This is a genomic window from Mesorhizobium calcicola (assembly GCF_042682105.1).
Taxonomy (GTDB): domain Bacteria; phylum Pseudomonadota; class Alphaproteobacteria; order Rhizobiales; family Rhizobiaceae; genus Mesorhizobium; species Mesorhizobium calcicola.
Genome location: NZ_JBHUGY010000031.1, coordinates 1 through 111,751, shown reverse-complemented (window position 1 = coordinate 111,751; position 111,751 = coordinate 1). Strand labels below are relative to the sequence as shown.

Annotated in this window: 111 protein-coding genes (1 of these 111 cut by a window edge); 57 read left to right on the top strand and 54 right to left on the bottom strand. The window is 64.0% G+C overall.

Annotated elements, in window-relative coordinates:
- The 3 genes from ACFSQT_RS20450 to ACFSQT_RS20440 form a co-directional block, all read left to right on the top strand.
- Positions 1-274 carry the end of an iron-sulfur cluster assembly protein gene (locus ACFSQT_RS20450; RefSeq protein ID WP_379021483.1) on the top strand. 524 nt of this gene lie to the left of the window's left edge, so only the last 274 of its 798 coding nucleotides appear in the window; the start codon falls outside the window, past its left edge; its stop codon occupies positions 272-274.
- Between the two features lie 77 nt (positions 275-351).
- The gene (groEL, locus tag ACFSQT_RS20445) at positions 352-1,983 is read left to right on the top strand and encodes a molecular chaperone GroEL (protein WP_379021481.1); all 1,632 of its coding nucleotides are present in this window, start codon (positions 352-354) and stop codon (positions 1,981-1,983) included.
- Positions 1,984-2,014: 31 nt separating this feature from the next.
- Entirely contained in the window at positions 2,015-3,058 is a 1,044-nt protein-coding gene (locus ACFSQT_RS20440; protein ID WP_379021479.1) for an NAD(P)-dependent alcohol dehydrogenase, read from the top strand.
- A gap of 157 nt (positions 3,059-3,215) precedes the next feature.
- Here the strand turns inward: ACFSQT_RS20440 and ACFSQT_RS20435 are convergent, their stop codons facing one another.
- The 3 genes from ACFSQT_RS20435 to ACFSQT_RS20425 form a co-directional block, all read right to left on the bottom strand.
- Entirely contained in the window at positions 3,216-5,294 is a 2,079-nt protein-coding gene (locus ACFSQT_RS20435) for a sigma-54-dependent Fis family transcriptional regulator (protein ID WP_379021477.1), read from the bottom strand.
- A gap of 88 nt (positions 5,295-5,382) precedes the next feature.
- On the bottom strand, positions 5,383-5,856 hold the full coding sequence (locus ACFSQT_RS20430) for a hypothetical protein (RefSeq protein ID WP_379021475.1): 474 nt from the start codon (positions 5,854-5,856) through the stop codon (positions 5,383-5,385).
- Between the two features lie 337 nt (positions 5,857-6,193).
- Positions 6,194-6,787 carry a hypothetical protein gene (locus ACFSQT_RS20425; RefSeq protein WP_379021473.1) on the bottom strand — a complete coding sequence of 198 codons (594 nt, stop codon included), beginning with the start codon at positions 6,785-6,787 and terminating at the stop codon, positions 6,194-6,196.
- Between ACFSQT_RS20425 and ACFSQT_RS20420 the strand changes: the two genes are divergently transcribed.
- The 14 genes from ACFSQT_RS20420 to derI all read left to right on the top strand — a co-directional run bounded on the left by ACFSQT_RS20420 (position 6,777) and on the right by derI (position 22,685).
- Positions 6,777-7,004, top strand: a complete 228-nt coding sequence (locus tag ACFSQT_RS20420) for a hypothetical protein (protein ID WP_379021471.1) — start codon at positions 6,777-6,779, stop codon at positions 7,002-7,004. The two genes, ACFSQT_RS20425 and ACFSQT_RS20420, sit on opposite strands and share 11 nt — an antisense overlap.
- A gap of 435 nt (positions 7,005-7,439) precedes the next feature.
- Complete coding sequence (locus ACFSQT_RS20415; protein ID WP_379021469.1) at positions 7,440-8,975, top strand: FGGY-family carbohydrate kinase; 1,536 nt, start codon at positions 7,440-7,442, stop codon at positions 8,973-8,975.
- Positions 8,972-9,748, top strand: a complete 777-nt coding sequence (locus ACFSQT_RS20410; RefSeq protein WP_379021467.1) for a DeoR/GlpR family DNA-binding transcription regulator — start codon at positions 8,972-8,974, stop codon at positions 9,746-9,748. Before ACFSQT_RS20415 ends, ACFSQT_RS20410 begins: the two co-directional genes overlap by 4 nt.
- Entirely contained in the window at positions 9,745-11,457 is a 1,713-nt protein-coding gene (locus tag ACFSQT_RS20405) for a glycerol-3-phosphate dehydrogenase/oxidase (protein WP_379021465.1), read from the top strand. The genes ACFSQT_RS20410 and ACFSQT_RS20405 overlap by 4 nt, the downstream gene beginning before the upstream one ends.
- A gap of 426 nt (positions 11,458-11,883) precedes the next feature.
- Positions 11,884-12,906, top strand: a complete 1,023-nt coding sequence (locus ACFSQT_RS20400) for a sugar-binding transcriptional regulator (protein ID WP_379021463.1) — start codon at positions 11,884-11,886, stop codon at positions 12,904-12,906.
- A gap of 33 nt (positions 12,907-12,939) precedes the next feature.
- Positions 12,940-13,596: a DUF2291 family protein gene (locus ACFSQT_RS20395; protein ID WP_379021461.1), complete on the top strand. Its 657-nt coding sequence runs from the start codon at positions 12,940-12,942 to the stop codon at positions 13,594-13,596.
- Positions 13,593-15,134 carry a sugar ABC transporter ATP-binding protein gene (locus ACFSQT_RS20390; protein ID WP_379021459.1) on the top strand — a complete coding sequence of 514 codons (1,542 nt, stop codon included), beginning with the start codon at positions 13,593-13,595 and terminating at the stop codon, positions 15,132-15,134. The genes ACFSQT_RS20395 and ACFSQT_RS20390 overlap by 4 nt, the downstream gene beginning before the upstream one ends.
- A 26-nt stretch (positions 15,135-15,160) precedes the next feature.
- A complete protein-coding gene (locus tag ACFSQT_RS20385; protein ID WP_379021457.1) occupies positions 15,161-16,294 on the top strand; it encodes an ABC transporter permease in 1,134 nt (377 codons plus the stop codon).
- Positions 16,295-16,332: 38 nt separating this feature from the next.
- Positions 16,333-17,274 (top strand): D-ribose ABC transporter substrate-binding protein, encoded by a 942-nt coding sequence (locus tag ACFSQT_RS20380; RefSeq protein ID WP_379021455.1) that lies wholly within the window; start codon positions 16,333-16,335, stop codon positions 17,272-17,274.
- A gap of 107 nt (positions 17,275-17,381) precedes the next feature.
- Positions 17,382-18,956, top strand: a complete 1,575-nt coding sequence (locus ACFSQT_RS20375; protein ID WP_379021453.1) for an FGGY-family carbohydrate kinase — start codon at positions 17,382-17,384, stop codon at positions 18,954-18,956.
- Positions 18,957-18,960: 4 nt separating this feature from the next.
- Positions 18,961-20,469, top strand: coding sequence for a glycerol-3-phosphate dehydrogenase (locus ACFSQT_RS20370; protein ID WP_379021451.1), 1,509 nt, complete (start codon positions 18,961-18,963; stop codon positions 20,467-20,469).
- Positions 20,469-21,410: a sugar phosphate isomerase/epimerase family protein gene (locus ACFSQT_RS20365; RefSeq protein WP_379021449.1), complete on the top strand. Its 942-nt coding sequence runs from the start codon at positions 20,469-20,471 to the stop codon at positions 21,408-21,410. The genes ACFSQT_RS20370 and ACFSQT_RS20365 overlap by 1 nt, the downstream gene beginning before the upstream one ends.
- Positions 21,411-21,450: 40 nt before the next feature.
- Entirely contained in the window at positions 21,451-22,218 is a 768-nt protein-coding gene (locus tag ACFSQT_RS20360) for a triose-phosphate isomerase (RefSeq protein WP_379021447.1), read from the top strand.
- A gap of 29 nt (positions 22,219-22,247) precedes the next feature.
- Positions 22,248-22,685: a D-erythrulose-4-phosphate isomerase gene (gene derI / locus ACFSQT_RS20355; RefSeq protein ID WP_379021445.1), complete on the top strand. Its 438-nt coding sequence runs from the start codon at positions 22,248-22,250 to the stop codon at positions 22,683-22,685.
- 35 nt (positions 22,686-22,720) lie between these two features.
- Here derI and dhaL read toward each other — a convergent pair whose 3' ends face one another.
- From dhaL to nanR, 4 genes are all read right to left on the bottom strand, one after another.
- Positions 22,721-23,362, bottom strand: coding sequence for a dihydroxyacetone kinase subunit DhaL (gene dhaL / locus ACFSQT_RS20350; RefSeq protein WP_379021443.1), 642 nt, complete (start codon positions 23,360-23,362; stop codon positions 22,721-22,723).
- A 26-nt stretch (positions 23,363-23,388) separates the two neighbouring features.
- On the bottom strand, positions 23,389-24,396 hold the full coding sequence (locus ACFSQT_RS20345; RefSeq protein ID WP_379021441.1) for a dihydroxyacetone kinase subunit DhaK: 1,008 nt from the start codon (positions 24,394-24,396) through the stop codon (positions 23,389-23,391).
- Positions 24,397-24,548: 152 nt separating this feature from the next.
- Positions 24,549-25,494 (bottom strand): IS630 family transposase gene (locus tag ACFSQT_RS20340; RefSeq protein WP_379016644.1). Its coding sequence is split into 2 segments (ribosomal slippage): positions 24,549-25,154 and positions 25,156-25,494, totalling 945 coding nucleotides; the frame shifts between segments, so codons are not numbered across the junction.
- Positions 25,495-25,577: 83 nt separating this feature from the next.
- On the bottom strand, positions 25,578-26,279 hold the full coding sequence (gene nanR, locus ACFSQT_RS20335) for a transcriptional regulator NanR (protein WP_379021929.1): 702 nt from the start codon (positions 26,277-26,279) through the stop codon (positions 25,578-25,580).
- A 209-nt stretch (positions 26,280-26,488) separates the two neighbouring features.
- Here nanR and ACFSQT_RS20330 point away from each other — a divergent pair, with 209 nt between their 5' ends.
- The 5 genes from ACFSQT_RS20330 to ACFSQT_RS20310 all read left to right on the top strand — a co-directional run bounded on the left by ACFSQT_RS20330 (position 26,489) and on the right by ACFSQT_RS20310 (position 33,041).
- A complete protein-coding gene (locus ACFSQT_RS20330) occupies positions 26,489-28,090 on the top strand; it encodes an ABC transporter substrate-binding protein (protein WP_379021439.1) in 1,602 nt (533 codons plus the stop codon).
- Between the two features lie 96 nt (positions 28,091-28,186).
- Entirely contained in the window at positions 28,187-29,143 is a 957-nt protein-coding gene (locus ACFSQT_RS20325) for an ABC transporter permease (protein WP_379021437.1), read from the top strand.
- Positions 29,136-30,044, top strand: coding sequence for an oligopeptide ABC transporter permease (opp4C, locus tag ACFSQT_RS20320; RefSeq protein WP_379021435.1), 909 nt, complete (start codon positions 29,136-29,138; stop codon positions 30,042-30,044). The genes ACFSQT_RS20325 and opp4C overlap by 8 nt, the downstream gene beginning before the upstream one ends.
- Positions 30,041-32,116, top strand: a complete 2,076-nt coding sequence (locus ACFSQT_RS20315; protein WP_379021433.1) for an ABC transporter ATP-binding protein — start codon at positions 30,041-30,043, stop codon at positions 32,114-32,116. The genes opp4C and ACFSQT_RS20315 overlap by 4 nt, the downstream gene beginning before the upstream one ends.
- Before the next feature lie 28 nt (positions 32,117-32,144).
- Positions 32,145-33,041 (top strand): dihydrodipicolinate synthase family protein, encoded by an 897-nt coding sequence (locus ACFSQT_RS20310; protein ID WP_379021431.1) that lies wholly within the window; start codon positions 32,145-32,147, stop codon positions 33,039-33,041.
- A gap of 53 nt (positions 33,042-33,094) precedes the next feature.
- On the opposite strand, the gene ACFSQT_RS20305 is transcribed toward ACFSQT_RS20310, so the two are convergent.
- Both ACFSQT_RS20305 and ACFSQT_RS20300 read right to left on the bottom strand, forming a co-directional pair.
- Positions 33,095-33,859 (bottom strand): GntR family transcriptional regulator, encoded by a 765-nt coding sequence (locus ACFSQT_RS20305; RefSeq protein ID WP_379021927.1) that lies wholly within the window; start codon positions 33,857-33,859, stop codon positions 33,095-33,097.
- A gap of 5 nt (positions 33,860-33,864) precedes the next feature.
- The gene (locus ACFSQT_RS20300; RefSeq protein WP_379021429.1) at positions 33,865-34,905 is read right to left on the bottom strand and encodes a Gfo/Idh/MocA family protein; all 1,041 of its coding nucleotides are present in this window, start codon (positions 34,903-34,905) and stop codon (positions 33,865-33,867) included.
- Between the two features lie 185 nt (positions 34,906-35,090).
- Here ACFSQT_RS20300 and ACFSQT_RS20295 point away from each other — a divergent pair, with 185 nt between their 5' ends.
- The 10 genes from ACFSQT_RS20295 to ACFSQT_RS20250 all read left to right on the top strand — a co-directional run bounded on the left by ACFSQT_RS20295 (position 35,091) and on the right by ACFSQT_RS20250 (position 45,423).
- On the top strand, positions 35,091-36,350 hold the full coding sequence (locus ACFSQT_RS20295) for an ABC transporter substrate-binding protein (RefSeq protein ID WP_379021427.1): 1,260 nt from the start codon (positions 35,091-35,093) through the stop codon (positions 36,348-36,350).
- 223 nt (positions 36,351-36,573) lie between these two features.
- Complete coding sequence (locus ACFSQT_RS20290) at positions 36,574-37,461, top strand: carbohydrate ABC transporter permease (RefSeq protein WP_379021425.1); 888 nt, start codon at positions 36,574-36,576, stop codon at positions 37,459-37,461.
- Between the two features lie 8 nt (positions 37,462-37,469).
- Positions 37,470-38,345, top strand: coding sequence for a carbohydrate ABC transporter permease (locus ACFSQT_RS20285; protein WP_379021423.1), 876 nt, complete (start codon positions 37,470-37,472; stop codon positions 38,343-38,345).
- Positions 38,346-38,408: 63 nt separating this feature from the next.
- On the top strand, positions 38,409-39,452 hold the full coding sequence (locus tag ACFSQT_RS20280; protein WP_379021421.1) for an SIS domain-containing protein: 1,044 nt from the start codon (positions 38,409-38,411) through the stop codon (positions 39,450-39,452).
- Positions 39,452-40,381 carry an ROK family protein gene (locus tag ACFSQT_RS20275; protein ID WP_379021419.1) on the top strand — a complete coding sequence of 310 codons (930 nt, stop codon included), beginning with the start codon at positions 39,452-39,454 and terminating at the stop codon, positions 40,379-40,381. The genes ACFSQT_RS20280 and ACFSQT_RS20275 overlap by 1 nt, the downstream gene beginning before the upstream one ends.
- Before the next feature lie 4 nt (positions 40,382-40,385).
- Entirely contained in the window at positions 40,386-41,477 is a 1,092-nt protein-coding gene (locus tag ACFSQT_RS20270; RefSeq protein ID WP_379021417.1) for an ABC transporter ATP-binding protein, read from the top strand.
- A 195-nt stretch (positions 41,478-41,672) separates the two neighbouring features.
- Positions 41,673-42,671, top strand: coding sequence for an ABC transporter ATP-binding protein (locus tag ACFSQT_RS20265; protein WP_379021415.1), 999 nt, complete (start codon positions 41,673-41,675; stop codon positions 42,669-42,671).
- A 7-nt stretch (positions 42,672-42,678) separates the two neighbouring features.
- Positions 42,679-43,548 (top strand): ABC transporter permease, encoded by an 870-nt coding sequence (locus ACFSQT_RS20260; RefSeq protein WP_379021413.1) that lies wholly within the window; start codon positions 42,679-42,681, stop codon positions 43,546-43,548.
- Positions 43,545-44,339, top strand: a complete 795-nt coding sequence (locus tag ACFSQT_RS20255) for an ABC transporter permease (protein WP_379021411.1) — start codon at positions 43,545-43,547, stop codon at positions 44,337-44,339. Before ACFSQT_RS20260 ends, ACFSQT_RS20255 begins: the two co-directional genes overlap by 4 nt.
- Positions 44,340-44,376: 37 nt before the next feature.
- Positions 44,377-45,423 carry an extracellular solute-binding protein gene (locus ACFSQT_RS20250; protein ID WP_379021409.1) on the top strand — a complete coding sequence of 349 codons (1,047 nt, stop codon included), beginning with the start codon at positions 44,377-44,379 and terminating at the stop codon, positions 45,421-45,423.
- A gap of 75 nt (positions 45,424-45,498) precedes the next feature.
- Here ACFSQT_RS20250 and ACFSQT_RS20245 read toward each other — a convergent pair whose 3' ends face one another.
- Positions 45,499-46,200: a GntR family transcriptional regulator gene (locus tag ACFSQT_RS20245; RefSeq protein ID WP_379021407.1), complete on the bottom strand. Its 702-nt coding sequence runs from the start codon at positions 46,198-46,200 to the stop codon at positions 45,499-45,501.
- 144 nt (positions 46,201-46,344) lie between these two features.
- Between ACFSQT_RS20245 and ACFSQT_RS20240 the strand changes: the two genes are divergently transcribed.
- Genes ACFSQT_RS20240 through ACFSQT_RS20230 form a run of 3 tightly spaced genes read left to right on the top strand, consistent with a single transcriptional unit; the run spans position 46,345 to position 49,056 of the window.
- Positions 46,345-47,229, top strand: a complete 885-nt coding sequence (locus ACFSQT_RS20240; RefSeq protein WP_379021405.1) for a fumarylacetoacetate hydrolase family protein — start codon at positions 46,345-46,347, stop codon at positions 47,227-47,229.
- A gap of 25 nt (positions 47,230-47,254) precedes the next feature.
- Positions 47,255-48,529: a metal-dependent hydrolase family protein gene (locus tag ACFSQT_RS20235; protein WP_379021403.1), complete on the top strand. Its 1,275-nt coding sequence runs from the start codon at positions 47,255-47,257 to the stop codon at positions 48,527-48,529.
- Positions 48,530-48,540: 11 nt separating this feature from the next.
- Entirely contained in the window at positions 48,541-49,056 is a 516-nt protein-coding gene (locus ACFSQT_RS20230) for a DUF5943 domain-containing protein (protein ID WP_379021401.1), read from the top strand.
- A 297-nt stretch (positions 49,057-49,353) separates the two neighbouring features.
- Here ACFSQT_RS20230 and ACFSQT_RS20225 read toward each other — a convergent pair whose 3' ends face one another.
- From ACFSQT_RS20225 to ACFSQT_RS20190, 8 genes are all read right to left on the bottom strand, one after another.
- The gene (locus ACFSQT_RS20225; protein WP_379021399.1) at positions 49,354-49,809 is read right to left on the bottom strand and encodes a MaoC/PaaZ C-terminal domain-containing protein; all 456 of its coding nucleotides are present in this window, start codon (positions 49,807-49,809) and stop codon (positions 49,354-49,356) included.
- The gene (locus ACFSQT_RS20220; protein WP_379021397.1) at positions 49,806-50,882 is read right to left on the bottom strand and encodes a Gfo/Idh/MocA family protein; all 1,077 of its coding nucleotides are present in this window, start codon (positions 50,880-50,882) and stop codon (positions 49,806-49,808) included. Before ACFSQT_RS20220 ends, ACFSQT_RS20225 begins: the two co-directional genes overlap by 4 nt.
- On the bottom strand, positions 50,875-51,204 hold the full coding sequence (locus ACFSQT_RS20215; RefSeq protein WP_379021395.1) for an L-rhamnose mutarotase: 330 nt from the start codon (positions 51,202-51,204) through the stop codon (positions 50,875-50,877). Before ACFSQT_RS20215 ends, ACFSQT_RS20220 begins: the two co-directional genes overlap by 8 nt.
- 9 nt (positions 51,205-51,213) lie before the next feature.
- On the bottom strand, positions 51,214-52,326 hold the full coding sequence (locus ACFSQT_RS20210) for a mandelate racemase/muconate lactonizing enzyme family protein (RefSeq protein ID WP_379021393.1): 1,113 nt from the start codon (positions 52,324-52,326) through the stop codon (positions 51,214-51,216).
- 5 nt (positions 52,327-52,331) lie between these two features.
- On the bottom strand, positions 52,332-53,429 hold the full coding sequence (locus ACFSQT_RS20205) for an ABC transporter ATP-binding protein (protein ID WP_379021391.1): 1,098 nt from the start codon (positions 53,427-53,429) through the stop codon (positions 52,332-52,334).
- 4 nt (positions 53,430-53,433) lie between these two features.
- Positions 53,434-54,300: a carbohydrate ABC transporter permease gene (locus ACFSQT_RS20200; RefSeq protein WP_379021389.1), complete on the bottom strand. Its 867-nt coding sequence runs from the start codon at positions 54,298-54,300 to the stop codon at positions 53,434-53,436.
- Positions 54,301-54,302: 2 nt separating this feature from the next.
- Positions 54,303-55,199 carry a carbohydrate ABC transporter permease gene (locus ACFSQT_RS20195; protein ID WP_379021387.1) on the bottom strand — a complete coding sequence of 299 codons (897 nt, stop codon included), beginning with the start codon at positions 55,197-55,199 and terminating at the stop codon, positions 54,303-54,305.
- A 158-nt stretch (positions 55,200-55,357) separates the two neighbouring features.
- On the bottom strand, positions 55,358-56,677 hold the full coding sequence (locus tag ACFSQT_RS20190) for an ABC transporter substrate-binding protein (protein WP_379021385.1): 1,320 nt from the start codon (positions 56,675-56,677) through the stop codon (positions 55,358-55,360).
- A 168-nt stretch (positions 56,678-56,845) separates the two neighbouring features.
- On the opposite strand from ACFSQT_RS20190, the gene ACFSQT_RS20185 reads away from it, so the two are divergent.
- Both ACFSQT_RS20185 and ACFSQT_RS20180 read left to right on the top strand, forming a co-directional pair.
- Positions 56,846-57,631, top strand: coding sequence for an IclR family transcriptional regulator (locus tag ACFSQT_RS20185; RefSeq protein ID WP_379021383.1), 786 nt, complete (start codon positions 56,846-56,848; stop codon positions 57,629-57,631).
- Between the two features lie 65 nt (positions 57,632-57,696).
- Positions 57,697-58,536: an amidohydrolase family protein gene (locus ACFSQT_RS20180; protein ID WP_379021381.1), complete on the top strand. Its 840-nt coding sequence runs from the start codon at positions 57,697-57,699 to the stop codon at positions 58,534-58,536.
- Positions 58,537-58,546: 10 nt separating this feature from the next.
- Here the strand turns inward: ACFSQT_RS20180 and ACFSQT_RS20175 are convergent, their stop codons facing one another.
- Genes ACFSQT_RS20175 through ACFSQT_RS20165 form a run of 3 tightly spaced genes read right to left on the bottom strand, consistent with a single transcriptional unit; the run spans position 58,547 to position 61,424 of the window.
- A complete protein-coding gene (locus ACFSQT_RS20175; protein WP_379021925.1) occupies positions 58,547-59,677 on the bottom strand; it encodes an extracellular solute-binding protein in 1,131 nt (376 codons plus the stop codon).
- A gap of 32 nt (positions 59,678-59,709) precedes the next feature.
- A complete protein-coding gene (locus tag ACFSQT_RS20170; protein WP_379021379.1) occupies positions 59,710-60,870 on the bottom strand; it encodes a CaiB/BaiF CoA transferase family protein in 1,161 nt (386 codons plus the stop codon).
- Between the two features lie 2 nt (positions 60,871-60,872).
- Entirely contained in the window at positions 60,873-61,424 is a 552-nt protein-coding gene (locus ACFSQT_RS20165; RefSeq protein WP_379021377.1) for a MaoC family dehydratase, read from the bottom strand.
- Positions 61,425-61,535: 111 nt separating this feature from the next.
- Here ACFSQT_RS20165 and ACFSQT_RS20160 point away from each other — a divergent pair, with 111 nt between their 5' ends.
- Positions 61,536-61,958: a beta-propeller fold lactonase family protein gene (locus tag ACFSQT_RS20160; RefSeq protein ID WP_379021375.1), complete on the top strand. Its 423-nt coding sequence runs from the start codon at positions 61,536-61,538 to the stop codon at positions 61,956-61,958.
- On the opposite strand, the gene ACFSQT_RS20155 is transcribed toward ACFSQT_RS20160, so the two are convergent.
- From ACFSQT_RS20155 to ACFSQT_RS20145, 3 genes are all read right to left on the bottom strand, one after another.
- Complete coding sequence (locus tag ACFSQT_RS20155) at positions 61,874-62,860, bottom strand: Tim44 domain-containing protein (RefSeq protein ID WP_379021373.1); 987 nt, start codon at positions 62,858-62,860, stop codon at positions 61,874-61,876. The genes ACFSQT_RS20160 and ACFSQT_RS20155 overlap by 85 nt on opposite strands.
- Positions 62,861-62,934: 74 nt before the next feature.
- Entirely contained in the window at positions 62,935-63,234 is a 300-nt protein-coding gene (locus tag ACFSQT_RS20150; RefSeq protein ID WP_379021371.1) for a TFIIB-type zinc ribbon-containing protein, read from the bottom strand.
- A gap of 166 nt (positions 63,235-63,400) precedes the next feature.
- Positions 63,401-64,390: a zinc-dependent alcohol dehydrogenase family protein gene (locus ACFSQT_RS20145; protein ID WP_379021370.1), complete on the bottom strand. Its 990-nt coding sequence runs from the start codon at positions 64,388-64,390 to the stop codon at positions 63,401-63,403.
- A gap of 102 nt (positions 64,391-64,492) precedes the next feature.
- Between ACFSQT_RS20145 and ACFSQT_RS20140 the strand changes: the two genes are divergently transcribed.
- Positions 64,493-65,395 (top strand): LysR family transcriptional regulator, encoded by a 903-nt coding sequence (locus tag ACFSQT_RS20140; protein ID WP_379021369.1) that lies wholly within the window; start codon positions 64,493-64,495, stop codon positions 65,393-65,395.
- A 95-nt stretch (positions 65,396-65,490) separates the two neighbouring features.
- Complete coding sequence (locus tag ACFSQT_RS20135) at positions 65,491-67,137, top strand: acetolactate synthase large subunit (RefSeq protein WP_379021367.1); 1,647 nt, start codon at positions 65,491-65,493, stop codon at positions 67,135-67,137.
- A 44-nt stretch (positions 67,138-67,181) separates the two neighbouring features.
- On the opposite strand, the gene ACFSQT_RS20130 is transcribed toward ACFSQT_RS20135, so the two are convergent.
- The 8 genes from ACFSQT_RS20130 to ACFSQT_RS20095 form a co-directional block, all read right to left on the bottom strand.
- Complete coding sequence (locus ACFSQT_RS20130; protein ID WP_379021365.1) at positions 67,182-68,351, bottom strand: substrate-binding protein; 1,170 nt, start codon at positions 68,349-68,351, stop codon at positions 67,182-67,184.
- An 81-nt stretch (positions 68,352-68,432) separates the two neighbouring features.
- A complete protein-coding gene (locus tag ACFSQT_RS20125; RefSeq protein ID WP_379021363.1) occupies positions 68,433-69,134 on the bottom strand; it encodes an ABC transporter ATP-binding protein in 702 nt (233 codons plus the stop codon).
- Positions 69,135-69,136: 2 nt separating this feature from the next.
- The gene (locus ACFSQT_RS20120) at positions 69,137-69,841 is read right to left on the bottom strand and encodes an ATP-binding cassette domain-containing protein (RefSeq protein WP_379021361.1); all 705 of its coding nucleotides are present in this window, start codon (positions 69,839-69,841) and stop codon (positions 69,137-69,139) included.
- Positions 69,838-70,245: an ABC transporter permease subunit gene (locus ACFSQT_RS20115; protein ID WP_379021359.1), complete on the bottom strand. Its 408-nt coding sequence runs from the start codon at positions 70,243-70,245 to the stop codon at positions 69,838-69,840. Before ACFSQT_RS20115 ends, ACFSQT_RS20120 begins: the two co-directional genes overlap by 4 nt.
- Positions 70,239-70,877 (bottom strand): branched-chain amino acid ABC transporter permease, encoded by a 639-nt coding sequence (locus ACFSQT_RS20110; RefSeq protein WP_379021357.1) that lies wholly within the window; start codon positions 70,875-70,877, stop codon positions 70,239-70,241. Before ACFSQT_RS20110 ends, ACFSQT_RS20115 begins: the two co-directional genes overlap by 7 nt.
- A gap of 4 nt (positions 70,878-70,881) precedes the next feature.
- Entirely contained in the window at positions 70,882-72,003 is a 1,122-nt protein-coding gene (locus tag ACFSQT_RS20105) for a class II histone deacetylase (protein WP_379021355.1), read from the bottom strand.
- Positions 72,004-72,086: 83 nt separating this feature from the next.
- Positions 72,087-74,801 (bottom strand): winged helix-turn-helix domain-containing protein, encoded by a 2,715-nt coding sequence (locus ACFSQT_RS20100; RefSeq protein ID WP_379021353.1) that lies wholly within the window; start codon positions 74,799-74,801, stop codon positions 72,087-72,089.
- Positions 74,802-75,482, bottom strand: coding sequence for a GNAT family N-acetyltransferase (locus tag ACFSQT_RS20095; RefSeq protein WP_379021351.1), 681 nt, complete (start codon positions 75,480-75,482; stop codon positions 74,802-74,804).
- 166 nt (positions 75,483-75,648) lie between these two features.
- On the opposite strand from ACFSQT_RS20095, the gene ACFSQT_RS20090 reads away from it, so the two are divergent.
- The 4 genes from ACFSQT_RS20090 to ACFSQT_RS20075 are packed head-to-tail and all read left to right on the top strand — an operon-like array spanning position 75,649 to position 79,995.
- Positions 75,649-76,950, top strand: a complete 1,302-nt coding sequence (locus ACFSQT_RS20090; protein WP_379021349.1) for an ArgE/DapE family deacylase — start codon at positions 75,649-75,651, stop codon at positions 76,948-76,950.
- Positions 76,947-78,005 carry a phosphotransferase gene (locus tag ACFSQT_RS20085; RefSeq protein WP_379021347.1) on the top strand — a complete coding sequence of 353 codons (1,059 nt, stop codon included), beginning with the start codon at positions 76,947-76,949 and terminating at the stop codon, positions 78,003-78,005. The genes ACFSQT_RS20090 and ACFSQT_RS20085 overlap by 4 nt, the downstream gene beginning before the upstream one ends.
- Complete coding sequence (locus ACFSQT_RS20080; RefSeq protein ID WP_379021345.1) at positions 78,006-79,322, top strand: aspartate aminotransferase family protein; 1,317 nt, start codon at positions 78,006-78,008, stop codon at positions 79,320-79,322.
- A 16-nt stretch (positions 79,323-79,338) separates the two neighbouring features.
- Positions 79,339-79,995, top strand: coding sequence for a GntR family transcriptional regulator (locus ACFSQT_RS20075; RefSeq protein WP_379021343.1), 657 nt, complete (start codon positions 79,339-79,341; stop codon positions 79,993-79,995).
- A gap of 8 nt (positions 79,996-80,003) precedes the next feature.
- Here ACFSQT_RS20075 and ACFSQT_RS20070 read toward each other — a convergent pair whose 3' ends face one another.
- From ACFSQT_RS20070 to ACFSQT_RS20050, 5 genes are read right to left on the bottom strand one after another with little or no spacing between them, the layout of a single operon-like run.
- Positions 80,004-81,308 carry an NAD(P)/FAD-dependent oxidoreductase gene (locus ACFSQT_RS20070; RefSeq protein WP_379021341.1) on the bottom strand — a complete coding sequence of 435 codons (1,305 nt, stop codon included), beginning with the start codon at positions 81,306-81,308 and terminating at the stop codon, positions 80,004-80,006.
- A complete protein-coding gene (locus ACFSQT_RS20065) occupies positions 81,305-82,288 on the bottom strand; it encodes a branched-chain amino acid ABC transporter permease (protein WP_379021923.1) in 984 nt (327 codons plus the stop codon). The genes ACFSQT_RS20070 and ACFSQT_RS20065 overlap by 4 nt, the downstream gene beginning before the upstream one ends.
- Positions 82,285-83,193: a branched-chain amino acid ABC transporter permease gene (locus ACFSQT_RS20060; protein ID WP_379021339.1), complete on the bottom strand. Its 909-nt coding sequence runs from the start codon at positions 83,191-83,193 to the stop codon at positions 82,285-82,287. The genes ACFSQT_RS20065 and ACFSQT_RS20060 overlap by 4 nt, the downstream gene beginning before the upstream one ends.
- Entirely contained in the window at positions 83,190-83,957 is a 768-nt protein-coding gene (locus tag ACFSQT_RS20055; protein WP_379021337.1) for a branched-chain amino acid ABC transporter ATP-binding protein, read from the bottom strand. Before ACFSQT_RS20055 ends, ACFSQT_RS20060 begins: the two co-directional genes overlap by 4 nt.
- A complete protein-coding gene (locus tag ACFSQT_RS20050) occupies positions 83,954-84,754 on the bottom strand; it encodes an ABC transporter ATP-binding protein (RefSeq protein ID WP_379021335.1) in 801 nt (266 codons plus the stop codon). The genes ACFSQT_RS20055 and ACFSQT_RS20050 overlap by 4 nt, the downstream gene beginning before the upstream one ends.
- A 126-nt stretch (positions 84,755-84,880) precedes the next feature.
- On the opposite strand from ACFSQT_RS20050, the gene ACFSQT_RS20045 reads away from it, so the two are divergent.
- The 7 genes from ACFSQT_RS20045 to ACFSQT_RS20015 all read left to right on the top strand — a co-directional run bounded on the left by ACFSQT_RS20045 (position 84,881) and on the right by ACFSQT_RS20015 (position 90,853).
- The gene (locus ACFSQT_RS20045) at positions 84,881-85,615 is read left to right on the top strand and encodes a GntR family transcriptional regulator (protein WP_379021333.1); all 735 of its coding nucleotides are present in this window, start codon (positions 84,881-84,883) and stop codon (positions 85,613-85,615) included.
- Positions 85,612-86,094, top strand: a complete 483-nt coding sequence (locus ACFSQT_RS20040) for a DUF3830 family protein (protein WP_379021331.1) — start codon at positions 85,612-85,614, stop codon at positions 86,092-86,094. The genes ACFSQT_RS20045 and ACFSQT_RS20040 overlap by 4 nt, the downstream gene beginning before the upstream one ends.
- Entirely contained in the window at positions 86,095-86,448 is a 354-nt protein-coding gene (locus tag ACFSQT_RS20035; protein ID WP_379021329.1) for a TIGR04076 family protein, read from the top strand.
- Complete coding sequence (locus ACFSQT_RS20030) at positions 86,445-87,500, top strand: aldo/keto reductase (RefSeq protein WP_379021327.1); 1,056 nt, start codon at positions 86,445-86,447, stop codon at positions 87,498-87,500. The genes ACFSQT_RS20035 and ACFSQT_RS20030 overlap by 4 nt, the downstream gene beginning before the upstream one ends.
- Entirely contained in the window at positions 87,497-87,925 is a 429-nt protein-coding gene (locus ACFSQT_RS20025) for a DUF4440 domain-containing protein (RefSeq protein WP_379021325.1), read from the top strand. The genes ACFSQT_RS20030 and ACFSQT_RS20025 overlap by 4 nt, the downstream gene beginning before the upstream one ends.
- A 108-nt stretch (positions 87,926-88,033) precedes the next feature.
- Positions 88,034-89,293 (top strand): ABC transporter substrate-binding protein, encoded by a 1,260-nt coding sequence (locus tag ACFSQT_RS20020; RefSeq protein WP_379021323.1) that lies wholly within the window; start codon positions 88,034-88,036, stop codon positions 89,291-89,293.
- A 162-nt stretch (positions 89,294-89,455) separates the two neighbouring features.
- Complete coding sequence (locus ACFSQT_RS20015; RefSeq protein ID WP_379021321.1) at positions 89,456-90,853, top strand: FAD-binding oxidoreductase; 1,398 nt, start codon at positions 89,456-89,458, stop codon at positions 90,851-90,853.
- 61 nt (positions 90,854-90,914) lie between these two features.
- On the opposite strand, the gene ACFSQT_RS20010 is transcribed toward ACFSQT_RS20015, so the two are convergent.
- The 8 genes from ACFSQT_RS20010 to ACFSQT_RS19975 all read right to left on the bottom strand — a co-directional run bounded on the left by ACFSQT_RS20010 (position 90,915) and on the right by ACFSQT_RS19975 (position 99,176).
- Entirely contained in the window at positions 90,915-91,715 is an 801-nt protein-coding gene (locus tag ACFSQT_RS20010; protein WP_379021319.1) for an ABC transporter permease, read from the bottom strand.
- Positions 91,712-92,584: an ABC transporter permease gene (locus ACFSQT_RS20005; RefSeq protein ID WP_379021317.1), complete on the bottom strand. Its 873-nt coding sequence runs from the start codon at positions 92,582-92,584 to the stop codon at positions 91,712-91,714. The genes ACFSQT_RS20010 and ACFSQT_RS20005 overlap by 4 nt, the downstream gene beginning before the upstream one ends.
- Complete coding sequence (locus tag ACFSQT_RS20000) at positions 92,581-93,684, bottom strand: ABC transporter ATP-binding protein (protein WP_379021315.1); 1,104 nt, start codon at positions 93,682-93,684, stop codon at positions 92,581-92,583. Before ACFSQT_RS20000 ends, ACFSQT_RS20005 begins: the two co-directional genes overlap by 4 nt.
- 76 nt (positions 93,685-93,760) lie before the next feature.
- Positions 93,761-94,786 (bottom strand): ABC transporter substrate-binding protein, encoded by a 1,026-nt coding sequence (locus ACFSQT_RS19995; RefSeq protein WP_379021313.1) that lies wholly within the window; start codon positions 94,784-94,786, stop codon positions 93,761-93,763.
- Between the two features lie 52 nt (positions 94,787-94,838).
- Positions 94,839-95,837, bottom strand: coding sequence for an AraD1 family protein (gene araD1 / locus ACFSQT_RS19990; protein WP_379021311.1), 999 nt, complete (start codon positions 95,835-95,837; stop codon positions 94,839-94,841).
- A gap of 32 nt (positions 95,838-95,869) precedes the next feature.
- Positions 95,870-96,649 carry an SDR family NAD(P)-dependent oxidoreductase gene (locus ACFSQT_RS19985; RefSeq protein WP_379021309.1) on the bottom strand — a complete coding sequence of 260 codons (780 nt, stop codon included), beginning with the start codon at positions 96,647-96,649 and terminating at the stop codon, positions 95,870-95,872.
- Positions 96,650-96,660: 11 nt separating this feature from the next.
- The gene (locus ACFSQT_RS19980; RefSeq protein WP_379021307.1) at positions 96,661-98,388 is read right to left on the bottom strand and encodes an IlvD/Edd family dehydratase; all 1,728 of its coding nucleotides are present in this window, start codon (positions 98,386-98,388) and stop codon (positions 96,661-96,663) included.
- Entirely contained in the window at positions 98,385-99,176 is a 792-nt protein-coding gene (locus ACFSQT_RS19975) for a FadR/GntR family transcriptional regulator (protein ID WP_379021305.1), read from the bottom strand. Before ACFSQT_RS19975 ends, ACFSQT_RS19980 begins: the two co-directional genes overlap by 4 nt.
- Before the next feature lie 61 nt (positions 99,177-99,237).
- On the opposite strand from ACFSQT_RS19975, the gene ACFSQT_RS19970 reads away from it, so the two are divergent.
- Positions 99,238-100,161 carry an aldose 1-epimerase gene (locus tag ACFSQT_RS19970; protein ID WP_379021303.1) on the top strand — a complete coding sequence of 308 codons (924 nt, stop codon included), beginning with the start codon at positions 99,238-99,240 and terminating at the stop codon, positions 100,159-100,161.
- A gap of 31 nt (positions 100,162-100,192) precedes the next feature.
- On the opposite strand, the gene ACFSQT_RS19965 is transcribed toward ACFSQT_RS19970, so the two are convergent.
- The 9 genes from ACFSQT_RS19965 to pcaQ form a co-directional block, all read right to left on the bottom strand.
- The gene (locus tag ACFSQT_RS19965; RefSeq protein WP_379021301.1) at positions 100,193-101,638 is read right to left on the bottom strand and encodes an aldehyde dehydrogenase; all 1,446 of its coding nucleotides are present in this window, start codon (positions 101,636-101,638) and stop codon (positions 100,193-100,195) included.
- A 75-nt stretch (positions 101,639-101,713) separates the two neighbouring features.
- Positions 101,714-102,499: a coniferyl-alcohol dehydrogenase gene (locus ACFSQT_RS19960; protein ID WP_379021921.1), complete on the bottom strand. Its 786-nt coding sequence runs from the start codon at positions 102,497-102,499 to the stop codon at positions 101,714-101,716.
- A gap of 2 nt (positions 102,500-102,501) precedes the next feature.
- Positions 102,502-103,566 (bottom strand): branched-chain amino acid ABC transporter permease, encoded by a 1,065-nt coding sequence (locus tag ACFSQT_RS19955; protein ID WP_379021299.1) that lies wholly within the window; start codon positions 103,564-103,566, stop codon positions 102,502-102,504.
- Positions 103,563-104,459, bottom strand: a complete 897-nt coding sequence (locus ACFSQT_RS19950; RefSeq protein ID WP_379021297.1) for a branched-chain amino acid ABC transporter permease — start codon at positions 104,457-104,459, stop codon at positions 103,563-103,565. The genes ACFSQT_RS19955 and ACFSQT_RS19950 overlap by 4 nt, the downstream gene beginning before the upstream one ends.
- Entirely contained in the window at positions 104,456-105,184 is a 729-nt protein-coding gene (locus ACFSQT_RS19945) for an ABC transporter ATP-binding protein (RefSeq protein WP_379021295.1), read from the bottom strand. Before ACFSQT_RS19945 ends, ACFSQT_RS19950 begins: the two co-directional genes overlap by 4 nt.
- Positions 105,181-105,924 (bottom strand): ABC transporter ATP-binding protein, encoded by a 744-nt coding sequence (locus tag ACFSQT_RS19940; protein ID WP_379021919.1) that lies wholly within the window; start codon positions 105,922-105,924, stop codon positions 105,181-105,183. Before ACFSQT_RS19940 ends, ACFSQT_RS19945 begins: the two co-directional genes overlap by 4 nt.
- 21 nt (positions 105,925-105,945) lie before the next feature.
- A complete protein-coding gene (locus tag ACFSQT_RS19935; RefSeq protein WP_379021293.1) occupies positions 105,946-107,259 on the bottom strand; it encodes an ABC transporter substrate-binding protein in 1,314 nt (437 codons plus the stop codon).
- Positions 107,260-107,314: 55 nt separating this feature from the next.
- The gene (locus ACFSQT_RS19930; RefSeq protein WP_379021291.1) at positions 107,315-107,443 is read right to left on the bottom strand and encodes a hypothetical protein; all 129 of its coding nucleotides are present in this window, start codon (positions 107,441-107,443) and stop codon (positions 107,315-107,317) included.
- A 131-nt stretch (positions 107,444-107,574) separates the two neighbouring features.
- The gene (gene pcaQ, locus ACFSQT_RS19925; RefSeq protein WP_379021289.1) at positions 107,575-108,492 is read right to left on the bottom strand and encodes a pca operon transcription factor PcaQ; all 918 of its coding nucleotides are present in this window, start codon (positions 108,490-108,492) and stop codon (positions 107,575-107,577) included.
- A gap of 93 nt (positions 108,493-108,585) precedes the next feature.
- Between pcaQ and pcaD the strand changes: the two genes are divergently transcribed.
- From pcaD to ACFSQT_RS19900, 5 genes are all read left to right on the top strand, one after another.
- Positions 108,586-109,395 (top strand): 3-oxoadipate enol-lactonase, encoded by an 810-nt coding sequence (gene pcaD, locus ACFSQT_RS19920; RefSeq protein ID WP_379021287.1) that lies wholly within the window; start codon positions 108,586-108,588, stop codon positions 109,393-109,395.
- A complete protein-coding gene (gene pcaC, locus ACFSQT_RS19915; protein WP_192385201.1) occupies positions 109,388-109,795 on the top strand; it encodes a 4-carboxymuconolactone decarboxylase in 408 nt (135 codons plus the stop codon). The genes pcaD and pcaC overlap by 8 nt, the downstream gene beginning before the upstream one ends.
- Positions 109,785-110,540, top strand: a complete 756-nt coding sequence (gene pcaH / locus ACFSQT_RS19910) for a protocatechuate 3,4-dioxygenase subunit beta (protein ID WP_379021285.1) — start codon at positions 109,785-109,787, stop codon at positions 110,538-110,540. Before pcaC ends, pcaH begins: the two co-directional genes overlap by 11 nt.
- Positions 110,540-111,154, top strand: a complete 615-nt coding sequence (gene pcaG / locus ACFSQT_RS19905; protein WP_379021283.1) for a protocatechuate 3,4-dioxygenase subunit alpha — start codon at positions 110,540-110,542, stop codon at positions 111,152-111,154. Before pcaH ends, pcaG begins: the two co-directional genes overlap by 1 nt.
- 19 nt (positions 111,155-111,173) lie before the next feature.
- A partial coding sequence (locus ACFSQT_RS19900; RefSeq protein WP_379021281.1) for a lyase family protein occupies positions 111,174-111,751 on the top strand: 578 nt, incomplete at its 3' end.

Sequence of the window (111,751 nt, the reverse complement as noted above, 5' to 3'; positions counted from 1 at the left end):
GAGATACAGGGAAGCCCTGCTCGAGCGATTTCCCGACCACCGGGCGGACGAGCCTGTGTTCGTGACATGGGAAGGGCAGAAAATCGCGCCCAGCGCGCTCAGTGCCCATCTCGCCGAGCTGCGCGGCGTGCGCATCAACATGGAGTTCAACGGCGCGCTGTGCCGTGGGCTCAAGCAGACCAGGTACAAGGAACTGGATGTGGTCGACGGCGAACCGACGCTGGTCGATTTCATTCTGGATCGCGTACCGGCACGCGCCGCGCCGACTGCCTGAAGCAGAGCTGACAGCAACGGCCTCCCTCGCACGAGGCCCCCAACCAACAACCCGCCCGTAAGGCGGAAGGAGGAATCATGCCCAAGATAATGCTTCACAATTCGCAGGCCCGCCGTGCTCTTGCCCGCGGCGTCTTCCGGCTCGCCGCCGCCGTCGAGCCGACACTCGGCCCCAAAGGCATGAACGCCATGATCGACCGGCCAATCGGCACACCGATGGTGACCCGCGACGGTGTCAGCATCGCCTCCGAGATCGAGCTGCACGACCGTTTCGAAAACATGGGCGCGCAAGTCGTCCGCGAAGTGTCGATGCAGACCAACGAGATCGCCGGCGACGGTACCACGACGGCCATCGTGCTCGCCAACGCGCTCATCCAGGGTGGTGTCGAGGCGAATGAGCGCGGGGTGAAATCCGTCGATCTGTGCAAGGGCATCGACCTTGCCGTGGCGGCGGTGGTGGCGGCGCTCAAGGCTTCCGCCAGGCCCGCCAAGGGCAACGGCATCCTGGCGTCGGTCGCCAACATCGCGGCGACCAACGCCAAGCTTGGTGCGCTGGTGGCGGAAGCCCATCAGCGGGTGGGCGCCGAAGGTGTCATCACCACCGACTTCAGCGTCACCACCGAGACCACGCTCGATGTCGTCGAGGGCATGTCCTTCGAACGCGGCTATCTCTCGCATCACATGGTGACCGACCAGGAGAAGATGGAGGCCGTGCTCGAACGGCCCTACATCCTGATGACCGACCTCAAGATCAAGGAGCCCGGGCAACTCGATGCGGTTCGCCGCATCGCCGACGAGGCTGGCCGGCCGCTGCTGATCGTGTCCGAGGAAATGTCGCCGGAAGTGGTGGTGACGCTGCTCGGCAAGCAGGGACCGGGACGGTACCTCGTCGTCCATCCTCCGGAATATGGCCACTGGCGCAAGGCGATGATGGAGGATCTGGCCATCATCACCGGCGGCAAGGTGATCGCGCGCGATCTCGGCGGCCGGCTCGAGGATGTCACCGCCGAGGATCTCGGCACGGCCGACCGGGTGAAGACCAGTTCGTCCTACACCTCGATCATCCGCGGCGGCGGCGATCATGCGACAATCGCCTCGCGCCGCGCCCAGGTGCAGCGGCAGTATGAAGCCTCGCCGCCGAACATCGACCAGGACAAGCTGCGCGAACGCCTGGCCAAGCTCTCCGGCGGCACCGCGATCCTCTATGCCGGCGGTGTCACGCCGGTCGAGCAGAAGCGGACAATCCAGCTGATCGAGGATTCCTTGAATGCGGTGCGCGCCGCATCCGAAGAGGGCGTCGTCGCCGGCGGCGGCTCGGCTCTCGCCCAGATCGCGCCGCTGCTCGACAAGGTGGCGGCCGGCGTCGACGGCGATGTCGCCGAGGGCGTGCGCCTGGTGCGCTCGGTGCTGTCGCGGCCGCTATGGCGGATCGCGGCAAATGCCGGCGCTGATCCCGAGGCGGTGGTGGTCGAGGTCACCCGCATCAATGGCGGCTACGGCTACAACGCGTCGACGGGCGCGTACCAGAACATGTTCGAGGCAGGGATCATCGACCCGGTCCGCGTCACCTACACGGCGCTCGCCAACGCCGCCTCCGTGGCGACGCTGATCCTGACCACCGAAACGCTGATTGGCGATCTCGCCGAGGATGAGGATCCGACGGCCGGACCGGCGCGTGGCGGCGGCTCGGAAAAGCTCGGCCGCGCCTGAAGCACTCCAGATACGTTGAAAGGACACAGCCATGAAAGCTGCCAGACTCTACGAATACGATCCGAAGATGAACGTCCAGCTCAGGATCGAGGAGGTTAAGGCGCCGACGATCACTGCGCCCGATGAGGTGATCGTGCGGGTCGGTGCCGCCGGTCTCTGCCGCACCGACCTGCACATCATCGAAGGCGTGTGGAAGCCGACCATGGATCCAGAAGGCACGCTCCTGCCTTACATCATGGGCCACGAAAATGCCGGCTGGGTCGAGGAGGTTGGCAGCGGTGTCAGATCGGTCAAGCGCGGCGACGCGGTGATCTGCCATCCCTTCCGCTCGTGCGGCATCTGCCTCAACTGCCGCCATGGCGAGGACATGTATTGCGACAACGGCCAATTCCCCGGCCTTGGCATGAATGGGGGTTTCGCCGAGTACTTCATCACCAGCGAGCGTTCGCTGATCAAGCTGAATGCCAACATCACGCCGATAGAGGTGGCGCCGCTGGCCGATGCCGGCATCACCGCTTACCGCGCCGCCAAGCGCGCCGCCAAATTGCTGCGGCCGGGAAGTTACTGCGTGCTGCTCGGCATAGGCGGGCTCGGCCATATCGCGCTGCAATCGCTGCACGCGATCTCGGGCTGCCGGATCATCGCCGTCGACCGCGAACCGGCGGCACGGGTGCTGGCCAAGGATCTGGGTGCCGACTTCGTGCTCGATGGAGGCCCAAACGTCGTCGAGGAGGTCAGCCAGATCACCGGCGGCGGCGCGCATGTGGTGATCGACTTCGTCGGTGAACTCGGCGTCGAGAACATCTGCTGGAAGATGGTGCGCAAGGGCGGGCAACTGTTCGTCGTCGGCTATGGCGGCAACATCAACGTACCGACCGCGCATCTCGTCATCGAGGAGATCAACATCAGCGGCAGCCTGGTCGGCAATTTCACCGAGCTTGTCGAACTGATGGAGCTCAACGCCGACGGCAAGGTGAAGATGCACTACACCGAGTACAATCTCGCCAGCATCAACACCGCGCTCGACGATTTCAAGAACCGGCGGTTCACCGGCCGCGGCGTCATCGTGCCCTGAACGCAATCTCGGTCGACGAATTTCCCCAACCCCGCGGCGCGAATGCCGCGGGTTTTTTGTGCCGATGGACGGATCCAAATCAAGGTGTGCTGAGATACAGGTCAGGCCGAGTCGAAAACCAGCGTCTGCAGGCCCGCATCACCTGAATATCAACACCTTAGAGGAAGCCGCGCCGGATCCCGTATTGCCCGAGCTTGCGATAGAGCGTCGGCCGCGAAATGCCCAGCCTCAGCGCGACCTTGCTGAGATTGCCGCTCTCCGCGGCAAGCGCGTTCTTGATCGCCTGGCGTTCCGCATCCTCGAAGGAGCATACCGGCGCTTCGAGCATGGTCGTGGGATGGTCGCTATGCATGGCCATGCTGTTGCGATTGCCCGCGCTGATTTCCTCGGGAAGGTCTTGCAGTCCGATCGTGCCGCCGCGCGCCAATATATGCAGGCGCTCGACCAGGTTCTTCAGTTCGCGCACGTTTCCCGGCCAGCGATAGGCCAGCACCGCATCAAGCGCGTCGTTCGAAAACGCCAGCGGGTCATTGCCTGTCTGCGTCGCAATCCGCCGGTTGAAATGCTCAAGCAGCAGCAGCACGTCGTCGCCGCGATCGCGCAGGGCCGGGACATGAATCGAGACCGCGCCGATGCGGTAGTAGAGGTCGCTGCGGAAACGTCCGGCCGCGACTTCCTGCTTGAGGTCGCGATTGGTCGAGGCGACCAGTCGCACGTCCACCGGCCGACCCCTGGAGTCACCGATGCGGTGGACCAGGCGCTCTTCCAGGACACGCAACAGGAAGGGCTGGATTTCGAGCGGCAATTCGCCGATTTCGTCAAGGCTGAGCACGCCGCCATTGGCGAGTTCGAAGATGCCCGGCTTGCCGTCACGCGAAGCTCCGGTAAAGGCGCCGGCGACGTGGCCGAACAATTCGCTGCCGAACAACTCCTTGGTGATCGCGCCGCAGTTGACGGCGATGAACGGGTCGTTTTCGGTGCGCCGGCTGCCGGCATGGACAAGCCGTGCAAACAGCTCTTTTCCGACACCGGTTTCGCCTTCTATCAGCAACGAGGTGACACCGTTCGACCCGGCCACCCGGGTGGCGACATCGACGGCGGCCAGTAATTTTTCGCTTTCGCCGACGATCATCGCCGCGGCTGTCTGCAGGTGTTTGTTCACCTGCCTGCCTGTCACCGTCGTGCTGGAGACGGCGGGTACCGAAGGAAACACCAGCGCCGCGCCACGAAGATCGCCATCGAGCTTCAGCGGCGTGACATGGCAGGATCGCAGATGCGCCGGCAGCGCGTTGGCGAGATCGGTGTCGGAGCCGGAGGCCGGCAGGTTCATGAGCCAACGACCGCGGCCCGGTTCCATCGGGCCGTCCGTCATCTCCGTCGTGTCGCCATTGGGCACGTTGTTGCAGAAGATCGCGCGGCCACGATGATCGACGATCACCAAGCCGTCCTTCCGGCGGTAGCTCGGTGCCGAGGAAATGAAGGCTTCGAGCAGGCGCGTGCGCTGCTCCTGCTGCTGTTCGGCGAGCGCCTTTTCGATCTGCCTGGCGGTGGCGGCGACGAGCGCCGTGTTGTGCGGCCGGAAGATCGGCGAATAGCCTGACAGGTCGACAACGCCGATGATCTTGCCATCCAAGGGGTCGCGGATCGGCGCGCCGGCACAGGTCCAGGATTTGATGCCGGCACAGAAATGTTCGGCCGCGTGGACGAAAATCGGTTCGCCGGTCCACAGTGCAGTGCCGATGCCGTTGGTTCCGACGGCGTCCTCGTTCCATTTGCCGCCGATGCCCAGATGAATGTCCATGCCGTCATGCAAGGTCTTCTTGTCGCCGATGGCATCGATCAGCACGCCATCGCTGTCGGCGAGCACCAGCATCGCTCCCGTCCCTTCCAGCAACTGGCCAAGCGACGCAAACGATCGCCGCGCCGCCGAAAGCAGCTCGGCATTGGCGCGGGTCAGGTATTCGATCTCGTCACGATCGCTGCTCAGCGGTGCTTCTATGCCCTGGGCATTGATGCCGCCGGTGGCGCTGCGATACCAGGAATCGTGGATCAGGGAGCGGACGTGGACCGGATCGCGTGCGCTTGTCGGCTCGTCGGAAAGAAAACTCTCCCAGGCACGCATGGTGGCGCGCTCGTCATAGTCGATCTTGTCTAGAACCAACTGTCCGGTGGCCATCGACGCACGCGTCGGAAGAGTACCGGTCTTCATCGAATTGGGGCCGCTCGCGTGTCTCATTCAGTCATCACAGTACCTTTTGAGGTATGCCATTTCTGTATGCTGTCACGGATTGGACGCGCACCTAGCGACGCCCGAATGCCGGTCGTCAATCGATGCCGAGCTTCGCACCGATGTCGGTAGCAAGCTGCTCTTCGGTATAGGTCGCGGTCAGCCGGGATCCGTCCAGCTCGGCAAGCGCCCCGGCGATGACTTCGTCGACGGGCGAGAAAAAGCCGTTCTGCTTCGTTGCCAGGACGAAGATCTGTTCCCCATTCCGGTTGCGGACATCGCCGATATGATGAAGCTGGCGGCCGGTGTTCTGATCCTTGGAGATCACACGGCCGTTCACGGTGACGCGGATGGACGGGCTCGCCTCAGTCGCGGTTGCCGCGCTGCCGCCGACATGGATGATCAGGCCTTCCGCCTTGGGTTGCTGGCGTGGCTGCCTGGAGGCCGAGTAGCCGCCGCCGCTGATCTGGTCGGCAAGGCGGACGATGGTCGAGCGGTTCTGCTCGATCAGCTGTTTGACCTGAACATCCTCGCGCCGCGGGCCATCCCGCTTGGAGATGATCTCTACCATGAATCCTCCCAGATTCGCCCGACCGAGCCTAGAGTTGGGCCCAGTTCTTCTTTCGTAGCCGACCCTACACCGTCGCTGTGTGGTTCGCCACTCACATCAGGTAGCACGAAGATTTGTTCCGATGGTAGCAACTGGCTGCTACACTGGGTTCCGGCGGATGCTTCCGCGTGGAGACGCCAGACGATTTGCGGCTCAGCTGCAAACTCATTGCATGGATTTGACAGCCGGCGGCCATCTCGGACAGCGCGGCAAGCCTGTCGCAACGTTGCGTCGCTTTGTGACTGCCGTTCCGTCCAGCCGTATCTCTCGCCACGGGAGAAATGTCGGAGAGATGCTTCTAGCGTCCAATCGATCTGAAACGCATCAGTGCTCGCTTCACGCCGGCTCTGATTTTCGCATCATCCAGCGATGGAAGAAATCTCTTCGCCAATCGAAAATACCACTTCCGCCTGATTATGGAAAAACCGTGAGGGTTTTCCACGAGGTAGAATGGAGCGGTTCGTTTGATCGATTCACGCGATACGGAGTGCGATTTCGACTTTGAGTATTCACCCATCCGGGATTCGACAAGATTGTCAAACTGCCCCAAAAAAGCTGCCGACGAATACTCCTGGTTGCAGGCAATCTCTGCATAGCAACATGATATCATTTCGGCGCATTTCACGTCATCGCGAATGAAGTCGGCTACGGCCCCCAGGTTGGAATGATCTTTCTTCAAGGGCACATAGTGCCGCCACGGGGTAAGTATTCCAGAATAACTTCCCTCGTACATGACCAGCAAAGTACGCAGAGCCGCTGCCTCGAACACCCGTGGCGAGATAACCGATATTGTGACGACACCGTCTTGCTCGGCGAAGAAGCGTTTTCGCATTTCATGAAACCAGGCATCGTGATCACCTGGTTTGCGAATGTCGAGCAGCTTGATCAGCAAGATTTCTGCGGACCTCAGCATCGATGAGCGAAGCGGTGCGGGTTTCTATACCGTGCATGTCGTCCTGCCGCGCACCGAACTCACCAGGCTGAAAGGGCTGACCCTGGCACCTGGAATGCCGGTCGAAGTGTTCTTTTCGACCAGCAGCCGTACAATGCTATCCTACCTCGTAAAGCCCCTGGCTGATCAGATCCAGCGGGCCTTCAGGGAGGAGTGAAAGACGTGCGAATCGGCGGCTCGTAAAGCCGTACGGGCGACACATCCTGGAGACGCGGCCATCTGGTCTTGTTTGAATCCGGTCGGGGCAGCAACGTTCATGCGTTCAGACTGTCGGGCGAATTGAGCTCATCCACGGCGTTCGCCGATGGAATGAACGATTCGGATGGGATATTTTGGTTGCAGAAAAATTCAACCAAATCAGAGAGTTTGAAAATTTTTAGCTTTGACTAGGGCTTGATTTTAACGATGTGCGTAGCGTTGTCTCACATATTGACGTTAAATTAACATCGAGATATGGTTCGTTCGATCCGCAAGGTACCCGCCGCTTTGTATCGCCGTTGCCCGTTGATTGTCGCTATATCTGTCGCCCTTGCCCCAGCCTGCAGGATTGTCGTGCAGTGCGCATCGCCAGTTGCCGAAAGAGGCGGTGATCATGCCCAGTTTGCTCGGAATCGATAACGGTCTCACGGTCACCAAGGCGGTGATCTTCGACGCCGATGGCACGCAGTTGGCGGTGGCGCGTCGGCGGGTGCCGCAGTCGATGCCCCATGCGCGCTGGGTGGAGCGCGACATGGCAGGCCTCTGGCAAGCGACCGCCGATGCGATCAAGGAGGCGATCGCGCTCTGTGGCCGGACGGCTGACGATATCAAGGCAGTGGCGGCGACCGCGCATGGCGACGGTCTCTATCTGCTCGACAAGGATCGTCGGCCGCTAGGACCCGGGATCCTGTCGCTCGACAGCCGCGCCGGCGAGATCATCGAAAGATGGTCGGCGGATATGGTCTTCGACGAAGCGCTTGCGCGCACCGGCCAGGCGCCGCATGTCTCGGCGCCTTCGGCGCTGCTGGCATGGCTCAAGCAGAACGATCCGGATCGCTATGGTCGCATCGGCCACGTGCTGGCCTGCAAGGACTGGCTTCGCTTTTGCCTGACCGGCACGATCGGTACCGACCGGACGGAGGCCAGCACGTCGTTCACGGATTTCCGCACGCAGGCCTACGCGCCGGAAGCGATGCAGGTCTTCGGATTGGGCGACCTTTTCGACGCCCTGCCGCTGGCGGCGCATTCGGCCGACATCGTCGGTCACGTCGCTGCCGATGCCGCCGAAATGACCGGCCTTCGCCAGGGAACACCCGTCGCCTGCGGCCTGCATGACGTGACCGCCTCGGCGCTTGGCATGGGTGGCCATGAGGAGGGCGTGCTCAGCATCGTCGCCGGCACCTATTCCATCAACGAAGTCGTCTCTTCGCAGCCGCGCGTCGATCAGCGTTGGTTCTGTCGCAACGCCATCGACGCGGGCCGCTGGAACAACATGGCGATCTCGCCGGCCTCGACCGCAAACTACGACTGGTTTCTCGACACGTTCTGCCGTTCGGAACAGGACAGGACAAACGCGGATGGCGGCTCCATCCACGAACTGCTGGCAGCAGAGATCGACGCCGCGCTGAAGAAGCCCTCGACCATCCTGTTTCATCCCTATCTGTTCGGCTCTCCTCATGGCGACGTTGCCAGCGGCAGTTTTGTCGGCCTGCATGGCTGGCACAATCGCGGCGACATGCTGAAGGCGGTTCTGGAAGGCATTGTCTTCAATCACCGCACCCATGTCGAAGCCTTGCGCGAGGGCTTCGCCGTCCGCGAGATCCGCCTGACCGGCGGCGGTTCGCGCAATCCGGCCTTCGTCCAGATGTTTGCCGATGTGCTGAACGCCCCGGTCACCGTCACTTCGACCGACGAGGCCGCCGCCTTGGGTGCCGCCCTTTGCGCCGGCGCCGCGGTCGGCATCTTCGCGACGCCGCAACAGGGCGCCAGGCAGGTTGGCATGACGGCGCGCAAGTATCAGCCCGTGCCTGCCTCCAGTGCCGTGTTCAGCGAGCGGTTTTCCCTCTATTGCCGCATCGCCGAGCAGCTGAAGTCGCTATGGCCGGAGATCGAAAGGCTGGCACGGCCAGACACCAGGGGGACCGCATGATCAAGGCCGACGAACGACGCGAAGAGATCGCCGACTATGTGATCAAACTCGGCCAGGTGCGCATCGACGATCTGGTCGAGCATTTCGGCGTATCGCGCATGACCATTCACCGGCACATCGACCGGCTGGCGCAGCAGGGCGTGCTGCGCAAGCTGCACGGTGCGGTGACCGTTCAGCCTTCCGGTCTCTACGAAAGCGCCTTTCGCTACCGGGTGACGGTCAACAGAGCCGAGAAGGATACGCTGGCGCGGGCGGCACTGGACTATGTCGAAGCCGGACAGGTGGTCATGCTGGACGATTCATCGACGGCAAACGCCGTTGCCACGCTGCTGCTCGACGTCAAGCCGCTGACCGTCATCACCAACTCCGTGGCGACGGCTTCGCTGCTGACCAATGTCGACGACATCGACTTCATCTGCCTCGGCGGCAAGTACCACGGCACCTACAATGCCTATATCGGCATCGTTTGCGAGAACGCAGTGGCGCAGCTGCGCGCCAATGTCTTGATCTGTTCGGCTTCAGCCATCACTGGAACCACGGCCTTCATCCAGGATCCGAATGTCGTGCGGGTCAAGCAGGCGATGATGGCCGCATCGGTGAAACGCATCCTCTTGGTCGACCACGCGAAGTTCGACCGGATCGCACTGCATGTTTTCGACGATCTGACCAGTTTCGATGCCGTGCTGACGACCGAGGGCCTGGGCGATGCACAGGCGCAAAGCCTCGAACGGGCCGGCGTGAAGCTGCGCATCGTCAAGACGACGGCACAATGAGCCCAGCCGACGCAGCAGGCGCGGAAAATCCCGCCGGACGTTTGGCCGCCATGGCCGGGACCGGCGAGGTCGACGTCGTCATTCTTGGCGCCGGCATCAACGGAGCGGGGTTGTTTCGCGACCTGTGCGCGCAAGGCGTCAGCTGCCTGATCGTCGACAAGGCGGATTTCGGCTCGGGCACCAGCGCCGCGCCGTCGCGGCTCATCCATGGCGGCCTGAAATACCTCGAAACTGGCGAGTTCGGGCTGGTGGCGCAGTCGACGCTCGAACGCAACCTGCTTTTGCAAAACGCGCCGCACTATGTCAGCCCGCTGCCGACCGTCATCCCGATCTTTTCCTGGAGCAAGGGCATGCTGGCGGCGCTGCGGACGCTGTTCGGCTCGACCAGCGCACCGCGCAGCCGCGGCGCCATCCTGATCAAGATCGGCCTGATGATCTACGACTTCTACGGCTCGCGAAACCAGGTCATGCCGCGCCATCGCATGGTCGGGCGGCGGCAGGCGCTCAGTGAGATGCCGGCGCTCAACCCTTCGATCGTCGCCACCGGCACCTATTACGATGCCAAGATAAGCCACCCTGAAAGGCTGGTGCTCGAGTTGATCCTCGATGGGTTGCAATCCAATGCGGCCTCGGCCTCCACGAACTACACGGCGCTGGTGACTTCAGCCAATGGCGTGCTGACCTTTCAGCCGGAAAACGGCGTCGCATTCTCGGTGCGGCCGAAACTGGTGGTCAATGCCGCCGGTCCTTGGATCGACGATGTCAACGCCTTGCTTGGCGCGCCGTCGAAGATGATCGGCGGCACCAAGGGCTCGCACATCCTGCTGAAGCATGACGAACTGGTAAAAAGCCTGGCCGGGCGCATGCTCTATTTCGAAGCCGATGATGGCCGCATCTGCCTTGTCTACGACTATCTCGGCCTGGCGCTGGTCGGCTCGACCGACATCAAGGCCGACAACCCGGATGCGGTCCGCTGCGAACCGGATGAAGTCGAGTATCTGCTCGAGAGTGTGCGGACACTGTTGCCGGGCATGACGTTCGAACGCGCCCGGATCGTCTATGCCTATAGCGGCATCAGGCCGTTGCCGGCGTCGGATGCATCGCTGCCCGGGCTGATCAGCCGCGACCATTCGGCCCCGGTCGCCGAGTCGGACCGGGACAGGCCTTTCGCGGTCATTTCGCTGGTCGGCGGCAAGTGGACGACATTTCGCGGCTTCGCCGAGGAAGTCGCCAACGCGACACTCGACCGTCTGCGGCGCAGCCGCAAGGTAACGACACAATCCATGCCGATCGGCGGGGGCAAGGATTTCCCAGCCAATGCGGCGGCGCGTACGGACTGGCTGGCGCGGGCGCGGCAGGAAACAGGCATCGAGGAACGACGTCTCGACCAATTGCTGTCGCGCTACGGGACCAGGGCCTTGGAGATTGCCAGGCATGGGCTGGATGGCGAGGGCCATCTGCCGGATACCGACGGCTACAGCAGATCGGAGATCGACTACATCGTCCGCAACGAGTTCGTCGAACATCTGGCTGATGTCATCATGCGACGCAGCACCCTGGCGATAGGCGGTTCCCTGACGAGCCGCGACCTGCAGGAGATTGCCGTGATCACCGGGCGCGCGCTGGGCTGGAGCGCCAAGCGCATTGCACGGGAAGTCGAAGCCGCTGTCGTCGAGCTCGAAGGCAGGAACCTGATGCGGCTGGACTGATCGCGCCACCGACAGTGCCGATACCCTTTCTTGGGGCAATCCGATCGGTTTGCCCATGGCTGCGTCGCATACGCAGACGTACCACCTCACAGCCGGATTGGGATTTTTATCCCGTTAGATATATCAAATCAAAAACAGATACTTAGTGGAAAATTCGGCGGCGTTGACCGTTGCAATCCCATTATCGGTGGCATTAGATAACACTGATTGACGTTAATTTAACATCACTCTATGATCAACTAATATGCCGACCTCCTAATAGCCGATGTTGATTGCCGGTGCGCCGGCAGGGCGGCGTATCGGAGGGCGAAGGCCTGTGAATTCCCGTCGAGGCTTCGGGCCAATCCTCGGAGGGTTGACAGCAATGCAAAGGTATGAAAATTTTTGCACACAAAGATAATAATATCATCTCGGGGAGGAGATGGCTTGAAATCCGGCGGAACCGCTAACCGCGACCACGAGTCCAGCCTCGCCACGCGCGCGGCCTGGCTTCACTATGCCGGGGGTCTCACGCAGGCCCAGGTGGCCAAGCGGCTTGGCTTGACCAGCCTCAAGGCGCACCGGCTCATCACCAAGGCCAACCAGGAGGGTCTGGTCAGGGTCTTTATCGACGGCGACGTCGCCGAGTGTGTAGAGTTGGAGCAGCGCCTGACCGCTGCATACGGGCTCGACTATTGCGAAGTGGTTCCGGATCTGGATCAGGAAGACCTGCCGCTCAGGGGACTGGGTATTGCCGGCGCGCAGTTTCTGAAGCGCGAGATCGATCGTGGCGAAGACATGCTGATCGGCGTCGGCCATGGCCGCACCCTTGCGGCAAGCGTCGAATATCTGACGCGCACCGCCGCCGCCCATATCCGGTTCGTCTCGCTGCTTGGCGGCGTGACGCGCAAATTTGCCGCAAACCCGCACGACGTCATGCATCGCTTGGCCGAGCGGACCGGCGCGCAGGCTTATGTGATGCCGGTGCCTTTTGTCGCCAACACCGCCGAGGACCGAGAGGTGCTGCTTGGCCAGCGCGGCATCAGCGATGTCTTCGAACTCGCAAGCCGGTCCGACCTGATGTTCGTCGGCATTGGTACCGCCGAGCGGGAAGCCTCGCTGGTCGCTACCGGCATGATCGAACACTCCGAAATCGATGAGGTCAAACGCGATGGCGGCGTCGGCGAGCTGCTCGCCCACTTCTTTGACGACAACGGGCGCCCGGTGGAAACGGCACTGTCGGAAAGAATCCTGGCGCTCCCGCGGGACCAATTGAAAGGCCGCAGGATCGTCGCCGTCGCCGGCGGCAAGGTGAAAGTGCGGGCGATCAAAGCGGTGCTCGAAAGCCGTTACCTGAGCGGCCTGATCACCGATGAACGCACCGCGCGTGCCCTTGTCGAACAGAGCCAATCCAATGGAGCGTCAGGCGCGGCGAAGCGCCATGTGAACGGAGGATCGTCAAATGCGTGACAACGGCAAGTCGGCTTTGCTGGCGGTTGCCTCATGAGCGCCAGGGCCACCACCACATCGACGCGGCAGACCTCGCCCGGCCTGCGCCGGGCCATCGCTGGCGCAGCGGTCCTGGTTCTGCTCGGCGCCATGGCGCTCGACACCAAGGTCGTCAGGATCGGATCCGCGGGCGACGTTCGCAGCGCCGTCTTCTCCGCGGCCGACTATGGCAAGTCGGAATTTCCCAAGGTGCAGGCCGATGTCGAGGCCCGCGCCGCCGACGCGGTGACGGTGGCGACGGCGATCGCCAAGGACAGGGCAACGGCCGAGAAGGAATACGGCGTGCCCGCGGGCGTCGGACCAGTCATTTCGGTCAAGTTCAGCGGCGTCGTCGGCGAGGGAAAATCGGGCATCTACAAGGTCGCCGTCGAGGGCGTGCCGGACACGTTGCAGGTCCGCGTGCAGACGGGGCCGGCGATCAACGGCACCGAGCTGCGCGATGCCACCGGCAAGATCACATTCGGTCAGTTCACCAATCAGATCGAATACCAGGACGCCGGCTCGGCGCTGAACAACGAGATGAAGAAGGAAGTTCTGGCAAAGGTCGATACGAGCGCCCTGGCCGGCAAGGCCATATCGGTGGTCGGTGCGTTCAAGCTGGTCAATCCGAAGAGCTGGCTGGTCACTCCGGTGAGGCTGGAGCTGCAATGAAACCGGCTGCCGACACCGCGCCCGTGACTGGCGACGCCGTGCTTTCGGCGCGCAACATCGTCATGTCGTATGGCGGCGTTCATGCGCTCAAGGGCGTCAATTTCGACATCCATCGCGGCAAGGTCACCACGCTTTTTGGAGAGAATGGCGCCGGCAAGTCGACGCTGATGAAGATCCTGTCCGGCGTGGTCACGCCGACATCCGGCGACATCGTGCTCGACGGCAATCTCGTCAGTTTTTCCTCGTCCTCGGACGCGCGCGATCGCGGCATCTCGATCATCCACCAGGAACTCAGCCTGGCGCCGAATCTCAGCGTTCGCGACAACATCTTCATGGGCCGCGAACTGCGCACCAGGACCGGCCTCGACTTCGCCGAAGAATCGCGCCAGGCGCGCGCGCTGATGGCCGATCTCGAAGAGGACATCGACCCGATGACCCTGGTCGAGGATTTGCGCCTCGGCCAGCAGCAGATCGTCGAGATCGCGCGGGCGCTGTCGGTCGACTCGCGTATCCTCATCATGGACGAACCGACCTCGGCGCTCAGCGCAACCGAGGTGGAGGTACTGTTCAGGGTGATCCGCGACCTGACCAGCCGCGGCGTTTCCATCGTCTACATTTCGCATCATCTCGAAGAGGCGCTGCAGATCACCGACTACGCCGTTGTCCTGCGCGACGGCGCGATAACGGCAACGGCCGAAGCCAAGGACATCGATCTCGAGTGGATCGTCCGCAACATGGTGGGCGAGAACTTCGACCTCGGCTCGCCGCCGACCGGTCATCAGTTCGGCGAGGTTGCCCTGTCGATCGAGGATGTCAGCGTCATAGACGCCTCGGGCTCAGGGTATTCCGTCGTCGATCGCCTGTCGTTGGACGTCAGGGCGGGCGAGATCGTCTGCATCTACGGGCTGATGGGCGCCGGGCGTACGGAATTGCTCGAAGCTGTGGCCGGACGAGTGCCGATGGCGGGCGGCCGCGCGCTCCTGGAAGGCGAGGACGTCTCGAGACTGAGCATTGCCCAGCGCATCGCCAAAGGTCTTGTGCTCGTCCCCGAGGACCGCCAGCGCGACGGCTTGGTGCAGACGATGACCGTCGGCCGCAATCTTTCGCTTGCCAGCATCGAGGCGTTTGCAAAAGGGCTGTTTCTGTCGCGCTCCAGGGAGCGAGAGTTGGTCGAAGACTCGATCCGAAAGGTGACCGTCAAGACCTCGGGTGGCAACGCCATGATCGGATCGCTGTCCGGCGGCAATCAGCAGAAGGTCGTCATCGGCAAGATGCTGACGACCAACCCAAAAGTCATCCTTCTCGACGAGCCGAGCCGCGGCATCGATGTCGGCGCCAAGGCCGAGGTCTTCCGCCTGCTCAGCGAACGCGCTGCGCAGGGTCTGGCGGTCGTCTTCTCGACCTCGGAGGTCAACGAGTGCCTCAGCATCGCACACCGGATCGTCGTCATGCGCCGGGGCAGGATTTCAGCCGAGTTCGGCGCCAACGCCACCAAAGAGCAGATCATGGCCGCCTCAGGCGAAGCCGTGGTCGCCTGATCACCAGGAATTTCGGAGCCCCGATAATGACCGACGTCAGCCACGCCAGAAAACAGTCCAGTCCAATCGCGCACGGCGAAGGCTTCGATCTCGCCAAGCTGCTGCTCGAGGGCCGGGCTTTTTTTGCCCTGATCGTCATCATCGTCGTCTTTTCGATCCTGTCGCCCTACTACCTCTCGGTGGCGAATTTCCTGACCATGGCCTCGCATGTCGCCATCTTCGGGATTCTCGCGGTCGGCATGCTGCTCGTCATCCTCAATGGCGGCATCGACCTGTCGGTGGGGTCGACCCTGGGCTTGGCCGGCGTGGTCGCCGGATTCCTCATGCAAGGCGTGACGCTGACCTGGCTGGGCGTCGTTCTCTACCCGCCGGTCTGGGTGGTCGCGGTGATTGCATGCATGCTGGGCGCCGGTGTCGGGTTGATCAACGGCGTGCTCATCGCGCGCTTCAAGGTCCCGGCCTTCGTCGCCACGCTTGGCGTCATGTACATGGCGCGCGGTCTGGCGCTGCTGATGACCAGCGGTCTGACCTACAACAACCTCGGCGGCAAACCGGAGCTCGGAAACACCGGCTTCGACGCGCTCGGCTTCAACCGCCTGTTCGGCGTGCCGACCGGCGTGGTGGTTCTGGCGGTCATCGCGCTGATCGGCAGCATCGTCTTGAACCGCACCGCTTTCGGGCGCTGGCTTTATGCATCAGGCGGCAATGAGCGTGCGGCCGAACTGTCCGGCGTTCCGGTCAAGACGGTGCAGGTTTCCGTCTATGTGCTGTCAGGCATCTGTGCCGCCATCGCCGGCCTGATCCTGTCGTCGCAGCTGACGTCGGCGGGGCCGACCGCAGGCACCACCTACGAATTGACGGCCATCGCGGCCGTCGTCATCGGCGGCGCGGCGCTGACCGGTGGGCGCGGCAACATCCGCGGAACCCTGCTCGGCGCCTTCGTGATCGGCTTCCTCTCCGACGGTCTGGTGATCATCGGCATCTCGTCCTACTGGCAGACAGTGTTCACCGGCGCGGTCATCGTGCTCGCCGTGCTTCTCAATGCCGTTCAGTATCGCCGCCGTAGCAAGCTCCCAGCTTCGACGGGCGGCCAACCGACTTCTCAGCAACGGGGGAAGGCCGAGCCGGCCAATCCTGCCCAAGGGAAGTCTGCCAGGTAACTGGCAGCAACACCGCGTAAATCACTGGAGGAATGTACATGAAAATCATGCTGAAAAGTCTGCTTGCCGCCGCGATGGTGGTCGGGTTCACGGCCGCCGCGTCGGCCGCGGGCCTGATCTCGATCATCGTCAACGATCCGGCCAACCCCTACTGGCTGACCGAGGGCAACGTCGCCAAGGCCGAGGCCGAGAAGCTCGGCTATACGGCCAACGTCGCCGCCCACAAGGGCGACACCAACACGGAAAGCAACCTGATCGACACCGCCATCACCAACAAGTCGGTGGCGATCATCCTCGACCCGGCCAACGCCGACGGCTCTGTCGGCGCGGTGAAGAAGGCGATTGCCGCCAACATCCCGGTCTTCCTCGTCAATGCCGAGATCAACCAGGAAGGTCTCGCCAAGGGACAGCTCGTTTCCAACAATGCCCAGGGTGCCGCCCTGGGCGCCCAGCAGTGGGTGCAGGCAGTCGGTGAAAAAGGCAAATATGTCGAACTGCTCGGCGCCCCGTCGGACAACAACGCCGCCACGCGCTCGAACGGTTACGCGACCGTGCTCAGCCAGTATCCGGACCTCGAAAAGGCCGCCTCGCAAGTCGCCGACTGGGATCGTACCAAGGGCCACGACAAGATGCAGAGCATGCTGCAGGCCAACCCCGACATCATCGCCGTGATCAGCGGCAATGATGAAATGGCGCTCGGCGCGGTTGCGGCGCTGAAGGAAGCCGGCAAGCTTGCCGGCATCAAGGTCGGCGGCTTCGACGGCTCTCCGGACGCGGTCGCGGCGATCAAGTCCGGCGAATTGCAGTACACCGTGCTGCAGCCGGTGGCGATCTTCTCGGCCAAGGCCGTGCAGCAGGCGGACTCGTTCATCAAGTCGGGCGCCACCGGCGCGGCGACCGAGAAGCAGCTGTTCGACTGCCTTCTCATCACCAAGGACAATGTCGACAAGTACACCGCACCCTTCGTGCTGTCGGAATGAAACCTGCACAGGGGGTGTCCTTGCGGACACTCCCTGCCTCCTCTACGGCTCGAGACAACAAAGACTGTCCTTGTGTACCGCCTTCGTAACCAACCGGAATTTGCGGCATGAAAGATCTGCTGATCGGGATCGACGCGGGAACGTCGGTGATCAAATCGGTCGCTTTCGATCTGTCCGGGCGGCAGCTCGCCATGACGTCGGTGACCAACAGCTTCGTCACGCTGGAAGGCGGCGGCGCCGAGCAGGACCTCGATCAAACCTGGCGCGACATGGCACGGACGGTTCGCGATCTGGCGACCAAAGTCCCCGATCTCGCGCAACGAACCGCGGCGGTTGCTATCACCGGGCAGGGCGACGGCACCTGGCTGATCGATGGCGACGGCTTGCCCGTCTCGCGCGCGTGGCTGTGGCTCGACGCCCGCGCCGGGCATCTGGTCGACGAGATGCGCGCCGATCCACGGGATCGCACGCGGTTTGAGCTGACCGGCACGGGGCTCAATTCCTGCCAGCAGGGCGCCCAGCTTGCCTTTATGAAAAGGAACAATCCGGACATGCTGCAGCGGGCGGCGACCGCACTGCATTGCAAGGATTGGCTCTACTTCAAGATGACGGGCGAACGCGCCACCGATCCGTCCGAAGGAACCTTCACCTTCGGCGATTTTCGCTCGCGCAGCTATTCCGACGAAGTCTTCGACATTCTGGATCTGACGACGCATCGCCGCCTGTTGCCGCCCATGCTCGAAGGCACCACCGTCCATCATCCGCTGTCGCGATCGGCAGCGGCAGAGACTGGCCTGCTCGAAGGTACGCCGGTTGTCCTGGGCTACGTGGATATGGTCATGACGGCGCTCGGAGCCGGCCTCTATGATCCCTCAGGCAATGTCGGCTGTACGGTCATCGGCTCGACCGGCATACACACGCGCTTCGCCCGCACGTCAGGCGATGTCGTGCTTAACGGCGATGGGTCCGGCTATACGATCGCCATGCCTGTCCCGGGTGCCTTTGCACAATTGCAGTCCAACATGGCGGCGACGCTCAACATAGACTGGCTGCTTGGCCTGGCGCGCGACGTGCTCACCGCCGGTGGCGCCGAGCTCTCGCGCGATGATTTGCTCGGAGCGCTCGACGTTTGGGTGGAGGGATCGGAGCCGGGATCGCTGGTCTACCAGCCCTATATTTCGCTGGCCGGCGAACGCGGACCATTCGTCGATCCCAACGCACGCGCGGGCTTCATCGGCCTTTCGGTCAAGCACGGCTTTGGCGATCTGGCACGCGCCGTCCTTGAGGGATTGGCCTTCGCAGCCCGTGATTGCTACCAGGCGATGGGCGCCGTGCCGGGCGAAATCCGCCTGTCGGGCGGTGCCGCGCGCAGCCCGTCTCTGCGTCGCATCATCGCCGCGGCGACCCGCTCACAGGTACGGACAAGCAGCCGCAAGGAAGCAGGTGCTGCAGGTGCCGCGATGATGGCTGCGGTCGGCCTCGGCGTCTATGGCTCCATGGAAGACTGCGCCGCCGAGTGGGTGACGCCACTTCTCGGCGACTGCGATGCCTATGACGAGGCGCTTTCGCAAACCTACGATGCGCTCTTCCCTTCCTTCGTTGCGGCGCACCAGGCGCTTCGGCCGGTGTGGAAAGCCATGGCGCGGCGGCCGCTCACCCGCATCTCGGGTGCACAGGAGTAAGGTCTTGAGTGATACAGTTGATCTCTTCGTGATTGGCGGCGGCGTCAATGGTGCCGGCATCACGCGTGATGCGGCAGGCCGCGGGCTGTCCGTCATCTTGTGCGAAAAGGATGATCTCGCGCAAGGCACCAGCTCGCGCTCCGGCAAACTGGTGCATGGTGGCCTGCGCTATCTGGAATATTATGAATTCCGGCTGGTTCGCGAAGCGCTCATCGAGCGCGAGGTGCTGCTCGAGGCGGCGCCGCACATCATCTGGCCGATGCGCTTCGTTCTTCCGCACAGCCCCGAGGACAGGCCGGCATGGCTGGTCCGGCTCGGGCTGTTTCTCTACGACCACCTTGGCGGCCGCAAGCGGTTGCCGGGAACCAGGACGCTTGATCTCAGAACAGCGCCGGAAGGGGCGCCGATCAAGGACGAATTCAAGCGCGGTTTCGAATATTCCGACTGCTGGGTCGACGATGCGCGCTTGGTGCTGCTCAACGCACTGGACGCCAGCCAGCGTGGCGCCAGGGTGCTGACGCGCACGGCTTGTGTCGCGGCGCGCCGCGAAGACGGCCTGTGGGCGATCGACATGCAGGATGGCCGCACGGGCGCGGTGACGAAAGTCCGCGCGCGGGCGCTGGTCAACGCGGCAGGGCCGTGGGTCAACGACATTGTCAGCCGCGTCGCCGGGCAGAATTCCACCCGCAACGTTCGGCTTGTAAAGGGCAGCCATATCGTCGTGCCCAAATTCTGGGAGGGACGGCAGGCCTACCTCATCCAGAACAGCGACAAGCGGGTGATCTTCGTCAATCCCTACGAGAACGATCTGGCGCTGATCGGCACGACCGACATTCCCTACGACGGCAGGCCCGAGGAAGTGGCCGCCGAGGCAAGCGAAGTCGATTATCTGATCAAGGTGGTCAATCGCTATTTCAAGCGACAGCTGACACCGAAAGACGTGGTCTACAGTTTCTCCGGCGTGCGTCCGCTCTATGACGACAACGCCGACAATCCAAGTGCCGTGACGCGCGACTATATTTTCGAACTCGATGCCCCAGGCGGCAACGCACCGCTGCTCTCGGTGTTCGGCGGCAAGATCACCACCTTTCGCAAGCTGTCCGAACATGCGCTGGAAAAAATCCAGCCGTTCTTCCCGGCGATGAGGAAGGCATGGACGGCGACTGCCCCCTTGCCGGGGGGCGACCTGCCGAACGCAGACTTCGAACAGTTCCTGAGCGACTTGCATTCCGAGTTTCCATGGCTCGGCCGGTCGCTGGTGAAGCACTACGCTCGAAGCTATGGAACCCGTGCCAGACAATTGCTCGCCGGCGCACAAAGCGAGGCGGATCTCGGCCGCTGCTTCGGGCCCGATTTTTATGAGCGGGAGGCAAAGTTCCTGGTCGAGACCGAATGGGCCGGCACACCAGTCGATATCCTGGAACGTCGCACCAAACATGGCCTGCATATCGATGCGGCCGAGCGCAAGACATTCGAGGACTGGTTCGGTGACATCATGGCGGTGGCGGACTGATGGCCTTCACGCTCTCCCTCAACACCAATCCACTGGTCAACCGCTTCGCCGACCCAGACGACCTGATCGACGCGATTGCCTATGGCATCGGTATCCGCGACGTGCAGCTGACGCACGAATTCGTCAATCCGGGCTGGCCGGCGGCGACGATTGCCAAATTCCTGCGCCTGTTCAACAGGGCGCTTTCGCGGACCGGTGTCAGGATCACCTCCGGCATGACCGGACCTTATGGCCGGCTCAACCATTTCGGCCATCCGGACGCGGATGTCCGGCGCCACTATGTCGACTGGTTCAAGACGTTCGCCGACATTTCCGCCGAACTTGGTGCACCAAGCATGGGCACGCAGTTCGCCATATTCACCTACAAGGATTATGACGATCCGCACCGGCGGGCGGCACTTCTCGACATCGCGCTTGAATGCTGGCGCGAGGTGGCCGAGCACGCCAGGGCGGCGGGTCTGACATACCTGTTCTGGGAGCCGATGTCGGTGGGCCGCGAGTTTGGCCATACGATCGAAAGCTGCGTTGCCCTGCAGAGCGCCATCGATGCGGCGAAGCTGCCGATCCCGATGCAGATGATGGTGGATATCGACCATGGCGACGTCACCTCGCCCAACCCCGCCGACACCGATCCCTATGCCTGGGCCAAAGCGTTTCCACTGCAATCGCCGATCATTCACATCAAGCAGTCTTCGATGAACAAGGGCGGGCATTGGCCGTTCACGGCTGCCTACAACAAGGATGGCCGCATAATTCCGCAAAAGCTGCTGGATGCGGTTCATGAGGGTGGCGGAACCGACAACGAAATCTGCCTTGAGCTTTCGTTCAGGGAAAGGGAACCGGTCGATCGTCAGGTTATCGAGATGATCCGCGAGTCCGTGGATTTCTGGGCGCCTTACGTCGACAGTGGCCGCGACAGCCTCAAGCCGCCAGCTGCATGAATCGAGCGCCGTCCGAATCTCGGATCGAAGGAGAAAAAGAATGGCCCCATATTGGGTCGGCACGAGCTGGAAGATGAACAAGACGCTGGCGGAGGCACTGCTGTTTGCCGATGCACTGGCGGCGTTCGTGCCTGGTTTCGATCAGGCGATACAACCTTTCGTTATTCCGCCGTTCACCGCCGTGCGCGAGGTCAAGGCGGCGCTGGCCAAGACCCGTGTGAAAGTCGGCGCCCAGAACATGCATTGGGCGGATGCCGGCGCCTGGACGGGCGAGGTCTCGCCGGTGATGCTGAAGGATTGCGGGCTCGACCTGATCGAACTCGGCCATAGCGAGCGCCGTGAGCATTTCGGCGAAACGGATGCGACCGTCGGATTGAAGACGGCCGCCGCGGTCAGGCACGGTTTCGTGCCGCTGATCTGCGTTGGAGAGACGCTGGCCGAGCGTGAAGACGGCCGCGCCGATGACGTTTTGACCGCCCAGGTTCTGGGTGCGCTGCAAAGGCTCGAGGGCGATGAATTGTCGGCGGAAATCCTCTTTGCCTACGAGCCTGTCTGGGCGATCGGCGAGAACGGCATCCCGGCAAGCGCCGACTATGCCGACAAGCAGCAGGCGCTGATCAAGCAGGTCGCTGCAAGCCGGTTGCCGAGCGCGCCGCCGGTGCTCTACGGCGGCAGCGTCAATCCCGGTAACGCGGCCGAACTGATCGGCCAGCGACATATCGATGGCTTGTTCATCGGTCGTTCCGCCTGGCAGGCGGAAGGTTATATCGACATCCTGAAAAAGGCGTCGGCCGCCATCGCGCGCTGACCGTTACGGCACGAAAGGAGTTCACTATCATGAAGATCGCACTCGGAGCCGACAGCGCCGGCAAGCCGCTGCTCGATGTCATCGCCAAGCATCTCGCTACGAAGCCGGAACTGCAGGTCGTTGATCTGAGCCAGGCCGGATACTACGCCGATATCGCCGCCAAGGTCGGCCACGAAATTCTGGACGGCAATTACGACCGGGCCATCCTGTTTTGCGGTACCGGCATTGGCGTCAGCATATCCGCCAACAAAGTCCCGGGCATTCGCGCCGCATTGACCCACGATACATATTCCGCAGAGCGCGCCGCCAAGTCCAACAACGCCCAGATCATTACCATGGGCGCCCGTGTCATCGGTCCCGAACTGGCGAAATCGATCGCCGACGCGTGGCTGGGCTCGGAGTTCGATCCGAATGGTCCCTCCGCCGCGAACGTGCAGGCCATCGACAAGCTCGACGGCAAGCGATGACAAGCGCTGAAAGACGTGGGCGGGTCCGCTGCTGATTAGCCGGTCAAGGCGACCCGCATCGCCTCGATCACGGTTACGGCGGACGCAGCACCCGGATCCATATGGCCAAGCGAGCGTTCGCCGAGGCGGGAGGCCCGGCCCTTGGTGGCGATCATCGCCTTGGTCGCTTCCGCGCCTGCCTTTGCCGCCTGCGCGGCCGCCTCAAGACTGCCCGCCAGACCCTTGCCGGAGGCCAGCGCTTCGCCTGCCGCCTGCGCTGCCGGCGCCCATGCATCGATCATCGTCTTTTCGCCCGGCTCGGCCTTGCCGCGATCCTGAATGCCCTTTGCCATGGCCTGGAACAGGGCGACGGCGTCGGTGTCGTCAAGCGTCGTCTTGCCCTTGACGGCTGCCGCGCCGCGCATGAACGCAGTGGCATAGAGCGGACCCGAGGAGGCGCCGACGGCATTCAGGAACGATTTTGCCGCCGTGTTCAGCAAGGTGGTCGGATCGGCGGACCCGGTATCCAGCGCCGCTACCGCATCGCGTGACGCGGAAAAACCGAGCTCCATTGCGATCCCGTGGTCGGCATCGCCGATCACCCCATCGAGCGCGCATAGCCGATCCCTGTCGGCTGACATCGCGTCCGCGATCGCAGCGAACATGCCGGCAAGGCGGGCAGTGTCGATTGTCGTCATGTCTTTGTCCTCACCGCTCAGCAGGTCTACCCGGCGCGAAACATGGCGCAGTCGCAAGGGTGGTCCAGCATCGTCTGCAACTCGCCGTCCAGCCGATGCAAAGTGATCGAGGCTCCGGCCATTTCGAGCGAGGTGCAGTAATTGCCGACCCAGGTCGCGTGAATGGATACACCGATGTCGTCAAGCCTCTGCTTCACGCGCCGGTTCATGATGTAGAGCTCCATCAGCGGCGTCGAGCCGAGCGAATTGACGAGCACGGCGACCTTGTCGCCGCGCGCCGGCGCCATCTCGTCGAGGATCCTGTTCAGCATCTCGTCGGTGATCTGGTCGGCTGGTTTCAGCTTTCCGCGCGCGATGCCGGGCTCGCCATGGATGCCCATGCCGATCTCCATCTCGTCCGGCCCGATCTCGAAATTCGGCCGGCGGGTCTGTGGCAGCGAACAGGGCGACAGCGCGACGCCCATGGTGAAGGTGTGGTCGTTGGCCTTCCTGGCGATGCGCTCGCATTCGCTTAGGGACAGCATCTGGTCGCAGGCGGCACCGGCCGCCTTGAAGATGAAGAAATTGCCGGCGACGCCGCGCCTTTTGTGCCGCTGGTCGCGCGGTGCCGAAGCGACGTCGTCGGTGCTCAGCACCGTGCGCACCTCGATGTCGTCCATATCAGCCATCTCGGCCGCCATGTCGAAATTCATCACGTCGCCGGCATAGTTGCCGTACATGAACAGAACGCCGGTGCCGCCGCTGACCGCCTTGGCGCATTCGAGGATCGGGTCTGGCGGCGGCGAGGCGAAGACGTTGCCGATGGCCGCCGCATCGGCCAGCCCCTTGCCGACGAAACCGAGGAAGCTCGGCTCGTGACCCGAGCCGCCGCCGATGACGAGACCCACCTTGCCAGTTCGGGGTCCGTCGCGGGCGATGATCGAGCGTGGACTGCCGTCCACGCTTTTGAGATGGCGGGGATGCGCGGCCAGGATGCCTTCCAGCATTTCGTCGACGGCGCGGTTGCCGTCATTGATGATCTTCTTGGTCTGCACCGGCAGCCTCCCGATTTCGATATTTTCTGGAGATAGTACCGGGTGTTATCGGGATTTCCACCCGGCTGCGAGTATTTCACGCATTGAGGTGTTCTCACGCCGCCGTTGTCGACCAGCCATGCCTGGACGGACACGTCTAGAGCGGTTCGCATTTAGGTTGACTTATAGCCTGCGCTTTCGATGTAGTTGTTGCATTCATTTGGGGTGACGTCGTCGAGGGTGCGGGCGATAGCGTTGTGTACGGCCTGGATGCTTCGTTTGGCGGCACGTCGCATGCAGTGCTTGAGCTTGGCGAAGAGCTTCTCGATTGGATTGAGATCTGGACTGTAGGGCGGCAGGAAGAAGAGCCGCGCTCCGGCGGCCCTGACGATGTCGCGGACGGCTTGGCCCTTGTGAGACCCGAGATTGTCGAGAATGACAATGTCGCCCGGCTTCAGTGTCTTGATGAGTTCGGTTTCGACATAGACACGGAAGGCCTGCGCATTGATGGGTCCGTCAATGACCCAAGGCGCCTCTACCCGATCATGCCGCAGCGCGGCGATGAAGGTCATCGTCTTCCAATGACCATATGGCGCGTGAGCCATCAGCCGCTTGCCGCGCACACCCCAGCCACGCAACGGCGCCATGTTGGTCTTGACCCACGTTTCATCCAGGAAGACCAGGCGCGTTGGGTCAATGCGGGTCTGATAGCGCATCCATTGCGCCCGCCGACGCATCAGCTTCGGCTTGAGCTGCTCAGCCGGCAGAACGGTTTTTTTTGAAGCTCTTGCCCTCGCGATGCAAGAAGCGACCGACGCTGGCGGGGTGGATGATGAGACCCCGGTCAGCCAGTGCGGCCGTCAATTCATGAAGCGTTATGTTGGCATCCCGCTCGACCTCGCTCAGGACGAAAGCACGATGCTCCCCGTCAATCAGATAGGGTCGATGACCGCCCATCTTGCCGGGTGCCGCACTGCCCAGCCGACGCTTGCGCGCCGCCCACTTGATCACGCTCGAAACTGCCACCTTCAGCGCCGCAGCCACCTCTCGGCTCGTCTCGCCTTCTTCAAGGCGAGCCAGTGCCCGTTCCCGCAAATCCATCGAATAAGGCTTGGCCATCTGTCCCGACCTCCAACGGTCAGAACATCGAATCTGATTTGCTCAATCTTGGGAATCCTGATTCAGACAAAACGCAAACCGCTCTAGTCGGGTTTGGTCAGGCCTGAATTGAACTTGCGGCGGGCGTTTTCCAGATGCTCGCGCATCGCCTGGCCGGCTGCTTCCGGATCATGCCGCTCGATGGCTGCGAACACGCTTTTATGGCCGGCGAAACTCCTGCGGTTCTCGACCTCGGTGTTGGCCATGTGGATGCGCTGGTTGATCAGCCACTCCACCAGCGCTTCATGCGCGGCGAGGAAAATCGGGTTGCCGGGAATTGCGGTCAGCACGCGGTGAAACGCGACATCGGTGACGGCGAAGGCGCGGGCACGGGGAATGGCACGCTCGTTTTCCGCCAGCGCCGCGGCAAGGGCCTCGACCTGCTCGCGCGTCGCCACCTCGGCGGCATGGCGCGCGATCGAGACTTCTAAAAACAGCCGCAGCTGCTCGAAATGGCCGATGCCGTCGGGCTGGTCCATCAACAGATGTGCTGTCCCCGTCAGCTGCTCCAGCATGTTGCGTGGCGTCGGCCGTGTCACTTTCGGCCGCTCACCGCTGTTGATGCGCACCAGCCCCATCTTCTCCAGCGCAAACAGCGCTTCGCGCACCGAGGGGCGGCCGACATCGAACATCGACATCAGGTCGCGCTCGGACGGCAGCGAGGCGCCGACCGGATAGACCTCGTCGCGGATCATCTCCTCCAGGCGGAGGCGGACTTCGTCGGACAATTTTTTTCGAACCGGCATATTGTGCATGGTCTACCTTTTAAGCTATTAGACCAGTCGCCGCAAGCGAGGACAAGCGAGGACTTGCGGGAACCGACGGGTTGGAGGAGGCCGCCGCTGGTTGATGGCGCGGCGGTCGGCACGACAGGCGAGGGCTTGGCGCGGAAATCGGCCTGGAGCAGGGCATCGTCTCGATTTCGGCCGGCGGAAAGCAACGGGAGGAGAATTCCATGAGACGACTGTTGATGAGGGTTGTGCCGGCGCTGGCGCTGGTGTTTGCCGCGGGCCTCGCCAAGGCCGCGGATGGCGGCACGTTCCGCTCGGCCATGCGCACCGGCTGCATCGAGATGGGCACACTGCACACCACGTGCGGCCATAGGCTCGACGAGACCGTGCTGCAGGGACTGGTCCACATCAAATGGACGGGCGACGGCGTGCAGCCGATGCTGGCCGAAAGCTGGAAGACGCCCGACGGCGGCAAGACCTATGTCTTCAGCCTGCGCCATGGCGTCAAATGGCATGACGGCACGCCCTTCACCGCCAAGGACGTGGTGTTCAGCCTCAACCTCTATGCCAATCCGAAGGTCAACTCGCCGTGGTCGCAGAAGCTCTCGGCGGTGGCCGGATACAAGGCGTTCCAAGATGGCTCGGCCTCCTCGCTTGCCGGGGTCAAGGCGCTTGACGACATGACCGTCCAGGTCGAGCTCGACAGCGCCAAGCCGCTCTGGGTGCAGTTGCAGCTTATCGCCATCAGCATCTTCCCCGAACACCTCCTGGGCAAGGTCGCGCCAGGCGACATCAAGGGCAACGCCTTCTGGGTCAACCGCGTCGGCACCGGCCCGTTCATCTGGAAGAAATACGAGAGCGACCAGTATGTCGAGGTCGACCGCAATCCCGATTATTTCCTCGGCGCGCCCAAGCTCGACCGCATCATCTACCAGATCTACAAGGACGTACCGCCGATCATCGCGGCACTCGAGACGCAGGAGGTCGACGCCATGTCCTTTGAGGGCGGCGGCGTGCCCATCTCCGAGCTCGCCCGCCTGCAGAAACTCGACTACCTGACGGTGCTGCCGAAATTCTCCGCCGGCCTGCCGACCTACCTGCAGTTCAACCTGGAGAACAAGCGCTTCGCCGACGTGCGGGTGCGCCAGGCGATGCTCTACGCCATCGATCGCAAGGCCATCATCGAGACGGTCAAGCAGGGCGCCGGCGAACTGTCGAACACGCTGTTCCCGCAGGACTGGGCGCGCGCCAAGGACCTCGAGCCCTACGACTACAATCCCGACAAGGCCAAACAATTGCTATCCGAGGCGGGCTGGGACGGCAGCCAGCCGGTCGATTTCATCTACTACTATTCCGACCAGATGAACGTCGACACCGTCACCGCCATCCAGAGCTATCTGGCCGCTGTCGGCGTCGACATCCAGCCGCGCCTGCTCGATCCGGCGGCGATCAACCAGACCTATGCCGACGGCAGCTTCCAGATGGGCTTCTTCGCCAACGGCATGGGGCTCGATCCCTCGCTCGGCTCGCCGGTCGTCGTCTGCGGCGCAAAGCCTCTCAGCATGGGCTACTGCAATCCCAAGGTCGACGAACTCTTCAACAAGGGGCTGGAATCGGCCGACCGCGCCGTGCGCGCCGAGAGTTACCAGGAAGCCTCGCGCATCCTCAACAAGGAGTTGCCCAAGGCCTGGCTGTGGAACGAGGTGCGGCCGCTGGCTTTCAACAACCGCATCGTCGGCCTGGCGCACCACTTCAAGGAGCAGCCGCTCGTGATCTTCAACCACCCGGTCTACAACGAAGTCGAGAAGTGGGAAGTGGCCAAATAGCCCGCCGCGGAAAAATCCTCGCTTGCCGGTCATGGGGCTCTGTCGGAGCCCATGATCCGTCGCCTCAAGAGCCGCCTTCAGCAATAGGAGTGGCCGGTGCTCAGTTACCTCTTGCGCAAGCTGCTGCTCAGCATCCCGGTGCTGTTCGGCGTCACGGTCATCGTCTTCGCCATCGCGCATGCCATGCCTGGCGATGCTGTGCTGGCCATGATCACGGCGGAGGCGCCGTCGAGCGAGGCACTGATCGCGATGCGGCGCGGCGAGCTCGGCCTCGACCAGCCGCTCTACATCCAGTACCTCAACTGGATCGGCCAGATCCTGCACGGCAATCTCGGCCGCTCCTTCGTCAATGGCCGCAGCGTCGGCGAGATCATCGGCGAGCGCCTGCCGATGACACTGGAGCTGATGGGGGTAGCACTGCTCGTCGCCTTCATCATCGGCACCACGCTGGGGGTGATCTCGGCGCTCAGGCAATACCGGCTGACCGATTATTCGCTGACGCTTGCTGGCTTTGTCGGCGTGTCGATCCCGGATTTCTTCATGGGATTGCTGCTCGTCTACGTCTTTGCGCTTGAATTGCGCTGGCTACCGTCGTCGGGCATTTCGACGGCCGGCGACAGTTTCTCGCTCCTCGACAATCTCAGGCACCTGATCCTGCCCGCTGCCGCACTCGCTTTGTTCCGCGCCGCCATCTTCATGCGCTATGCCCGCGCCGGCATGCTCGAAGTGCTGAACCAGGACTATATGCGCACCGCCAAGGCCAAGGGCTTGCGCCCAAGCACGATCACGCTGCGTCACGGCCTGCGCAACGCGCTGATCCCGCTGGCCACCGTCTTGGGCCTTGCTCTGCCGACGCTGTTCGGCGGCTCGGTGGTGATCGAGACGATCTTCCAGTGGCCGGGCATCGGCCTGATGTTCATCGACGCGGTGGTGAACCGGGATAGCCCGGTCATCATGGGCTATGTGCTGATCACCGCCATCATCGTCATGCTGGCGAACCTTGCGACCGACCTTGCCTACAGCGTGCTCGACCCGCGGGTGAGCTATGAGTGACATCACCGCCGCCGATGTGACCATTGCCTCAGGTGCCTCGCGCGGCCTGTGGGGCGAGGCGGCGCGCCGTTTCCTCAACCACCGTCTGGCGACGCTTGGGCTGGTCATGCTCGCCATCATCGTGCTCGCCTGCGTGCTGGCGCCGCTGATCGCGCATTACGGCCCAAACGACATCGACCTCAGGGGGCGCAACCAGCCGCCCGGTGGCGCCCATTGGCTCGGTACCGACGGCACCGGCCGCGACATCTTTGCCCGCATCCTCTATGGCGGCCGCATCTCGCTGTCGGTCGGCTTCATCGCGGTGGCGATCTCGGCGGCCATCGGCATCTTCATCGGCTGCGTCGCCGGCTATTTCGGCGGCAAGGTCGATCTCCTGCTGATGGGCCTGATCGACATGGTGCTGACCTTTCCGCGCCTTGTCATCATCATCGCGTTCGTCGCCGTGGTCGGGCCTAGCATCTTCAACACCATGGTGGTGATCGGCCTGCTCAGCTGGCCGTCGATCGCGCGGCTGACGCGTGGCGAGATCCTGGCGCTGCGCAACCAGGAATTCGTCCTTGCCGCGCGCTCGCTCGGCACCTCGCCCTCGGTCATCATCCTCGAACACATCCTGCCCAATGTGCTGAGCCCCATCCTGGTGGCGATCACGCTCGATGTCGCCACCGTGATCCTGCTCGAGGCCTCGCTCTCCTTCCTCGGCCTCGGCGCGCAGGCGCCGGCGGCCAGCTGGGGCAACATGCTGCGCGATGCGCGCACGCTGTCGATCCTGGAGAGCCAGCCCTGGATGTGGATTCCGCCCGGCGCCATGATCGCGATGGCCGTGCTCAGCATCAATTTCGTCGGCGACGGCCTGCGCGACGCGCTCGATCCTCAGCACATCATGGGCGGGGGTGCGAAATGACCGGCCTCGATATGCTCGCCGCTCGCAAACCAACGACAGCGCCGGGGCAGGGACCCGTGCTCGACGTCCAAGCGCTGAGCGTCGAGTTCGGCCCAAAAGGCCGCTCCGTCTATGCCGTCAACGATGTCTCGTTCCAGCTAGCCGAAGGCGAGTCGCTGGCCATTGTCGGCGAGAGCGGCTCCGGCAAGTCGGTCACCGTGCAGACGCTGATGGGTCTGATCCGCAAGCCGCCCGGCCGCGTCACCGCCGGCCGCGCGCGCTATCGCGGCCGCGATCTGCTGGCCATGCCCGATAGCGAATTGCGCCAGATCCGCGGCCGCGACATCGCGATGATCTTCCAGGATCCGATGTCGTCGCTGAATCCGGTGCTGACCATCGGCCTGCAGCTGACCGAGGCGCTGCGCGAGCACCAGGGGTTGAACGAGGCCGAGGCCGAGCGCCAGGCGCTCGACATGCTCGACCTCGTCGGCATCGCCAACGCGCCGCAGCGCATGCGCGCCTTTCCGCACCAATTCTCCGGCGGGCAATTGCAGCGCATCGGCATCGCCATGGCGCTGGTCTGCAAGCCGTCGATCCTGATCGCCGACGAGCCGACGACGGCGCTCGACGTCACCATCCAGGCGCAGATCGTCGAGCTGGTCGCGCGCCTGCAAAAACAGCTCGGCATGGCGATCATCTGGATCAGCCACGACCTCAGCCTGGTCGCCGGCTTCGTCGACCGCGTCGCGGTGATGTATGCGGGCTCGATCGTCGAATGCGCGCCTGTCGAGCAGCTGTTCTCGGCGACGACGCACCCCTATACGATCGGCCTGTTGAACTCGATTCCGTCGCTGACGGCGGCAAACACCAGGCTGGTGCCGATCAAGGGCGCGCCGCCCAACGTCACCCTGCCGCCGACCTTCTGCGCTTTCGCGCCGCGCTGCGATTATGCCGAGGCGCGTTGCCGCGAGGCAAAGCCGCCGCTGGAGACGGTCGGCGCCGGCCACACCGCCGCGTGCTGGCGCTGGCGGCAGGTGGAGCATTTGCCGCGGCCCGCGGCGGCAATCCCAGCCATGACGCGGGCTGCCGCGCCAAGCCAAGAACCGTTGCTCGTCGTTTCCGATCTCAAGGTGCATTTCCCCATCCGGAGCGGTGTCCTCAGGCGACAGGTCGGCGCCGTTCATGCCGTCGACGGGGTGAGCTTCGAGGTGCTGCTCGGCGAGACGCTGGCGCTGGTCGGCGAAAGCGGTTGCGGCAAATCGACGACGGGCCGCGCCGTGCTTGGACTGGAGCGGCCGAGCGCCGGCAGCGTCGAGTTCGAAGGCAGGGACTATGCCGGTGCGACAGACGAGCAACTCAAGCAGCGCCGGCGCGACATGCAGATGGTGTTCCAGAACCCGTTCGGCTCGCTCAACCCGCGCATGACCGTCGGGCGCATCATCGGCGAGGGGCTGCGCGCCCAGAAGATCGGCACCCGCGCCTCGCGCGATGCCCGCGTCGGCGAACTGCTGGCCCTGGTCGGCTTGCGGGAAGCGCTGCGCAACCGCTACCCGTTCGAGCTCTCGGGCGGCCAGCGCCAGCGCGTCGGCATTGCCCGCGCGCTGGCCGCCGATCCGAAATTCATCATCGCCGACGAGCCGATCTCGGCGCTCGACGTCTCCATCCAGGCGCAGATCGTCAATCTGCTCGACGATCTCAAGGCGCGCCTCGGGCTGACCTATCTGTTCATCGGCCACGACCTGTCGATGATCCGCTATCTCAGCGACCGCGTCGCGGTGATGTATCTGGGCCGGATCGTCGAGATCGGTACCACCGCGGCGGTGTTCGGCAGCCCGCTGCATCCCTATACAAGCGCGCTACTGTCGGCGATCCCGGTGCCGGACCCGAAAGCCGGAGGGACGCGGCGGCGCATCGTGCTGGGCGGCGCGGTGCCCGATCCGTCGAAACCGCCGCCCGGCTGCCATTTTCATCCACGCTGCCCGATGGCGAGCGACATTTGCACCAAGGTTGAGCCGCGGGTGCGCGATTTCGGCTCGCCCGCCTCGGGCCAGCATCTCGTCGCCTGCCACCATGCTGGCCAAGCCACCCTATGAAATCTCCGGAAAGACTGAGGATCCCTAGATGACCAAGGAATTGGCGGGCATGTATGCCGCCTTGATGACCGGACTGAGCGATGCTGGCGAGTTCGATCCGCAGCGCCAGCGCAACATCAACGACTATGTCCTGCGCCAGGGCCTGGCTGGGCTCTATGTCGGCGGCAGCAGCGGCGAATCCGGCCTGCTGACGGTGGACGAACTGCTGGCTCAGCAAGAGGTGGTCTTCGCCGGCGCGGCAGGCACCGGCACCCGGCTGATCGCCCATGTCGGCATGCCGAACCTGCGCGATTCCATCCGCCTCGCGCGGCAGGCGCAAAAGCTCGGCTATCACGCGCTGTCGGCGCTGCCGCCGCATTCCTATCCGTTCTCCGACGAAGAAGTTTTTGGCTACTACCAGGCGCTGGCGTCGGCCACGCAATTGCCGCTGATCGTCTACGAGATCCCCCTGCGCACCGGCCGGCCGTTGCCGCTCGGCTTGCTGGTCCGGCTGCTCGACCTTGGCAATGTCGTCGGCATCAAGTTCACCTCCACTGATCTGTTCAAATACTCGATGCTGCGCAAGCGGCAGCCCGACAAACTGTTCTATTACGGCTTCGACGAGATCTACGCCGCCGCCGGCGTGCTCGGCACCGATGGCGGCATCGGCACCACCTACAATCTACTCGGCAGGCTGTATGTGGCTGTCGACCAGGCGATCCGCGTCGGCGACCTGGAACGGGCGAAAGCGCTGCAGATGGTATCGCAGGACTTCGTCGAGGTGCTGCTGGAAACCGGCGTGCTGCCGGGCATGAAAGCGGCGTTCCGCGTCATCGGCGTCGATTGCGGCCCGACCCGCGCCCCGATGGCGCTGGCCGTTGCCGACGCCGAGGACCGGATGCGTGCGGTTCTTGCTCGCCCGGCGGTGAAAGAGTGGCTGGCGTAAGCTGCGGCGGCGGGTGAAGGATCGGCCGGTCTTAGTCTCGGAAAAGTCTTGGGCTAACCGGGACCGCGGCCCGAGGACCTGCCTGTCCGCGAAAACGACGTGCGAAGGCGATAGCGGTCGCCGGCATATCGGATCGTTGAGGACAGCAGCGGCCGGCCTGCGGCATCGACGATGAGCTGGCGCATCACCAGGGTGGATTTGCCGACGTCGACATCGAGATGCCGCGCCAGGACAGGATCGGCGCCGCGTGCCTCGATCGTGGTTTCGGCGCGCGCAAGATCAACGCCGGCATCGATCAGCAGGCCGAACAGGGACGCGGTTCGAAAGTCGACCTGGCTGAGGTCGGGAACAAGAGCGAGGGCAAAGAACGAGGTGTCGACGGCGACCGGAACCTGGTCGAGGCGCCGGATCCTCTCCAGGTGGAACAGCGTCGCGCCGGGCGCGATCGACAGCTCCTCGGCCTCGTCCAGCGAAGCCGGCGCTTCCTCGGCGCGCAACACGTCGGAGGAGGGTGTCAGGCCGAGGCGCCTCGCGGTCTCGCTGAAGGATTCCAGCGTGTTGGGAAACTCCTTCGGCACCTTGGCCGAAACATACCAGCCGCGCCCATGCGAAGGCGTCAGCACACCGTCCTCGACAAGGCTTTGCAGGGCCCTGCGCAAGGTCACCCTGCTGATCGACATGCGCGTGAACAGATCGCGCTCGGCCGGCAGGCGCGCGCCCGACGCAAGCTTGCCGGTGGCGATCTCCTGCAGGATCGCATCGGCCGCTTGCCGCCAGAGCGGTTCGGGTCCGTCCGACTGCAGTGGCGAGCCCTCCATCTCAGTCACCCATCCGCCTTCACCTTTTCCCAGACGCCCGTTCGCATCGAACGGTAGCAGGCGTCAATTACCTGGTTGACGATGACGCCGTCCTCGAAGGTTTCCAGTGGCGTTGTCCCTGCCGCGAAGTGTTCCACAAAATGCCGCATCTGTTGTGAAAAACCGTAGGCCCGGGTCTCTTCGGGCACCGGATAGACCCACCCGGTCTCGGAATCCGCCTTCTCGACGAGATACCCCACCGGTTTCTCGATAAAGCCCCAGACCGGACCGACGGACGTGTCGGTGACGATGCGCCCGGCGGAGCCGACCAGTTCGTGGCGAAGCTGCATGCCGCCTTTCTCGATCCATGACGATTCGATCGTGGCGAGCTGGCCGCCGGTGAATTTCAGCAGCGCGATCGCCGTGTCTTCTCCGGTCGTCTTGTCGCCGTGCACCAGCGTTGCGCCCCACGCCATCACCTCGGTGATCAGATTGTCCTTGCCGAAGAAGTGGCGGGCGCTTTCGACGGTGTGGCAGCCCATGTCCAGCAAGGCGCCGCCGCCGGCGAGCTCGGCGTTCCAGAAATGCGGCGCATGCGGCCCCGAATGCCCTTCGCGGGCTCGCATGGTGAGGAGATCGCCGATGCCGCCCGCCTGTATCATCTGGTGCGCCTTGGCGATGTTGGGTGAGAACACGGCGCATTCGGCATAGCCGTGCCAGATGCCGGCACGCTGGACGATGTCGAGGATTTCCTGCGCTTCCTTGCCCGTGCGCGCCAGGGGCTTGGTGCAGATGACGGCCTTGCCGTGCCTGGCTGCGATCCTGACGGCTTCAAGATGGATCTCATTGGGTAGCGCGATGACCACAAGCTCGACCGCCGGATCGGCGCAAAGGGCGTCGATATCCTTGTGGGCGGTGACCTTGGGGCCCCACTTTTTCGCGAAGGCTTCCGCGCGCTCGAAGCTGCGCGAAGAGCAGGCCACCAGTTCGGCGTTGCGCACGTCGAGCAGCGAGTCCGCATAGGTCTCGGCGATGAAGCCCGAGCCCAGAATTCCAACTCCAATCATCAAGTCCTCCCAAATCCTGACCTTGTGCCCTGTCTGTTTGCCATGCCCGGTCGGGGCACGAGGCCGTTCAACAGGAAAGACAACATAATACCACTTGTCACAACATGTATCAGTAGGTATGGTCCCAGGCAACAGTGCAAAATCGTGAATCCACACGAGGCACCATCTTGAGGGAGAGCAGGAAAATGCGTTCCATACGTGTATCGATCCCGCTGGCGGCGACGCTCGGTGTGATGTTTTCAGGCGCCGCGTTCGCGGATCCCGTCACCATCACCTTGAACAGCTGGCGCACCGAGGACATCGCGGTCTGGCAGGACACCATCCTGCCCGCCTTCGAAGCCAGGCATCCCGACATCAAGGTCGAATTCGCCCCGATCAACACCAATGAGTACAACGCCGCCATCCAGTCGCAGATCGAAGGCGGGGCCGGCGGCGACCTGATCACCTGCCGTCCCTTCGACGTGAACCGCGAATGGATCAAGCGCGGCTATTTCGAGCCGCTGGAAGGGCTGCCGGGCCTCGAGAACTTCGACAAAACGTCCCGCGCGGCGTGGTTGGGCGCCGACGACAAGACCTACTGCTTGCCGGTCGCCGCCGTGCTCGCCGGCTTCTACTACAATGCCGACATCTTCAAGGAACTGGGCCTGAAGGTGCCGACGACCAGCGCCGAATTCATCGATGTCCTGCAGGCGATCAAGAAGGACGGCCGCTACACGCCGCTGGCCTACGGCTCGGCCGAATCCTGGCAGCTCGCCTATAACGGTCTCTACAGCATTGGCCCCGCCTATTGGAAAGGCGAGGAAGGTCGCCTCGGCCTGATCGACGGCAAGAAGAAGCTGACCGATCCCGAATTCGTTGATGCCATCGCCGCCTTCGAAGCCTGGAAGCCGTTCCTGCCTGCCGGACAGGAGAGCCTGAACTATGCCGACATGACGCAGCTGTTCACGCTGGGCAAGGCGGCCATCCTCCCGGACGGCTCATGGGACATCAACCAGGCGACCTCGACCGGCCTCAATGTCGGCGTGTTCGGTCCGCCGGTACCGAAGGCCGGCGACCAGCGCTACCTGCAGGAGATGCCGGACATGGGCATCGGCATCAATGCCAAGAGCACGCACAAGGAAGCGGCCAAGACCTTCCTCGACTGGGTTGCCGGTCCCGAATTCCAGGAACTCTACGTCAATGCCGCTCCCGGCTTCTTTGCCATGAGCAGCAAGCCGGTCACCTACAAGAACAAGCTGGCGCAGGATTTCGCCGACCTCAAGAAAGGCTCTGAGCTGACACCGCGGCTGGCGCTGGATCGCTTGAGCGCCGGCACGCCGCCGCTCGACGACGAGACCTGGCGCCTGTTGCAGGTGATGTTCACCAAGTCGGACGTCACCCCGCAGCAGGTCGCGACCGATCTTCAGACCGGGCTCGCGTCCTGGTACGGGCCGCAGAAGAAGTAACCTGGGAACGCCTCGCGCATGCCTTGCCAGCCGGCGAGGCATGCGCGAAGCCTCCGGGCACGCCGCGCATCCATGTCGGCGTGAACATGAGCAATTCCAGGAAAAGTGTGAAGCGGTTTTCCCGGGAAAATCGCGTAGCGCTTTCCCTAGGGAATTGCGTCGAAACAAAAAGATAGAGCGGTTACCGTTTCCCTGAAACGGCAACCGCTCGAGAGGTCTTGAGTTGATATCTCCCGCTGCCGCCCACAGAAACCTGCTGCTGTTCGTGCTGCCGGCTCTGGCCGTCTACCTGGTCTTTGCCGTGCTGCCGCTGGCGACCTCGATCGTGATGAGCTTCTTCCAGACCAGCGGCGCCTCGGGCGACACTTTTGTCGGCCTCGCCAATTACGTGCGCCTGTTCACGCATCCGACGATCAGCGCCCGCTTCTGGAACGCTTTGCTGAACAACATGCAGTATTTCGCCATCCATCTCATTGTCGAAGTGCCGATGGGTTTGCTGCTGGCGGCGTTGCTGACGTCGGGGAAACTGGCACGGTCGGAGGGCATCTACCGCACGCTGCTGTTCATACCGGCGACGCTGTCGGTGGTCATCGTCGGCTTCGTCTGGCGCCTGATCATCAACCCGCTCTGGGGGCTGGTCGGCTTTCCGCTGCTGGGTACGGAATCGACCGCACTCACCACGATTTCACTGATGTCCGTCTGGCAGTATTTCGGCATTCCGATGGTCTTCCTCTACAGCGCCCTGCTGGCGGTGCCCAACGAGCTTGTCGAAGCCGCCAACATCGATGGCGCCGGCGGCTGGACAACGTTCTGGAAGATCAAGTTCCCGCTGATCGCGCCGCAGTTCGGCCTCATCGCGATCCTGACCTACATCTGGACCTTCAACGGCTTCGACCTGGTGTTCGCGCTCAACGGATCGGCGCCCGGGCCGAACTACAGCACCGACATCCTCGGCACTTATTTCTACCGCACCTTCTTCGGATCGAGCGGGCAGCTTGCCGATCTCGACCTTGGCGCCGCGGTCGCAACGGTCATCTTCCTCACAGTATTGGTGGTGACCGCGGCCTACTTCTGGCTGGTCCAGCGCCGCCTGAAATCATACTCGGTCTAGGAGCTGATATGAGCGCCCCGGACCTTACCATTCCCGTTGCCCGCCGCCGCCAGGACCACGAGCCCTGGACATTCGAGCGCATCATCGTCCACGCGCTGCTGATCCTCTTCGTCGTGCTGGCCATAGGGCCGGTGCTGATCGTCATCGTCAATTCGCTGAAGACGACACCGGCGATCTTCGGCGGCCCATTCGATCTGCCGACGGCCAAGACGTTCAGCCTCGAAGGATACAAGCGGGTCTTCACCCGCGGCAATTTCATCGTCAACTACCGCAACAGCCTGATCGTCACGGTGACGACGATCGTGCTCACCGTGGTCCTGTCGACGCTCGCCGCCTTCGCCCTGGTCGAGTACCGCGTGCGGGTCGCTTCGCTGCTCGGCGGCCTGTTCGTGCTCGGCATCATGCTGCCGATCCGGCTCGGCACCATCCCGCTCATCCAGATGATGCTTGCCTGGAAGCTGATGGATACGCTGGCGGCCCTCATCCTCGTCTACACCGCCATGAGCATCCCGATCGCGGTGACACTGATGGTCACCTATTTCCGCACCGTCCCGACCGATCTCAAGGAGGCGGCCCGCATGGATGGGGCGAGTGAGCTGCGCACCTTCTGGATCGTGCTGCCTTTGGTCAGGCCGGGTCTCGCCGCGGTGGCCGCGCTGACCATGCTGCCGGTCTGGAACGACCTCTGGTTCCCGCTGATCCTGGCTCCAAGCCGGCAGAACCAGACGGTGACGCTCGGCGTGCAGCAATTCGTCGGCCAGTTCATGAACGACTATCCAGCACTTCTCGCAGCACTGACGCTTGGCGCGGTGCCGCTGGTCCTGCTGTTCACGCTGTTCTCGCGGCAATTCATCAGCGGCCTGAGCAAAGGCTACAGCAAATAAACAGACGTTCCGACGGACAGATTTTTCGCAAGGCCAACAATTTCGAACTGATGGAACGGTGACATGCAGATAGGCACTTACATCCGCCGGCAGCCCTCGACCCTGACCGGGCTGCCCGCCGCCATCGGCGCGGATCTGAATCGGTTCGCCAGCCTGCGCCAGAAGCCGGAGCGCATCGTGCTGCTTGGCACCGGCTCGTCGATGAATGCGTTGCTGGCCGGCGCCGAGGCGCTGGAGGAGGGGACGGGCGCCTGGGTGATCGCCAAGGAGCCGGAGGCTTTCCTGCGTCTGCCGCCGAAGGCATCCGACCAGCGCACGCTGGTTCTGGCCGCCTCGCAGTCCGGCATGAGTATCACCACGATCGAAGCGGTGCGTTTGTCCGTGGCGCGCGGGTTTCCCACCCTTGTCATTACCGGTGAGGAGGGCAGCCTGATTACGGAGGCGGGCGCCGAGGTGATCGTCATGCCGATCGGCCCGGAGACGGTCGGTCCTAAGACCATGGGCTACACCGCCACCGTCATCTCGGTGCTGGCGGTCGCCGCCAAGCTCGCCAACAAGACGGTCGATCTGTCGGAGCTTCTCGGACAACTGGAGCAGACAGCGGAAACCGGTCTAGCCGCAGCAAAGGATCTGATCGCCCGCTTCGGCGTCCCCGATTACATACTGGTCGCCGGGCAGGCTACGCATCTCGGCACCGCGCTCGAGGCATCGCTCAAGATCGCCGAGATCAGCGGCGTGCCGACCGCTGCCTTCGACACCGAAGAGGCCTTGCACGGGCATGTCTATGGCACGACCGACAGGAGCCTGGTGATCGCCATCGCGCAGACCGCGACCGAGGCGAAGGTCGCCGCTAATCTTGGCGAGGCGCTGACCGAACTTGGACCGCGAATGGTCGTCCTCAATCTCTCGGGCCATCCGACCCGCTTCGACCTCGATGTCAGCTGGCCGACAGAGCCACAACAGCAATGGCTCGCCGGTTGCTGGGCGCCGATGCCGCTGCAATGGTATGGCTGCGAACTGGCGATCGCGCGTGGCATCGATCCGGACAAGATGATCTATCCCAATCTCGGACGCAGGCTCAACGTGCGCATCCGCAAGGAGGCCTGATGGTAACCGCGATCGGAATCGACATTGGCGGCAGCCTGGTCAAGCTCGGCGCCGTCGACGGTTCGGGCAAGGTGCTGGCGCGCGGCACTGTCCCGGTGCACCGGGACATTGAATTCCCGGATTTCGTCCATCTGGTCACCAAGGCCACCGAAGAGCTGACACGCCAGTATCCGGACATCACGGCCATCGGCATTGGCGTGCCGGGCACGCCAAATCCTCAGACCGGCATGCTGAACGGTCGTTGCCCGGCGATCCCGGCGCTGTTGAAGGGTTCGTTGTCGAAGCTGTTCGGCATTCGCTTCGGCGTCCCGGCCATTGTCCGCAACGATGCGGTCTGTGCCACTCATGGCGAAATGCGGCACGGCGCCGGCCGTCCCTTTTCCCGCTTTGCGCTACTGACGCTGGGCACCGGCATCGGCGGCGCCATGGTCATCGATCGCAAGGTCATCGACGGCCCGGACGGGCTGCCGCCGCAGCTTGGCTGCATCTCGCTCGATCCGGCCCGCACCGACATCGCCGATCCTGTGCCGGGCATGGTCGAGAACCTGGCCAGCGCCCGCGCGCTCGTCAACCGCTATCGCCAGCTCCAGCCGGACACCGACGCCACCAACGCCGAGGCCGTTTGCGATCTTGCCAAAGAAGGCGACCCCATCGCGCTGCAGGTCGTCGACGAGGTGGCGCGCTGGCTCGGCCAGATGATCGGCATCATGTCGAACATGCTCAACATCGAGGCGGCGATCATCGGCGGCGGCCTGGCGCTGGCCGGTCCGTTCTTCACCGATCGCATCGCCCGCAATGTCAGGGATTTCGTTTTGCTCAAGCCCGGCCGGCCGCCGGTGATCGTGGCGGTGGAGCATGGCAATGACGCCGGCGTGATCGGTGCGGCGGCGCTCGCCCTCGACATGTTCGCGCCCACGGCAAAGGAATAGCGCCATGGCGGATGTCGAACTGAGGCAGGTTTCCAGGAGCTTCCAGAATCTGAAGGTCGTGCACGACATCGACATCGATATCGCCGAAGGCGAGTTCGTCGTCCTCGTCGGGCCGTCCGGCTGCGGCAAGTCGACGACGCTGCGTATGGTGGCGGGGCTGGACAGGCCGAGCGGCGGCGAGATCCACATCGGCGGCAGGCTGGTCAACAACGTGCAGGCCAGGGATCGCGACATCGCGATGGTCTTTCAGAGCTATGCGCTCTATCCGCAGATGACGGTCGCGCAGAACATGGCTTTCGGCCTGCGCATCCGCAAGGTGCCGGATGGCGAGGTGACGCAGCGCATCGCCCGTGTCGCCGACATCCTCGATCTCAGCGAACTGCTGCAGCGCAAACCGCACCAGCTGTCCGGCGGCCAGCGCCAGCGCGTCGCCATGGGCCGCGCTATGGTGCGCCAGCCGAAAGTGTTCCTGTTCGACGAACCGCTCTCCAATCTCGACGCCAAGCTCCGGGTGAAGATGCGCGCCGAGATCAAGAAGCTGCACCAGATGGTCGCCACCACGACCGTCTACGTCACCCATGACCAGGTCGAGGCAATGACGCTGGCCGACCGCGTCGTGGTGATGAACAAGGGGCGCATCGAGCAGATCGGGCCACCCAACGATCTCTACCATGAGCCGGCCAGCCGCTTCGTCGCCGGTTTCATCGGCAGCCCCGGCATGAACTTTTTCAAATGCCGCCTGGAGGCGCGCGGCGACCGGCTCGCGATCGTCCTCGGTGATGGCACCGCTCTCGCCGTCCCGGCTGCCCGTACGGAACGCTATGCCGGCCATGTCGGGCGCGAACTCGAATTCGGCTTGCGGCCCGAGCATATTACCGAGCGGCGCGAGCGGCCCGACGTCGTCGACATCAAGGCCCCGGTCGAGGTGGTCGAGCCGATGGGCATGGAAACGCTGCTGCATGTGCTGATCGCCGGCGCGGAGGCGACGGCGCGCATCGATCCGGCTTCGACACCGAAGCCCGGCGAGGTGGCGGCGCTCTCGCTCGGCATGGCCCATATGCACCTGCTCGATCCCGACAGCGGCAAGGTGCTCTGAACGCCACGGCGTGTCGCCACGACATGCAAAGGCGTTGGCGCGGAGGACCACTTTCGCATGTCAGAACGCAAAAACAATATATTATTTATTGACAAATATAATTTTGGAGCGAATTTTTAGGCGCGGCTCCGAACAGCCGCGAATGGCCTTCGACGCGCATGCCCATCTCACCGCAGTCCCAGGAATTTGCCGGTCATGATCGACATCCAAAGCGTGTCAAAATCCTTCCTGACCAGGGACGCCGACCCGGTTCACGCGCTGAACGATGTCTGCCTCGAAATCTACGACAATGAGTTCTTCACCCTGCTCGGCCCGTCGGGCTGCGGCAAGACGACCCTGTTGCGCCTGATTGCCGGCTTCGAGGCGCCGAACTCGGGCGCCATTCGCATTGCCGGCAGCGATGTCGCCGCTTTGCCGCCGCAGAAGCGGCCGGTCAACACGGTGTTCCAGAGCTACGCGCTGTTCCCGCATATGAGTGTCGCCGAGAACATCGCGTTCGGGCTCGAAATGCAGAACGCGCCGAAATCGCTGATCGACGAGCGGGTCCGGGAAACGCTGGAAATGGTGCGGCTGGAAGGCTTCGCCACGCGCCGCCCAGCGCAATTGTCGGGCGGCCAGCAGCAGCGCGTCGCGGTGGCGCGTGCGCTTGCTCCGAAGCCCAGCGTGCTTCTGCTCGACGAGCCGCTGTCGGCCCTAGACCTCAAATTGCGCAAGGGCATGCAGAGCGAATTGAAGCGGCTGCAGCGCGAGACCGGCATCACCTTCGTGCTGGTCACCCACGATCAGGAGGAGGCGCTCGCCATGTCCGACCGGATCGCGGTGATGCGCGGCGGCGACGTGCTGCAGGTCGGCACGCCGAGGGACATCTACGACAATCCGCAGGATCGCTTCGTTGCCGACTTTATCGGAGAGTCCAACCTGTTGCCGGGTGCAGCGCTTGGCCGCGACCCGGCGAAGACGATCGTCGTGCGTCCCGAACACATCGTTGTGTCGCCGGCATCGGACGGAGCCAGGGGCCATGCCAGGGGAGCGGTTTCAGCCATCACCTTCCTCGGCTCCGACACGCTCTATGAGGTTGTGCTGGAAGAGGGAGCAAGGCTGCATTCGCGCTCGCGCGGTGGTGCGGCACTCGCGACAGGCGATAGGGTCGTCGTCCACTGGGCCCGCGACGTCGAACGCGAACTGGCGAACTGAGGCGGCGATGGGTCCCAACCGCGCCTATCTGCTGATTGCGCCGGCCATGCTGGTCATCGGCATCTTCATGGTGCTGCCGCTGTTCCTGGCGGTCGCCTATTCCTTCATGACCGCCAACCCCTATGGCGGCGTCAGCGCGCCTGCGACTTTCGACGCCTATCTCCAGTTCCTGTACCAGCGCGACTTCGACGACAGCCTGGTCTTTTCGCCGAGCTACGCGCTCATTATCCTGCGTTCGATCTACCTCGCCATCGCCACGACCGGCATCTGCCTTGTGCTCGGCCTGCCGGTTGCCTGGTACATCGTCTGCCAGACGCCGGAGCGCCGGCGGATCCTGCTGTTCGCCGTCACGCTGCCGTTCTGGATCAACACGCTGATCCGCACCTATTGCTGGATCTTGATCCTGCGCGACGAGGGCCTGGCGAACGGCGCTCTGCGCCATGCCGGCATCATCTCCGATCCGCTGCCGCTGCTCTACAATGACGGGTCGATCCTGCTCGGCCTCGTCTACACGTTCCTGCCCTTCATGGTGCTGCCGATCTATTCGACGCTGGAACGAATCGACCCGCGGCTGATCGAGGCCGCACACGACCTCTACGCCGGCCGCGCCGCCGTCTTCCGCCGCATCGTCTGGCCGCTGGCGAGACCCGGCGCGTTGGCCGGCGGTACGCTTGTCTTTGCGCCGGCGCTCGGCTCATTCCTGGCGCCCGACCTGCTTGGCGGCGGCAAGAAGCTTTTGATCGGCAGCCTGATCCAGATGCAGTTCACCTCGTCGCGAAACTGGCCATTTGGAGCAGCACTCTCGACCGTTGTCACGGTCGTCGTGCTGACCGTCTTCGTCATCCGTTCGCGCAAGGCTCGGGAGGAACGGCGATGAATGGCGCCAAACCCTTCGACTGGCGGCACACGCCCGGCCTGTCGGCCTACACCGCTGTCATATTCATCTTCTTCTACGCGCCACTGCTGATCCTGGTGATCTATGCCTTCAACTCGAGCCGGCTGGTCACCGTATGGGCCGGCTTCAGCTTCAAATGGTTCGTGGCGGTCGCCAACAACGGCTCGATCCGTGACGCCGCCTTCAACAGCATCATCATCGCGATCGTCGCCACCATCACCTCGACGGCGATAGCCACGGCCGGCGCGCTGGCGCTGGAACGCGGCCGGCTGCGCTTCGGGCGTAGCGCCGCAACCGCCCTGATCGCAATGCCGCTGGTGGTGCCGGAGATCGTCGTGGCGATCACCACGCTGATCTTCTTTTCCGGGCTCGGCATGCATCACGGGCTCATCAATCTGATGATCGCCCACACCGTCTTTTGCATCCCGTTCGCGCTGCTGCCGATCCAGGCGCGGCTGCGCGACATGGGCGGCACACTGGAGGAGGCGGGCCGCGACCTCTATGCCGACGAGTGGCGGCTGTTTCGCCGTGTCACGCTGCCGTTGCTCGTCCCGGCGATCTCGGCCGGCGCCATCATGGCCTTCGTCGTCTCGCTCGACGATTTCCTGATCTCGATGATGGTGTCGAGCGCCGGCTCGACCACCTTGCCGGTCTACATCTACGGCATGATGCGGCTTGGCGTGACACCGGAGGTCAACGCCATCTCCACCATCCTCCTTGCCGTTTCCATCGTCTTCGTCGCGGCGGCGCTGCTCGTCGGACGGCGCAAATGAGCTTGCCTAGAAATAAGAAAACCAGAGGAGAACGACTGTGACCAAATGGAAAGAAGGACTTTCAGGAATTGCCCTGGCCGCCGCCATGCTGGGGGCGATCACCACCACCGCGCTCGCCGATGCCGGCGAGCTGCACATCTACAACTGGACCGACTACACATCGGACGAGATGATCAAGAAGTTCGAGGCCGAGACCGGCATCAAGGTCACCATCGACACCTATGATTCGAACGAGACCGCGCTCGCCAAGCTGAGCTCGGGTGCCGCCGGCTATGATGTGATGATCATCAGCAACGACTTCGTGCCGATCTTCGTCAAGCAGAAGCTGTTCCAGGAAGTCGATGCGGGGGCGATGCCGAACTTCAAAAACGTCGATCCGAAATGGCAGCACCGGCCCTGGGATCCGGATGCGAAATACACCGTGCCATGGGTGTGGGGCACCACGTCCTATTCGGTCGACACCGCCGTCTACAAGGGTCCGACCGACAGCCTGAAGCCGCTGTTCGATCCACCGGCGGAACTCAAGGGCAAGGTCGGCATGTTCGGCTCGCCGACCGAGGTCATGTCGCTGGCGCTGGTCTATCTCGGCAAGGACCAGTGCAACAGCAATCCGGCGGACTTGAAGGAACTCGATGCCTTGCTCGAGACGCAAAAGCCCTTCGTCAAGGTCTACAATTCCGACGGCATCGTCGAGCGCCAGGTCGCCGGCGAGACGGTCATGCACGAGCAGTGGTCGGGCAAGGCGCTGGCGACACGGCAGCAGAAGCCGACGGTCAAATATGTCTATCCGAAGGAAGGTGTTGTCGGCTGGATGGACAATGTCGCCGTGCCGACAACGGCGCCGAATGTCGACAATGCCAGGAAGTTCCTCAACTTCCTGATGGATCCCGAAAACATCGCGCTGCAGCAGAAATACACCGGTTACCAGAGCGCGATCGCAGGATCGAACAAATATCTGGCGGCGGATATTGGTGGCTCGCCGGAGTTCAACCCGCCCGCCGATCTCAAGATTTCGTTTGCGCCGTCATGCGACGAGAAGGCGATCCGTGCCTATGACCGGATCTGGACCAATCTGCGCCAGTGAGACTGTGACGCGAACGCCGCCCATTCGCACGGGCGGCGTTTCGCATCCTGTCCGGGGAACTCGAAAAATGAAGCGCTACGCCCGCACAATTGTCTTGCGCGCCGGCAGGTCATCGGCTTCGGCTGCCAGCAGGATGTCGGTGGTCACGGCAAGATGTGCCGCCAGCAGTTCGGCTGCCTTCTCGGCATCGCGGTCGAGCACCGCATTGGCGAGGTCCTGATGTTCCTTGCTGATATTGCGGGCATTGGGCGCCAGCGAGACAGAACGGCGGCGGTAGCGCTCGCTCTGGTCGTAAAGCTGGTCGCGCAGGCGCAGCAGCCAGTGGCTGTCGCAGCCGCCGACCAGGGCCTTGTGGAAGGCCGCATGCGCGGTCGCCCACTCGTCGCTCGAATGCATGGGATGGTCAGGCGTGTGCTCGGGCGTGCGCGACAGCCGGTGCAGGGCGGCGACCAGTTGCGATTCCCAGGCGACGTCGCCGACCTCGATGGCGCGGCGGATGCACAGCGTCTCGATCTGGATGCGCGTCTTGGTGAGGTCGAGCAGGTCCTCGGCCGAGATCGGGGCTGCGCGAAAGCCGCGCTGCGGTTCGGCCACGACAAGTCCCTCGGACGTCAGCCGCGACAGCGCCTCGCGGATGGCGCCGAGGCTGACGGACAGCCTGTCGCACAGCTCCTGAACCTTGAGCCGGCTGCCCGGCGCGATCCGGCACGACAAGAGGTCGGCGCGCAGATCCTCATACGCGCCCTGGGTGAGATTGATCGAGCCTTCCCTAGCCATTGGTTCGCCCGCGGCCGAATCTGTCCATCGAATGCCCTCATACATTATCTCAGGCAAGAATGAGAATGCAAAATAATATATTCTATGTTGACAGATATATAATTTCTGAACAAAGTCCAGCCTTCACAAGCGAGGATGTGGCCAGTGCGATTTGCAGCCTATAAATCGCCGCGGGGACCGGGGCTGGCAATCGCATTGCCAGATGGCGAATTTCGCGGCATCGACGAAAGCGATGCGATGTTTCCCGGACGACTGGGGGACCTGATCGCCGAAGGCACGCAGGCGCTGCAGGTGGCGGGCGAGCGGCTGGCCAGCGGACGGCGGATCGATCCTCAATCGGTCGAATGGCTGCCGCCGATATCGGTGCCGGGCAAGATCATCTGCGTCGGCCTGAACTATGTCGACCATTCGATCGAGAGCGGCTTCGTGCCGCCGACCTATCCGACCTTGTTCGCCCGCTTCTCGACCAGCCTGATCGGGCACGGCGCGGCCATCCGCCGTCCGGAAGCCTCGATCCAGCTCGACTACGAGGGCGAGATGGTGGCCATCATCGGCAAGGCCGGCCGCCACATTGCCCCCGGCCAGGCGCTGAGCCACGTCGCCGGCTATTCCATCTTCAACGACGCCTCGATCCGCGACTTCCAGACCAAGTCGCCGCAATGGACCGTCGGCAAGAATTTCGACGGCACCGGAAGCTTCGGACCGATCTTCGTGACGGCGGACGAATTGCCGCCGGGCGGCAAGGGGCTGCGCATCCAGACCCGCCTCAACGGCCAGGTCGTCCAGAACGCCTCGACCAGCGACATGATCTTCGATGTCGCGTCTCTGGTCTCGATCATCAGCGAAGCGATCACGCTGGAGCCGGGCGACATCCTCGTCACTGGCACGCCATCCGGCGTCGGCATGGCGCGCAAGCCGCAGCTGTTCATGAAGCATGGCGACATTTGCGAAGTGGAGCTGGAGGACGTCGGCATCCTGTCCAATGTCGTTGCCGATGACGTCATCGCGGCGCGAGCCGTCAACCAATAACCCGCAACTCCGAAAGGACGATGTCATGACAAGAGTGATGTTTCGAAATGCCATGATCTGGGACGGCACCGGCACTGACGCCTTTCCAGCCGATCTGTTGGTCGACAATGGCCGTATCGTCACCATCGCCCGCACACCCGGGCAGTTGTCCGGCGACGGCGCGACGACGGTCGAATGCCGTGGCATGACGCTGATGCCGGGCCTTGTCGAAGGCCACGCCCACATCTCCTTCGGCGGCGCGATCAAGGATTCCGACCTTGGCCTGATCCCGCCCGAGGAGCACCTTCTGCTCACCATGCGCAATGCCAAGACATTGCTCGATCATGGCTTCACCAGCGCCTACAGCGCCGCGACCTCGAAGCTTCGGCTCGACATCGTCATCCGCAACGAAATCAACGCTGGCCGCCTGCCGGGCCCGCGCATGCGTGCCGGCAGCCCCGAGATCACGGTGACCGGCGGCCTCGGCGACGAGCGCCAGCAGCATATGTACCACGAGAGCTTCGGCATGATCGCCGATGGCGTCGAGGAGATCACCAAGGCGGTGCGGCTGTGCTGCCGCGAAGGCGCCGACAACATCAAGATCAACATTTCCGGCGACGATCTGAGCCCGGCGGCTCATGGCGGCCTGACCGTCATGAGCGAAGCCGAAGTGATGACGGCGGTGTCGGTCGCGCGCGACTTCGGCAAGAAGATCAACTGCCACGCCCGCGCCGCTGGTTCGGTGAAGCGGGCGGTGAAGTGCGGTGTCGACGTCATCTACCACTGCGAATCCGCCGACGAGGAAGCACTCGACGCGCTGGAATCGGCCAAGGACCGCATCTTCGTCGGCCCGGCCATCGGCATCATCTACGGCACGCTTTACGAGGGCGAGCCCTTCGGCTTCACCCACGAGATGGCGGTCAAGTTCGGCATGCAGCGCATCCTCGACGACAGCCGCAAGGTCTACACCGAACTGCGCAAGCGCGGCGTGCGCGCGCTGATCGGCGGCGACTACGGTTTCGCGCAGACGCCGCAAGGCACTAACGCCCGCGACCTCAAGCACTTCGTCGACCTGCTCGGCTATTCGCCGAGCGAGGCCCTGCAATGCGGCACACGGCTCGGCGGCCAGGTGATGGGCCTCGGCGACGAACTCGGCATGGTCAAGGAAGGCTTCATCGCCGACCTTTTGCTGGTCAATGGCGACCCGCTGAAGGACCTCGACATGATGGTGCATGAGAAGAACCTCGTCGTCATCATGAAGGATGGTGAGCTTTATAAGGACCAGTCCGCCTCGGTCGCCGCACAGCGTCAAGCGGCCTAGGCTAAAGCACCATGCAGCCCACGGTTCCGATCGATGTCGACGAGACGAGCGGCATCTGGCGGACCGACGGGCTGCCGATGGTTTACCTGCCCAGGCACTTCCTGGTGAACAATCATCTCGCGGTCGAGGCAGCCCTCGGTCGCGACGCCTATCGGGCCGTACTGCGCACGTCGACGGCGAAATCCGCCATCGAATGGTGTCAGGCGCAAGTGCGCGGCAAGGGCCTCGATCCCGAGGCGACGTTCCGGCACTATTTCCGGCGCTTGTCACAACGCGGCTGGGGCCAGTTCTCGATCGACGTGCTCGCCGGTCGTCGCGGCAGCATCGGCCTGCGGAATTCGATCTTCGCCCTGGAAGCCGGGCAGGGGTCAGGCCAACCTGTCTGCTACATGTTCGAGGGGTTTGTCACCGGCGCCTTCTCGTTCCTGGTCGGTGGTGCAGCGACGGCAGTCGAATGCGAGGAGACGCACTGCGCTTGCGATGGCCTGCATGACCATTGCCGGTTCGACTTCACGGCCAAGCCGTAGTGGACCTCCTTTGAGGGGAGTCCGTGTTATTGGATGGCTATGCCCCTCAGCTAAGAAGCTTTTGGCGCCCAAGGTAGGTGCCCGGTGTAGTACAGCATCAACTCCGCAATCGACTGCTTTATAAAGACAAAGACGCGATTCGTGCATCACGACCTCGCGGCCGTCCTTTATTGTGGTGCCGGCTCGCCGCTGCACCCGTGCGACCTGTCTCTCGATGCGGACCGTGTTGCCACGGTCCTGCGGCTCGGGCTCGAGCGCATCACCGCACGCGCCACCGGCTCATAGGAATCGATCGCTTCAGCCCTGTGCCGGCTTGCGTTCGACGATGTAGATGTGGTCGGCCGCCAGCACGACTTCGCCGCGCTGGTTGATCACCTCGCAGCGTTCGATCACCCGTCCTGAACCCGGCCGCTTGGGATCGTCTTCCTTGGCCGCGATGGTGGTGCGCGTGCGGATCGTGTCGCCGATGAACACCGGCTTGATGAAGCGCAGCCGGTCGTAGCCGTAGGAAAAGGCGACGGGATTGACGATGGTTGCCGTCAGCCCGATGCCGACCGAAAACACCAGCGTGCCATGGGCGATGCGCTGGCCGAACGGCGTCGTCTTCATGAACTCGGCGTCCATGTGATGCGGGAAGAAATCGCCGGTGTGGCCGGCATGAACGACAAAGTCGGTCTCGGTGATGGTGCGGCCGCTGGTGAGGCGCGAGGCGCCGATCTCGTAATCCTCGAAATACTGGGTCTGTTCCATCAAGGTCTCTCCGCGATCGGCGTCGCCGGTGCCGCACTCGACTGATAGGCCGCCTCGACCAGCGCCATCGTGCTCCAGGCATCCTCGACCGGACTGATCAGCTTCGCGTCTTCGCCGGCTGCAAAACGCTGGACATTGGCCATACGGCCAACGAAGGCATCGGGAAACCACTCGCCGGCCAAGGGTACCGCGACCCAGTCCGACCCGCCTTTGGGATAGATTTCCAGCACATCCGGTTCACCGCGCGGATAGTCGAGATTGAGCCCAAGCTTGAGATAGGCAGCACCCTCGGTGCCGCAGATGCGGAACTCGCAGGCCTGGTGCCGGCGGCCGAACTTGTGGTCATGGTTGATCGACAGCGCGCAGCGCACGGTGTCGCCATAGTCGAGAATGGCGCTGGTGCGGGTCTGCGCCACCGCATGGTTGGGGTGGCCGAGCGTCTTGGCGTGCACGCCGTGGGGGTCGCCCAGCAACTGCCGGATCAGGTCGAGATAGTGGATCGAATGCATGGCGATCTCGACGCGCGGCGCCTTGAGCAGGAATTCCCAGAGCTGCCACGGTGTCGCCAAAGCCAGCCAGGCATCGAAGTCGACGATCTCGCCGAGCCAACCCTTGCCGATGGCATCCTTGAGCGCCAGCATCATCGGCGCGAAGCGCAGCTGGAAGTTCACGGCGGCTTGCAACCTCTTGGCGCGGCAGATTTCAAGGATCGCGGTCGCCTCGGCGAGATTGCTACCCATCGGCTTCTGGATCAGCGCCACGGCAGCGTCCGGCAAGGATTTCAGCACATCGGCGTGGCGGGAGGGTGGCGTCGCGAGGTCGAAGATCGCGCCCTCGACGGCGGCCGCTTCCTCGGCCGAGCCAAAGGCTGCCACGCCCCACTGATCCGCCAGCCTTGCGGCCCTGGCATGATCGGGATCATAGAGCCCGGCGACCGGAAAGCCGGCCTTCCTGTAGGCCGGGAAATGCGCGTCGCCGACGATCGATCCGGCGCCGAAGGTGACGATCGGCCGGGGCTTCGAGGGTTTGGGCCAGGACTGGGCGAGTAAGGCAGGGTCGAAACCGCCTTCAGTCATGATGGAAAACCTCGTCCATCGCTGCCCACCATTCGCCCTCCTTGCGGGTCGCCAGTGGCTCCTGGCAAGGTATGCAAACCGCCCACCATTCCTGCGTCCTGGGGTCGGCCGCCATCTTGGCCATATCGGCCGCATAGTCGGTGCCGTGGTACTCGAACGTGCTGAACAGCAGGTTCTCCGGCCGCTTCAGGTAGATCGAGTAGTTCTTGATGTTGCAGGCCGAGATCATGGTCAGCACGTCGGGCCAGACGGCGGCATGAAGGCGGACATACTCCTCAACCTTTTCCGGCTTCAGCCCCAGAACCATCCCCATTCGCTGCATGTCCGTCTCCTATCTGGTGATCGCCGTGGTGAATTCGGCGATGCTCATGGCCTTGACTGCGTCCCAGTCCCAATCGATGCCGATGCCCGGTTCGTCGGGCGCCAGCGCCTGCCCATCCTCGATGCGCATATGCTTGCCGGTCAACTGGTCGAGCTGCGGAATGTACTCGACATATCGGCCGTTCTGAACAGCGCAGCTCAGGCTGACATGCAGTTCCATCAGGAAATGCGGGCAGACCGGAATGTCGAAGGCCTCCGCCGCATGGGCGATCTTGAGCCAGGGCGTGATGCCGCCGATGCGACCGACATCGACCTGGACGATCGAGCAGGCGCCTTTCTGCATGTATTCGCGGAAATGGCGGATGGAGTAGAGCGATTCGCCGATGGCAATCGGCGTCGGCGTCGAGTTCGACAGTCGCACATGCCCATCAATATCGTCGGCCGGCAGCGGCTCCTCGATCCAGGCGAGGTCGAGCTCGCGCAGCCTGGCCGCGCGCCGGATTGCCTCGTCGACCGAAAACCCCTGGTTGGCGTCGGTCATGATCTCGTAGCCGTCGCCCACCGCCTTGCGCACCGCCGACAGGCGGGCGAGATCCTCCGACCCGTGCGGCCTGCCGATCTTCACCTTCGAGCCACGAAATCCCTTGGCCTTGGCGGCCAGTGCGTCGTCGACAAGTGCTGCCGTCTCGATGTGCAGCCAGCCGCCCTCGGTGGTGTAGAGCGGGCAGCGGTCCTTGGCGCCGCCGGCCAGTTTCCACAGCGGCAGGTTCTGCTTTTTTGCCCTGAGATCCCAGAGCGCAGTGTCGATCGCCGCAATGGCGATGGCGGTGATCGCACCGATGGTGGTCGCATGGGTGGCGAATTCGAGATCGTGCCAGATCGCCTCGATCATGTCGGGGTCGCGGCCGATCAGGCGTGGCGCCAGATGGTCGGACAAGAGCCGCATCACCGACGAGCCGCCGGTGCCGATCGTGTAGCTGTAGCCGGTGCCGACCGCGCCGTCGGAATCGGTAATCGTGACGATGGGCGTTTCCTGGCTAACGAAGCTCTGGATGGCGTCGGTGCGCTTGACCTTGGGCACAAGGTCCACCATCCGCAATTCGACTTTCTCGATTCCAGCCATGTCGGTCAGCTCCGCAGTGTCTTTCCGGTGTCGGCGGCAAACAGATGCGCCTGCGACATGTCGAGGCTCATGGCGACCCGTTCGCCTGGCCTCAGCGGTCTGGGGTTCAGCATGCGTGAAACCCAGTCAGTGCCGTTGAATTCGACGAACACCAGCGTCTCGTTGCCGAGCGGTTCGGTGACGGTGATCGGCAGTTCGATCTGGTGGACGTCGGCGGCGCCGCCGGAACTGATGCCATGGCCGGCCGGATAGATGTCGTCCGGCCGCAGACCGAACACCACTCTGTCGCCGGTGGTGACATTGGCCCTGAACTGGCCGGGCAGCGGCAGCTTGTCGCCGCTGGCGAAAACCATCTGGCCGTCGTCGATCGTCGCCTCGTGCAGGTTCATCGGCGGAGAGCCGATGAAGCCGGCAACGAAGCGCGTCGCCGGCCGGCGGAAAACCTCGTCGGGCGTGCCGACCTGCTCGATGTAACCGTCGCGCATGATGACGATGCGGTCGGCAAGCGTCATCGCCTCGACTTGGTCATGGGTGACATAGATCACCGTCGACCGCACCTTGGCATGCAGCTTCTTGATCTCGGTGCGCATCTGCGTGCGCAGCTTGGCGTCGAGATTGGAAAGCGGCTCGTCGAACAGGAAGACGTCGGGATCGCGCACGATGGCTCGACCCATGGCGACGCGCTGGCGCTGGCCGCCGGACAATTGCGAGGGGCGGCGGTCGAGCAGCGTGTCGAGGCCGAGGATGGCCGAGGCTTCGGCGACGCGGCGGTCCATGTCTTCCTTGGCGGCACCGGCGATCTTCAGCGAGAAACCAAGATTCTCGCGCACCGTCATATGCGGATAGAGCGCGTAGGACTGGAACACCATCGAGATGTTGCGCGAGCGCGGCGGCAGGTCGTTGACGACACGCCCGCCGATCTCGATCGAGCCGTCGGTGATCTCTTCCAGCCCGGCGATCATGCGCAGCGTCGTCGACTTGCCGCAGCCGGAGGGGCCGACCAGCGCGATGAATTCGCGGTCGGCGATATCGAGATCGATGCCATGCACGATCTCGATGGTGCCGTAGCGCTTGGTCAGTTTTCTGAGAGAAACCGTTGCCATGAGGTCAGCCTTTCACCGCGCCGGAGGTCAGGCCGCCGACAAGGTGTTTCTGGACGATGTAGGTGAGGGTGAGTGCGGGAATGATCATGACAACGGCGAGCGCGCACATGCCGCGCCAGTCGATGGTGAACTCGGCCGTGTAGTCGAGCAGGCCGACCGGCAACGTCTTGGCGCTTACCGAGCGGGTCAGCTGCGAGGCCAGCGCGAATTCATTCCAGCAGGTCAGGAAGGCGAAGATCGCGGCCGACGCGATGCCCGGTCCGGCGAGCGGGAACTCGACCTGCCAGAACGCCTGCCAGCGCGTGCAGCCGTCGATCTGCGCTGCTTCCGCGAGGTCCTTGGGCACCTGGCGGAAGAAGCGGTCGATCAGCCATATCGTGAACGGCACGTTGAGCGCGACATAGGCAAGAATCAGCCCGAAATGCGTATCGATGAGGCCAAGTCGCACATAGAGGAAGAACAGCGGCAACGACAGCGCGATGCCCGGCACCGTGCGCGTCAACATCAGGCCGAGGAAGGCGCTCGATTTGCCGCGGAAGCGGTAGCGCGCGAAGGCGTAGCCGCCGGCCATGCCTATGGCTACGGCAATGATGGTCGAGGTCACCGAGATGATCAGCGAGTTGCGGAAATACTCGATCACCGGGATGCCGCCCTTGCCGATGCCGCTGAACATCGCGACATAGGCGTCGAATGAAATCTCCTGCGGGATCCACACCGGCGGCTTGGCCATGATCTCGACGGTCGGCCGCAGCGACGACAGCACGATCCAAAGGCCAGGCAAGCAGATGGTCAGCATCGCCAGAAACAGGCCGATGCGGTAGACGATGCCTGTGAGCCGACGCTTCAGGCGGGCGGAAGAATTCTCGTCCATCCTCACCATTCCGCACCGATCTGCGTGCGCGCCGCGGCGAGCTTGTTGAAGAAATAGACAGTGAAGGCGATCGACAGCAGGATCGAGAAATAGGCCATGGCGTTGGCCATGCCCATGCGGCCGTCGCTATAGGCGGTGCGCGCCACCAGCGTCCACAGCAACTCGGTGCGGCCCGCCGGTCCGCCGTCGGTCATGATCTTGACGATGTCATAGGCGCGCGCGACGTCGAGCGAGCGGATGGTCATGGCGATGTAGGCAAAGGGCATGACGAATGGCCACGTCACATAGCGGAACGTCTGCCATGGGGTGCAGCCGTCGACGCGCGCCGCTTCGATCGGCTCCTTGGGCATGGCGAGCAGGCCGGCGAGAATCAGGATGGCGAAGATCGCCGTCGACGACCAGATCTCGGCGATCGAGATCGCTATGAAGGCGAGATGGCTCTCGATCAGCCACGGTATAGCGTCCTGCGTGATGCCGAGCGACTGCAGGGCATTGTTCACCAGGCCGATATTGTCGTTGAACATGAATTTGAACTGGAAGCCGACCAGGATCGGCGAGAACATCATCGGGAACATCATCAGCGTGCGCAGGATGCGCTGGCCGCGCGTCGCCTTCTCGACCAGCATGGCCAGCCCGAGGCCGAGCAGCATTTCGAGATTGAGCGCGATGGTCAGCAACAGCACCGTGCGGCCGAACGCCCACCAGAAATCCGTGTTGGAGAGGATCGAAAGATAGTTCCTGATGCCGATGAAGACGAAGAATGTCTCGGGCCGCGTCAGGCGGAATGGCGTGAAGCTGGAATAGAGCGATAAAAGCAGCGGAACCACGACAACCGCCGCCAGCACGATGACAGCCGGCAGCAGCAGCAGGAATGGCGCGGATGGCTTGAAACCCTTCATCGGGATCCTGTGCTATGTTGCATGCGACTATCGGTGCCTCTTCTTCCGTCGAGGCCTGGGCCGGAGAGCGGAAGGCTGTCGTGGATCGGTCTGCGCCCGGCAACGCGCGATCGCCTCCCCCATCGCCGATGGGGGAGGCAGCTCTTGGAGAGCGGTTGCTAAAGCTTGCCGGCGTCCTGGAGGATCTGCGTCGCCTTGGCGGCGGCCTCATCCAGTGCCTGCTTGGAGGTCTTGTCGCCAAGGATCGCTGCCTGCAGTTCAGGATAGACGGCGTTCGAGATCTCGATCCACTCAGGCGTCTGCGGCACGGCAAAGGCGTGCGTGGCCTCTTCCTGGAAGGCGGCGAGAACCTCCTTCTTGTAAGGGTCGTTAGCCGCTTGCTGCAGGTCCCAGTCCCACACCGCCGTGCGTGTCGGCAGCGGACCAGCGGCAGCCTCGAGCTTCTGGCTGTCCTCGTTGGTCAGCCACCACACCAGGGAAGCCGCGGCCTCCTTGTTCGGGCAGTTCTCGGTCACCGAGAAACCATGGAAACCGGACCAGCCGGTGCGCTTGCCCGACGAGCCCTTCGGCGCAACCTTGACGCCGACATTGCCGGCGACCTTCGACGATTTCGGGTCGTTGAAGAAGCCGGCCCAGCCCGGCCAGTCGAGGTTGATGGCGACGGTGCCTGAAGCAAAGCCCTGGCCGAGGTCGTCCCACAGATAGTTGGTGGTTCCGGCCGGCACGGCCTTGGCCTTGTAGAGGTTGACGAACCAGTCGAGCGCCCGGATGCCGGCCTCGGAGTTGAAGACCGGCTTGCCGTCCTTGTCGAGGTACTCGCCGCCCTCGGCGACAACCATCTCGTAGAAGCGGCCGTTGATCGCCTCTTCCTTTCCGGCGAACTGCGTGCCGTAGAAGTTGGGCGGGTTAGCGAAGAACTCGGCCTGGTCGGTGACTTCCTTCCAGGTGTCCGGCGGCACCAGGTCATAGCCGTATTTCGCCTTGAACTTGGCCTTGTTGTCGGCGTTCTCATACAGGCTCTTCTGGTAGTAGAGCGCCGAAACGTCGAACTGGGCGCGCGGCAGCATCTCCAGCTTGCCGTCGATGGTTGCCGACTTGATCGTCGAAGGCACGAAGGCGTCGATCTCTGCCTTGGGCAGCAGCTTGCCGAGATCGGTGTAGAGGCTCGTGTACTGCGGCGCGAAGGACGAATGGTTCCAGCCGACGCACCAGTTGGTGCTGCCCGAGGCGATGTCGGACTTGAGCTCCTTGTCGATGTCGAAGCCGTTCTTCTTGGTCAGGATGTTGACCTTGGCGCCGGTCAGCTTCTCCCATTCGGGAATGCGCTCGTAGAGCTTTTCGTATTGCTGGCCGCCGATCAGTTTGGCGTCGATGGTGACGCCTTCGAACTTGCCGGGCAGGTCCCCGGCAAGGGCGGTGCCTGCACCTGACGCAAGCAACAATGCGCCGGCGGACACGCCGGAAAGCAGTCTGTTCATTGGTATCCTCCCTTGGTGCGCCTCAGCGGCGACCGCAACTCGTCTGATGACAAGAGATGCTACATTCATATACAAACAAAACATTCATAGATACGTCAAGGCGAAATTTGTTTCCGTCGACCGCATTCCTGCGTATATGAAGAATCGAATTCACTGGAGGGATGGCCCATGGACGACAGCGAAGACGAGCGCTATCGCGCGCCGGCGCTCGACAAGGGGCTCGACATCCTCGAACTGCTGGCCGGTGTCGACGGCGGCCTGACGCAGGCGGAAATCGCCAAGAAACTCGACCGCAGCCCCAACGAATTCTACCGCATGCTGGACCGGCTGGTGCGCCGCGGCTATGTCACGCGGCTCGACGGCGACCGCTATTCGCTGACGCTCAAGCTGTTCGGCCTGGCGCAATTGCACGCGCCGGTGCGGCGGCTGGTTTCCTACGCCACGCCGTTGATGCGCGAGCTCGCCGAAACGTCTCAGCAGGCCAACCAACTCGTTGTTTTTGATCGCGGTTCCGCCGTCGTCATCAGCCAGCAGGAGGCGCCGAACTACTGGGGCATCTCGATCCGTGTCGGCTCCCACATCAGCCTGTTCGACACCGGCTCGGGACATGTTTTGCTGGCGTTCCGTTCGCAGGAAGAGCGGCAGATGATGATTTCCGAACACGTCCGCAGCACCGACAAGACGGCCCAGTCGGCCGAGTTCTTCGCACGCCTCGACCAGATCCGCGACCGTGGCTACGAGATGATGGCCTCGATGCAGACCGCCGGTGTCTTCAACCTGTCGGCGCCGGTGCGCAGTTCCGACGGCAAGGCCATCGCGGCGCTGTCGATTCCCTACATCACCGTCGTCAACGCGCCCTCCGCGCCCGACATCACCAGGACCATCGAACTGCTGCTGGTCACGGCCGAAAAGCTGTCGCACCTGGCCGGGTCGGCCGTCGGCTCATCGGCGTGAATTCTTATTTGAATGAAGAATTCCTCCGTGAGATTATTTGAAACGCCCAAGGAAGAAGAGCCACTGTGATCATCGACACCCACCTGCATCTCATCGATCGCTCGGTGCTGCGCTATCCCTGGCTTGCCGGGGTGCCGGCGCTCGACCGCGATTTTTCCTATGAGGAATACGCCGTGGAGGCACACCGCGTCGGCGTCGAGCGCGTGCTGCATATGGAGGTCGACGTCGATCCGGCGGATATCGAAGCCGAGACCGAACGTGTCGAAGCGCTGTCGCGGCAGCCCGGCAGCATGCTGGTCGGCGTGATCGCGTCCTGCCGCCCGGAAGAGGCAGACTTTCCCGCCTATCTCGAACTCCAACGAGCAACGCCTTTCGTCAAGGGTTTTCGCCGTGTTCTCCATGTCATGCCCGACGATCTCTCGGAAGGCGCGCTGTTTCGGGACAACATCAAGCGGCTTGGCGGCAGCGGCCTGACCTTCGATCTCGTCGTGCTGCCGCACCAGATTCCGAAGGCGATCGCGCTTGCCGACCTGGCGCCCGATGTGACGTTCGTGCTCGACCATTGCGGCGTTCCCGACATCAAGGGCAATGGCGAACATCCATGGCGCGAACACATGAGCGAGATCGCGCGGCGCCCGAATGTCATGGCCAAGATTTCGGGTGTTGTCGCTTATGCCGATCCGGGCAGCTGGACGGCCGGGACACTGCGGCCTTATGTCGAACATACCATCGCTGCGTTCGGCTGGGACCGCGTCGTCTGGGGCAGCGACTGGCCGGTCTGCACGCTCGGCGGCGGCCTCTCGACTTGGGTGGCGGCGACCCATGCGCTGCTTTCGGGCTGCAGCGTCGATGAACGCGACAGGCTCTTGTCCGCGAATGCCCGCAAGCTGTGGCGGCTCGATTAGCCGGGTTCGTTTATGCCCCGGCACCGGGCGCAGGTAAACTGTCCCGGAACAGGCGATTAAGATCGGCAACGACCTGGCCAGCCCGATGCCTGGAAGTCAGGCCGGCGATGATGCGGTCGGACGCCGCCTGCTGGAACGCCATGGAGCCGTCGTGGCGCGGCCGCACCCATGCGCCTTCAAGCGTCGCGCGCGTATCCCGGTAGAAATTGCCGGTCGTGGCGTTGACGGCTTGGTCCTCCCAGGCCGCGGCATGGCCGGGCTGGCCGCCGGCGGCGGCATAGGCGTCGCGCTGGACGTCACCGCTGGCGACCCAGTAGGCGAAGTCGGTCGCGGCATTTTTCGCCTTGGAAAAGGCCGAGACCGCTATGCCGGTGCCTCCAAGCGCCGAACCGATGGGGCCGCTCGTGCCGATGACCGGGATGTCGGCAAAGGCCAGGCGGTGCGCGCGGAACCCAGCCATCGCATAGGAGACATAGCCGTAGATCAGCGGCGCGCAGACGATTCCGGAATCCGCTTCAGCCATGCGCTCCGAAACGGCGATCGGGTCCATCTCGAAGCAGGCCGGCTCGATCGCCGCGGCAATCTCGCGTATCGTCTCGAAGACTTTGCTGCCGGTCTCGATATCAACGAGATCGCGGGAAGGATCGGTGGCGCAGGGATGTCCGAGATTGGCGGCAAGCGTGTAGAACACCATCAGCGAATGCGGCGGGCGTAACGGCAAAAGCACGCAGCCCTGCCGGGCAAGATCGAGCACTTCGCTCCAGCGCGATGGCGGCGCATCAAGCGCATCAGGCCGCCAGGCCTGGACCTGGCTTGCCGCGTCGATCGGAAACGCCCATTGCCGTCCCTGCCAGCTGTAGCTCGGATAGGATTTTCCGACGCTGCCCAAGGCAAGGGCCGCGCGCTCCGCCTCACGACCCGTGATGTCGAGCGGCTCGAGGCAACCCTCCGCCGTGATCTGGCCGACATGCGGATGGTCGATGACGATAAGGTCATAGGCCCGCGCCAGTTCCTCGACCGGGTAGGATTCGAAATCCTGCAGCGAGCGCTTGTCCCATTCGATGGCAACGCCGGCCTTATGCCGCCACAGCGACGAGCAGGCGACCATCGGATCGTAGCCGCGCGGATGGCTCCAGGTCATGCCCCTGAGGGTGGGGGCAAGCGTGCGCACGCTCACAGGCCGAACTCCTCGCGAATTGCAGCACTGTGCTCGCCGATGCGCGGTGCTGCCCGGTCGACCTTGGCCCTGATACCATCGACCCGAAGCGGCGAACTGGTGGTGAGGATCGAGACGTCGTCCTCGCGCGTCACTGTCTGCAGCATGTCGAGCGACTGGAACCCTTCGCTCGCCAGCATTTCCGGCCAGGTCAGCACCTTGGCGCACCAGATGTCGGCCGGCTCGAGGATATCAAGCCACTCGTCGATCGTCTTGGTGGCGATCCTTTGCGCGATGATCGCCTTGATGTCGTCGCGCGCCGTGAACCACGATGCCGGTCTGTCGCGATAGGGCGCCAGTTCGGCAAGCGACAGCAGGTCGGCCAGCTTGGGGATCGGCGTCATGGCGATGGCGAGATAACCGTCCTTGGCCGGGTACACGCCATAAGGCGCCGACAGATAGGCATGCGCGCTGCCGAAGCTGGAGCGACGTGGCAAGCGGCGGCCGTCATTGAGATGCGTGGTCAGCACCTCGAACTGGAAGTCGACAAGCGCTTCCAGCAGGCTCGTTTCGATATGGCTTCCCTGGCCGGTGATGCCGCGCCGCACCAGCGCCGCCAGGATGCCTTGCGCACAGGCCGCACCCGCCAGCATGTCGCCGATGGCAAGGCCGAACGGCACCGGCCCCTGGTCCTCGTCGCCGTTCAGCCACATCACCCCGGAGCGCGACTGGGCCAGGAGATCCTGGCCCGGCCGCTTGACCCATGGGCCGTCCCCGCCATAGCCGCTGATCGAGGCATAGACCAGGCGCGGGTTGATCTTGCGGACCGCCTCGTAGTCGAGACCTAGCCGCTCGATGACGCCCGGCCGGAAATTCTGGATCAGCACGTCGGCCTTGGCCAGCAGCCCGCGCAACGCCTTGAGATCAGCCTCGTTCTTGAGGTCGATGGCAAAACTTTCCTTGGCCCGGTTGATGGCATGGAAGATCGTCGAATCGCCACCGATTTCGGTGTCGCTGAGATAGAGCTGACGCGACAGGTCGCCGCCATCCGGACGCTCGATCTTGACGACACGAGCGCCGAGATCGAGCAGCCTGAGCGAGCAGTACGGCCCGGACAGGAACTGGCTCATGTCGACGACGACGAGACCTGCAAGCGGCAATTCGGCTGCTGGCGGCATCGCTATTTCTCCGTCTTGCCGGCGAAGTCCGCCGGGTTGCGGTACTTCACAGTCTGCAGATGCTCGCAATAGAGGACGAGCTCGCCTTCGCCCTTGAACACCTCATAGCTGGCGCGGATCAGCCCCATCTCCTTGTAGCGGGGCTTCTTGTCGAGGTTGGAGCGGATCGAATAGATCGTGTCACCAATGAAGACAGGCTTTATGAAACGCAGTCTGTCGTAGCCGTAGGAAAAGGCGTTGATACAGTTGGTGGCGACCAGCCCGAGGCCAGCCGAAAAGACGAACGCGCCGGCAATCAGCCGCTTGCCGAAAATGCCTTCGGTTTCGGCAAATATCTGGTCCTGCACATAAGGATGGATGTCGAGCACCAGCGTGTTGAAAAGGTGGCTGTCGCCTTCCGCCATCGTGCGCCGCAACGAGCGGATTTTCTGGCCGACGGGCCAGTCCTCGTAGAACCAGTTTTCGGCGTTCCACACCGGCAGGGCGGCGTGTTCCTCGGGCATGTTGGCGGGATGCGTCGAGGCGACGCCGACGGTGGGCGCGAAGTCGCTCATGGCCGCCAGCCCTGTGCCGGGCACCGCACAGGTGCTGCAACACGCATCAAAGCGCCTGAAAACACGGCGTCTCCTCCCGTCAATCTTCTTTTATAAATAGTATTTTCACATATGGGATTACGTTGCAAGCGTGAACAGGCGAAATTTGGCTGCTCCCCGCGCGTCGAAGCGCCGATGGGCAGGGGAGGAAATCATGCAGACGTCGACAATCCGACGTCCCTGTCGATGACGCCGGACGGCTCGCGCATCTATGCTAATTCGGAGGTGTTCACCTGGCGCGACGGAACCGTCCCAGCCTACAGCCTCGATCGCGGTTCGAGCACGCTGACTTACCTGAACAAGCAGCCTTCGCTGGGCTGCATCACCGCGCACAACGCCATCAGTCGCGACGGCACCAAGCTTCTGGCGCCAATTACGGTATCGACGCCTCGGGCAAAACTGGCCGGGGCTCAAGCCTGTTGTATTGCCGAGAGCTTCCAGCTCGAGCCATTCTCACGCATGAATGTCCACAGCTCGGTCGTCTCTGTCGGATGACCATCGTCGCCCTCGACGACCTTGCCGCTGGCCCGTTCGCGCATCACGTCACGAGACTCGTAGCGCAATGCGGCCGTGGCGTAGTCGCGGTCATCCTCGCGCCAGCTTTCCGCGATGTCGGCCTGCAGCAAAGTGACGTCCGTTACCTCGTTCCTCAGACCTTTCTGGGCGTTGTCGGCCAGCTCTTCGGAGAGATAGGACACCATTTCGGGGGTCGTCGCCCGGCGCAGGGCGGCATGGTCTTCGCGCCCGAATGCTTCCTGGACATCAGTCAACAGCTGCTGGAATGCGTCGAGGTCGGTCTGAGCCAGCCTGATCTCCTCGGAACCGGTGGCCGGAGAGCCTGCGCCCGAACCGCCACCAAAGCCGGGAATTGTAAAGGAGCGTTGAGTGTCCGTCTGCGGCTGTACCGTTGCGCGGTTCTCAAATCTGGAAGCTTGGGGATTGCCGGCACCGGCGAGCGCAGGACCACGCGCGGATTGCGATCGGAAGAAGCGAACGGCCAGCATGATTGCGCCACCTATGAGCAGGGCCTGAAGCAGGAAACCGAACATGCCGGCCAGGCCGCCGAAGCCTTGACCCACGAGCAGGCCGATCAGGCCGCCGAGCAGCAGGCCGCGCAGCATCGTTCCACCGAAGCCACTCATGAAACCGGGCCTCTGCAGGCCGGCCTGCGGCTGCCGGGCCGGAGTGTTCACACCGGTGTTGGGCGTCATCGAACGCTCGACTGGAGCGATCGGCGCTGGTGCCGTTCTGGTCGGCGGTGCCGATTGAAACGTACGCGTGCCACGACTGCCGAAACTGCCGCCGCGACGAGCCTCGGCGTGATCCATCGCGACCATGGAGAATGCAAGGAACAGTCCTGCAAAGAGGGCGGCAAATCGGCTGGTGCGAGAGATCATCGGGGTGGGCCTTTATCGATGTGGTTTTCGGAAATTTTCAGCAGCGCGGGCCCGGATGCCGGGCCGTCATGCGGTCAATCGAACAACTCTTCGAAGAATGATTTCTTCCGCTTCGGATAGCGGTGGCCCTGCGAGCGGGAATAATCGTCATCGCGCCCTTGCACATGTTGCGGCTGGGAGAATGCCGCCGGCTGTGGCTGTTGCACAGGCGCAGCGTCCCTGCCGGAACGCTCGATGATCTTGTCGAGTTCGCCGCGATCAAGCCAGACGCCGCGGCACTGCGGACAGTAATCGATCTCGATACCTTGGCGTTCGCTCATCACGAGCGCGACGCGGCAGGAGGGGCAAACCAAACCAAGGAGGGAAGATGTCATGAGGGGCTCCAAACCAAAAAAGAATGAGCCCGCTTGACCGAAAAGAATGGAAACGGGCCCGTTACAGCGGTCCGACATCACAATCGCCAAAGAAGCGACAGTCAGAGGGGCCCGGCCCGCACAAGGCAATTAGGAATGCAGAGGCGCGCCTTCAAGGGATTGTTGCTCAAACTGTCACCACAATCTTTCCGAACTGCCGGTTCGATTCCAGAAAGCGATGCGCCTCGACGATCTGCTCGAACGGGAAAGTCCTGTCGATGATCGGCCTCAGTGCGCCGGTCTCCAGGCCTTCGAGGATGAACGACTTGGCGGCCGCCAGTCTCGCCGGGTTGCCGGTGATCTCATGGACGAGGTAGCCGCGCAGCGTCAGCGTCTTGGCCAGCACGACGGACAGCGGAAACGGCGTCGGCTCGCAGCTGAGGCCGCCATATTCGATGAGAATGCCACCCCGCGACATCGCCGCCGTCAGCGGCTCGAAGATCGGCCCGCCGATCGCATCGAACACGACGCGCACGCCCAGCGGCCCGGCGATCTCGTTCATCCGTGCGGCCAGATCCTCCTCCGCCGAGGCCACGACATGTGCCGCGCCGGCGTCGAGCAAAGCCTGCCTCTTCGCCGATGTCCGCGTCACCGCGATCGCTGTCGCGCCGACCCTGTTGGCGATCTGGATCGCGGCAAGCCCGACACTGCTCGACGCCGCGGTGATGACGACGGCGTCTCCGCTGTGCAGCCCGGCGATATCGATCAGCGCGCCATAGGCGGTGAGATACTGCATCCAGACGGCCGCCGCCGTTGGCCAGTCGAGCGACGGCGGGTGCTTGACGATAAGCCCGGCGGGATAGGTGGCAAACTCGCCATAAGCCGGCCAGCGGATCATCGATTGCGGCGGGATGACGCTGACACTGTCGCCCGGCGCGAAATCCTTCACATCTTCGCCCACCGCCTCCACCAAGCCCGCCGCCTCGAGGCCAAGCCCCGAGGGCAGCGTCGGCGTCTCGATGTAGGTACCCGCGCGCAACAGCGCCTCGGCGCGATTGAGGCCGAGCGCCTTGACACGGATTTGAACGTCGCCTGGGCCCGGTCGGGCAAGCCTGACATCCTCGATGTGCAGGACTTCGGGGCCACCATGCTGGTGAAAGCGTACAAGACGTGCCATTCGGTCTACTCCAAATTATTTGAACCGAATAAGCTATGCGGCCAAGATTCTCGGCGATAAATGGCTGTGTGGTCAGAACAGTAGAAATCAGGAGTTTTGAATATGGATCGGCTCGAGAGCATGGCCGTGTTCGTCAGGGCGGTCGATCTCGGCTCGTTCGCGGCGGCGGCAGTCGCGCTCGATCTGTCCGGACCGATGGTCGGCAAGCACGTCCGGTTTATCGAGCAGCGGCTTGGCGTGCGGCTGCTCAACCGGACCACTCGCCGGCAGAGCCTGACCGACTTCGGACGCGCCTACTATGAACGCTGCCGGGTCGTGCTGGCCGAGGCCGACGCCGCCGATGCGCTCGCCGCCGACCAATTTTCCGAACCGCGTGGAAAACTGCGCGTCACGATGCCGGCGCATTTCGGCCGCCACTGCGTAACCCCGGTGCTGCTGCGGCTGGCGCGGCAATATCCGATGCTGGAACTCGATTTGTCGCTCAGCGACCGCTTCGCCGATCTCGCCGAAGACGGCTTTGACCTTGCCATCCGCACCGGTGCCCTGGACGACAAGGCCGGCGTGATCGCGCGTCGTGTCGCACGCCAGGGCATGGTCGTCTGCGCGGCGCTCTCCTATCTGGAGATTCATGGCGAACCCCGGCACATAGAGGACCTCGCCGACCACCAAGCCATTGTCTACCGCCGCCTCGGCCAGATCGTTCAGCCGTGGCTGTTTGTGCGCGAGGGGCAACCTGCACAGGAAATCACGCCGGTCGGCCGGCTGCGGCTCGACGATCTCGACGCCATCGCTGACGCCGCTGCCGAAGGCATGGGGCTTGCCTGGCTGCCTCATTGGCTTGTTCGCGAGCGCATTCAGGCCGGTGCGCTGGTGGCGCTGCTGCCGGATCAGCCGCGCTATCTCTACGACTGTTACGCGCTTTGGCTACAGACGCCGCAGTTGCCGTTGAAGGTGCGGCTGGCGGTCGATGCGCTGGCGGCTGCGTTGCCGAAACTGATGGGCTGATCGTCAACAGAGCAGGCTTGCGCTCTTTGCGGTATCGCCTTCCCTGCCATATGAAGGTGGCTGACGGAATGTGCGCATTGCAGGAGAGGCGGTTCATGACCAAAGGTTCGGATCTGTTCGTCGCGGCCCTCGAGAATGAAGGGGTCGACCGGATCTTCGGCATTCCGGGCGAGGAGAATCTCGACATCGTCGAATCCATCCGCCGCTCGTCGATCCAGTTGATCTTGACCCGCCACGAGCAGGCGGCCGCCTTCATGGCCGCCACCTACGGCAGGCTCACCGGCAAGGCAGGCGTGTGCATCACCACGCTAGGCCCCGGCGCGCTCAATCTCACGACCGGCGCGGCCTACGCGCTGCTCGGCGCGATGCCGATGATCATGATCACCGGTCAGAAGGGCATATTGTCATCGCGGCAGGCGCGCTTCCAGATCGTCGACATCGTCGCGGCGATGAAGCCGCTGACCAAGCTATCGCGCCAGATCGTCTCCCCGAAGATGATCCCCTCGCTGGTGCGCGAGGCCTTCCGCGTTGCCCAGGAAGAGCGACCCGGCCCGGTGCATCTGGAACTGCCGGAAGACATTGCGGCGGCGGAATGCGAGTCGGTGGCGCTGGTGCCGACGCATCCGGTCGAACTGCCTACGGCTAGCGCGGACGCGCTTGATCGCGCCGCCCGCATGATCATGGAGGCCAACCGTCCGCTGCTGATGTTCGGCGCGGCGGCATCGCGGCCGCGTGTGACACCCGATGTCGCCCAGTTCGTGCTGCGTACGCAAATACCCTATTTCACCACGCAGATGGGCAAGGGCACAGTGCCCGGCGGCACCGAACTCTATATGGGAACGGCGGCGCTGTCGGAGCGCGACTATGTGCACGAGGCCATCGAACAGGCCGATCTGATCATCACCATCGGCCACGACACGGTGGAGAAACCGCCCTTCATCATGGGCGCCAACGGGCCGAAGGTCATCCATGTCGGCTACCACTCGGCCGATGTCGAGCAGGTCTATTTCCCGCAGGCCGAGATCGTTGGCGACCTCGGGCCTTCGCTGGCGCTGCTGGCTGACCGTGTCGAGGGCAAGATCCCCAACGCGCAGGCGCTGCTGCCGCTCAGGGAAGGCATTTTGAGCCGCATCGCCGCGCGCGGCACCGAAGACCGCTTCACGCCGCAGCGCATCGTGCATGATGTCCGGGCCGTGATGCCGGCGGACGGGATCCTCGCCCTCGACAACGGCATGTACAAGATCTGGTTCGCGCGCAACTACCGCACGCGCATGGCAAACACGCTGCTGCTCGACAATGCGCTGGCCACCATGGGCGCCGGCCTGCCGTCGGCGATGATGGCGTCACTGCTCTATCCCACGCGCCGTGTCATGGCCATTTGTGGCGACGGCGGCTTCATGATGAACAGCCAGGAACTGGAGACCTCCGTCAGGCTGAAGCTCAACCTCGTCATCCTGCTGCTGGAAGACCATGCCTATGGCATGATCCGCTGGAAGCAGGCGGTCGACGAGTTCCCGGATTTCGGCATGACCTTCGGCAATCCCGATTTCGTCAAATACGCCGAGGCCTATGGCGCCAAGGGAACCAGGGTTGCGGAGATCGCCGATTTGCGGCCGGCGCTGGAACGGGCCTTCACCAGCGGCGGCGTGCATCTAGTCGTCGTGCCCATCGATTATTCCGAAAACACCAGGGTGCTTGTCGACGAATTGCGCGAGCGGCTGCCGGCGCCGCGAACGCCCTGACGGCGGCGGCAAAGCCGCCGTCAGGATTGGTTGGGTGCGAGGGCCTACACCTTGCAGTAAGGCGTGACCGGCGTGATGGTGCCGAAATCCTTGACGATCTCGTAGCCGATGCCGTCGGCCGCCGCCTTGCCGACATAGGAATGGCAGAGCGTGTGGTTGTTGGTGGCGTCGACGCGGATCTTGCCTTGCGGCGCGTCGAACTCGATCGTCGGCAGCGCCGCCAGCACGTTGTCGTCCTTCAGCGAGCCGGCCTTCTCTGCCGCCAGCGCGTAGAGATGCAGGCCGTTGTAGCCGGCCTCGCCGATGCCGTTGACCATCTTCTCCTGGCCGAACTTTTCGCGGAAGCTAGAGATGAACTTCTTGTTGACCGGATTGTCGAGCGCCATCCAGTAGGGCTGCGGCGCGTAGGTGCCGGCCGCGACGCCGGCCGGCAGCGCGTCCTTGTTGAAGACCTCGTCGAGCGGCGCGATCAGCGGCTGCTTGATGTCGAAGCTGCGATATTGCTTGAGCTGGGTGACGGCGTCGTTGCCGACCACCATCGACCAGACGACGTCGGGCTTCAGCGACTTGATCTTCTGGAATGCCGGGCCGAAATCCGTGGTGCCGAACGGATAGTAGTCGGCGCCGACGATCTTGCCCCCGGCCTTCTCATAGGCCGCCGTGATCGCCTCGGTCATCTTCTGCGGCCAGGCATAGTCCGAGGCCATGATGTAGATCGTCTTGCCGAGATTCTCGGCCACCCACGGCATCATCGGGTCGACCTGCTGCATCGGGATCGGGCCGGTGGCGACGAAGTAGCGGTTGCATTCGCCGCCTTCGAAATTGGTCGGGTAGAAGAACAGTTTTTTGGCCTTCGAGGTCACCGACAGCGTGGCACTGCGCTCCGGTGAAATGATCGTGCCCATGATCACATCGACCTTGTCTTCGTTGATGAGCTTGCGTGCCTTGTCGATCGCGCCCTTGGTGGTGGTCTGGTTGTCCTCGATGAACAACTCGACCTGCCGGCCGCCGATGCCGTTGGCGGCGTTAAGTTCGGCGGCGGCCAGCTTGTAGCAATTGAGCAGCGTTTCGCCGAGGATCGCCTGCAATCCGGTGATCGGGATCGACAGGCCGACCTTGACGGTGTCGGCGGCGCGCAGGATCGATGGCGCGCCGACCATCGCGAAGGCGGCCGCGGCGCCGCCCGATTTCAGAACAGTTCTTCTGCTTATCATTTTTGTGTTCCCTTCCAGTCCCAGGCGCGCCCCATGCACGCCTTACAAAGCCAACGAATCCCAGGCGCGCTTCAGCCGCGCCTATAAAGCCAACAGATCCTTGAGCAGCGTCTCGTCGGCGAACGCCTCAGGCGCGCCTTCGTGCACGATCCTGCCCTTCTCCATCACCAGGCAGCGGTCCGCCGCCCTAAGAACGAGATCGAGATTCTGCTCGACGAGAACGATCGCGATGCCGCGCTCGCGCGCGATGCGCGGCATCAGCTCGGCGATCGACTGCACGATGTTCGGCTGGATGCCTTCCGAGGGTTCGTCGAGCAGCAGCACCGATGGCAGGCCGCACAGTGCGCGGCCGATCGCCAGCATCTGCTGCTGGCCGCCCGAAAGCGTACCGGCGATCTGCGCTTCGCGTTCACGCAGGATCGGGAAATAGCCGAAGATATCGGCCGGGATGCCGCCGTCGCCACGTTCCCTGGCGGCGCGTGTGCCGACGTCCAGGTTCTGCCGCACGGTCAGCTGGTTGAAGATGCCGCGTCCCTGCGGCACATGCGCGATGCCGGCGCGCGCGCGGCGGAAGGCTGGAGCATTGGTAAGATCCTGGTCGCCCAGAACGACGGCGCCGCCACTTGCCCGCAAGCCACCGGCGATGACGCGTAGCAGCGTCGTCTTGCCGGCGCCGTTGCGGCCGAGCAGGCCGACGACTTCGCCTGGCGCAACGCTGAGGTCGATGCCGTTCAGCACCGGCAGCAAGCCGTAGCCGGCCGAGACCGCTATTGTCCGCAGCATGGTCAGCGCCTCCCCAGATAGACGTCGCGGACCATCTCGTCGGTCTCGATGTCGTGGAAAGGACCGCTGCGCAGCCGGCGCCCCTGATGCAGCACCAGCGTCTCGCAATTCAGCGCCCGCACGAAGCGGATGTCGTGCTCGACGGCGACGATCGAGAATTCGCCCTTGAGCCGCAGCAGCATCTCGGCCGTCGCCAGCGTCTCCTGCGGCGTCATGCCGGCGGTCGGCTCGTCGAGCAGCAGCAGTCGCGGCTCGATCGCCAGCGCCATGCCGATCTCCAGCCATTGCTTCTGGCCGTGCGCGAGTTCGCCCGCCAGCGTGGCGGCACGATCGCCGAGCGCGACAAGCTCCAGCAACTCGCCGACCGGGCGGGCCGGCGAGGGCGCCCCCCACCGCGCCACCTTCAGATTGTCCTCCACCGACAGGCTGGGGAAGACCGACGGGATCTGGAACTTGCGGGCGATGCCAAGCCGGGCGATGCGGTGCAGCGGCAGGCCGGCAATGTCGTGGCCGAGAAAGCGCACGCTGCCGCTGGTCGGACGCAGCGTGCCGGTCAGCACGTTGAGGAACGTGCTCTTGCCGGCGCCGTTCGGCCCGATGATGCAGCAAAGCTCCTTGTCGCGCACGATGAGATCAAGCGCTTCCAGCGCCTGCAGGCCGCCAAAGCGGATGCCGACATTTTCGGCCTGGAGCAGGACATCGCTCATTGTGCGCGCCTCCTGCCTTTGAGCAGGACCTTCAGACGCGCGTAGATCGACAGGATGCCGTCCGGCAAGACAAAGACGATGACGACGAAGACGCAGCCGAGCAGCAGCGGCCACAGGCTCGGATTGAAGCTGCTGATGGTCTGCTGCGCCCGCTGGATGAAGATGGCGCCGAGCACCGGACCAAGCAGCGTGCCGCGCCCGCCGACCGCTACCCAGACGATGACTTCCGTCGACAAAAGCAGCCCGGAAAGGTCGGGCGCCACAAGCCCCGCCATGCAGACATAGAGGGCGCCGGCAAGTCCGGCGATGGCCGCGGACAGGACGAAGGTGACGAGCAGCCGCAGCGGCGCATTGTGGCCAAGCGCGGCGGCCCTGACTTCATTGTCCTGGATGGCGGTCAGCACCGTGCCCCAGCGCCCGCGGCGACCAGCCCGCCGGCGAGGCCCGCGATTGCCGCGCCGAAGGTGAAGGCGATGGCATAGGTGCGCCGCGTGTTGATGCCGACGCCCTCGGCCATCTCGCGGTTCTGGATGACGGTGCGGATGTCGAGGCCGAAGGACGTTCGGCTGATCAGCAGGACGACGCCGAGCAGGGTCAGCGCGGCAATTGTGATCAGGATCAGCCGGTAGGCCGGATAGACGGTGAAGAAGAGATCGAGCGTGCCTTCGATTGGCGGCGTCACCGGCTTGGCGCCGAGACCGAAGGTCAATTCCAGGCCTTGCTGCAGGATCAGGCTGACGCCCCAGGTGGCGAGCACGGTCGAGACCGGCCGCGAATAGAGATGGCGGATGATGGCGAACTCGAGGATGCAGCCGACCACCGCGCCGGCGATCGGTGCGGCGGCCAGCCCCAGCCAGAAGGAGCCGCCCGTGTTCTGGACGAAATAGACCGCGAAGGCGCCGACGGTGACGAACTCGCCATGCGCCAGATTGGTCACGTTCATCAGGCCGAAGCTGATCGCCAGCCCGAGCCCGACCAGCATCAGGATGCTGATCAGCGTCAGCGCGTTGAGGAGCGTGGTGACGACAAAATCCATCGCGTCAGGCCGCACTGGCGAGGCTTTGGCGCAGGCCGGCGAGTAGGCCTTCGGCGGCATCGATCACATCGGCCTGATGCGGCTGCAATTCCTGTCCGGCCCATTCGTCGATATGGTCTGAGAGCGGGTCGACCACTTCGGTGCGATGATTGGCCAGCGTCTCGATGACGGCATGGCCGCAGAACGGCACATAGCCCTCGGAATAGCCGCCCTCATGGCTCATGATCAGGCGTCCGTTCGATGTCTCGGCGGCCAGCGCCACCATGCGTGCGGCAAGACGCCGGAAGCATTCGCTGTTCAGCATCATGCGGCCGAGCGGATCGAAACCCGATGCGTCGAAGCCAGAAGCGACGATGACGAGGTCCGGCTTGAAGGCGCGCAGCGCGGGAGCGATGACACGGTCGAAGGTGGATTCGTAGGCGCCGGTGCCGCTGCCCGCTGGCAGCGGGATGTTGATGTTGTAGCCTTCGCCGGCGTCCTTGCCGTTGTCGGCCAGGGCACCGCGCCCGGTCGGATAGAGATTGTCCTGGTGCACGGACATGGTCAGCACCGACGGGTCGGAATAAAACACCGTCTCGGTGCCGTTGCCGTGATGCACGTCCCAGTCGACCACCGCCGCGCGGCCAAGCAGGCCTTCATGCTGCAGCCGGCGCACGGACACGCCGATGTTGGAGAACAGGCAATTGCCCAACGCCTGGTCGGGCTCGGCATGGTGCCCCGGCGGCCGCGCCAGCGCGTAGGCGTTGTCGACCCGGCCGGTCAGCACGGCGCGCATGGCGGCATAGGTGGTGCCGGCGGAAAGCAGCGCGATGTCGAAACTGTTGAGGCCGATCGGCGCCTGCGGCCCGGCAAAACCGGAACCGCGTTCGCTGAGCATTCGGATATCGTCGACGTGGCGTTGCGTGTGCACGCGCAACAGGTCCTCGACCGAGACCGGCTCGGGAATGATCGGCACGAGGTGGCGCGACAGGCCGCTGACCTGGATGAGATTGTTCAGCCGACGCTTCGAGCAGGGGGATTCCAGATGCCGGCCGGGTTCCACAAAACGGCCGGGAGGCATCATGTCGGCGCTGGAGCCGGTGTCATGCCACATCAGCTGTTCGTGAAAAACGTAACCCGTCGCCATCCGCAGCGTCCTCTGAAAACCAGGTGACGCTAGCAGGCTTGCGGTGGCATGGCCCGACCCGAAAGAGGGGTTGTGCCTGTTATCTATGCCCCTCCTTTCGAAGGGGTATGGACGCCTGCAGCGGCCTGCGCGGCACGCACGGCCTGGACCCGGTTGGTCACCGCCAGCTTGCCGAAAATGTTTTTCAGATGCCATTTCACCGTGGTTTCGCTGACCGACAGGGCAATCGCGATATCGCGGTTCGACATGCCTTCGGTGAGATAGCGCAGCAGCTCGGACTCGCGCTGGGTGAGTTGTTCCTTCTCGACGGCCGGCGCGGCCAGGGTGCGCGTCGCCGCAGGCGTCGTCTGCGCGACATCGATGATGCGGGTGGCATAGGCCGACAGTGCCGGATCGGTTTTCGCCTGAGCCGCGCGCAGCCGTATCAACCCTTCGACAACAGGCCTTCCCTCGTCGACGAAGGAGCGGACAAAGCCAGAGGGGTGAGCGAGGCGCAGCGCTTCGAGCAGATAGCGATCGGCCTCGCGCGGATCATGGGCGGCGCTTTTGGCGCGCAGGATCAGCGCCAGGATATGGCGGCGCATGCGCCCGCTGTCTCTCGTGCGCTCCAACAGCGCGTCGAAGACCCGCGCTGCATCGGCATAGGATTTCTCCGCCGTCAGCAGGCGGCCCTCGGCGAAGAATGCGAATTCGTTGGCCACAGTGGCAGCGGCCTCGGCGCGTCCGCGGCGATGCTCGCTAAGCAGCGCGCGCGCCTCGGCGCCACGGTTCTGGTCGAGCAGCAGCCTGACGCGGTCATGCACCAGCACCGAGGCGAGGCGGTGATAGACGGAGCCGCGCACGCGTTGATAGACGCGCTCCAGCATATCGAGTGCGGCCTCCGTGCGGCCGGTCAGCTGCAGCACGCGGGCATAGGTCGGCACACTGGCCAGCGGATAGACGATGACCGCGGCGCCCTCGATCAGCGGCCCCAGATTCTCGACCAGCGTCAGCGCCTCGCCCGACGCATTGGTCTCATAGGCAAGTTCGGCAAGCAGCGTGCCGGCCAGCGCCTCGGCATAGGAATTCGGGCCGATCCGCGCCCTGGCCTCGGCGATTGCGTCGCGCAACAGCCGTTCGGCCGCGGGCAAGCGGCCGGCCGAGCGCTCGATGACGGCCATGTAGCAATTGGCGATGGTGACGCCGAGCAGGCTGCCGCTTCGCTCATGCGCCTTGCGCGCCGCGTCCACCGCCGCGCGCGCACCGTCGAGATCGCCCAGCGCATAGAGATTGTAGCCGATGACGTTGGCGGTAGCGCCCTCCATGAACCAGGCATCGGGCGCGATGACGCGCAGGGCCACCAATGCGGTGTCGCGCGCCTGCTCGAACTGCTCCAGCGTGCTGTGGACGGCGGCGGCGAGCACCACCAGTTCGGCCTCGATCGTGGTGCCGGTCAGCGTGCCGGGATCCTTGCCGTCGGTCGGCCCGGTCTCGACCAGCTCGCGCGCATTGCCCAGCGTCTGTTGGGCAATCTCGGGCTGGCTGCTGTGCACCGCCAGCCACAGCACGATAAGTTGCAGCCGGATGCGCTGGTCGATCAGCTTTTTGGGCAGCAGCGCCAGCAGCTGGCGCACATAAAGAAGCTGGCACTGGGCGATGAGGTCGAGCGCGTTGTTCTCGACGAACACCGCCGCACGGGCCTGGTCGCCGGCGGCAAGCGCATGGCCGATCGCCTCGGTCAGCATCTTGCGCTCGCCAAACCATTCGGCGGCCGCCAGATGCAGCGGCGCGATCATCTCCGGTTCGCGCCGTTCCATCTCGCGGCTGAGGAAGTCGCGGAACAGATGATGATAGCGAAACCAGCGCCGCTCCTCATCGAGCGGCACCAGGAACAGGTTGCGCGTCTCGATTTCGGTAATCGTCGCCTCGGCATCCGCAGCCCGCATCACCGCCCGGCAGGCCTCGGCGCTGAAGCGTTCGAAGATCGAACTGTAGAGCAGGAATTTTGCGATTGCCGGCGGCAATTCCAGGAAAACTTCCCCCATCAGGAAGTCGGCGACGTTGCGGTTGGCGCCGGTGAAATTGCCGATGACGGTTTCGGGCGCATGCGCGGCACTGAGCGACAGCGAGGCGAGCTGCAGGCCGGCGGCCCATCCTTCGGTCCGCGAACACAGGGTCTCCACCGTGCCGCTGCTGACGCTCAAGCCGAGCTTCTCGTTGAAGAAGGCCTCGGCTTCGGAGGAAGCGAAGCGCAGATCGTCGGGACCGATTTCGAAGACGTCGCCCAGCACCCTGAGCTTGCCGAGCTGCAGGTCGGGAAGGCTGCGCGAGCCGATGACGAAGGCGACGTTTGCCGATGCCTGCCGCGTCAGGCGTTCCGTGAACCGCTTCACCGCCGGCGCTTCGATGGCGTGGTAGTCGTCGAAGAACAAGGTGATGTCGGCTTCGCGCGCCGCCAACCCCGCCACCAGCGCGGCGAGCACGACATCGAGCTGCGGAATCGGGCTCGACTGGAAGGCGAGGTCGAGTTCCGCCGGGTTCTGGACGAGATGGCGCAGCGCCCGTACCAGATGCGACAGGAAGGCGCCTTCGTCGTTGTCGGTCGCCTCGCAGGACAGCCATGCGGTCAGCCGGCCGAGGCGTGCAACTTCCGTGGCCCATTGCGCCATCGTCGTCGACTTGCCGAAGCCGGCGGGCGCGGCGAACAGCACGATGCGGGTATCGATATGGCGCTTCAGCGTCGACAGGATGGTCTCGCGGCGGACCCAGCGGCGGTGATGCGGCGATATGTGCGCGGTGGGTTGCGGAGCTGTTCTCATCTAGGCTCGTGCAACCTGTCGGGTTATCGGACCGCAAGGGTACCACTCGGCTTCGATCAGCGGAATCTGCGGCGCGGCATTGCGCGGCAAGGTTCCCTTTATCCGGGGATCGTCGATGATTTCAAACCCGGTCGCGAAAGGCACGAACCCGCAGGCGCTGTAGAAGCCGATCACGCTGTGATGGTCGAAGCTGCTGGTGTGCAGCCAGACGCGGCTCGGGTTGAGGCGCCATGCCAGCTCGAGCGCCCCAGCCATCAGACGCTTGCCGAACCCTTGGCCGGTCAAGGACGGGAACAGGCCGAAATAGGTGATCTCGATCTCGTTGCTGTCGGCGACGAAGAATTCGACCATGCCCAGATGCATGCCGCTTTCATCGTGGCCGTAGTAGAGATGCTGGCGTGGGTCGGCGAAATGCGTTGCGATCTCGGCGTCGGACATTTCGGATACGCGGTCCCACAGCCAGGGCGCGCCGATCTCGAGGAAGATCGCTCGATAGGACGCGCAGTCCGGCATCGTGATCCGGGTCATGGCCAGGGGTTTTGCGAGGTCGGGTTGCGGAGCGCGCGCTTCCATCCACGTCACCGCATTGGCGAGCTTGCCCGCCGGCAGACGCCGGTAGCCAATGGCGAGATCGGTGATTTCGGCCGGAATCGTGTCTTCGGTGATCAACGCATTCCTCATCGTGTCTGTCCGATAGCAGTATCGGCTTGCGGCCGCTGATGCCAACACCGCGAATGAGCTGACAAGGGCGGTTGCGCCTGGATCGGATTTTTGGCGCCGCGCCTCTTGCATTTCATGAGAATGGCATATGAGATATGATACACCATTCGAATGAAAGTGAAATATGATGCCTGAACGGATTGCGGACGAGGCCATTCTCAGCGCGGTTGACGACGGCTTCGCGCGACAGGTCGCGTTCCTGGCCGATCTCGTGCGCTTTCCCTCGCAGCGCGGCGAGGAACACTCCGCACAATCGTTCATGGCGGCTGCCTATAAGAACGATGGCTATTCGGTCGACATGTGGCGCGTCGATGTCGATGCCATTCGCGACCTGCCGGGTTTTTCACCCGTGGCGGTCTCCTATGACGACGCCTTCAATGTCGTTGCCACTCATACGCCGAGAAACGCGACCGGCCGCTCGCTGATCCTCAACGGCCATATCGATGTCGTGCCGACCGGGCCGCTCGACCGCTGGGCGCGTGATCCCTACGATCCGGCGATCGAGGACGGCTGGATGCATGGCCGCGGCGCCGGTGACATGAAGGCCGGCCTGTCCGCCTGTCGCTATGCGCTGACCGCATTGCGCAGCCTCGGCTATCAGCCGGCGGCGAACGTGTTCCTGCAGTCGGTGGTCGAGGAAGAGTGCACCGGCAATGGCGCGCTCGCCTGCCTGCAGCGTGGCTACCGCGCCGACGCCGCCTTCATCCCCGAACCGTTGGAGCCGAGGCTGATGCGGGCGCAGGTCGGGCCGATCTGGTTCCGGGTCGAGGTCGACGGCGATCCGCAACATGCATCCGGCGCTTTCTCCGCCGGTGCCAACGCCATCGAAAAGGCATTCGTCCTCATCCAGGCGCTGAAGCAACTCGAAATCGTCTGGAACGCCCGCAAGGTCGATGACCCGCATTTTTGCGATCATCCGCACCCGATCCGCTTCAATCTCGGCAAGATCGAAGGCGGCGAATGGACGTCAAGCGTTCCGGCGCGCTGTGTTTTCGAGATGCGGGTCGCGACCTATCCCGGCCAGAAGCTCAAGGATGCCAGAGCAGAGCTTGAGGCCTGCATCGCCGATGCGGCCCGCGCCGATCCATTCCTGGCCAACCGCCCGCCCAAGATAAGCTACAACGGCTTCATGGCCGAGGGCTACGTGCTGGAGGGTGCCGACGAGATGGAAGCCGTGCTGCGCCGCAGCCATGTCGCCGTCTGGGGCGAGCCGCTGACCGAACACGTCACCTCTGCAACGACCGATGCGCGCTTCTTCGGCCTTTATGCCGACACGCCGGCGATCGTCTACGGCCCGATCTGCCGCATGCCGCACGGCTATGACGAGGCTGTCGATCTGGGCTCGGTGCGCAAGGTCACCCAGACCATCGCGCTGTTCATCGCCGACTGGTGCGGCCTCGAACCCGTCGATCCCGCGGCCAGGCCATGAATGCGGCTGTGCCCGATGCGTTCGGCGACACGCTTGCCGAGGATGCGCCTGACGTTTCGACAGCCGACGCGCTTGCCGTCCTGCGCCGGCATTACGGGCTCACCGGCACCGCGCGTCCGTTGCCTGGCGAACGCGACCACAACTTCCACATCCAGGTGGACGGTCAGGGCGAGTTCGTCCTGAAAATCTCCCATCCGGCGGAAGAGGCCGGCTTCACCGACTTCCAGAACAAGGCACTCGATCACATCCTCGCGGTCGACCCGACCTTGCCGGTTCCCGCGGTCCGCAAAAGCCTGCAAGGTGAAGCGCAATTCGCGGTGAGCGTCGCCGCATCACCGCCGCGCATCATCCGGCTGGTTACCTATCTGCCCGGCCAATTGCTTTCGCGCTCGCCGGCATCGGCGGCGCAGGATCGCAATCTCGGCATCTTTCTCGCCCGCCTTGGCCGCGCGCTGCGCGGCTTCTTCCATCCGGCCGCCAGCAGCGACCTGCTCTGGGATATCCGCAAGGTCGCCAAGACGCGCCCGATGCTGACGCACATCGCCGATCCCGGCCGGCGGGCGATGGTCGAGCGTGCGATCGACGCCTTCGAGGCGCATGCGGCGCCGGTCATTCCGAAATTGCGCGCCCAGATCGTCCACAACGACATGAACTCTTACAATGTGGTGATGGATGCATCGCGGCCGGAAGTGGTCAGCGGCATTCTCGATTTCGGCGACATGATCCACTCGCCGCTGATCTGCGATCTCGCCATCGGTGCCGTCTACCGCTGGCCGGCGGAAGGTCATCCGCTGGCGCCGGCCGCGCGCTTCGTCGCCGGTTACCAGTCGGTACAGCCGCTCGAGGCCGAAGAGATCGGCATTCTTTTCGATCTGATCCGCGCGCGCCTTGCTCTCATCGCCAACATCGCCAGCTGGCAGGCCGAGCGCTTTCCGGCCAAGCGCGACTATGTCCTGCGCCTCGCCGCCGAAGTCTGGGCCTCGCTCGAACGGCTGGACGGTCTGTCGTCCGCTGATGCCCGCCGTTACTTCCTCGACCATTCAAATCCGGAGTAGATGCTCGTGTCCCAGTCCCCGCATGCAAATGCCCTTGCCGATGCCGATGCCGGCACTTCGCCCCAAGCCCTGCTCGAGCGCCGCGCCAGGCTGCTTGGGCCGACCTATCGCGCCTTCTACCGCAACCCGATCCACCTGGTGCGCGGCAGCGGCGTTTGGCTCTACGATGCCCAGGGCCGCAAATTCCTCGACGCCTACAACAATGTCGCTTCGGTCGGCCACTGCCACCCGCGCGTCGTCGAGGCACTTTCGGGGCAGGCCGCGACGCTGAACACCCATACGCGCTATCTCAGCGACATCATTCTCGACTACGCGGAAAAGCTGCTCGGCACCTGTCCGGCCCATCTCGGCCATGCCATGTTCACCTGCACCGGCAGCGAAGCCAACGACCTTGCCATTCGTATCGCCCAGTATTCCAGCGGTGGCACCGGTGTGATCATCACCGACTTTGCCTATCATGGCGCGACGATCGCGACCGCACAATTGTCGCCGGCCGCGGTCGGGGAGAAAGCGGTGCCCGCGCAGCACCGCATTGTCGCAGCGCCGGACACGTTCCGCGACCATGGCCGGGCCGCGCGTGATTTCGCCAAAAATGTCGCCGCCGCCATCGACGACATGCATGCGCGGAATGTCCGGCCAGCGGCGCTGCTTCTCGACTCGGCCTTTTCCAGCGACGGCATTTTCTTCCCCGACGCGGCGGTGATGCGCGAGGCGGCGGATCACGTCAGGAAGGCGGGCGGCATCGTCATTTCCGATGAGGTCCAGTCCGGCTTCGGGCGACTTGGCCAGGGCATGTGGGGTTTCGCCAACTACGGCATCGAACCTGATATCGTCACATTGGGCAAGCCGATCGGCGATGGGCATCCGATGGGCGCGGTGCTCGTGCGGCCGCGGCTTGTCGCTTCCTTCGGCTCGAACACCGGTTATTTCAACACCTTCGGCGGCAATCCGGTCGCGGCCGCCGTCGGCATTGCCGTTCTCGAGGTGATCGAAAGCGAGGGGCTGATCGAGAATGCGCGCACGGTCGGCGCCTACACGGCTGAACTGCTGCGCACGCTGAAGGGGCGGCACGGCATGGTCGCCGATGTCAGGCACAACGGCTTTTATTTCGGCGTCGAGTTGACGGCGCAGGGCGACGAAGCCTTGGCCGCCACCAAGACGTCGGCGGTTGTCGAAGCCATGCGCGAAGACGGCGTGCTGATCTCGTCCTGCGGTCCACGCGGCAATGTTCTCAAGATCAGGCCGCCTCTGCCGTTTGCCAGGGACAATGCCGAGCAACTGGCCGAGACCCTCGATCGCGCACTTTCGAACTGGTGACCGGAGCGGGCCGCGCATGCTGAAGCTTGAACATCAAACCCTGAATGACCGCGCCTATGGCGCGCTCAAGCAGGAATTGATTTCGGGCGGCTTCAGCCCGGGCCAGACGCTGGTCATCCGCAAGCTCGCCGAGACGTTCGGCATATCGACGACGCCGATCCGCGAGGCGCTGCAGAGGCTCGTCGCCGAGCGGCTGCTCGAGATGCAGAACAATCGCTCGGTCATCGTGCCCTTGCTGTCCGCACCGGCCTTCGAGGAACTGACGCGCATCCGCATTGCCGTCGAGGGCCTGGCGGGCGAGATGGCCGCGTCGCGGATGACCGAAAGCGGGCTGATTGACATCCAGACGACGCTCGCCGGCATGCAGCATGCCATCGAGGCCGGCGACGCCAGGGCCTATCTTGCGCTGAACGAGGCCTTCCACTTCGCCATCTACCAGCATGCGGGCGCGCCGATCCTGCTCAACATGATCCGCGACCTCTGGGGCCGGGTCGGGCCCTATCTCAAGCTGCTGATGCAGGCTGACCGCTACGTTCCGCAGTCGAACGATGCGCATCGCCAGATCGTCGCCGCGCTGGAGCAGCGCAGCGGTCCCGCCGTCCGGACTTTCATCGAACAAGACATCGCCATGGCGGCCGCTGTTTTGTCGGCAAACCTTGACGCGGCCAGGTGACGGTCCGCCTATCTCGTCTCGTCCATCCGGTCGCGCAGCATGCTCCAGCCGAGCAGCATGTTGGGTGCGTGCCGCAACAAGGCATGGAACGGGATCGGAGCCGGCGGCGCAAAGGGCAGCGGCAAATCACGGGCATCGGTTCCAGCCGCCCAGTCGGCCAGCACCTTGCCCATCGCCGTCGTCATCGCAATGCCGCGCCCGTTGCAGGCGCGGCCGGCGATGAGCCCCGGCCCTAGGTCCAGGAGGTGCGGCAGGAAATCCGGCTCGACCGCTGCCATTCCCGACCAGCTATAGGCAAGCGGCGGCAGGTCCGGCAGATCAAGATGCCGGCCAAGCCGTCGCCAGATCGTCCGCGGTACGCGCGTGTCGGCGCCGGCGCCGAGAATATGCATGCCGCCGCTGATCAGCCGGTTTTCGGCGTCGAAGCGGAAGGTGAGGAGATTGCGCCTGGTGTCGCCGACGCCTTGCCCGCCGGGCAAGAGACGGGTGCGGATTTCGCGAGGCAGCGGTGCCGTGGCAATCTGGAAAACCTTCAGCGGAAAATAGGTTCGCTGCAGCAACGGATTGAGCGACCCGCCATAGGCGTTGGTGGCGATCAGCACCTTGCCGGCGCGTACCGATCCCGATGGCGTTTTCAACGCCCAGCAGTCGGTCATGCGGTCAAGCGAGGTGACGCGCGTGTGCTCGAAGATGCGGGCGCCTGTCTTTTCCGCCGCATCGGCCAAACCCTGCGCATAGGCGACCGGATTGAGCACGCCGCCCGATCGGTCCATCCAGCCGCCGACATAGCCGCGCACGCCGGTCAGCGCTTCGATGTTCTCCCGGTCCAGGGCAACGGCCGGCCGGCCGCGCCGTGCCCATTGGCCGGCGCGGGATTTGACCTTCTCGAACGCTGCGGGCGAATGTGCCGGCTGGATCCATCCGTTCTGCACCGCGTCGCAGTCGATGCCATATCGCTTGATCAGGCCGAAGACGAGGTCCGCACTGCCGGCGGCGAAATCGACCAGCCTTTCGCCACGCTCGGGGCCGAGATGCGCAACGATGCTGTCCGGGTCCATCTTGGCGAAGTTCGGCACGACGAAGCCGGCATTCCTGCCGGTCGCGCCCCAGGCGATGAACTCGGCTTCGAGAACGGCGACTGAGAGGCCTCTCCCGTCGGCGTGCAGCGCGGTCGAGAGGCCGGAAAAGCCACCGCCGACTATGGCGAGGTCGACATCAAGCCCGCCTTGCAGCGCCGGCCGGTCGCGACGATTGCGGCTGACGGCATGCCAGAGCGAAGCGTCATGCGCTTCCTGCCGGACCACGGCATTCATGACCCGGAACTGCTCTTGCCCGCGACCATCTTCGCCCGCTTGCCGAGCCGTGGCCACCGCGGCCTGTCCCCGAACAGGCCGTTCGGCCGGATCAGCAGGATGACGCAGAGCATGACGCCGATCGCGGCGATCTGCAGCGCGGCGGCGCGGGCCTGTTGTTCTGGCGGGAAAAGCACGCTGGTCAATGTTCCAGACCCGGCCCATATCGCCCAGACCAGGATGCTGCCGATGACGGCGCCAAGATTGCTGCCCGAGCCGCCGACGATCAGCATCACCCAGACCTGGAAGGTCAGGATGGGCAGGTAATTGTCCGGCGCGATGAAGCCGGTGAAATGCGCCTGCAGCGCGCCGGCCAGCGCCATGATGGCGCCACCGACGGCAAAGGCCTGGACGCGATAGAAGCGCGCGCTCTTGCCCAACGAGATCGCCGCCCGTTCGTCCTCCCGCAGCGCCTTCAAGACGCGGCCCCACGGGCTGCGCGACAGGTGCTCCAAGGCGAGAAAGGCGACCAGCGTCACCGCGCAGACGACGGCAAGGTTGGACAGGTTGAACAGCAGCGGCGTCTCGGCGAGGCTGCCGAACGGGCGCGGAATGAAGCCGATGCCGAATGGCCCACCGGTCAGTTTCTGCGCGTTGAGCGCGACCAGCTGCACCACGACGGCGACGCCGAACGTGGTGATCGCCAGATAGTCGGATCTGAGCCGTAACGTCGCCACGCCGGTGAGTGCAGCGGCGATGCCGCCGACGATCATGGCACCACACCAGCCGACGAGGATCGGCAGGCCGAAGCCACCGAGCCGCGCGGCATCATCCGGTGTCGTCAGCAGCGCCGAGGTGTAGGCGCCGATGGCGACGAAGCCGGAGAGGCCGACATTGAACAGGCCGGTCAGCCCCCATTGCAGATTGAGCCCCAGCGTGACGAGCGAAAAGATCAGTGCGGTGGTCAGGAAGAAGGCGCCGTAGCCGAGCAAATCCATCAGCGTTCCCTCACACCAAACAGGCCGATCGGCCGCACGAACAGCACTGCCATCAGGATGATGAAGGAGACGGCGGCGCGCCATTCGGCGCCGATCAACTGCACTGCGCCGGCTTCGGCGAGCCCGATGATCAGGCCACCGAGCACCGCACCCGGTATGCTGCCGATGCCGCCGAGAATGGCGGCGGCGAACATCGGCAGCAGCATGTCGAAGCCCATGAACGGTCGGATCTGCACCAGAATGCCGATCATCACGCCGGCCACGCAGGCCAGCGCGCCGCCGATGACCCAGGTGACGCGCACCACGCTGGCGACGTCGATGCCGACGATGCGGGCCAGTGCCGCGTTCTGGCTCAAGGCCTGCATCGAGCGGCCGGTCTGTGTGCGCGTCATCAAAAGATGCACGCCGAGCACCAGCACGGCGGTCAGCAGCAAAAGCGCGATCTGGTCGGGCGTGATGCGGATGCCGAAGCCGACCGGCATGGCGATCTGGATCGCCCGGCTGAAATAGGTCGGCCGCGAGGTGAAGGTGAACTCGAGCAGGCTTCTCAGCGCCATCGAGGCGCCAAAGCTTGCCATCACCACGATGATGGCCTGGCCCTGCGAGCGCAGCCGCGCGAACAGCACCTTGTCGAGCAGCAGTGCCAGCAAGGCGGTGAAGGCCATGCCGACGACCAGTGCAACGATCAGCGGCCAGCCGAAGGACAGCGGAGCGATCGGCGCCACCTTGCCGACTGTCGCTCCGATGGCGCTGACGACGGCCAGCGTCGCATAGGTACCCCAGGCCATGAAGTCGCCATGGGCGAAGTTCGAGAAGCGCAGGATCGAATAGGTCAGCGTCACGCCGATGGCGCCGAGGCCGATCATCGAACCGGTCAGCAACCCGTCGACGACGAATTGCAGGCTCATGCCGCGCCTCCCTTGCCAGCATGCGGTGTTTTTTCCCCCTTGAGGGGGCGCTGGCCGAGATAGAGTTCGGCGACGACCGGGTCGTTCCACAGTTCGGAGGCGACACCTTCGTGCCGGTCCTTGCCTTCGACCAGCACATAGGCGCGGTCGCCGATGGCGAGCGCCGCCTTGGCGTTCTGTTCGACCAAAAGGATGGTGACGCCGGACTTGCGGATGCCGGCCAGCATCTCGAACACCATCGACACGAATTTCGGCGACAGGCCGGCCGACGGCTCGTCGAGCACCAGCACCTTGGGATGGACGATCAGCGCCCGCGCGACGGCGAGCATTTGCCGCTGCCCGCCCGACAGGTTGCCGGCGGCGGTGCGGCGCTGGCGGACGAGGTCGGGGAAGGCGGCATACATTTCCTCGATGCGGGCAGGGATTTCGCGCCGCTCGAGGATGCCGCAAGCGACCTTGAGATTGTCCTCGACCGACATCAGCGGGAAGATGTTCTCGGTCTGCGGCACGAAGGCCAGTCCAAGCCGCACCATGGTGTGCGCGGGCGCGGCGGTGATGTCCTTGCCGTCCAGAGACACCGTGCCGCCGGTGATCGGGACGAGGCCGGCGATCGCCTTGATGAAGCTCGACTTGCCGGCACCGTTGGGGCCGAGCACGACGACGATCTCGCCCTTGCTGACGGTGATCGAGGCGCCACGCACGATCGGCACACCGGGCTCGTAGCCAGCTTCGAGATTACGGACTTCGAGGACTGTCTCGCTCATGCGGTGCCTCCGAGATAGGCCTCGATGACGCGCGGGTCGCGAGCGACCTGTTCCGCAGTGCCTTCGCTGAGCAACTGGCCGCTCGCCATGACGAGGACGCGATGGCAGAGCCGCGTCACCATGTCGATGTTGTGTTCGATCAAAAGGAAGGTGATGCCGCGCGCGTTGATATCGCGGATGCGGTCGATGATGACTTCAAGCAGCGTTGCGTTGACACCGGCCGCCGGCTCGTCGAGCAGGATGATCGCCGTATCGGCCATCATGACGCGGGCGAGTTCGAGCAGCTTGCGCTGGCCGCCTGAAAGCACGCGCGCCGGCTCATGCGCGAGGTGGGTGAGGGTGACCAACTCCAGCAGTTCGAGCGCCTTGGTCCTAGCGGCTCTTTCCTGCGCCGCCACCCGCCACGGCGTCACGAAGTTGGCGAGCAGCTTTTCTCCGGCCTGACCCTGCGCCGCCAGCATGATGTTTTCGATCAGCGTCAGGTTGGGCAGCGGGCGCGGGATCTGGAAGGTGCGGCCAAGCCCGCGACCAATGCGCAGATGCGCGGCTTCGCCCGAAACGCGCGTGCCGTTGAGCAGGATATCGCCGCTGGTCGGCAGGATGCTGCCGGCAAGCAGATCGAACATCGTCGTCTTGCCGGCGCCGTTCGGCCCGATCAGGCCGAGGATTTCTCCCGCCCGGACCTCGAACGAGACATCGTTGACCGCGACAAGGCCGCCGAACCGCCTGACGACGTTCCTTGCCGTCAGAACCGGCGCACGGGTCTCTTGCCCCTGCTGTTCCGCTGCCTCGCTCATCAAACCCTCTGGCCGAAGACGATCGTTGCCGTCTCCTGATTTTTGATTTGTGATCACACTTGCTTTGATCACGCTATTCGGCTTTAATTTCGTCTGCAAGCCGAAAACCGCCAAGAACGGAAATCCATGCAAAAGGCTGCCATCGAAAAGAACAATGAGGCGATCGCGGCGCAGCTTGCGCCGGTCGGCCGAGAGACCGTGCAGGATCGCGTCTATTCGGAATTGCGCCGCGCCCTGATCGGCGGCCTGTTCGAGCCAAGCCAGGTGCTGACCATCCGTGGGCTCGCCGATGCATTGGTCACTTCGACCATGCCGGTGCGCGAGGCGCTCGGCCGGCTGATCACGGAAAAAGCGCTGGAGGCGCTGCCCAATCGTTCTGTGCGGGTGCCGCCAATCACCCTGGAACGTCTCGACGATCTCTTGCGGGCCCGCATCCTGATCGAGGGCGAGGCCATCGCGTTGGCCGCCGCCCGCATGGGGCCGCGCCAGATCGCCACCATCGAGACCATCCTCGGCGAATGGGACGAGATGCGAGCGTTGAAACACAAGAAGGATGTCGATCGCGAAGTGACACTCAACCAGAGCTTTCATTTCGAGATCTACCGCTCTTGCGGCTCGGCCGTGCTGATCCCGATGATCGAGAGCCTGTGGCTGCAATCAGGCCCCTGCATTCGTGTCGCCATCTACGCCTTCTCAGAAGCCGGCGAGGTCGACACCGCCCAGTATCACCGCCGCATCGTCACGGCCCTGGCCAGGCAGGATGCGCAGGCCGCGCGCGAGTCGCTGGTTGCCGACATCAGCCGGCCCTTCACGTTCCTGCGCAGCAAGCTGCAATCCACCGCCGCGAAAGACCAGACATGACCGCCATCAGGATCACCGAGCCACGCTCGCAGCTCTCCGTGACGGCGCTGCTGCTGCCGCAGAAGGCGCCGGAAAACGCCGCCTTCCTCTCGGCATATCTTGGCATGCCACGCGTCGTGCCGGGTATCCACGCGATGTGGACAGGGCCGGAAATCTCCTGCCCGGTTCCCGCTGCCGATCTCGAGGGCCAGCCCTATGCGAGGCCTCTGCCGGCGGAGAACGCAACGCTGACGCCGCAGCCCGGCGACATCGTGCTGTCCTATGTGCCGCCGCGCATGTGGGGCGGCAATCCCAATCCGATCTTCGACATCGGTCTCTATTACGGGCAGGGCGCGCGGCTGCTGTTTCCGATCGGCTGGCTCGCCGGCAGCGTGGTGGCACAGGTGCTTGCCGAAGAGCGAGATCGGTTCGCCGCCGCCTGCGGCGTCATCCGCCGCAACGGCGCCTGCGATGTCACCTTCAGCCTGGTGGAGGCCTGAATGGCCGACGACAGTTTCGAACTCTTCGATCTTCGCGTCGAGGCGGTCATCCCGGAGGGCAAGCCGGTCTATTGCGGCGCCAGGGCCGGCGACTATTTCGAGTTGAAGGGCGAGATGCTGTCGATGCCGGCTGGCCAGGGCTTTTCGATCTATTCGATAGCGGCGGTGTTGCCGCTGCTGGCAGCCAAGCAACGCCCGACCCACCCGAATGACTGGATGACCTCGGACGCCGAGATTGCCTGTCCCGATCCCAATTGCGCCAGCCGGCTGAGGATCGTCAGGATGGCCAAGCGGCGGTTCAGCCATGCCGAAACGACGGCCGTGCCGCTGCCGAAGGAGAGAGACAACAAATGACCGGCAAGACCTTCGAACTCGGGCCCGGCTACACGATCTCGCGCGTCATTCGCGGCGGCTGGCAGCTGGCCGGAGGGCACGGCGCCATCGATCGCCAGCAGGCGGTGACCGACCTGATCGCCACCTTCGATGCCGGTATCTGGACCTATGATTGCGCCGACATCTACACCGGCGTCGAGGAGCTGGTCGGTGCGGCGCGCCTGCGACTGGCCAGTGAGCGCGGCCTCGATGCTGCCGCCAGGATGAAGGTGCACACCAAGCTGGTGCCCGACCTCGAAAGGCTTGCCGGCATCAGCCGCGACTACATCAGAGGCATCGTCGACCAGTCGCTGCGGCGGCTGAAGACCGAGCGGCTCGATCTCGTGCAGTTCCACTGGTGGGACTATGAGCAGCCGCGCTACGTCGAGGCAATGGGCTGGCTCAACGAGCTTCGTCTGGAAGGCAAGGTGCGCAATCTCGGCACCACCAATTTCGACACGCCGCGGTTGGCCGAAATCCTCGCCGCCGGCATCCCGCTGGTCAGCCAGCAACTGCAATATTCGGTGCTCGACCAGCGGCCGGGCAACGGCCTTGCCGCACTCGCCGCGAAGAACGGCGTCAGCTTCCTTTGCTACGGCTCCGTCGCCGGCGGCTTCCTCAGCGACAGATGGCTTGATGTGGCCGAGCCCGCCACGCCGCTCGAAAACCGCTCGCTGGTCAAATACAAGCTGATCATCGATGACTTTGGTGGCTGGGACCTGTTCCAGCAACTGCTTCAGGTGCTGAAAGCCGTCGGCGACCGCCACGGCGTCGACGTCGCCACCGTCGCCAGCGCCTGGGTGCTGGAGCAGCCGCAAGTGGCGGCTGTCATCGTCGGCGCACGCAACCAGGCGCACGCCCTTGCCAACGCCGGCATCATGGACGTTGCGCTCGATGCCGAGGACCGGGCGCGGATTGCCGCCGTCATCGCGCAAGGCACCGGCCTCGAGGGTGACGTCTACACGCTGGAGCGCGACCGCCACGGCCGCCACGGTTCGATCATGCACTACAACCTCAACGCGGGAAAAAAATGAGCGGCGAACCCTCCCTGTTTTCACGCGCCAGCGCGGAAGTCGTCGACCTGCACCGCTTCTTCGTCGACTGGTTCGTCGCCGAGCGCGCCAACGCTGTGGACTTCACCCGCTTCGAGCGCGTCATGGGCGATGGTTTCGTCATGGTCGCGCCGAGCGGCCAGATCCTCGATCGCACCGCGGTCGTCGATCATGTCCGCACCAGCCGCGCCAGCTGTGACGACGGCTTCGCCATTTCGATCGAGGACATCCGGCCCGGCTGGCAAAACGCGGATACGATCGTCGTCTTCTACGTCGAGGCACAACTGCGCGGCGGCAAGCACAGCCGCCGCCAATCGAGTGCCGTCTTCACCACCAGTTCATCGGCGCCCAACGGTGTCGAATGGCGACATCTGCATGAAACCTGGCTGCAGGTGCCGGAACGCTGAACAGGCCAGAGCATCGGACCAAAAAGTTGCGAAGCGGTTTTTGGGCGGATCCGATGCTTGAACAAGACAGGATGCAATTCAGTTCGTGTAGCTCAAAGGGGAACAACAATGAGAAAGACGATACTCCAACTCACCACCGCTCTCGCTCTCGTGACGATGGCTGGCGCGGCGCAAGCCGCCGATTGCAAGATCACCGTCGGCCTCGTCATGGAACTGACCGGCCCGGCGGGCGAATACGGCCAGGCTGGCGCCAAATCGGTCGAGATGGCCTTCCGCGACATCAACGCCGCCGGTGGCGTGCGCGGCTGCGACCTGGCGACCGACACGCGTGACAGCCAGAGCCAGGGCAATATCGCGGTCGATGCCGCCACCCAGCTCGTGCAGGTCAAGAAGGTGCCGGTCATCATCGGCGGCATCATCTCGTCGGTGTCGATCCCGATCCTGACTTCGGTCACGGCACCGGCCAAGATCGTCCAGGTGTCGCCGGCGTCGTCCTCGCCGACGCTGACGGCGCTCGGCCGCGACGGCAAGACCAACGGCATCTTCTTCCGCACCATCACCTCGGATGCGCTGCAAGGCGTCGCCGCCGCCAAATATGCCATCGACAAGGGCTTCAAGAAGCTGTCGATCATCCACGTCAACAACGATTTCGGCGTCAACATGGTGGCCGAATTCTCGCGTGCCTACAAAGCGCTCGGCGGCACCATCATCTCCGACACGCCCTACAACGAAAAGCAGTCGAGCTATGCCTCGGAAGTCACTGCGGCGATGGCCGGCGAGCCGGACGGGCTCTATCTCGTCAGCACCCCGGTCGACGGCGCAACGGTCGCCCGCACCTGGATATCGCAGGGCGGCGTGCAGAAATTCCTGCTCAACGACGGCATGAACAGCCCGGACTTCATCGAATCCGTCGGCGCCGACTATCTGAAGGAGGCCTATGGCACGTCGTCCGGCACCAGCCCGACGGCCTCGACGGAATATTTCACCAAGAACTACAAGGAATTTTCCGGCATCGAGCCGTCCAATCCGGCGGCCGACCGTTCCTATGATGCCGGCGCCATCGTTGGGCTGGCCATCGCCATTGCCGGCTCCGAGGATCCGGCCAAGATCAAGGATGCGATGTTCAAGGCGGTCGATCCGGCCGGTACGCCGATCTTTGCCGGCAAGGAAGAGTTCGCCAAGGCGCTCGGCCTGATCAAGGACGGCAAGCCGATCCGCTACGAAGGCGTCATCGGCCCGGTCGCCTTCGACAAATATGGCGACATCACCGGCCCGTTCCGGCTGTGGAAGATCGTCGACGGCAAGGTGACGACCGACGGTGAAATGACCACCGACGACGTCAACATGCTGCAGGCGAAGCTTCAGTGAGATGCCCTATCGTCCGGCGTCGATCTGATCGCATCGCGATCGACGCCGGACGGTTGGCCTGTCCCGCACTGTCCACGGACGCGGACGGTATCGCTTTGTAGGGGACAAGGGTTTGACCGGCACGCGATCATGAATAGATTGGCCCGTGAACAGGATTGGCCAATGTCGCCGGAAACCCAACAGCTTCTATCCGCGCTCGGCGACCGGCTGGGCGCGGGCGGCGTGCTTGCCGGCTCCGACGTGGACCAGCGCTATCGCGACGATCCCGATGGCAAGCTCGGTGCGCTTCCCGAAGCGGTGCTGCGCCCGCGCGACACCGCGGGTGTCGCGGCGGCACTCGCCGCATGCAACCGCCTCGGCCAGCCAATTGTCGTGCAGGGCGGACGCACCGGGCTGACGGGCGCCGCGCGTGTGCAGCCGGGCGAGGTCGTGCTGTCGCTGGAGCGCATGACCGGGGTCGATGCACCGGAGGCTGCCAGCATCGTCGCTCAAGCGGGCGCGACGCTGCAGGCGGTGCAGGAGGCAGCCGATGGTGCCGGCCTGATGTTCGGCGTCGATATCGGCGCCCGCGGTTCTGCCACGGTCGGCGGCAATGTCGCCACCAATGCCGGCGGCATCCGTGTGCTGCGCTATGGCATGTACCGGGCGCAGGTGCTGGGGCTGGAAGCCGTGCTTGCCGATGGCAGCGTGCTGACATCGCTGAAAGGTTTGCCCAAGGACAATTCCGGCTTCGACCTCAGCCAGCTCTTCATCGGCTCGGAAGGGACGCTCGGCGTCGTCACACGTGCCGCGCTCAGGCTGCATCCGAAGCCGGCGTCCGAGGTCAACGCCTTCTGCGCGCTCCCTTCGCTCGATGCTGCGATCACTTTGCTTGGACTGCTGCGGCAAAAGCTCGGCCCGTTATTGTCCGCCTATGAGGTCAACTTCGCACCGCTCTATGACGCCATGGTCGCCAGCATGGACATGCCGGCGCCGTTGCCTGCGGGCTCGCCCGTCTATGTGCTGGCCGAGATCCAGGGCAACGAGCCCGAACGCGACGGCGAGCGCTTCGCCGAAGTGCTGATGCAAGCTGTCGAAGACGGCGTCATCGAGGACGTGGTCGTCTCGCAGTCGCCGCGCGAAGTCCGGGCGCTGTGGGCCGTGCGCGAGGACGCCAATCGCGTCCTGTTTTCGATCAAGGGGCTGATCGGCGTCGACATCAGCATCCCGCTGGCGCGGATGGGAGCTTTCCTGCAAGAAGCGGACGCCGCCATCCACGCCATGGACGCTGGCGCCGACATCTATGTCTTCGGTCATCTCGGTGACGGCAATCTGCACTACCAGGTCCGCACGGTCGATCCTGCTGCTGCATACGACATCATCTATCGCGGCGTGGCGGCGGCTGGAGGCGGCGTCTCGGCCGAACATGGCATCGGCCTCGACAAGAAGAAGTGGCTGCATCTGGTCCGCAGTGACGCCGAGATCGCCACGATGCGTCGGCTGAAGGCAGCGCTTGACCCCGGAAACATCCTCAATCCGGGGCGGGTCTTCGACCTCGGCCCGCCTGCCCTCGCAAAATGACAGCGGCCAGCCTGCAATCAACGCGACAATGCGACATCCGTCGGCCGTAGCTGCCGCGCACTCAGGTCCGTTCCGTCGCGACTTGCCTGGGAATAAGAAAACGGGCGGCGAGCACGCAGAGCAGTACGGTGAACATCAGGATCAGCGCCACCAGCGCATTGATGTCGGGTGAAAAGCCAAGCCGCATCATCGCCCACAGCCTGACCGGCAGCGTGCTCTGGGTGCCGGTGACCAGGATGGTGATCATGGTCTCGTCGAACGACAGCGCGAAAGCCAGGATGGCGCCGCCGACCATGGCGCTCGACAGGTTCGGCAGGATGATGCGCCAGAACGTTTGCCAGCCCGTGGCGCCGAGATCGTAGGACGCTTCGACCAGCGTGCGGCTCATCGACTGCAGCCGCGTCAGCACCGTGCGATAGACGATCGCCAGCACGAAAACCGTGTGCCCGATGACCACCGTCAGCAGCGAGCGTTCAAGGCCGATCTCGCGGAAGAAGATCAGCAGCGCCAGACCGCTGATGATCGGCGGCATCAGGAACGGCAGGAAGATGATAAACTGCAGCAGTGTGCGCCCGGAACGGCGGCTGTGGTAGTAGAGCGCCAGCAGCGTTCCGCTGACCACCGACAGGATGACGGTGCAGGCGCCGACGATCAGCGTGGTGCGCAAGGCGACCAGAATGTCGTGGTTTCCCGCCAGCGCGACATAGGTCGCAAGCGTCGGCGACGACCAGTCGACATTGCCATGCGCAATGGTGAAGAACGACGACACGATCGGCACGGCCAGCGGGCTGTAGAGCAGCACCGCGACCAATGTCGTGATCGCAGCCAGAACGACGGTGGATAGCCGGGGCAGGGCGGTCATATCGCTGTCCCCCGGTTGCGGCCGAAGCGCTCGCCGACAAGAATTGCCGCGATCACCACGACGGCCAGCGCCACTGATAGCGCCGCACCGAACGGCCAGTTGTAGGCCGTGCCGAACTGGCTGTAGAGGATGCGGCCGAAGGTGAAGCCGCTGATCCCGCCGACCATTTGCGGCGTCAGGAAATCGCCGATCGCCAGCACGAACACGAAGCTCGCCGCAGAGGCGACGCCGGGCAGGCTGAGCGGCAAGGTGATGCGCAGGAACGTCTGCAGGCCGCTTGCGCCCAGATCGTCGGAGGCGCGCAGCAGCACCTGTGGAATCCGCTCCAGCGACAGGAAGATCGGCAGGATGGCGAACGGGATCAGCAGCAGCGTCAGCGTCAGCAGGATGGCGTTCATGTTGAACACGAAAAGCGTCGACGGCTCCTGCAAGATACCGAGCCCGACCAGCGCCTTGTTGAGAAAGCCGTTGAGGCCGAGGATGCTGCGGATCGCATAGATCTTGATGACGTAGCTCATCAGCAGCGGCACCAGCAGCAGCATCAGCAAGGCATAGCGCCAGCGCCCCTTCAGTGTCGTCAGGAAATAGGCGGCGGGATAGGCGAGCAGAATGCAGATTGCCGCCACCGAGAGACACAGCACGATGGTGTTCCAGAACACCGGAAGAAAGATCGGGTCGGTGAAGAAGCGGACATAATTGCCCAGTGACAGCGTATGGACAATCATGCCCTGGTCGACGCTGAAGAAGCTATAGCCGAGGAAGATCGCCAGCGGCACGAGGACGAAGACCACCGGCAAGGCGAAAGCCAGCACCGTCACCAGCAGCGACCATCGCCGTTCCGCGAGCGGTATCGTGCCGGTTCCGCTCATGCCAGCACCAGGTGGCCTTCATGCGGCGCAAACGCAAGGGAGATCGTCTCGCCGGATTTCAGCGTGCTGCCGTCGACCCGGCTCGGCATGCGCAGCCGCAAGCGTTGCGCAGCATGGTCGGCGCCGGCTGTCATGGTGGCAATGGTCGACGAGCCGGCGAAGGCCATGTCGGCGATCGTGCCGGAAAAGCGGTTGTCTGTGTCCTTTGCATCGGCAAGGTGCAAGGCCTCGGGACGGAAGGCAGCGAAGGCACTGGCGCCATCCGCCGCTGTCTTCAAATGCGGCTGGTCACTGATCGAACAAACCAGGCGTCCGAGTGCCGTCTCGATCGCTCGCAATTCGCCCTGGACGGATCCAAGCTTTCCGGCCACCAGATTGTTCTCGCCGAAGAAGCGCGCCACGAACTCGCAATTTGGTTTGTAGTAAAGCTCGTGCGGGGTGCCAAGCTGGCGGATATGGCCGGCCTGCATCACGCAGATCCGATCGGCCATGCCGATCGCTTCTTCCTGGTCGTGGGTGACGAACAGGAAGGTGGTTTTGATTTCGCGCTGGATGGATTTCAGGAACTCCTGCATTTGCCGGCGCAGCTCGAGGTCGAGCGCCGCCAGCGGCTCGTCGAGCAGGATCAGGCGCGGCTGGCAGATCAGTGCGCGGGCCAAGGCGACGCGCTGGCGCTGGCCACCGGAGAGCTGGGCCGGAAAGCGGTCGGTGAAACGCCCGAGCTGGACCAGCTCCAGCGCTTCCGCAACGCGGCGCGCGATCTCTTTGCGCGGCACGCGGCGAACCGAAAGCCCGTAGCCGACATTGCCGGAAACGGTCAGATGCGGGAACAGCGCATAGTCCTGGAACACGGTGTTGAATGGCCGCCGGTTGATCGGCATACGGCTGATGTCCTGGTCGTCGAGCCGGATCTCGCCGGACGTCAGTGGCTCTAGCCCGCCAATCAGCCGCAGCACCGTGGTCTTGCCGGAGCCCGACGGCCCAAGAACGGTCAGGAACTCACCGTCCTTGATCGACAGGTCGACGTCGTGCAGCACCGGGACGGTGCCGTAGGATTTCGAGACGGACCGCAGCGTCAGCAGGTCGGTGTTCTGGTTCATAAAATACTCTCGCATACGCTTCGGCGGTCCGGAACGTCCGGACCGCCGGGTCCTTCGAAGGCTTCGTGCGAAAAGATCAGGGCGTGGCCTTGATCTCGTTCCACGTGTCCGACCGCTTCAGCGGGTCCTCGACATTGTTGAGCCAGACCAGCTTGTCGTTGCCGCCGGCGCTGCCCGTTTCCGTCACTGTGTTGCCGAAACCGGTGCGCTCGGAAAGCTCGCCGCTGAGCTTCTTGCTCAGCATGAAGTCGATCCATTTCTCGGCCGCCGCATTGTCGCGGACACCCTTGGAGATGACCCAGTTGTCGAGCCAGGCAAGCGCGCCCTCGCTCGGATTGACGTAGGCGACATGGGCGCCGATCTTCTGCAGCGCCTTGACCTGCTGCTGGCCGTAATTGGCCCAGATCAAGGCCACGTCATTGTTCTGATAGATCTGCTGAGCCTCGTCGGCGGTGGTGTAGAAGCTCAGCACATTGCGCTTGAGTTCGACCAACTTGGCCTTGACCGCAGCCATCTGTTCTTCATTCAGATTGAAGGGGTCCTTGTAGCCGAGCGTCAGCGCGGTGAAGGAGAAATTGTGCTCGCCATTGTCATAGGCCAGAACCTTGCCCTTGTAGGCCGGGTCCCACAGGACCGACATTGATGTCGGCGCCGGTTTGACCTTGTCGGTGTCGTAGATCAGGCCGATCGAGTCGAAGCAGAACGGAATACCATAGACCTTGCCGTCCTTAGTGACGCCGCTCACCGCGGTCAGATCGCGGAAGCGCGGCAGCACCTCTTTCTGGTTGGCCAGTTTCGCCACGTCGATCGGCGACACCAGATCGGCCTTGATGTAGCGCTGAAGCTGGGCGGTGTTGACGGCGAAGACGTCGAAGTCCTGCCCTTCGCTGCCCTTGATCTTGGCCCAGATCTCATCATCGCTGCCGATGAAGACGACATCGACGCCGATGCCGGTTGCAGCGGTGAAGTCCTTGACCCAGTCGGGGTCGGCGTAACCGTCCCAGGCCAGAACCCGGAGGTTCGCGGCCAAGGCTGCCGATGTCATCAGGCTGATGCCGAGGCCGATTGCCGCCATTCTTAGAAACAGTCTTTTCAGTCCCATTTTTAAACTCCCATTGTCGTTCTGATGGACCGCAGTTTCCGGACCTTCGCCGTCACAGCTGGGTGACGGCGACCAGTCCCTCGTCCGGCACCGACTCCATCCGGTTGCGCAATGGCTTGCCGAATGTCTGTGCCTGGATTTCATACTCGTCGCCGGGAGCTGTCTTGATGCCGGAGGCGTAACTCATCACCGCCGCGCCGAAGAAGTAGGCATGCAGGTCGCCTGCTCTGCGGTGCATCGGGTAGCGGAAATGGAAATGTTCGAGATTGGCGATCGAATGCGACATGTGCGCCTCGCCCGACAGGAACTCCTGCTGCCAGATGACGGTGCCGTCGCGCAGGATGCGCGAATGGCCGCGCACTTCATCGGGAAGGTCGCCGATCAAAAGCTCCGGGCCGATCGAGCAGGAGCGGAGTTTTGAATGGGCGAGATAAAGGTAGTTCTCGGCTTCCGTGACATGGTCGGAATATTCGTTGCCGAGCGCATAGCCGATGCGATAGGGGCGGCCATCCGGCCCATTGAGATAGAGCCCGACGATCTCGGCTTCTTCGGCGCCGGCGCGTGCGAAGGCCGGCATCGGCAGCGCAGCACCGGGCGGCACGACACAGGTGCCGACGCCCTTGAAGAACCATTCGGGCTGGATTCCGATCTGCCCTGCGGCCGGTTTGCCGCCCTCCAGACCCATGCGGAAGATCTTCAGTGAATCGGATTCCTCGGCGTCCTCGCCATGCGTAAGCACATGCATCTTGTCGCGTGCCGCGGCACTTCCGGTATGGGTCAGGCCCGTTCCGGTGACCAGGAAGCGCGCCGGTTCGGGATGATCGACCGGGGCCAGCACGCGGCCGTCGCGCAACAGCTCGTCATAGTCGACCGTTGCGGTACCCGTCCGCTTCTCGACGAGTGCGGCGATGGAAACGCCCTGCGCAATTGCCGCTTCGGCCAGCTCCAGCACGGTGTTGGCCTTTTCGAGCGGGTGCAGGCGATTGCCGTCGTCGGAGACACGGCCAACCCGCCTGTTGCCATCGGACATTCTGAACTGAACAAGACGCATGAGGTACCCTTCTTCCCTTGAAGCCGTGCCGGTCATACCCAGCCCGCATCGACTATGAATTGCTGGCTTGTGCACATGCGGCTGTCCTCGGCGGCCAGGAACAGCGCCATGCGCGCAATATCGGAGGGCTGCAGCCGGTCGGGCAGGCACTGCCTCTCCTCGATCTGCCGCTCTCCGGCCGGGTTCAGCCACAGGCGCATCTGGCGCTCGGTCATCACCCAGCCAGGCACCATGCAGTTGACGCGGATGCGCTCGGGACCAAGCTCGCGGGCCAGCGCCCTCGTCATGCCGTAAACCGCTGCCTTGGCCGTTACATATGCGGGGCAATCGGGATCGCCGACCATCCAGGTGATGGAACCGAAATTGATGATCGAGCCGCCGCCCAGCGAGGCCATCTGCGGGCGCACCGCTTGCGCCGCAAAGAACTGGTGACGCAAATTGACCGCCATGCGGTCGTCCCAATAGGCGACCGTCACGTCGTTGGTTTGATGGCGGTCGTCATTGCCGGCATTGTTGCACAGAACCTGGATCGGGCCGTTGTGCTGCATCGCTTGCACCGTTGCCGCCTGCAGTTGCTCGACGTTGCGCAGGTCGCAGGCAATGAACAGTGGCGCACGATGTCCATCGGCCGCGATCGCGTCGACCAGGCGCTGGGACGGCTCCTCGGCCCGATCGACAAAGGCAACGCGGCTGCCTTGCGCGCAGAAATGGCGCACCAGGCTTTCGCCGATGCCGCTGCCACCGCCGGTTATGAAGACGCTGCGACCCTTGAGGCTGGGATAGGTGGCGTAGCCGCCGATTTCATCCGTCATCGCGCGCCTCTCTAGTGGGAATGCCGGGGGATGCCGGCATCGCGCCGGCCGACGAGAAAGTCGAAATCGCAGCCCTTGTCGGCCTGCAGAACGCGCTCGACATAGAGGCTCTGGTAGCCGCCTTCGGGCGGCGCCGGCGGCTGCCAGTCATGCCGGCGGATAGCCAGTTCCTCGTCCGACACCAAAAGCTCCAGGCGCCGGCCGGCCACATCCAGCTCGATGAGATCGCCATCGCGCACCAGCGCCAGCGCTCCGCCGGCCGCTGCTTCCGGCGCCACATGCAGCACCACGGTGCCGTAAGCGGTGCCGCTCATGCGCGCGTCCGAGATGCGCACCATGTCGGAGACGCCTTGCTTCAGCAGCTTGGCCGGCAGCGGCATGTTGCCGACCTCGGCCATCCCGGGATAGCCACGCGGTCCGCAGTTCTTCAGCACCATCACCGAAGAGGCGTCGATATCCAACTCCGGATCGTCGATGCGGGCGTAGTAGTGCTCGATGTTTTCGAAGACGACCGCCTTGCCGCGATGCTGCATCAACTCGGGCGTTGCCGCCGACGGTTTGATGACCGCCCCGTTGGGCGCCAGATTGCCGCGCAGGATCGAGATGCCGCCTTCCCTGGTCAGCGGGTCGCTCAGCGGGCGGATGACCTCGCTGTTATAGTTGGGCGCGCCGTCGATCAACTCGCCAATGGTCTTGTTGCTGACGGTCATGGCGTCGCGATGAAGAAGCCCCACTTCATCAAGCGATGCCATGACCGCAGCCAGCCCCCCGGCATAGTAGAAATCTTCCATCAGGAACCGGCCCGATGGCATCAAATCGACAATGGTCGGAACGTCGCGGCCAAGGCGGTCCCAGTCATCGAGGCTGAGTTCGACACCGATCCGGTTGGCGATGGCGATCAGATGCAGCACCGCATTGGTCGAGCCGCCGATCGCACCGTTGACGCGAATGGCGTTCTCGAACGCTTCCTTGGTGAGGATCTGCGCAATCGTCACATCCTTGCGGACCAAATCGACGATCTGGCGTCCGGCCATCTGGGCGAGCACGCCACGGCGCGAATCCACCGCCGGGATGGCGGCATTGTCGGCCATGCCGATGCCGAGCGCCTCCACCATGCTGGCCATGGTCGAAGCCGTGCCCATTGTCATGCAGCTGCCCGCCGACCGGCTCTGGCCCTGTTCGGCGGCAAGGAAATCGGCGACCGGCATGCGGCCGGCCTTCACCTCTTCGGCAAACTTCCAGACATGCGTGCCCGAGCCGATATCTTGTCCGCGGAACTTGCCGTTGAGCATCGGTCCGCCGGAAACGGCGATGGTCGGCAGATTGCATGACGCAGCACCCATCAGCAGCGCAGGCGTGGTCTTGTCGCAGCCGACCAGCAGGATAACGCCGTCGACAGGATTGCCGCGGATGGATTCCTCGACATCCATGCTGACCAGATTGCGAAAAAGCATGGCGGTGGGGCGCATGTTGCTCTCGCCCAATGACATTACCGGGAATTCCAGCGGCAGGCCGCCGGCTTCATAGACGCCGCGTTTGACATGGTCGGCCAGGGCGCGCAGATGCGCATTGCATGGCGTCAGTTCCGACCAGGTGTTGCAGATGCCGATCACCGGGCGGCCGTCGAAAGCGTCGGCGGGAATGCCCTGGTTCTTCATCCAACTGCGGTGCATGAAGGCGTTCTTGCCTTCGCCGCCGAACCAGGCCTCGGACCGCAGCTTGCGTTTGGTCCCGGTCACGATGCCAGCTCCCGATTGGCGCGGCGCCTGTTGCGGTTCTCGACACTGCGGCGCACGTCTTCTTCGGCATCATCGATGAGCACCAGCAGCGCCCTTTGCGCGCCGGCTGCATCGCGCGCGGCGATCTTCTCAGCCACTTCCCGGTGCAGCGGCAAAGAGTGGCGCTGCCCTTCCGGATTGTCGTTGGAGAGGCGGAAGCTCATCACCAGCGCGGTTTCGACCAGAGCCGCGAGCGAGCCGATCAGCTCGTTGCCGGTCATGCGCAGAATGGTCTGGTGGAACAGCAAATCAGGCTTGGCGAAGCGGTCGCCGTCATCGACAACGGCTTCCATTTCGCCGAGCGCGGCATTGATCTCGGCGATCTGCGCCGGTGTGGCGCGCTGCGCGGCGAGTGCGGCCGACATCGGCTCGATGGCCCGGCGCAGTTCGAACAGCGCCCGGACATCGTCGGCGCTGACGCCGCCGGCGTAACGCCACGACAGGACGTCCGGGTCGAGGAAATTCCAGTCGGAGCGGGGACGCACCCTTGTCCCGGTCTTCGGCCGCGATTCGACAAGCCCCTTGCCGGCCAGCACCTTGATCGCTTCGCGCAGCACGGTGCGGCTGACCCCCAGCATCTCGCTGGAATCATCGGCATTGGGCAGTGCCTCGCCGGGCAGGAAATCGCCCTGCACGATGCGCAAGCCGATCTGCTCGACCACCGTCGCATGCAGCGCCGTGGAGCCGCTGGAAACCGCGACGGCGACGCGTGAAGTGCGCGCCGTACTGAAAGATTTCCTATTCTTCATACTATTCATATGATATGTCTTATAGGCATGGCGATTGGAGTCAAGGGATGGGGACGTGCCGATGACAAAGAATTCCGCAGCCGTTGCCGAGCAGCACGCAGAGCTGATTTCGATCAGCGACGGCATTGCGACGGCCGAGATTGCTCCGGCCGCCGGCGGTGCGGTTGCGTCGTATCGCTGGCGGCAAGATGGCTCTGTCGTGGACTGGCTACGCCCGGCCGATCCGGCGGCGATCAGCCGCCGCGATGCGGGCGCCATGGCCTGTTTCCCGCTGGTTCCCTATTCCAATCGCATAAGGGGTGGTCGCTTCGCATTCGCCGGCCGTACCATTGAGCTGCCGACAAGCCCGGATGACCCTCATCATGAGCACGGCCATGGTTGGCGTCGGCCATGGACAGTCGGGCGGCGCGAACCCAGCGCTGTCGTCTTGCGCTATCGCCACGCCGCCGATTTCTGGCCGTGGAACTACGCGGCCGAGCAAGTCATCTCGCTGGCCGATGGCTGTCTGAGCATCACCATCTCGCTGCGCAATCTCTCGGACACGCCAATGCCGGCCGGCTTCGGCCTGCATCCCTATTTCCCGTCGACGCCGTGGGCGCATGTCCAGGCGCCGGTGTCCGGCATGTGGGAGACCGATGCGGACATCCTGCCAACCCGCCACGTCCCGCCGCCCGCCGGTGCCAACCCGACCACGGGCTTCGATGTGTCCGAGACGGACTTCGACACCGTCTTCACCGGATGGACGCGCAGCGCCCGGATTTCCTGGCCGGAGCACGGACGGCAACTGGACATCGAGGCCGAAGCGCCGCTCGATTTCCTCGTTCTCTACACGCCGCCCGGTGAGCCGTTCTTTTGCGCCGAGCCGGTCACCAACATCACCGACGCCTTCAACCGCGACACGAGCATCGACACCGGCTGCATCGTGCTGGCGCCCGGCCAGATACGATCCGCAAGGGTTCGCTTCACGCCCTCACAGGCGGCCTGATCGCAATGTAGAACCGTCCAAAGGGGGCGGTTCAGAATGGATAATGCTGGCCCGGATCCTCTATCGTCACCCAGCGCAAATCGGTGAACTCGGCGATCGAGGCCTTGCCGCCGAACCGGCCGTAGCCCGAGCCCTTGACGCCGCCGAACGGCATCTGTGCCTCGTCGCCGACGGTCGGGCCATTGATGTGGCAGATGCCGGCTTCGATGCGGGCGGCAACCGCCATGGCGCGCTTGATGTCGCGGCTGAACACGGCTGACGACAGGCCGTATTCGGTGTCGTTGGCGACACGCACGGCCTCGTCCTCGCCCTTCACCCGGATCACCGGCTTGACCGGCCCGAACGATTCTTCGGCATAGACGCGCATCGCCGGCGTGACATGGTCAAGCAACGTCGCCTCCACCACGGTGCCGGTGCGCTTGCCACCGGCCACCAGTCTGGCGCCCTTGGCGACGGCATCGGTGACGAGTTCCTCCATCTTGTCGGCCGCCTGGCTGCTGATCAGCGATCCCAGCACGACGTGGCCGCGCGGATCGCCGGCCGGCAGCGCCGAGGCGCGAGCCGCGAGTTTTGTCACGAATTCATCGGCGACCTTCTCATCGACGATCAGCCGCTCGGTCGACATGCAGATCTGGCCCTGATGCATGAAGGCGCCGAAGGTGGCGGCGTTGACCGCCGCATCGATGTCGGCATCGTCCAGCACCAGCAGCGGCGCCTTGCCGCCGAGTTCGAGCAGCGCCGGCTTCAGGTGCCGGCCGGCAAGCTCGGCGATGATCCTGCCGACCTTGGTCGATCCGGTGAAGTTGACGCGTTTGACCGAGGGATGCGCGACCAGCGCCTCGACGATGCCGGCGGCGTCCTTCGGATCGTTGGAGACGACATTGATGACGCCCTTGGGCAGGCCGGCCTCGACCAGCACCTGGCCGATCAGCCGATGCGTGCCAGGGCACATTTCGGATGCTTTCAGCACCACCGTGTTGCCGCAGGCGATCGGCATGGCGATGGCGCGGGTGCCGAGAATGACCGGCGCATTCCAGGGCGCGATGCCGAGGCACACACCGGCCGGCTGGCGGATCGCCATGGCCAGCGTGCCCGGCTTGTCGGACGGGATGATCTCGCCCGAGATCTGCGTCGTGATCGCCGCCGCCTCGCGCAGCATGTTGGCCGCCAGCATGACGTTGAAGCCAGCCCACGGGCCGGTGGCGCCTGTCTCTTCCACCATCAGCCTGGTGAACTCGCCGACCTTCGAGGCCATCACGTCAGCGGCCTTGGTCAGCAAGGCGCGGCGCTCACCCGGCCCGGTCTTCGACCAGGCCGGGAAGGCGGCCGCCGCGGCTTCGACCGCGGCATTGGCGTCGGCAACGCTCGCTGCTGCGGCACGCGTCGCCAGCCTGCCGGTGAACGGGTCCATGCGATCGTAGGACGCCGCACCTGAGGCAGCCCGTTCGTCGCCGTCGATCAGAAGTCCGATGTCCATGACTGTCTCCATCCCTCTATTCTTGTTTGACCATGATCTTTCCGAAAACCGGTCCCAACTTTTCGGGATCAGGGTCTAGAATCCGAACATTTCGGCGTTGATCGATGCTTCGAGGCCACCATCGACAGGCACGTTGGCGCCGTTGATCCAGCGCGCGCCGTCCGAGCACAGGAACAGCACCACCGGCGCGATGTCGCCCGCGGTGCCGGCGCGTCCGACCCTGGCAATGTCGCTGTCGACGCGGGCGTCGCCGAGCACGCTGCGGAACTGCTTCAGGATTGGGGTCTCGACCGGGCCGGGGCTCACCGCATTGACGCGGATGCCGCGGCGTTTGAACAGGTCCTGGTGCGCCGCGCGGAAGGTCCACAAGAGCAGCAGTTCCTTGGAGACGGGATAGCCTTCCTCGTTCCTGACGGCGTGGTCGCGGACCACCTCGGCGACATCGGGAAAGCCCACGATGCCGACCATCGAGGCGGCGCGGTTGAGGTTGGCGCGCCAGCCATAGCCGGCGATCGAGGCGACGTTGACGACGGCGCCGCCTTCGCGAATTTTCGGCGCGACGGCTTCGGACAGTGCGCGCAAGCCAAAGAAGTTGACGGCCAGCGTCGCTGCCGCGCCGGTGCTGCCGGAGAGGCCGGCGACATTGCAGAGCGCGTCGATGCGCTGCGGCAGGCGCGCGACGAGATCGTCGACGCCGGCCTTCGACGAGATGTCGGCCTTGACGAAATTGCCGACCGCTGCAGCCGGCTCGCGCACATCGACGCCGATCACGTCGGCGCCGAGCTGGCCGGCGAGCTCCTCCGTGCGTGCGCCGATGCCGGAGGCGACGCCGGTGATGAGGATGGTCTTGCCGAAAAGCATGGTCATGCCCTCTCCCGAGATGTTGTGGCTTGCTGTGGCGAGGGCGACGCGTCGCCATCGGTGGGATCGGCTGGAAGCCTGACGCGATAGCCGACCGGCAGCAGGCGCAGGCCAAAGCGCTCCTCGATCGTCCCCCACAGGCCGCGCGGCAGGAAGAGCGAGAACAGCACGGCCGTGGCGCCGAGGCCGACCAGATACCAGACGCCGGTGCCGCCGAACCAGGTCTCGATGAGGAAGAACACCAGCGCGCCTAGAATGGCGCCCTCGAAAGTGCCGATGCCGCCGACCAGCACCATGAAGATCATGTAGGCTGTCCATTGCACGTTGAAGTAGGTCTTCGGCTGGAAGGTGATGGAGGTTGCCAGCCACAGTGCGCCGGCAATGCCGATGCCGAAGGCGGCAAGCACGAACAGCAGCCGCTTGGTGCCGGTGACGCGCACGCCGACCGACGCGGCGGCGTCCTCATTGTCGCGGATCGCACGGATCGCCGCACCCGTGCTGCCGCGCAGCAGGCCGAACAGGACCGCAAGCAGCGCGGTCATGGAGGCCAGCGCCAGCCAGTAGATCGTCGCCCGCCTTGTCCCGGCGTCGTAGACATTGAGCGAGATCAGCGACGTGCCGGTTTCGCCCTGCACCAGCCGGTCGAGATTGACCAACAGATGCGTCAGTGCCGCAATGACCCACATGCCGATGGCGAACTCGCCGTTCCTCAGCCGCAGCATGAACAGCGACAGCGGGATAGACACCACGCCGACGACAATTCCGGAGGCGAAGAGCGCCAGGAACGGGTTGAGGCCCGCATCGGCCAGCCGGATGGCGAAATAGGCGCCGAGCCCGAAGAACACCTGCTGCCCGACCGAAACCAGCCCGCCGAAGCCAGCCAGCGCATTCCACATCGCCGCCAGGATCACATAGATGAACAACGCGGTCATCCGGTCGACCGCGCCGGCCGACAGGAACTGCGGCGCGATCGCAAGCAGCGCGATGATGACGGCCACCGCCATCGCCGCGATGCGCGACGCAGCCGTGCCGCGCTCGATGACAGGCATGGTGGCCGACGCGCTCATGACGTCTTGCCCGATGGCAGGCGCAACAGGCCGCGCAGGCCGAGGCCGGACGCGGACAGCCGCACGAACAGCACGACAAGGAAGACAGCGTGGCCGCCGATCAGAAACCCTTGCGGATGCACTTGCGCGCCGAGCGTCTGCGCAAGCGCCAGCACGATGCCGCCGATCAGCGTTCCCCACAGCGAACCGGCACCGCCGATCACCGCCGCCTCGAAGGCGAACAGCAATTGCGGCGCGCCGGCATAGGGATCGAAGGTGGCGCGCATGCCCAGGAACGCGCCCGCAAGACCAACCGTGACCATCGCGATGGCGGCGGCAATCGCATTGGCGCGGCGTGCATCGACACCGACCAGGCCGGCGGTGTCGGGGTCTTCCGAAGTGGCGCGGATCGAGCGGCCAAGCCTGGTGCGGGTGAGGAACAATTGCAGCCCGCCGAGCAAGACCACGGCGGTAGCGAACATCATCACCGCGAGCTTGCCGACATAGATGCTGCCAGGCCATTCCCAGGAATCATAGGACAGGCTGCCGATATAGGGCGCCAGCGAACGGGTGTCGGCGCCGAACTGCTCGAACAGCAGATTGTCGATGACGATGGCCAGGCCGAACGTCGTCAGGATCGGCAGCAGGGCTCCACCGCGCGCGCTGCGTTCGAGCAGGAACCGCTGCAGCGCCCAGCCGATCGCCGCCATTAGCGGCAGGACGATGAGCAGGCCGACAAAGGGCGAGACATGATACCGCGAGGCCAGCCACCACAGCGCATAGGCGGAAAACACCGCAAGGCCGCCATGGGCGAGATTGATGATGCGCATTACCGAAAACATGAACGACAGGCCGCAGGCGATCAGCGCGTAGTAGCCGCCGAGAAGGATGCCCTGGATGATCTGGTTGCTCATGCCGCGATGCCCCCGGTGCTTGTCCGGTGCAGGCCGAAATAGGCCTTCGTCACCTCGTCGCGCGAAACCTCCTTGCTCGGTCCTTCGAGCGCGATACGCCCTTCGAGCATGCAGATGACCCTGTCGGAGACCGCGAGCGCCCGGTTGAGGTCCTGTTCGACCAGGATGATCGTCGTGCCTGAAGCGATCAACCCTTGCAGCGCCGCGTAGACACGGTCGACGATCAGCGGCGACAGGCCGAGCGACACCTCGTCGAGCAGCAGCACGTCCGGATTGCTCATCAAGGCGCGGCCGATCGCCGTCGCCTGCTGCTCGCCGCCCGAGAGATGGCCCGTCTTGGCATGGCGGCGCGGCTTCAGGTTTGGGAACATCTCGAGCACCCTGTCGACGCTCCAGTCGCCCGGCCGGCCGGCGGTCCTGCCGAGCAGAAGGTTCTCCTCGACCGTCATCTGCACGAACAGTTTGCGCCCCTCCGGCACCAGCGCGACGCCCATGCCGACGCGCCTATGCGACGGCACACTGGTGAGATCGGCACTGTCCAGCAGCACGCGGCCGGCCGTCGGCTGATGCGCGCCGGCGATTGCCCTCAGCAGCGTCGTCTTGCCGGCGCCGTTGGCGCCGACCAGCGCCAGCGTCTCGCCGCGTTCGACAGTGAAGCTCACGCCGCGCACCGCCTGTAGCAGGCCGTGCCGGACAACCAGGTCCTCGACCGACAGCAGGCTCATTTCGGGCCTCCGCCGAGATAGGCGCGCACGACCTCGGGGTCGGCCATCACCGCTTGCGGCTCGCCGTCGGCGATGATTCTGCCGGCGTCCATGCAGATCAGCCGCTCGGCCACCTGCAGCAGGATATGCACAATGTGCTCGATCCAGACGATGCCGATCTTGCGCCGGCGCAATTCCTTGATCGTGTCGACAAGTTCGCCGGCTTCGCCGTCGGTCAGTCCACCGCCGATCTCGTCGAGCAAAAGCAGCGTCGGTCTTGCCGCAAGCGCCCGCGCCAGTTCCAGCCGCTTGCGGTCGAGCAGCCCGAGCGTTTCGGCACGCCGGTTGGCAACGCCAAGCATGCCGCACAGTTTCAGCGAGCCGAGGGCTTCCTCGTAGGCCTCGTCGCGGCTGAGGCCGGCGCCATGCGATGCCGCGACGAAGACATTCTCGAAGGTGGTCATGCCGCTGAATGGCTTCGGCACCTGGTGCGTGCGCACCAGGCCGAGCCGGCAGCGCTGCGTCGCCGACAGCGGCGTCACGTCGCCGCCCTTGAAGCTGACCGTGCCTGAGCTTGGTGGAAAAGCCCCGGCCAGCACACTGAGCAGCGTGGTCTTGCCGGCGCCGTTCGGGCCGACAATGCCGACCGCCTCGTCGGCCCCCATGGTGAAGTCGACGGCATCCAGCACCACAAGTGCGCCGAAGCGCTTGTGGATACCGGCGGCGGCGAGAATCGCCTGTTGCTGCGGATGGGTCACCAGGCGATCCTCGTCAGCGGTCCATCAACCGTTGTAAGGCAGAAGCTTGGCTTCGACGGGCACTTTCGGGTCGGTGGCGTTTTCGGTCACCACATAATCGAGCGGGAACTTGGCTCCTTCCTTGGCGGCCACCCACTGCGTGCCGATGATCGGTCCGGGCGAGACATTGGCCACCGGCCCGCTGGTGAAGTCGACCTTGCCGATCATGGTCTCGGTCTTGAGCTGGCTCAGCGCCTTGGCCACCGCCGCCTTGTCCTTGGCGTCGCTGCTTGCCTTCAGCGCTTCGAAGCCGGCGTCGAGCAACGACATCGAGGCGCCGAGCTGCTGCGTCCACTGCTTGCCGCTCGCCGCCTCATAGCCGTCGGCCAGCTCGGCTCCCGAAACGCCGGTCAGCGGCGATTTGTAGGGGAATGCCTTGTGCCAGTAGGCGGCGCTCGAAATCTTCATGCCGAGATCGCCGAGTGCCTCGATATCGGACGGGAACAGCCCGGTCTTGGCGACCTGGCAGATCTTGACCTGCTTGATCAGGCCCTGTTGTGCCGCCTGGCGCCAGAAGGCGGCGAAATCCGGCGGGATTGGGAAGGAGTTGAAGATCTCGACGCCTTCCTGCTTGAACAGCGCGATCTGCGAGGAATAGTCGGTGGTGCCGGTTTCATACGCGCCGGGATCCACGATGGTGAACCCTTGCTTGGCCAGCAGCGGCGCCAGATTGGCGCGGATGGCGTTGCCGTCGGCGTCGTTCGGATACATGACGCCGACCTTCTTGTTGGTCTCGATCAGGTTCCATTGCGAGATGTAGGTCTTGAAGAACTCGCCGACGCCGAAGCCGAAATGATAGGTCCATTTGAACGGCGAGGGCGCGCCGGGCTTGGCGCCACGGCCGAAATACCAGGCCTCCCAGGGCATGACGGTCGACAGACACGGCACGCCGGCAGCTTCGCAGGCGTCGGCCACCGGGTTGATCACTTCGGGCGTCGACACCGCCAGCATCAGGTCGATGGCCTGGTTGTTGATCAGGTCCTTGGCAAGCTGGCCCGCGCGGGAGGGATCCGATTGCGTGTCCTGGTCGAGGATTTCGACGCTGTATTTCTTGCCGCCGATGTCGAGCCCGCCGGCCAGCGCCTTGCGGGCCAGGTCGAGCACATAGCCGTCGGTCTGGCCGAAGCCGGCGAGCGGCCCGGTGCGCGGGCTGACGAAGCCGACCTTGAGCGTGTCGCCTGCCTGGGCAAAGGCGCGGCGGCCGCCAAGTGCCAGCGCCGTGCCGCCGGCGATCGATGTCGCGATGAACTGGCGTCGCGATAGGCCTGGAATGGTGGATCTGCTGCCGATATGGGTCATGTGCTCCTCCCTCTGTGGTGGCACCGGTGGCACCGTGCGGCAACCACCGGTTCGTTCAACGCTCGTGCCGCTCGGGACGGTGATTCACCGCCACCCTCCTCAGCCATGCATCGTTGGCCGCATGGCTGTTCGCCTTGATCTGGCAAGGCTGCAGCGCTGCGTCGCCGATGGCGATGAATGGCACGATTTTGGTCCTCCGTCGCCACAGTGCACTACGGGTTTGGTTCGGTAAAATGATATTTTGCGGTGTTTCATTAACCCCTGGGTTAGGAAACGCGCAACCGGGAAGACGCCTGGTTGGAATGTTCCGAGACGTCAGCCGCCTTGTCTTGCCGCCTCGCGGATGGTCTGCAGCAGGATGGTGAAGGCCGGCGAGGGCGCGGTGTCCGTCCGCATCGTCAGGCCGACCGGCCCCTTGGTTTCCTCGGTGTTGACCGGCAAGGCGACGAAGGCGCCGCTGCCGAGTTCGTTGGCAACGACGCCGGCCGAAATGATCCAGACGGCATTGCTCTGCCGCAGGAAGGCGCGACCGAAGGAGTCCGAGACGGTTTCGATCTCGGTTGCCGGCGCGGTCATGCCGTTGGTGATGAACAGCCGGTCGACGAAGGGACGGATGACCGATTCCCGTGTCGGCATCAGCATCGGGAATTCGTCGAGCCGCGCGAACACATCCTCATCCGGATCAAGCAGCGGATGTCCCGCCCGCACCACGAACAGCACCTGTTCGGAGTAGAGGTGCTCGAAGAAGAAGCCGGTCATGTTCTCCGGCGCCGCCAGCCGCCCGACGACGAGATCCAGCGCGCCGATGCGCAATTGTTCGAGCAGCACCGCGTTCTCGCCGGTGACGATCTTGATCGCCGCACCGGTGCCCTCCTTGAGGAACAGGCTGATAGCAAGCGGCATCACGCGCGCCGACACCGTCGGCAGCGCGCCGATGCGGATCGGGTGCCGGTTGATCGCCCCGTCCTGCCTGACGGAATCGACCCCTTGCTTGAGCGCCGTGATCGCCGTGCCGGCATGGCGAAGGAAGATCTCGCCGATGCGCGTCAGCCGGATGCCGCGGCCATCGCGTTCAACCACCGCCACGCCGAGCGCTTCTTCCAACTCACGCAATGTCTTGGTCACCGCCGGCGGGCTGACATGCAGGAAGTCGGCCGCTCTCGCCACGCTTCCCTGCCGCGCGACTTCCAGGAAGGCCTGCAGGTGACGGAACCGGATGCGGCTCTCGGACATGGATTTGATAACCCCTGAGTTAATGAAGTGGCACAAAATATCATTTTACCGAACCAAATGCCTTGTGCAATGTGGAGATGGAGGACCGAAATCGTGCCATTCGTCACCATTGGCGGCATCACGCTGCACCACCGTCACGTCGAGGCGAACGGCAAGGCGCGCCCGATCGTGTTCATCAATTCGCTCGGCACCGACTTCCGGATCTGGGACCAGGTCCTGTCGATCCTGGGCCGGGAAATGCCTTCGCTGGTCTATGACAAGCGCGGTCACGGGCTCTCCGATATCGGCGACATCAGGTCCATCGACGATCATGTCGATGACCTCTGCGGCCTCATCGATCACTTCGGTCTTGGCAAGGTGGTGTTGTGCGGCCTGTCGGTCGGCGGTCTGATTGCCCAGGGATTCCACGCCAGGCGCCCCGAAGGCGTCGAAGGTCTGATCCTGTGCGACACGGCCCACAAGATTGGCACCATCGACGGCTGGAACACGCGCATCGCAACGATCGAGAGCAAGGGGATCCAGGAGATTGCCGACGGGGTGCTCAAAGTGTGGTTCACCCCCAGCTTCCACGCAACGCGTTCAGCCGAGCTCGACGGCTACTGGAACATGCTGACCAGGCAGGCGCTCGCCGGCTATGTCGGGACATGCGCGGCCGTTCGCGACGCCGATTTCACCGAGGCCGCGCGCCGCATCGCCGTGCCGACGCTTTGCATCGCCGGCGACCAGGACGGCTCGACGCCTCCCGATCTGGTCCGCTCGCTGGCCGATCTGATCCCCGGTGCGCGCTTCGAGATCATCCGCGACGCCGGGCATATTCCTTGCGTCGAACAGCCTGAAGCGCTGACCGCCCTGATCCGCGATTTTATCGCATCGCTTGCCCTTGGAGCCGAAACCCATGGATGAAGTCCCCGGCAACGCAGCCAGATATCGCACGGGCCTCGCGGTGCGGCGGTCCGTGCTCGGCGATCCGCATGTCGACCGGGCCGAGGTCGCCGCCACCGATTTCGATCAGCCCTTTCAGGACCTGATCACCGAGGCCGCCTGGGGAACGGTGTGGGCACGGCCGGGCTTCACCAAGCGCGAACGTTCGATCGTCACGCTGGCGCTGCTGGCAGCACTCGGCCATGATGAGGAGGTCGCCATGCATGTGCGCGCCACCGCCAACACCGGTGCCTCGCGCGACGACATCTGCGAAGCCTTCCTGCATGTCGCCATCTATGCCGGCGTGCCGGCCGCCAACCGTGCCTTCAGAATAGCCAAGGACGTGTTTTCGGAAATGGACGGAGCCAAGAATGCCAGCTGAGTCCGGCTCGAACCGCAGGCCCGAGACCGGCGCCTTCTTCCAGCGCGACCGGACCTGGCATCCGCCGGCGCTGACGCCGAACTACAAGACCTCCGTGCTGCGCTCGCCGCAGAAGGCGCCGCTCGCCTTCGACAACACGCTGTCGGAAATTGTCGGCCCGGTCTTCGGTCACGCCGTGCTGGGTGAACTAGACGCCGACCTGATCCACAATTTCGCCAGACCCGGCGAGAGCGCCATCGGCGAGCGCATCATCGTCTATGGGCGGGTGCTCGACGAACGTGGCGTTGGCGTACCCGGCGCACTGCTCGAATTCTGGCAGGCCAATGCCGGTGGCCGCTATCGCCACAAGAAGGATGGCTATCTGGCGCCGCTCGACCCGAACTTTGGCGGCTGCGGTCGTGCCATCACCAGTGAGGATGGCGGCTATGCCTTTCGCACCGTCAAGCCCGGCCCCTATCCCTGGCCGAACGGGCCGAACGACTGGCGGCCCTCGCATATCCACTTTTCGGTCTTCGGCCATGGTTTCGCCCAGCGGCTGATCACGCAGATGTATTTCGAGGGCGACCCGCTCATCTGGCACTGCCCGATCGCGCGCGGCATCCCCGACAGGGCGGCCATCGAAACGCTGATCGCCGCGCTCGACATGCAGGCGACGATCCCCTTCGACGCGCGCGCCTACAAGTTCGACATCGTGCTGCGCGGGCGCCGCTCCTCGCTGTTCGAAAACAGGCTGGAGGGCAATTGATGACGCAGTCGCTCGACCGGCTCAGGGAAAGCCCCTCGCAGACCGCGGGACCCTATGTCCACATCGGGCTGACGCCCAATTTCTGCGGCATCGGCGGCGTCTACGCGAGCGACCTTGGTGCGACCATGGTCAACGACAAGACCAAGGGCGAGCGTATCGGCCTGCGCATTCGGGTGATCGACGGCACCGGCACGCCGCTCAAGGACGCGCTGGTCGAGATCTGGCAGGCCGATGCGGACGGGCTTTACAATTCGCCGGCGGAGCTGCGCGGCACGGCCGATCCGAATTTCCTCGGCTGGGGCCGTTGCCCGACCGACATGGACACCGGCCTGTGCACCTTCGACACCATCAAGCCGGGCCGCGTGCCATCAAGGGATGGCAGCCTGATGGCGCCGCACATCACGCTCTGGATCGTCGCCCGCGGCATCAATCTCGGCCTGCACACAAGGCTCTACTTTTCCGATGAGGAAGAGGCCAATGCGCAGGATCCGATCCTGGCGCGCATCGAGCACCGCGTTCGCGTGCCGACGCTGATCGCCGAGCGCACCGGCGATATCTATGTCTTCGACGTCCATCTCCAGGGGGAGAAGGAAACGGTCTTCTTCGACAGCTGATGCTCAGGAGACTTGCGACATGACCGTATCGCCCTTCGACCATCCACTGCTCTCCGCTCTTCTCGGCGACGGGGAAGCGAGCCGGCATTTTTCCGTCGAGGCGGAAATCGAGGCGATGCTGGCCTTCGAGCGTGCGCTGGCCGAAGTGGAGGCGGAAAACGGCATCATCACCAAAGATGCGGCGGCAGCGATCGTGGCGGCGCTTGCCACGTTCCGGCCGGACACCGGCTTGCTGCGGGAAGGTGTCGCCAGGGACGGCGTCATGGTACCGGAACTGGTGCGCCAGATCAGGGCAGCGGTCGGCGAACCGCATGGCCAGAAAGTGCATTTCGGTGCGACCAGCCACGATGTGATCGACTCAGGGTTGATGCTTCGGCTCAAATCCGTCGTCGAGCATCTCGGCCTGCTGTTGACCGAGACCGTCATGCGCCTCGCCTCGCTCGAAGAGCGTTTCGGGGGCAGGGCGCTGACCGGGATGACGCGCATGCAGAAGGCGATCCCGATCAAAGTGGCGGATCGCGTCATGGCGTGGCGGGCGCCGCTGCAGCGGCACCAGGAGAGATTGTCGGAACAGTCGAGGCGACTGATGGTGGTGCA

Excerpts from the sequence above, each read along its gene's own strand:
- ACFSQT_RS20305 (WP_379021927.1), bottom strand. The coding sequence starts at position 33,859 with ATGGAGGGCTCGCCACTGCAGTCGGACGGACCCGAACCGCTCTGGCGG.
- ACFSQT_RS20030 (WP_379021327.1), top strand. The coding sequence starts at position 86,445 with ATGACCGGCAAGACCTTCGAACTCGGGCCCGGCTACACGATCTCGCGC.
- dhaL (WP_379021443.1), bottom strand. The coding sequence starts at position 23,362 with ATGACGACAATCGACACTGCCCGCCTTGCCGGCATGTTCGCTGCGATC.
- ACFSQT_RS20365 (WP_379021449.1), top strand. The coding sequence starts at position 20,469 with ATGGCCTTCACGCTCTCCCTCAACACCAATCCACTGGTCAACCGCTTC.
- ACFSQT_RS20055 (WP_379021337.1), bottom strand. The coding sequence starts at position 83,957 with ATGAGCGAGACAGTCCTCGAAGTCCGTAATCTCGAAGCTGGCTACGAG.
- ACFSQT_RS20435 (WP_379021477.1), bottom strand. The coding sequence starts at position 5,294 with ATGAGACACGCGAGCGGCCCCAATTCGATGAAGACCGGTACTCTTCCG.
- ACFSQT_RS20410 (WP_379021467.1), top strand. The coding sequence starts at position 8,972 with ATGATCAAGGCCGACGAACGACGCGAAGAGATCGCCGACTATGTGATC.
- ACFSQT_RS19935 (WP_379021293.1), bottom strand. The coding sequence starts at position 107,259 with ATGACCCATATCGGCAGCAGATCCACCATTCCAGGCCTATCGCGACGC.
- ACFSQT_RS20015 (WP_379021321.1), top strand. The coding sequence starts at position 89,456 with ATGTCGCCGGAAACCCAACAGCTTCTATCCGCGCTCGGCGACCGGCTG.
- ACFSQT_RS20085 (WP_379021347.1), top strand. The coding sequence starts at position 76,947 with ATGAATGCGGCTGTGCCCGATGCGTTCGGCGACACGCTTGCCGAGGAT.
- ACFSQT_RS20125 (WP_379021363.1), bottom strand. The coding sequence starts at position 69,134 with ATGCTGCGGACAATAGCGGTCTCGGCCGGCTACGGCTTGCTGCCGGTG.
- ACFSQT_RS19965 (WP_379021301.1), bottom strand. The coding sequence starts at position 101,638 with ATGGACATCGGACTTCTGATCGACGGCGACGAACGGGCTGCCTCAGGT.
- ACFSQT_RS20010 (WP_379021319.1), bottom strand. The coding sequence starts at position 91,715 with ATGACCGCCCTGCCCCGGCTATCCACCGTCGTTCTGGCTGCGATCACG.
- ACFSQT_RS20405 (WP_379021465.1), top strand. The coding sequence starts at position 9,745 with ATGAGCCCAGCCGACGCAGCAGGCGCGGAAAATCCCGCCGGACGTTTG.
- ACFSQT_RS19945 (WP_379021295.1), bottom strand. The coding sequence starts at position 105,184 with ATGAGCCTGCTGTCGGTCGAGGACCTGGTTGTCCGGCACGGCCTGCTA.
- ACFSQT_RS20020 (WP_379021323.1), top strand. The coding sequence starts at position 88,034 with ATGAGAAAGACGATACTCCAACTCACCACCGCTCTCGCTCTCGTGACG.
- ACFSQT_RS20005 (WP_379021317.1), bottom strand. The coding sequence starts at position 92,584 with ATGAGCGGAACCGGCACGATACCGCTCGCGGAACGGCGATGGTCGCTG.
- ACFSQT_RS20395 (WP_379021461.1), top strand. The coding sequence starts at position 12,940 with ATGAGCGCCAGGGCCACCACCACATCGACGCGGCAGACCTCGCCCGGC.
- ACFSQT_RS20140 (WP_379021369.1), top strand. The coding sequence starts at position 64,493 with ATGGATCGGCTCGAGAGCATGGCCGTGTTCGTCAGGGCGGTCGATCTC.
- ACFSQT_RS20390 (WP_379021459.1), top strand. The coding sequence starts at position 13,593 with ATGAAACCGGCTGCCGACACCGCGCCCGTGACTGGCGACGCCGTGCTT.
- ACFSQT_RS19960 (WP_379021921.1), bottom strand. The coding sequence starts at position 102,499 with ATGCTTTTCGGCAAGACCATCCTCATCACCGGCGTCGCCTCCGGCATC.
- ACFSQT_RS20075 (WP_379021343.1), top strand. The coding sequence starts at position 79,339 with ATGCTGAAGCTTGAACATCAAACCCTGAATGACCGCGCCTATGGCGCG.
- ACFSQT_RS20165 (WP_379021377.1), bottom strand. The coding sequence starts at position 61,424 with ATGAGCGACTTCGCGCCCACCGTCGGCGTCGCCTCGACGCATCCCGCC.
- ACFSQT_RS20260 (WP_379021413.1), top strand. The coding sequence starts at position 42,679 with ATGGGTCCCAACCGCGCCTATCTGCTGATTGCGCCGGCCATGCTGGTC.
- ACFSQT_RS20230 (WP_379021401.1), top strand. The coding sequence starts at position 48,541 with ATGCAGCCCACGGTTCCGATCGATGTCGACGAGACGAGCGGCATCTGG.
- ACFSQT_RS20175 (WP_379021925.1), bottom strand. The coding sequence starts at position 59,677 with ATGACCTGGAGCCATCCGCGCGGCTACGATCCGATGGTCGCCTGCTCG.
- ACFSQT_RS20380 (WP_379021455.1), top strand. The coding sequence starts at position 16,333 with ATGAAAATCATGCTGAAAAGTCTGCTTGCCGCCGCGATGGTGGTCGGG.
- ACFSQT_RS20100 (WP_379021353.1), bottom strand. The coding sequence starts at position 74,801 with ATGAGAACAGCTCCGCAACCCACCGCGCACATATCGCCGCATCACCGC.
- ACFSQT_RS20265 (WP_379021415.1), top strand. The coding sequence starts at position 41,673 with ATGATCGACATCCAAAGCGTGTCAAAATCCTTCCTGACCAGGGACGCC.
- ACFSQT_RS20035 (WP_379021329.1), top strand. The coding sequence starts at position 86,095 with ATGGCCGACGACAGTTTCGAACTCTTCGATCTTCGCGTCGAGGCGGTC.
- ACFSQT_RS20045 (WP_379021333.1), top strand. The coding sequence starts at position 84,881 with ATGCAAAAGGCTGCCATCGAAAAGAACAATGAGGCGATCGCGGCGCAG.
- pcaG (WP_379021283.1), top strand. The coding sequence starts at position 110,540 with ATGACGCAGTCGCTCGACCGGCTCAGGGAAAGCCCCTCGCAGACCGCG.
- ACFSQT_RS20205 (WP_379021391.1), bottom strand. The coding sequence starts at position 53,429 with ATGGCAACGGTTTCTCTCAGAAAACTGACCAAGCGCTACGGCACCATC.
- ACFSQT_RS20090 (WP_379021349.1), top strand. The coding sequence starts at position 75,649 with ATGCCTGAACGGATTGCGGACGAGGCCATTCTCAGCGCGGTTGACGAC.
- ACFSQT_RS20440 (WP_379021479.1), top strand. The coding sequence starts at position 2,015 with ATGAAAGCTGCCAGACTCTACGAATACGATCCGAAGATGAACGTCCAG.
- ACFSQT_RS20155 (WP_379021373.1), bottom strand. The coding sequence starts at position 62,860 with ATGATCTCTCGCACCAGCCGATTTGCCGCCCTCTTTGCAGGACTGTTC.
- ACFSQT_RS20255 (WP_379021411.1), top strand. The coding sequence starts at position 43,545 with ATGAATGGCGCCAAACCCTTCGACTGGCGGCACACGCCCGGCCTGTCG.
- ACFSQT_RS19995 (WP_379021313.1), bottom strand. The coding sequence starts at position 94,786 with ATGGGACTGAAAAGACTGTTTCTAAGAATGGCGGCAATCGGCCTCGGC.
- ACFSQT_RS20375 (WP_379021453.1), top strand. The coding sequence starts at position 17,382 with ATGAAAGATCTGCTGATCGGGATCGACGCGGGAACGTCGGTGATCAAA.
- ACFSQT_RS20190 (WP_379021385.1), bottom strand. The coding sequence starts at position 56,677 with ATGAACAGACTGCTTTCCGGCGTGTCCGCCGGCGCATTGTTGCTTGCG.
- ACFSQT_RS20210 (WP_379021393.1), bottom strand. The coding sequence starts at position 52,326 with ATGGCTGGAATCGAGAAAGTCGAATTGCGGATGGTGGACCTTGTGCCC.
- ACFSQT_RS20185 (WP_379021383.1), top strand. The coding sequence starts at position 56,846 with ATGGACGACAGCGAAGACGAGCGCTATCGCGCGCCGGCGCTCGACAAG.
- pcaQ (WP_379021289.1), bottom strand. The coding sequence starts at position 108,492 with ATGTCCGAGAGCCGCATCCGGTTCCGTCACCTGCAGGCCTTCCTGGAA.
- ACFSQT_RS19955 (WP_379021299.1), bottom strand. The coding sequence starts at position 103,566 with ATGAGCGCGTCGGCCACCATGCCTGTCATCGAGCGCGGCACGGCTGCG.
- ACFSQT_RS20095 (WP_379021351.1), bottom strand. The coding sequence starts at position 75,482 with ATGAGGAATGCGTTGATCACCGAAGACACGATTCCGGCCGAAATCACC.
- ACFSQT_RS20050 (WP_379021335.1), bottom strand. The coding sequence starts at position 84,754 with ATGAGCGAGGCAGCGGAACAGCAGGGGCAAGAGACCCGTGCGCCGGTT.
- ACFSQT_RS19975 (WP_379021305.1), bottom strand. The coding sequence starts at position 99,176 with ATGAAGAATAGGAAATCTTTCAGTACGGCGCGCACTTCACGCGTCGCC.
- ACFSQT_RS20315 (WP_379021433.1), top strand. The coding sequence starts at position 30,041 with ATGACCGGCCTCGATATGCTCGCCGCTCGCAAACCAACGACAGCGCCG.
- ACFSQT_RS20135 (WP_379021367.1), top strand. The coding sequence starts at position 65,491 with ATGACCAAAGGTTCGGATCTGTTCGTCGCGGCCCTCGAGAATGAAGGG.
- ACFSQT_RS20200 (WP_379021389.1), bottom strand. The coding sequence starts at position 54,300 with ATGGACGAGAATTCTTCCGCCCGCCTGAAGCGTCGGCTCACAGGCATC.
- pcaC (WP_192385201.1), top strand. The coding sequence starts at position 109,388 with ATGGATGAAGTCCCCGGCAACGCAGCCAGATATCGCACGGGCCTCGCG.
- ACFSQT_RS20385 (WP_379021457.1), top strand. The coding sequence starts at position 15,161 with ATGACCGACGTCAGCCACGCCAGAAAACAGTCCAGTCCAATCGCGCAC.
- ACFSQT_RS20295 (WP_379021427.1), top strand. The coding sequence starts at position 35,091 with ATGCGTTCCATACGTGTATCGATCCCGCTGGCGGCGACGCTCGGTGTG.
- ACFSQT_RS20195 (WP_379021387.1), bottom strand. The coding sequence starts at position 55,199 with ATGAAGGGTTTCAAGCCATCCGCGCCATTCCTGCTGCTGCTGCCGGCT.
- ACFSQT_RS20160 (WP_379021375.1), top strand. The coding sequence starts at position 61,536 with ATGGGATTACGTTGCAAGCGTGAACAGGCGAAATTTGGCTGCTCCCCG.
- opp4C (WP_379021435.1), top strand. The coding sequence starts at position 29,136 with ATGAGTGACATCACCGCCGCCGATGTGACCATTGCCTCAGGTGCCTCG.
- pcaH (WP_379021285.1), top strand. The coding sequence starts at position 109,785 with ATGCCAGCTGAGTCCGGCTCGAACCGCAGGCCCGAGACCGGCGCCTTC.
- ACFSQT_RS20310 (WP_379021431.1), top strand. The coding sequence starts at position 32,145 with ATGACCAAGGAATTGGCGGGCATGTATGCCGCCTTGATGACCGGACTG.
- ACFSQT_RS20245 (WP_379021407.1), bottom strand. The coding sequence starts at position 46,200 with ATGGCTAGGGAAGGCTCGATCAATCTCACCCAGGGCGCGTATGAGGAT.
- ACFSQT_RS20300 (WP_379021429.1), bottom strand. The coding sequence starts at position 34,905 with ATGATTGGAGTTGGAATTCTGGGCTCGGGCTTCATCGCCGAGACCTAT.
- ACFSQT_RS20130 (WP_379021365.1), bottom strand. The coding sequence starts at position 68,351 with ATGATAAGCAGAAGAACTGTTCTGAAATCGGGCGGCGCCGCGGCCGCC.
- ACFSQT_RS20215 (WP_379021395.1), bottom strand. The coding sequence starts at position 51,204 with ATGCAGCGAATGGGGATGGTTCTGGGGCTGAAGCCGGAAAAGGTTGAG.
- ACFSQT_RS20360 (WP_379021447.1), top strand. The coding sequence starts at position 21,451 with ATGGCCCCATATTGGGTCGGCACGAGCTGGAAGATGAACAAGACGCTG.
- ACFSQT_RS19970 (WP_379021303.1), top strand. The coding sequence starts at position 99,238 with ATGACAAAGAATTCCGCAGCCGTTGCCGAGCAGCACGCAGAGCTGATT.
- ACFSQT_RS20110 (WP_379021357.1), bottom strand. The coding sequence starts at position 70,877 with ATGGATTTTGTCGTCACCACGCTCCTCAACGCGCTGACGCTGATCAGC.
- ACFSQT_RS19950 (WP_379021297.1), bottom strand. The coding sequence starts at position 104,459 with ATGAGCAACCAGATCATCCAGGGCATCCTTCTCGGCGGCTACTACGCG.
- ACFSQT_RS20235 (WP_379021403.1), top strand. The coding sequence starts at position 47,255 with ATGACAAGAGTGATGTTTCGAAATGCCATGATCTGGGACGGCACCGGC.
- ACFSQT_RS20280 (WP_379021421.1), top strand. The coding sequence starts at position 38,409 with ATGCAGATAGGCACTTACATCCGCCGGCAGCCCTCGACCCTGACCGGG.
- ACFSQT_RS20170 (WP_379021379.1), bottom strand. The coding sequence starts at position 60,870 with ATGCCGCCAGCAGCCGAATTGCCGCTTGCAGGTCTCGTCGTCGTCGAC.
- ACFSQT_RS20025 (WP_379021325.1), top strand. The coding sequence starts at position 87,497 with ATGAGCGGCGAACCCTCCCTGTTTTCACGCGCCAGCGCGGAAGTCGTC.
- ACFSQT_RS20150 (WP_379021371.1), bottom strand. The coding sequence starts at position 63,234 with ATGACATCTTCCCTCCTTGGTTTGGTTTGCCCCTCCTGCCGCGTCGCG.
- ACFSQT_RS20220 (WP_379021397.1), bottom strand. The coding sequence starts at position 50,882 with ATGACTGAAGGCGGTTTCGACCCTGCCTTACTCGCCCAGTCCTGGCCC.
- ACFSQT_RS19985 (WP_379021309.1), bottom strand. The coding sequence starts at position 96,649 with ATGACGGATGAAATCGGCGGCTACGCCACCTATCCCAGCCTCAAGGGT.
- ACFSQT_RS20415 (WP_379021469.1), top strand. The coding sequence starts at position 7,440 with ATGCCCAGTTTGCTCGGAATCGATAACGGTCTCACGGTCACCAAGGCG.
- derI (WP_379021445.1), top strand. The coding sequence starts at position 22,248 with ATGAAGATCGCACTCGGAGCCGACAGCGCCGGCAAGCCGCTGCTCGAT.
- ACFSQT_RS20000 (WP_379021315.1), bottom strand. The coding sequence starts at position 93,684 with ATGAACCAGAACACCGACCTGCTGACGCTGCGGTCCGTCTCGAAATCC.
- ACFSQT_RS20120 (WP_379021361.1), bottom strand. The coding sequence starts at position 69,841 with ATGAGCGATGTCCTGCTCCAGGCCGAAAATGTCGGCATCCGCTTTGGC.
- ACFSQT_RS20430 (WP_379021475.1), bottom strand. The coding sequence starts at position 5,856 with ATGGTAGAGATCATCTCCAAGCGGGATGGCCCGCGGCGCGAGGATGTT.
- ACFSQT_RS20285 (WP_379021423.1), top strand. The coding sequence starts at position 37,470 with ATGAGCGCCCCGGACCTTACCATTCCCGTTGCCCGCCGCCGCCAGGAC.
- araD1 (WP_379021311.1), bottom strand. The coding sequence starts at position 95,837 with ATGCGTCTTGTTCAGTTCAGAATGTCCGATGGCAACAGGCGGGTTGGC.
- ACFSQT_RS20275 (WP_379021419.1), top strand. The coding sequence starts at position 39,452 with ATGGTAACCGCGATCGGAATCGACATTGGCGGCAGCCTGGTCAAGCTC.
- groEL (WP_379021481.1), top strand. The coding sequence starts at position 352 with ATGCCCAAGATAATGCTTCACAATTCGCAGGCCCGCCGTGCTCTTGCC.
- ACFSQT_RS20060 (WP_379021339.1), bottom strand. The coding sequence starts at position 83,193 with ATGAGCCTGCAATTCGTCGTCGACGGGTTGCTGACCGGTTCGATGATC.
- ACFSQT_RS20330 (WP_379021439.1), top strand. The coding sequence starts at position 26,489 with ATGAGACGACTGTTGATGAGGGTTGTGCCGGCGCTGGCGCTGGTGTTT.
- ACFSQT_RS20080 (WP_379021345.1), top strand. The coding sequence starts at position 78,006 with ATGCTCGTGTCCCAGTCCCCGCATGCAAATGCCCTTGCCGATGCCGAT.
- ACFSQT_RS20070 (WP_379021341.1), bottom strand. The coding sequence starts at position 81,308 with ATGAATGCCGTGGTCCGGCAGGAAGCGCATGACGCTTCGCTCTGGCAT.
- ACFSQT_RS20270 (WP_379021417.1), top strand. The coding sequence starts at position 40,386 with ATGGCGGATGTCGAACTGAGGCAGGTTTCCAGGAGCTTCCAGAATCTG.
- ACFSQT_RS20145 (WP_379021370.1), bottom strand. The coding sequence starts at position 64,390 with ATGGCACGTCTTGTACGCTTTCACCAGCATGGTGGCCCCGAAGTCCTG.
- ACFSQT_RS20040 (WP_379021331.1), top strand. The coding sequence starts at position 85,612 with ATGACCGCCATCAGGATCACCGAGCCACGCTCGCAGCTCTCCGTGACG.
- ACFSQT_RS20105 (WP_379021355.1), bottom strand. The coding sequence starts at position 72,003 with ATGGCGACGGGTTACGTTTTTCACGAACAGCTGATGTGGCATGACACC.
- nanR (WP_379021929.1), bottom strand. The coding sequence starts at position 26,279 with ATGCCGGTTCGAAAAAAATTGTCCGACGAAGTCCGCCTCCGCCTGGAG.